This is a genomic window from Streptomyces sp. NPDC001231 (assembly GCF_042896885.1).
Taxonomy (GTDB): domain Bacteria; phylum Actinomycetota; class Actinomycetes; order Streptomycetales; family Streptomycetaceae; genus Streptomyces.
Genome location: NZ_JBIAXS010000016.1, coordinates 14,214 through 95,726, shown reverse-complemented (window position 1 = coordinate 95,726; position 81,513 = coordinate 14,214). Strand labels below are relative to the sequence as shown.

The 81,513-nt window shown below is 72.5% G+C and carries 45 protein-coding genes and 1 tRNA gene; 29 read left to right on the top strand and 17 right to left on the bottom strand.

Going from position 1 to position 81,513, the window contains the following annotated elements; translation table 11 throughout:
* Window positions 1-165: 165 nt before the first annotated feature.
* The 3 genes from ACFY3J_RS20630 to ACFY3J_RS20620 are packed head-to-tail and all read left to right on the top strand — an operon-like array spanning window position 166 to window position 4,152.
* On the top strand, window positions 166-1,116 hold the full coding sequence (locus tag ACFY3J_RS20630) for an ABC transporter permease (RefSeq protein WP_384176452.1): 951 nt from the start codon (window positions 166-168) through the stop codon (window positions 1,114-1,116).
* A 1-nt stretch (window position 1,117) separates the two neighbouring features.
* A complete protein-coding gene (locus tag ACFY3J_RS20625) occupies window positions 1,118-3,184 on the top strand; it encodes a dipeptide/oligopeptide/nickel ABC transporter permease/ATP-binding protein (protein ID WP_384176449.1) in 2,067 nt (688 codons plus the stop codon).
* Window positions 3,181-4,152 (top strand): oligopeptide/dipeptide ABC transporter ATP-binding protein, encoded by a 972-nt coding sequence (locus tag ACFY3J_RS20620; RefSeq protein ID WP_384176447.1) that lies wholly within the window; start codon window positions 3,181-3,183, stop codon window positions 4,150-4,152. Before ACFY3J_RS20625 ends, ACFY3J_RS20620 begins: the two co-directional genes overlap by 4 nt.
* A 101-nt stretch (window positions 4,153-4,253) precedes the next feature.
* Here the strand turns inward: ACFY3J_RS20620 and ACFY3J_RS20615 are convergent, their stop codons facing one another.
* Both ACFY3J_RS20615 and ACFY3J_RS20610 read right to left on the bottom strand, forming a co-directional pair.
* Window positions 4,254-4,763, bottom strand: coding sequence for a nucleoside deaminase (locus ACFY3J_RS20615; protein WP_384176445.1), 510 nt, complete (start codon window positions 4,761-4,763; stop codon window positions 4,254-4,256).
* Window positions 4,764-4,866: 103 nt separating this feature from the next.
* A tRNA-Pro gene (locus ACFY3J_RS20610) sits at window positions 4,867-4,940 on the bottom strand.
* A 152-nt stretch (window positions 4,941-5,092) separates the two neighbouring features.
* Here ACFY3J_RS20610 and ACFY3J_RS20605 point away from each other — a divergent pair.
* Both ACFY3J_RS20605 and ACFY3J_RS20600 read left to right on the top strand, forming a co-directional pair.
* Window positions 5,093-5,800, top strand: coding sequence for a transketolase (locus ACFY3J_RS20605; protein ID WP_384176443.1), 708 nt, complete (start codon window positions 5,093-5,095; stop codon window positions 5,798-5,800).
* Between the two features lie 114 nt (window positions 5,801-5,914).
* Window positions 5,915-6,868 carry a transketolase family protein gene (locus ACFY3J_RS20600; RefSeq protein WP_390841427.1) on the top strand — a complete coding sequence of 318 codons (954 nt, stop codon included), beginning with the start codon at window positions 5,915-5,917 and terminating at the stop codon, window positions 6,866-6,868.
* Window positions 6,869-6,952: 84 nt separating this feature from the next.
* On the opposite strand, the gene ACFY3J_RS20595 is transcribed toward ACFY3J_RS20600, so the two are convergent.
* The 14 genes from ACFY3J_RS20595 to ACFY3J_RS20530 form a co-directional block, all read right to left on the bottom strand.
* Window positions 6,953-8,374, bottom strand: a complete 1,422-nt coding sequence (locus ACFY3J_RS20595) for an MFS transporter (RefSeq protein ID WP_390841426.1) — start codon at window positions 8,372-8,374, stop codon at window positions 6,953-6,955.
* 122 nt (window positions 8,375-8,496) lie between these two features.
* Complete coding sequence (locus tag ACFY3J_RS20590) at window positions 8,497-8,856, bottom strand: MmcQ/YjbR family DNA-binding protein (protein ID WP_384176437.1); 360 nt, start codon at window positions 8,854-8,856, stop codon at window positions 8,497-8,499.
* Between the two features lie 72 nt (window positions 8,857-8,928).
* Complete coding sequence (locus ACFY3J_RS20585) at window positions 8,929-9,831, bottom strand: LysR family transcriptional regulator (RefSeq protein ID WP_141356181.1); 903 nt, start codon at window positions 9,829-9,831, stop codon at window positions 8,929-8,931.
* Between the two features lie 42 nt (window positions 9,832-9,873).
* Window positions 9,874-11,073, bottom strand: a complete 1,200-nt coding sequence (locus ACFY3J_RS20580; protein WP_384176435.1) for a glycine C-acetyltransferase — start codon at window positions 11,071-11,073, stop codon at window positions 9,874-9,876.
* A gap of 55 nt (window positions 11,074-11,128) precedes the next feature.
* Window positions 11,129-12,157: an L-threonine 3-dehydrogenase gene (tdh, locus tag ACFY3J_RS20575; protein ID WP_384176433.1), complete on the bottom strand. Its 1,029-nt coding sequence runs from the start codon at window positions 12,155-12,157 to the stop codon at window positions 11,129-11,131.
* 198 nt (window positions 12,158-12,355) lie between these two features.
* Window positions 12,356-12,946 (bottom strand): GAF domain-containing protein, encoded by a 591-nt coding sequence (locus ACFY3J_RS20570; RefSeq protein ID WP_384176431.1) that lies wholly within the window; start codon window positions 12,944-12,946, stop codon window positions 12,356-12,358.
* 74 nt (window positions 12,947-13,020) lie between these two features.
* Complete coding sequence (locus ACFY3J_RS20565; RefSeq protein ID WP_384176429.1) at window positions 13,021-13,641, bottom strand: ATP/GTP-binding protein; 621 nt, start codon at window positions 13,639-13,641, stop codon at window positions 13,021-13,023.
* Complete coding sequence (locus ACFY3J_RS20560) at window positions 13,619-13,993, bottom strand: DUF742 domain-containing protein (protein ID WP_390841425.1); 375 nt, start codon at window positions 13,991-13,993, stop codon at window positions 13,619-13,621. Before ACFY3J_RS20560 ends, ACFY3J_RS20565 begins: the two co-directional genes overlap by 23 nt.
* A complete protein-coding gene (locus ACFY3J_RS20555; protein ID WP_384176425.1) occupies window positions 13,990-14,424 on the bottom strand; it encodes a roadblock/LC7 domain-containing protein in 435 nt (144 codons plus the stop codon). The genes ACFY3J_RS20560 and ACFY3J_RS20555 overlap by 4 nt, the downstream gene beginning before the upstream one ends.
* Window positions 14,425-14,501: 77 nt before the next feature.
* Window positions 14,502-16,943, bottom strand: coding sequence for an ATP-binding protein (locus ACFY3J_RS20550; RefSeq protein WP_390841424.1), 2,442 nt, complete (start codon window positions 16,941-16,943; stop codon window positions 14,502-14,504).
* A gap of 439 nt (window positions 16,944-17,382) precedes the next feature.
* Complete coding sequence (locus ACFY3J_RS20545; protein WP_384176424.1) at window positions 17,383-18,195, bottom strand: LuxR family transcriptional regulator; 813 nt, start codon at window positions 18,193-18,195, stop codon at window positions 17,383-17,385.
* Between the two features lie 413 nt (window positions 18,196-18,608).
* On the bottom strand, window positions 18,609-18,803 hold the full coding sequence (locus ACFY3J_RS20540) for a ferredoxin (RefSeq protein WP_384176422.1): 195 nt from the start codon (window positions 18,801-18,803) through the stop codon (window positions 18,609-18,611).
* 159 nt (window positions 18,804-18,962) lie between these two features.
* Window positions 18,963-19,187 carry an MbtH family protein gene (locus ACFY3J_RS20535; RefSeq protein ID WP_141356199.1) on the bottom strand — a complete coding sequence of 75 codons (225 nt, stop codon included), beginning with the start codon at window positions 19,185-19,187 and terminating at the stop codon, window positions 18,963-18,965.
* 136 nt (window positions 19,188-19,323) lie between these two features.
* Complete coding sequence (locus ACFY3J_RS20530) at window positions 19,324-20,541, bottom strand: cytochrome P450 (protein ID WP_384176420.1); 1,218 nt, start codon at window positions 20,539-20,541, stop codon at window positions 19,324-19,326.
* A gap of 429 nt (window positions 20,542-20,970) precedes the next feature.
* Between ACFY3J_RS20530 and ACFY3J_RS20525 the strand changes: the two genes are divergently transcribed.
* From ACFY3J_RS20525 to ACFY3J_RS20440, 18 genes are all read left to right on the top strand, one after another.
* Window positions 20,971-21,222 (top strand): acyl carrier protein, encoded by a 252-nt coding sequence (locus ACFY3J_RS20525; RefSeq protein ID WP_100570041.1) that lies wholly within the window; start codon window positions 20,971-20,973, stop codon window positions 21,220-21,222.
* Window positions 21,223-21,277: 55 nt separating this feature from the next.
* Window positions 21,278-22,534 (top strand): beta-ketoacyl-[acyl-carrier-protein] synthase family protein, encoded by a 1,257-nt coding sequence (locus ACFY3J_RS20520; protein ID WP_384176418.1) that lies wholly within the window; start codon window positions 21,278-21,280, stop codon window positions 22,532-22,534.
* A complete protein-coding gene (locus ACFY3J_RS20515; protein ID WP_384176416.1) occupies window positions 22,531-23,664 on the top strand; it encodes a beta-ketoacyl-[acyl-carrier-protein] synthase family protein in 1,134 nt (377 codons plus the stop codon). Before ACFY3J_RS20520 ends, ACFY3J_RS20515 begins: the two co-directional genes overlap by 4 nt.
* Window positions 23,661-24,620, top strand: a complete 960-nt coding sequence (locus ACFY3J_RS20510; protein WP_384176414.1) for a beta-ketoacyl synthase N-terminal-like domain-containing protein — start codon at window positions 23,661-23,663, stop codon at window positions 24,618-24,620. Before ACFY3J_RS20515 ends, ACFY3J_RS20510 begins: the two co-directional genes overlap by 4 nt.
* Window positions 24,617-25,465, top strand: a complete 849-nt coding sequence (locus ACFY3J_RS20505) for an alpha/beta fold hydrolase (RefSeq protein WP_384176412.1) — start codon at window positions 24,617-24,619, stop codon at window positions 25,463-25,465. Before ACFY3J_RS20510 ends, ACFY3J_RS20505 begins: the two co-directional genes overlap by 4 nt.
* Window positions 25,466-25,486: 21 nt before the next feature.
* Window positions 25,487-26,527, top strand: a complete 1,041-nt coding sequence (locus tag ACFY3J_RS20500; protein WP_384176410.1) for a thioesterase family protein — start codon at window positions 25,487-25,489, stop codon at window positions 26,525-26,527.
* 27 nt (window positions 26,528-26,554) lie between these two features.
* On the top strand, window positions 26,555-27,658 hold the full coding sequence (locus tag ACFY3J_RS20495; protein WP_384176409.1) for a beta-ketoacyl synthase N-terminal-like domain-containing protein: 1,104 nt from the start codon (window positions 26,555-26,557) through the stop codon (window positions 27,656-27,658).
* Between the two features lie 69 nt (window positions 27,659-27,727).
* Entirely contained in the window at window positions 27,728-27,991 is a 264-nt protein-coding gene (locus ACFY3J_RS20490; RefSeq protein ID WP_141356218.1) for an acyl carrier protein, read from the top strand.
* Complete coding sequence (locus ACFY3J_RS20485; RefSeq protein ID WP_390841423.1) at window positions 27,988-28,458, top strand: 3-hydroxyacyl-ACP dehydratase FabZ family protein; 471 nt, start codon at window positions 27,988-27,990, stop codon at window positions 28,456-28,458. The genes ACFY3J_RS20490 and ACFY3J_RS20485 overlap by 4 nt, the downstream gene beginning before the upstream one ends.
* On the top strand, window positions 28,455-28,940 hold the full coding sequence (locus tag ACFY3J_RS20480) for a 3-hydroxyacyl-ACP dehydratase FabZ family protein (protein ID WP_384176404.1): 486 nt from the start codon (window positions 28,455-28,457) through the stop codon (window positions 28,938-28,940). The genes ACFY3J_RS20485 and ACFY3J_RS20480 overlap by 4 nt, the downstream gene beginning before the upstream one ends.
* 32 nt (window positions 28,941-28,972) lie before the next feature.
* The gene (gene fabG / locus ACFY3J_RS20475) at window positions 28,973-29,719 is read left to right on the top strand and encodes a 3-oxoacyl-[acyl-carrier-protein] reductase (protein WP_384176402.1); all 747 of its coding nucleotides are present in this window, start codon (window positions 28,973-28,975) and stop codon (window positions 29,717-29,719) included.
* Between the two features lie 35 nt (window positions 29,720-29,754).
* On the top strand, window positions 29,755-30,465 hold the full coding sequence (locus tag ACFY3J_RS20470; protein ID WP_384176400.1) for a 2-hydroxychromene-2-carboxylate isomerase: 711 nt from the start codon (window positions 29,755-29,757) through the stop codon (window positions 30,463-30,465).
* A 34-nt stretch (window positions 30,466-30,499) separates the two neighbouring features.
* The gene (locus ACFY3J_RS20465; protein WP_390841422.1) at window positions 30,500-32,176 is read left to right on the top strand and encodes a phytoene desaturase family protein; all 1,677 of its coding nucleotides are present in this window, start codon (window positions 30,500-30,502) and stop codon (window positions 32,174-32,176) included.
* Window positions 32,177-32,399: 223 nt separating this feature from the next.
* Window positions 32,400-46,652 carry an amino acid adenylation domain-containing protein gene (locus ACFY3J_RS20460; RefSeq protein WP_390841421.1) on the top strand — a complete coding sequence of 4,751 codons (14,253 nt, stop codon included), beginning with the start codon at window positions 32,400-32,402 and terminating at the stop codon, window positions 46,650-46,652.
* On the top strand, window positions 46,649-60,820 hold the full coding sequence (locus ACFY3J_RS20455) for an amino acid adenylation domain-containing protein (RefSeq protein ID WP_390841420.1): 14,172 nt from the start codon (window positions 46,649-46,651) through the stop codon (window positions 60,818-60,820). The genes ACFY3J_RS20460 and ACFY3J_RS20455 overlap by 4 nt, the downstream gene beginning before the upstream one ends.
* Window positions 60,814-72,534 (top strand): amino acid adenylation domain-containing protein, encoded by an 11,721-nt coding sequence (locus ACFY3J_RS20450; RefSeq protein WP_390841418.1) that lies wholly within the window; start codon window positions 60,814-60,816, stop codon window positions 72,532-72,534. The genes ACFY3J_RS20455 and ACFY3J_RS20450 overlap by 7 nt, the downstream gene beginning before the upstream one ends.
* 157 nt (window positions 72,535-72,691) lie before the next feature.
* Window positions 72,692-73,963: a cytochrome P450 gene (locus ACFY3J_RS20445; protein ID WP_390841417.1), complete on the top strand. Its 1,272-nt coding sequence runs from the start codon at window positions 72,692-72,694 to the stop codon at window positions 73,961-73,963.
* Entirely contained in the window at window positions 73,960-74,748 is a 789-nt protein-coding gene (locus ACFY3J_RS20440) for a thioesterase II family protein (RefSeq protein ID WP_384176386.1), read from the top strand. The genes ACFY3J_RS20445 and ACFY3J_RS20440 overlap by 4 nt, the downstream gene beginning before the upstream one ends.
* A 19-nt stretch (window positions 74,749-74,767) precedes the next feature.
* On the opposite strand, the gene ACFY3J_RS20435 is transcribed toward ACFY3J_RS20440, so the two are convergent.
* A complete protein-coding gene (locus ACFY3J_RS20435) occupies window positions 74,768-75,301 on the bottom strand; it encodes a DUF3995 domain-containing protein (RefSeq protein WP_384176384.1) in 534 nt (177 codons plus the stop codon).
* 309 nt (window positions 75,302-75,610) lie between these two features.
* Between ACFY3J_RS20435 and ACFY3J_RS20430 the strand changes: the two genes are divergently transcribed.
* The 6 genes from ACFY3J_RS20430 to ACFY3J_RS20405 all read left to right on the top strand — a co-directional run bounded on the left by ACFY3J_RS20430 (window position 75,611) and on the right by ACFY3J_RS20405 (window position 81,177).
* Window positions 75,611-76,585 (top strand): ATP-binding cassette domain-containing protein, encoded by a 975-nt coding sequence (locus ACFY3J_RS20430; RefSeq protein ID WP_390841416.1) that lies wholly within the window; start codon window positions 75,611-75,613, stop codon window positions 76,583-76,585.
* Window positions 76,582-77,370 (top strand): ABC transporter permease, encoded by a 789-nt coding sequence (locus tag ACFY3J_RS20425; protein ID WP_384176380.1) that lies wholly within the window; start codon window positions 76,582-76,584, stop codon window positions 77,368-77,370. The genes ACFY3J_RS20430 and ACFY3J_RS20425 overlap by 4 nt, the downstream gene beginning before the upstream one ends.
* Window positions 77,371-77,417: 47 nt before the next feature.
* Window positions 77,418-78,569, top strand: a complete 1,152-nt coding sequence (locus tag ACFY3J_RS20420; protein WP_384176378.1) for a methyltransferase — start codon at window positions 77,418-77,420, stop codon at window positions 78,567-78,569.
* A gap of 15 nt (window positions 78,570-78,584) precedes the next feature.
* The gene (locus tag ACFY3J_RS20415; protein ID WP_384176376.1) at window positions 78,585-79,379 is read left to right on the top strand and encodes an ABC transporter permease; all 795 of its coding nucleotides are present in this window, start codon (window positions 78,585-78,587) and stop codon (window positions 79,377-79,379) included.
* A gap of 173 nt (window positions 79,380-79,552) precedes the next feature.
* Window positions 79,553-80,623, top strand: coding sequence for a MupA/Atu3671 family FMN-dependent luciferase-like monooxygenase (locus ACFY3J_RS20410; RefSeq protein ID WP_384176374.1), 1,071 nt, complete (start codon window positions 79,553-79,555; stop codon window positions 80,621-80,623).
* An 86-nt stretch (window positions 80,624-80,709) separates the two neighbouring features.
* Window positions 80,710-81,177 (top strand): flavin reductase family protein, encoded by a 468-nt coding sequence (locus ACFY3J_RS20405; protein WP_384176372.1) that lies wholly within the window; start codon window positions 80,710-80,712, stop codon window positions 81,175-81,177.
* The last annotated feature ends 336 nt before the right edge of the window (window positions 81,178-81,513 follow it).

The window sequence follows — 81,513 nt, the reverse complement described above, 5'->3', positions numbered from 1 at the left end:
ACGCGCGGGGCGCGCCCCGTCCCCCGCCCCCCGCCCCGGGCCCTCCGCCCCCCGGCCGGCGGGGGCCCCCCCCCGGGGGGCCCCCCCCCCCCGCGCCCCCCCCCCCCCCCCCCCGGGGGCCCCCCCCCCCCGCCCCGGTGCCCTCCCCTTCCCTAGGAACCCACGATGGTCACATTCCTCCGGCTCGCGCTGCGCCGTCTGGCGATCATGCCGGTGATGATCCTCGGCATCACGCTGCTCGTCTTCGTGGTGCTTCAGTTCTCGCCGGTCGACCCCGCCTACAACGCCCTGGGCGACGGCGCCTCGGCCGCGGCCCGTGCCGCCTTCGCCGAGGCCAACGGCCTCAACGACCCACTGCCGGTGCGCTACGTCCACTTCCTCGGCCAGTTGCTGAGCGGCGACCTCGGCTCCACCGTGCCGCCCAGCCAGCCGGTGCTCGACCGGATCTCCGTCGCGCTGCCCCTCACCATCCAGCTCACCGCCCTGGGCCTGGTGATCGCGATCGTCCTCGCCCTCGTACTCGGCGTGACCGGCGCGGTCTTCCGGGACCGCTGGCCGGACCAGCTCACCCGTGTGCTGTCGATCGCGGGCGTCGCGGTCCCGTCGTTCTGGCTCGGGGTGCTGCTCATCCAGCAGTTCGCCCTGAACAGCCCGGTGTTCCCCACCGGCGGCTACGTCAACCCGGCCGACTCCTTCAGCGGCTGGCTCAGGTCCATGGCCCTGCCGGCCTTCGCCCTCGCCGTCCCCGTGGCGGCCTCGCTGGCCCGTCTGGTGCGGACCTCCATGGTGGCCGAGCTGGACCGCGACTACGTACGGACGGCCACCGGCAACGGACTGCCCCGCCACGTCGTCGTCCGGGGCGTGCTCCGCAACGCGCTCATCACTCCGCTGACCGTGCTCGGCGTACGGGTGGGCTACCTGCTCAGCGGCGCGGTCGTGATCGAGACGATCTTCGACCTGCCCGGCATGGGCAAGCTGATCCTCGAGGGGGTCACCGGCGGCGACGTCGCCCTCGTCCAGGGCACCGTGCTCACCATCGCCGTCGCCTTCCTGGTCGTCAACGTCGTCGTCGACCTGCTGTACCTGCTGGTCAACCCGCGTATCAGGACGGTGTGACATGTTCCCCAGAAGCGGTCTCGTCAGGAGACTGTCCCGCCCCGGCATCCGGTTCCGGGCGCTTCCCCTGTCCTCGCGCCTCGCCCTGGGCGTGCTGGGGATCGTGGTCCTCGCCGCCGTGTTCGCGCCGCTGATCGCCGCCGACCCGCTCGCCACCGGCATCCCCGTCCAGGCACCCGGCGGCGCCCACTGGTTCGGCACCGACCGGGTCGGCCGGGACGTCTTCGCCCGTGTGGTCTACGGCGCCCGGTACTCCCTGGTCATCGGCCTGGGCTCGACCGCCGCCGCTCTCGTGCTGGGCGCGGTCCTCGGCTCGCTCGCCGCCACCTCGCGCAAACTGGGCGACGAGTCGGTGATGCGCACGCTCGACATCGTCATGGCCTTCCCGCCGATCGCGCTGGCGGCCGTGCTGGTCACCGTCTTCGGCACCAGCCTGCCCGTGCTCATCCTGTGCATCGCCTTCGTCTACATGCCCTCGCTCGCCCGCGTGGTGCGCGCCAACGTCATGGCGCAGTACGGCGAGGACTACGTGGCCGCCGAGAAGGTGATCGGCGCCCGCCGGGCGTACATCGTCGTCCGCCACGTGGCCGTCAACTGCGCCGCGCCCGTCATGGTGTTCGCCACGGTGCTGGTCGCCGACGCCATCATCTTCGAGGCCAGCCTGTCCTTCATCGGTGCCGGTGTGCAGGACCCCGACCCCAGCTGGGGCAACGTCCTCTCCTACGGCCGGCAGATCCTGCTGTCGGGCGGCTGGTGGGCCACCCTGCTGCCCGGACTGGTGCTGCTGGCGACCGTGCTCGCGCTGAACATCCTGTCCGAGGGCCTCACCGACGCGGCGGCGGCACCGTCCGACGCACGCGCCGACGACGGGGATCCGCGGTCCGCGACGTCCTCCGTGAGCGGGACCGCCACCTCCGCGGCGGGCGCTTCCGGCGAGTCCGCCGGTGCCGTTGATCCCGCCGGTTCCGGTCAGTCCGACAGCGGTGCGCGGCCGGGCGTCACCCCGGTCGATCCGGTCGCCGCGGCGGACGTCGACGCCGCGCTCGCCCGGCTGTCGGCGCGCGTGCTGAGCGGCCCGCCCGCCGTCACTCCGGTCGCCGACGACGCGGCCGAACTCCTGGCCGTGAAGGACCTGACCATCCGTTTCCCCGACCGCTACGGCGACACCCGGGTCGTGGACGGCATCTCCTTCTCGGTCCGCGAGGGGGAGACCCTCGGCCTGGTCGGCGAGTCGGGCTGCGGCAAGAGCATCACCAGCCTGGCCGTCATGGGGCTGCTGGCCCGCAACGCCGAGGTCGGCGGGCGCGTCGAGTACCGCGGCCGGAACCTCCTGGAGCTCGGCCCCCGACAGCGCCGGGCCCTCAACGGCCCGGAGATCGCCATGGTCTACCAGGACGCTCTCTCCTCGCTGAACCCCTCGGTGCTCGTCGGCCGGCAGCTGAAGCAGCTCACCAGCCGCGGCGGTACGCAGACCCCCGCCGAACTCCTCGAACTGGTCGGCCTCGATCCTCGTCGGACCCTGCGCAGCTACCCGCACGAACTCTCCGGCGGCCAGCGTCAGCGCGTGCTGATCGCCATGGCGCTCTCCCGCAGCCCCCGCCTCCTGATCGCGGACGAACCGACCACCGCGCTCGACGTCACGGTCCAGGCCCAGGTGGTGGAACTGCTCGAACGGCTCCGCGACGAGCTCGGCTTCGCGATGATCCTCGTCTCCCACGACCTGGCGCTCGTCGGCGATCTGTCGCACCGGATCGCGGTGATGTACGCCGGTCAGGTCGCGGAGATCGCCGAGACCCGGTCGCTGCTGTCCGCGCCCGCCCACCCCTACACCCGCGGGCTGCTCGGCTCGGTGGTGTCGCTGGAGGCGGGCGCCGAGCGGCTGCACCAGATCCCCGGCATCGTCCCGGCGCCCCGACGCTTCGGGGACGGCTGCCGGTTCGCCTCGCGCTGCGCCGCGGCGACCGATCTGTGCCGCACCACCCCACCCGTGCCCGTCGGCGGGCCCGACCACAGCACCGCGTGCCACCACCCGGTGCCGGCCGCCCTGCTTCAGGAGAGCAACCGATGATCCGGCTCGACCACGTACACGTACGCCACAAGGCCCGCGGCGGCGGCCTGTTCGACCGGAGCCACGTGCACGCCCTGACCGACGCCTCGCTGGAGGTCGGGCGTGGGGAGATCGTCGGCCTGGTCGGCGAGTCCGGCTGCGGCAAGTCGACCCTGGCCCGGGTGCTCACCGGTCTGCAACGGCCCACCGAGGGCACGGTCACCTTCCACGGCGAGGACCTGTGGGCGATGCCCGGTGCCCGGCGGCGCGACGAGTTCGGCTCCTCCGTCGGCGTCGTCTTCCAGGACCCGTCGACCGCCCTGAACCCCCGGCTGCCGGTGGGCCGGATCCTGCGCGACCCGCTGGACGTGCACCGGCGGGGCGACGACAAGGAACGCGACGCGCGGGTCGAGGAGCTGCTGGATCTGGTCGGCCTGCCCGCGCACACCCTGCGGGCCCTGCCGGGACAGCTCTCGGGCGGGCAGCGCCAGCGCGTCGCCATCGCCCGCGCGCTCGCCCTGGAACCGGAGTTGATCGTCGCCGACGAGCCGACCAGCGCACTCGACGTGTCGGTACGCGCGCAGGTCCTGAACCTGCTGACGGACCTGCGGGACCGGCTGAACCTCGGCATGGTGTTCATCTCGCACGACATCCAGACCGTGCGGCACCTCGCCGACCGGCTCGCCGTGCTCTACCTCGGCCGGATCGTGGAGGAGGGCCCGGCGGGGCGCGTCGCCGCCTCCCCCGCGCACCCGTACACCCAGGCCCTGCTGTCGGCCACCCCGAGCCTGATGGAGCGCAGCGAACGCATCGTGCTGCACGGCCCGGTGCCGTCGGCGGTCAACCCGCCGCCCGGCTGCCCCTTCAGCACCCGCTGCTGGAAGGCCGACGACGCCTGCGTGACCGCCTTCCCTGCGGCCGGGTCCGGCCCCGGCGAGTCCCACCGGTGGCACTGCGTCCATCCGCAGACCGAGGACGACCGGTCGTAGGGACGACTTCCCGTACGGGCCCTCTCCTCCATCTCTCCGAGGTGGACGGGAGGGCCCGTACGCAGGCCGGGCTCACCCTCCGCCGTTGACGTCCCGTTCCGTCAGGAGCCGGATCTGCGGACCGTCGTGTGGAATTCGCGGTGCAGTTCGCGGAGGCGGTCGGTCAGGGCCGGGACGGGTCCCTGCACCGTCAGGCCGGGCACCACGTCCTGGATCGGCAGGCAGCGCACCGGGGAGGGCGGTACGCCCAGTTCGGCCAGCCAGTCCGTCAACTGGGCGGCCGAGTGGGCGTAGACGATCCGGCCGAGGCCGGCCCAGCCGTGGGCGGCCGCGCACATGGGGCAGTGCTCCCCGGAGGTGAAGACGGTGGCCTCCGCGCGCTGCCGCTCGGTGAGATGGGCGGTGGCCCAGCGGACCAGCTCGAACTCCGGATGCCGGGTGTTGTCGTCCAGACTGTGCACCCGGTTGCGGTCCTCCGCCAGGACCTGCCCGTCGGCACCGACCAGGACCGAGCCGAACGGCTCGTCCCCGGCCCGCACCGCCTCGGCGGCCAGCTCGACCGCGCGCTCCAGATGCCGCAGCTCGGCGGCGTTCGGTTCGACGAGGGACACGATGTCTCCTTCGGGCGGGGCATGTCGCGGGCACATCGGCAGGAAAACCGAAAGGGTCGTACCAGATCACTCTGGTACGACCCTCGACCTGCTTCTCAGCAAGTCGGGACGACAGGATTTGAACCTGCGACCCCTTGACCCCCAGTCAAGTGCGCTACCAAGCTGCGCCACGTCCCGTTGCCCGTCTGACCTGGGGTTTCCCCTGGCCGAACGCGCAGGAAAACCATACCGCACTCAGGTCGGTGGTCGCGCACGGGTTTTGGTCCGGGGGCGGTGTCGGAACGACGGGACTTGACCTCAAGTTTGGTTGAGGTCGCACCATCGTCGGTATGACGATCACCGAGGAGACCGAACGCGCCCACGGTTACGCCGACCTGCCCCGGCTGATGGGACTCATGACGGGCGACGAGAAGCACGGACCGGCGGCAACGTCCACGCTGGACGTGCTCTGGGTGCTCTACGACCGGGTGCTCAGGGTCCGCCCGGAGCAGCGGGACGACCCGCAGCGGGACCGGTTCCTGCTGTCGAAGGGGCACGGCCCGATGGCGTACTACGCGGTGCTCGCCGCGAAGGGCTTCGTGCCGGTCGCCTGGCTGCCGGACTTCGGCGCCTACGACTCCCCGCTCGGCCACCATCCGGACCGCACGCTGGTGCCGGGCGTCGAGATCGGCAGCGGGTCGCTCGGGCACGGACTGCCCATCGCCGTCGGCACGGCCCTGGGGCTGCGCGCCCAGGGGCTGAGCCGGCCCCGGGTGTGGGTGCTGACCGGGGACGCCGAGCTGGACGAGGGCAGCAACCACGAGGCCATCGCGTTCGCCGGGCCCGCGGGACTCGAACAGCTGCACACCGTCGTCGTCGACAACGCCTCCGCCAGCCATGCCCGCCCCGGCGGCATCGCGGCCCGTTTCGAGGCGGCGGGCTGGTCGACGGCGAGCGTCGACGGCCGCGACCACGAGGCGCTGTACGCCGCGTTCACCGCGCCGCATCCGGGCCGCCCGCACGTGGTGGTGGCCCGGGTGGAGCCGAAGAACCCGTGATCCGGAACCGCTGAGCAGACCCCCGGCCTCCCCTGACTCCCCCCGGCTTTCCCCGGTTTTCCCCGGCTTCTCCCGGGTTCCCCGGGCTTCCCGACACAGAAGGGCTCGACCTCCATGGACACCATGCGTGACCGTCTCGCACCGGCCGTCTCGCGCCTGCTCGACGAGGATCCACGGGTGGCGGTCGTCATCGCCGAGATCGGCAAGGACGGCTTCGCCGACGCGCGGCGCCGGCATCCCGACCGGGTGATCAACGTCGGCATCCGCGAGCAGCTCCTCGTCGGAGCAGGCGCCGGGCTGGCGCTGACCGGTATGCGACCGGTGCTGCACACCTTCGCGAGCTTCCTCGTCGAGCGCCCCTTCGAGCAGGTCAAACTGGATCTCGGGCACCAGGGCGCGGGCGCGGTGCTGGTCAGCGCCGCCGCCTCCTTCGACTGGCCCGCGGGCGGCTACACCCACATGGCACCCGGCGACGTGGCGCTGCTCGACACCCTCGACGGCTGGACCGTCCATGTGCCCGGGCACCCGGACGAGGCCGAGACACTGCTGCGGCACGCGGTCGCCGCGGGCGACGACAAGGTCTACGTACGGCTGTCCGTGCAGTCGAACGCGCACCGCCGCCCGGTCGACGGCGAGCACTTCGTGACGGTCCGCGAGGGCCGCTCGGGTGTGGTGATCGCCGTCGGGCCCCTGCTCGACACGGTGCTCACCGCGACGGAGGGCCTGGACGTCAGCGTGCTGTACGCGACGACCGTACGGCCCTTCGACGCGGCCGCGCTGCGCCGGGCCGCTCGGGCGGCCGGTACGGACGTCGTCCTGGTCGAGCCGTACCTGGCGGGCACGTCGACCTCGGCGGCGAACGACGCGCTCCGCGACGTCCCGCACCGCGTCCTGGGGCTCGGTGTGGGCCGCGCCGAGCTGCGGCGCTACGGGACCGCGGAGGAGCACACCACCGCTCACGGGCTCGACGCCCGGTCGCTGCGGGAACGGATCTCGGCGTTCCTCGGGACCCGGGCCGGGGCGGGCACCTCGGGCACTTCGAACGCCGCGGACACCTCGGGCGCCTGAAGGCGTCCGCGCGGAGGCCGAACGGAGGCCGCGCGGAGGCCGTGCGGAGCCCGTGCGGCGGTGGCCGGGCCGGAGGCGCCGTCGTCAGTGCCGCTCGGGCTGCGTCCGCCCGGGGGCCGCGTCCGCGGTCCCGTCCTGCGCGTGCGGGCGGTGGGCGCCGCGCGCGTCGGCCCTTATGAGCCCGCGTATCGCGGGCACCGCCAGCAGGACCGTCGGTACGACGAGGCTCATCGCGGCGGACACCAGCAGCACATGGTCCGCGCCCAGGGCGGTGGCGGCCGGGCCGGCCAGTGCCTGGCCCACGGGCATCATGGCGAGGGAGCCCGCCACGTCGTAGGCGTGGATGCGGTTGAGGACGTCGGACGGGACCTGGGTCTGGACGCTGGTCGCCCACATCACGCCCCAGAACGACATGCCCGCCCCGGCGACGGCGGCGCCCGCCGCCATCGCCGGCACGCCGAAGCCGGCCCCGACCGTGGCCGGGAAGCCGACGAAGGCGAACAGGGCGAACGCGCCGGCGCGCAGCATACGGCGGGGACGCAGCCGCAGGGCGAGGAAGCCGCCGACGACGGTACCGGCGCCGAGGGCGGAGTTGATCAGGCCGTAGGCGCGCGGGCCGTGCTGCTGGACCACTTCGGTGGCCACCAGCGGGACGGTCGGGCCCCAGACGGCGATCATGTAGAGACACCACACGGCGATGACGCCCCAGAGCCACGTTCTGGCCCTGAACTCCCGCCATCCTTCGACCAGATCCGCCCTGAAGGCACCGGTCGCCGTGCCGTCCGGGGTGCCGGTCCGGATGAGCGGGGGCAGCCGGAGCAGGAGCAGGCACAGGGCGCTGACCCCGTAGGTGGCGGCGTGCGCCGCGAACACCCCGCCGGGTGAGGCGAAGCCGACGAGCAGGCCCGCGGCGGCGGGGCCCGCGAGCTGGGCCGCGGACTCCGCGATCCGTATGGCGCCGTTGGCCGCCTGGACGTCGGAGGCGAGCCTGGGCACCGTACTGGCCACGCCGGGCTGGAACACGGCGCCCGCCACGCCGTTGACGAGGCCGATCACGCAGATCTCCCAGAGCACCACGTGCCCGGAGTAGAACAGCACGGCGGCCAGGGCCTGGGTGCCGAGCCGCACCAGGTCGGCGCCGATCATCAGCTTGCGGGTGCTGAACCGGTCGGCGATGACGCCGCCGAATACCACGAGCCCGGCGAAGGCGGCAGCCGTCGAGGCCATGGCGAGGCCGACCGCGCCCGCGCCGTACCCGTGCTGGAGCAGGCCCGCGGCGAGGGCGACCGGCAGCATGGTGTCGCCGAGCCGGGCGACGGCCCGCGCGGCGAAGAACAGCGCGAAGTCCCGCGACCACACCGGCCGCGCGCGACCGCCGTCGTCCGCTCCGGCTGCGACCCCGGCTTCACCCCGAATCCCGGCTCCGGCTCCGGCTCCGGCTCCGGCTCCGAGGTCATCCCGCCCCGCCGCCTCCCCCGGCGACGACTGCGACGACGTCCCGGTCATCCTTTCGACGCTCCCCTCCCCGACCGATCCCCCACTCCCCGGCCGACCGCGGTCCCTCCCGCACCGGCCGGCCCCACTCCTCCGGATCATGCCACGGCCCACTGACAACGCCCGAGGGGTTTTCAGCGGGCGGTGGGCAGTCCCAGCCCGGGATGGGCCTCCAGCAGCCGCGGCGGAGCCGCCTGGCGCCAGGAGTCGGCGAGGATGTCACGCAGCTCGTCCTCGTCCTCCAGCGCCGTGAGCCGCACCCGTACCCAGGCGAACTGCGCCTCGTGGCCGGCGATCCAGAACTTCTCCGGCTCGGCCAGGACCAGTTCGTCGCGCTCTTCCTTGGGACAGCGCACGGCGATGGAGGTCTCCTCCTCCGGCAATGTGGCGAACATCTTCCCCGCGACCCGGAACGTGGGCATGCTCCAGGCGATCTTCTCCGTGGTGTCCGGCAGGGACAGGGCGATACGGCGTACGTCATGGGCATCCGGCATGCCCCGCACGCTAACCCCTCGCACTGACAGCCGCCCCCAAGGAAGCCTGGTGCAGCCTGGTGCAGCCGGGCGCTACGCCTGCGCCGCCTCGTCCAGTGCCTGGAGCACCGGGCGGATCAGCGGGTGCCCCTCGGCTCCCCGGCGCACCGCCGCGAAGACCCGGCGGGTGGGCGCCACTCCGTCCACGGGGCGGACGACCACGCCCGTGAGGTCCATGCCGCGCAGTGCCGAGCGCGGCACGAGAGCCACGCCCGCGTCGGCCGAGGCGAGGGCCACGACGGCGCGGAAGTCGTCGGAGGAGTGTTCCAGGCGGGGCTGGAAGCCGGCGCTCTCGCAGGCCAGGACGACCACGTCGTGGCAGGGATTGCCGGGATACGGGCCGATCCAGGTGTCCTTGGCCAGCTCGGCGAGCGGCACCTCCGCGGCGCCGGCCAGCCGGTGGGCCACCGGGACGACCGCGTCGAACGGCTCGGCGTACAGCGGCACGTGGGTCAGCCGGGGGTCGTCGGCGGACGGCGCGCCCCGGTACTCGACGGCGACCGCCACGTCGACCTGCCGGTCCAGCACCATCGGAAGGCTGGCGTCGCCCTCCGCGTCCTGCACGCGGATGCGGATGCCGGGCGCCGTCCCCGCCAGGCGGGCCACCGCGGGCGCCACCACCTGCGCGATGCCGGTGGCGAAGGCGGCGACCGTCACCGTGCCGGCCTCGCCGGAGCCGTAGGCGGCGAGTTCGGCCTCCGCCCGCTCAAGCTGGGCGAGTACCGCGTTGGTGTGGCTGAGCAGGATCTCCCCGGCCGGGGTCAGCCGTACGCCCTTGGCGCCACGCTCGACCAGCCGGTGGCCGGTCTCCTGCTCCAGGGCCGTGAGCTGCTGCGAGACGGCCGACGGCGTGAGGTAGAGCGCGGCGGCAGCGGCTGTCACCGTGCGGTGGTCGGCCACCGCACGGAGGATGTGCAGCCGCCGCGCTTCGATCATGCGAACGATTATCGCAAGGCCTGCGGCCGGTCGGCCTCCGGCTCAGCCCTCCAGCTCGGCGCGCGCCGCGACGAACGCGTCCACCGCGCGGTTCACGTCCTCGATGGAGTGCGCCGCGGACAGCTGCACGCGGATGCGGGCCTGGCCCTGCGGCACGACCGGGTAGGAGAAGCCGATCACGTACACGCCGCGCTCAAGGAGCAGCTCCGCCATGCTGCCCGCCTTGGCCGCGTCGCCGATCATCACCGGGGCGATGGCGTGGTCGCCGGGGAGGATGTCGAAGCCCTCCTCGGTCATCCGGCGGCGGAACAGCGCGGTGTTCTCGGCGAGCCGGACCCGCAGGTCGTCCGCGGACTCCAGCAGGTCCAGCACCTTCAGGGAGGCCGCCGCGATCACCGGGGCGAGCGTGTTGGAGAACAGGTACGGCCGGGAGCGCTGGCGCAGCAGGGCGACGATCTCGGCGCGGGCGGCGACATAGCCGCCGGAGGCACCGCCGAGCGCCTTGCCGAGGGTGCCGGTGATGATGTCCACGCGGTCCATGACACCGTGCAGTTCGGGGGTGCCGCGGCCGCCGGGGCCGACGAAGCCGACGGCGTGGGAGTCGTCGACCATGACCATGGCGTCGTAGCGGTCGGCCAGGTCGCAGATCTCGCGCAGCGGCGCCACATAGCCGTCCATCGAGAACACGCCGTCGGTGACGACCAGCTTGCGGCGCGCCCCGCCCTCGGTGGCCTCCTTCAACTGCCGCTCCAGGTCCGCGAGATCGCGGTTGGCGTAGCGGAAGCGGCGGGCCTTGGACAGCCGGATGCCGTCGATGATCGAGGCGTGGTTGAGGGCGTCGGAGATGACCGCGTCCTCCGGGCCGAGCAGCGTTTCGAACACGCCGCCGTTGGCGTCGAAGCAGGAGGAGTACAGGATCGTGTCCTCCTGGCCGAGGAACGCCGACAGCCGGGCCTCCAGCTCCTTGTGCACCTCCTGGGTGCCGCAGATGAAGCGCACGGAGGCCATGCCGTAGCCCCAGCGGTCCAGGGCCTCGTGGGCGGCGGCGACGACCTCGGGGTGGTCGGCGAGGCCGAGGTAGTTGTTGGCGCAGAAGTTGAGGACCTCGCCGGGGCGGCCGCCCGCGGTGACCTCGACGGTCGCGGACTGCGGGGTGCCGATGACGCGCTCGGGCTTGTGCAGCCCGGCGGCGCGGATCTCGTCGAGGGTGGCGCGCAGGTCGTCGCGCACGGAGTCGAACATCAGGGTGCTCCTTGAAGGTGCCGGCAGAAGAGCGGCGGAAGAAGGGGGTACGCGGTCACACGGTCCAGTCGAGGATGATCTTTCCGCCCTTGCCGCTCGCGGCGTCGGCGAAGGCCGCCTCGAAGTCCTCGTAGCCGTACCGGCCGGTGACGACGGGGGCGAGGTCGAGGCCGCCCTCCAGCAGCACCGACATGGCGTACCAGGTCTCGAACATCTCCCGGCCGTAGATGCCCTTGATGGTGATCATCGAGGTGACGACACGGGCCCAGTCGACGGGGAACTCCTGGGCGGGCAGGCCGAGCATGGCGATCTTGCCGCCGTGCGTCATGTTCGCGATCATGTCGCGCATCGCCTCGGGACGGCCGGACATCTCCAGGCCGACGTCGAAGCCCTCGCGCAGGCCCAGCGTGCGCTGCCCCCCGGCGATCGTGTCCCGGGAGACGTCGAGGGCGAGGCTCACGCCGATCTTGCGGGCCAGCTCCAGCCGCTCCTCGCTCACGTCGGTGATCACCACGTTGCGCGCGCCCGCGTGCCGCGCGACGGCCGCCGCCATCAGGCCGATCGGGCCGGCGCCGGTGATCAGGACGTCCTCACCGACCAGCGGGAAGGACAGCGCGGTGTGCACGGCGTTGCCGAACGGGTCGAAGATCGCGGCGATGTCGAGGTCGACGGGGACGCGGTGCACCCAGACGTTGGCGGCGGGCAGGGCGACGTACTCGGCGAACGCGCCGTCGCGTCCCACACCGAGGCCGACGGTGGCCCGGCACAGGTGGCGGCGTCCGGCCAGGCAGTTGCGGCACTTGCCGCACACCAGGTGGCCCTCGCCGCTGACCCGGTCGCCGGGCTTGATGTCGGTGACGTCGGAGCCGGTCTCGACGACCTCGCCGACGAACTCGTGCCCGACCACGAGCGGGGTGCGGATCGCCTGCTGGGCCCAGCCGTCCCAGGCCCGGATGTGCAGGTCGGTGCCGCAGATGCCGGTCCGCAGGACCTTGATCAGTACATCGCCGGGTCCGATGGCGGGCTCGGGGACGTCCGCGAGCCACAACCCGGGCTCCGCCTTCTGCTTGACCAGCGCCTTCAACGCTACTGCTCCTGTGGTTCCGGCCCCGGGTCCGGGCATGCCGGGGCAGCCCGCGTCCGGGGGGAGGGGTGGATTCCGCTAGCAATCTGCCGTACGGCGGCACGATGGTCCATCGAGGATTTCTTAAGCGCGGCCACAGCTCCGCTTCACGCCGTCCGCGAGCGCGCTCGCGCGAGGTGCGAGGCCTTCGCCCGGCCGTCAGAACAGGAAGCCCTCTGTCTCCCCGCGTTCCAGCCGCGGGGCGAGTTCCGCCGCGGCCGCCTTGATGGTCCGAAGCCCCTCCCTGCCCCATGGCCGCGGCTCGACGTCGACGACGCACACCGTGCCCAGCACCATCTGCGTACTGTCGATGAGCGGCGCGCCCAGATAGGAGCGGATGCCGAACTCGTCCACGATCGGGTTGCCCGCGAAGCGCGGATAGTCGCTGACGTCCTCCAGCACCAGCGCCTTGCGCCGCACCACGACATGCGGGCAGAAGCCGTGGTCGCGGGCCAGGCGGCGGCCCACCTCACGCCGGCTCCCGTCGCCGTCGCCGCCGGTGTCGACGGTCAGGACGTCACGCTCGGGCCGGTGCAGTCCGGCGAAGAACTGCCCTTCCTCGTCGAGGAAGTTGACCATCGCGTACGGCGCCCGGGTGAACGCGGCGAGGCGGTCGGCGAAGGCGTCCAGGGCCGGCTCGGGCCGCTCCCCCAGGCCCAGCCGCCGCAGTCGCTCGGTGCGGGCGGGGGCGTCCTTGTCCTCGGGGGTCAGCAGCAGGCGACCGGCCGGGCGGGGCGGGTCGTAGCTCATGGCCGGGCTCCGTCGCTGTCGGCGTATGTCATGTACGGGCTCCGTGGCGGTGTGCGAGTGTCAGTGTGCCGGGGTCACCTGTGCGCGCCCTGGCTCGGTGCGGGGACGGCGGGTGCATGGGCGATGAGATGCCGGACGAGGGTCAGCAGGGTCTGGATGCCCGAGCTGGAGATACGGGCGTCGCAGGGGACCACGGGGATCCGCGGGTCGAGGTCGAGGGCCGCCCGCACCTCCTCGGGGTCGTAGCGGTGGGCGCCGTCGAACTCGTTGACGCCGACGACGAAGGCGAGGCCGCGCCGTTCGAAGAAGTCGACGGCGGCGAAGCACTCCTCCAGCCTGCGGGTGTCGGCGAGGATCACCGCGCCCAGGGCGCCCTCGCACAGCTCGTCCCACATGAACCAGAACCGTTCCTGGCCGGGCGTGCCGAACAGGTAGAGCACGTGCCTCGGGTCCAGGGTGATGCGGCCGAAGTCCATCGCGACGGTCGTCTCGACCTTGTTCTCCACGCCGTCGAGGTTGTCCGTTGCCGCGCTGACCGTGGTGAGCAACTCCTCCGTGCTCAGCGGCGCGATCTCGCTGACCGCGCCGACGAAGGTGGTCTTGCCCACCCCGAACCCTCCCGCCACCAGGATCTTCAGCGCGGTGGGGAAGGGATCGAGGCCGCCGTCGTAGTCAGAGCTGTCGTCGTAGTCCATCGAGCACTGCCTCCAGAAGAGCCCGGTCGGTGGGGTGGTGGTACGCGGGGGGCCTGGTGGTCAGCGCCCCGCAGTCGACGAGGTCGGACAGCAGCACCTTGGTCACCACGGCCGGCAGCTTCAGATGGGCGGCGACCTCGGCCACCGGGAGGGGGGCGCGGCACAGGTCGAGTGCCTGGCCGTGCTCCGGGCCGAGGTAGGCCAGCGGTGTCACCCCGGTGGCCATCACCTGCGACATGAGGTCGAGTGCGATGCTGGGCCGGGTGCGGCCGCCGCTGACGGTGAAGGGGCGCACCAGCCGTCCGGCCGCGTCGTCGAGCCAGGGCCTGTCGCCGGCCGCCGCCGCGCTCAAGGCCGCAGCGCCCGGGATTCGACGGAATGCTGCCGGGGCGCGGTCTCGAGGTAGGGGCGGACGCTCTTGACCAGCATCGCCATCTCGTAGCCCAGCACGGCCGCGTCGGCCTCGCGGCCGGCGAGCACGGCGAGGCAGGTGCCGGTACCGGCGGTGGCGACGAACAGCAGTGTCGAGTCCAGTTCGACGACGACCTGCCGTACCTCGCCGCCGTCGCCGAAGCGGACGCCGGCGCTGCGGCCGAGGGAGTACAGGCCGGAGGCCAGGGCGGCCATGTGGTCGGCGCTGTCGTGGTCGAGGCCGTGCACGGACTTCACCAGCCCGTCGCAGGACAGCAGCACCGCGCTGGTGGTGTGCGGTACGCGCTGCACGAGGCCGCTCATCAGCCAGTCGAGGTCGGAGACACGGCCGGTCGACGCATCGTTCGCCATGGTGGATCGACTCCTTGGGGTCCGAAGGTCTGCGCAAGCGCTGGGGTCGGGAGTGGTGGCGGGGCTGGGCGGGCTGATCATCCGGCCGGCTCGCTCCCGTCGTGCCGGAGGGTGAGGTGCTGTCCTGGCAGGAGCACGGGCCGCGCCTCCGTCGCACCGGACGCGTCCAGGGGGTGGGCGCCGCCCGGGGGGTGCGGGTCGTGCGGGCGGGCCGGCTCCGCGGCGGCCGGCTCCCGGCGCTGCTCCGACTCGGCGAGTCCCGTCCCGCGCCGGAAGGCCGCCATCAGCCCGGGGTCGTGGCCGGCGACGTACTCGGATTCCTGGCGCGGCAGCGGGCCACCGCGCAGCTGCGGCACGAGGTGCTCCTGGGCGCGCCGCCGGGGCAGTCGGGGCCTCTCCATGGTTCCGCGCACCGCTCCGGCGCGCGGAACGGGCGGCGCATCGGCGTTCGCCGCCGTGGCTGCCCGCTCGGCGGGCCGGATGCCCGGCACGGCCTCCGCGGGAGTGTCCTGCCCTTCGCGTGCCGTTCGCCGCGGCAGGGGATCGGGGTGGTCGCCGTCGGCGGACTCGACGGACCGCACGTCGTCACCGGGCGAGGCGGGGGCGGGGGCGGGCAGTGGATCGCCGCCGGGTCCGGGGGTGGGCGTGTCGCCACCGGACAACGGCATGGGCATGGGCGTGTCGCCACCGGACATCGGCGTGTGGCCCCCGGGAGCGGGCGCGGGTACGGACATGCGCGTGCCGCCACCGGACATGGGCGCAGGAACGGACACAGGCATGTCGTCCCCAGACACAGGCCCAGGCATGGACACAGGCATGTCGCCACCGGAGATCGGCGCGTGTACCGACACAGGCATGTCGCCACCAGACATCGGCGCAGGCACAGACATGGGTGTGTCGCCCCCGGACACAGGCGTGACGGGTCCGGGGGCGCCGTTCACGCGGGGTACGGCGGGCGGCGGCAGAACGCCTCCGTGTGCGCCGGGGACGCGGCGCGCGTCGGCGCCCGCCACGGGATGCATCCCGCCGTCGCGTCGGCGCGTGTCGCCGGGGCGGGCGGGGCCGCCGAGCAGGCCGGTGACGGGGCTCGGCGCGGGTCGTACGCCGGTGCCGTGCACGCCTCGCGCGGGCTCCCCGCGACGGCCGGACACGGCCGTCGCCCGGTGGGTGCCGCCGCCGTTCAGGGCCGGCGGGACAGCGTGCGCGTGGCCGCCGTCCGGGAGTGACGGGGCGGCGCTCGACGGGTACGGCGCCGGGGCCGCGGGCCGCATGCCGGTGTCCAGCGCCCCGAACGACGTGCCGGAGGCTCCCGTTGACGTTCCCAGCAGTGCCTGCGGCACGACGACGACCGCCTGCACACCGCCGTAGATGTTGGTCTGCAGGCGGACGGTGATGCCGTGCCGCCTGGCGAGCTGGGAGACCACGTACAGCCCGATGCGGCCGTCGGCGAGCAGGCTCGCGACGTTGACCTGGTCGGGGTCGGCCAGCAGGGCGTTCATCCGGACCTGCTCGCCGACCGGCATGCCCAGGCCCCGGTCCTCGACCTCCACCGCGAGTCCGGAGGTGACGAGGTTGGCGCGCAGCAGGACCTGGGTCTGCGGCGCGGAGAACAGCGTGGCGTTCTCGACGAGTTCGGCCAGCAGGTGGATCACGTCGGCGACGGCGTGGCCGCGCAGCCGCCCCTCGATCGGCGGGGCGAGTTTGACCCGCGAGTACTGCTCGACCTCGGCGATGGCCGAGCGCAGCACCTCCGTCATGCAGACCGGGTTGCTCCACTGGCGGCGGGAGACGGCTCCGCCGAGGACGGCGAGGTTCTCGGCATGCCGGCGGACCCGGGTGGCGAGGTGGTCGACATGGAAGATGCCCTTGAGCAGGTCGGGGTCCTCGATGTCGTTCTCCAGCTCGTCGAGGGTGGAGATCTCCCGGTGCACGAGGGACTGGAGGCGCCGGGCGAGATTGACGAAGACCTCCAGTTTCTGTTCGCTGCCCGTCTGGCTGGACAGCTGGGCGGCCTGCACGACGGCGGCGACGGCCCCGTCGTGGGCGCGCGCCAGGTCGGCTGCGAGCAGGTCGACCTCGTCGGCGTCCTCCGACGGACCGCCGCGCGGCTTGCGCCGCGGCGGGGCCTCGCCCTGGCGCAGGGCGTCGACGAGGGCGCGCAGTTCGGCCTCGCGGTGCGCGGTGCCGCGGCGCAGGACGCCGATCCGGTCGTGCACCGAACGGGCGGCCCGGCCGGCGGCGAGGGCGGCGATCGCGATGCCCGCGAGCGTGACCGCGAACGCCCCGGCGAGCACGGCCCACAGGACGAGACCGGGGCGTGCGCCGGTGGAGCGCACGGTGAAGAGCACGGCCGCGCCGGCGCTGAGCGCGACCGAGGTCGGCGGCAGCACCGCCAGGCGCAGCAGCTGAGGCCGTAGACGGGTCTCGGGCAGCGAGGGGACGGTGCGGGTGACCGAGCGCCCGTGCCGCCCGCCCTCACGGCGGTCTGCGCGGGCGGCCGGTGCACGGAGGTGAGACATCTGTTCCTCGTACGGGTCCGTCGGGCCTGTGTACTCGCGCCTGGGGCGCGAGCGGGCATGCGCCATCGCTTTGCCGGTCGACAGCGGCGCGTGTACGGCCCCGCGTCGCCCCACGGCCACTCACAGTAGTCACCAACGCGCCAAGCGAGAGGGAAGGTTGACGAAATCCCCCAGGAAGCGTCCCGCTCTGGTATGAGCGTTCGCACGACAGAGCGAGCACCTTCGCCGTCACAGACCAGCGAACCGAAATACTTCGATCCCACCTGGTCGGAACCGGTCGTGAACGGACGGCGGGGCCGGAGAGGCATCTCCTCTCCGGCCCCGCCGTCCATGCGGTCTCGGTCCGGTCTCGTCCGGTCTCGTCCGGCCGGAACGATCCCGGCTCCCCCCTGCCCCGACCAGCGCCCTCGGCACCGTCACCCGCTGTGCCGGTCCGTGCTCAGGCGACCGGGGAGTAGCCGCCGCGAGGTGGTGGTGTGCCGCCGCCCGCCGCCCATCCCGCCGGCGGACGCCCGCGAGGCGGTTCCGCCCCCGGGCGGACGCGGGTGAGCAGCCCGAGTTCCGCGGCACGCACTCCCGCCTGGAAACGGGACCTTGCGTCGAGGAGTTCCATGATGGTGGCGATGTGCCGACGATAGGTGCGCACCGAGATGGACAGCTCACGGGATGCGGCCTCGTCGGTGGCCCCGGTGTGGAGGTAGTGGAGTATCTGCTGGACGAGTTCGACACGGGCATGGGCGCCGAAGCCCAGCCAGGCGGTGGCGTCGACCGCGTGACTCCAGACGGTGTCGAAGAGGGTCTGGCCGCACTGGGCCACGGAGGACGCCCGCAGGACGGACGCCTGTCGCTCGCCGGCCATCTCGGTGCACACCAGCGCCGTCCGGCCGTCGGCGATCAGGGCCGTCATCAGCGGAATGCGGGCAATGCGGACGGCCTTGCGCCCCCTGCGGGCGAACTCCCGCACCAGGTCGTGGTCGAGCGTGGCACGGGTGCACAGGATCCGGATCCGCAAGTCGCCGCGTCTCAGGAGCAGTTCACGCAGCATCGCGCAGACGGCCTCCGCGTGGCCGGGTAAGGCGACCACGGCGTCGACGGTACGTCCAGCCCCTTCCACCAGTTCCACGGCGGCGGCGAGGATCTCGGGGTCGACCGGGTTCAGCCCGGTGGCGAGCGGTTCGCGGGACATCCCGTCCCGGTGCTTCGCCACCATGGAGAGGATCACGGAATGCACGTCCAGGAGGGCCTTGTCCATGTCGTGCCGGACCGCCCCCTCCCCGTCGGCTCCCCCGTGTTCGTGCGACCTTCCCCCGAACTGGTTCCGCATTCCTCACCCCGTCTGGCCGAATCTGACTGCACCTGAGTGCTCGACCATGGCGATGGGCATGCCCGGTGAAGGCCGCGCCCGCGCCCCGATCGCGCACTGCCGGCCGCCGGGCCGCACGATTCGGACTGGCAGGCGCCGGCGGTTTGGGCGCGAGTCCCCCGCCCTCATGGGACGTGGGGGCCCACCTGGGACACGTATGATGTCTGTGAACTGGATGGGACGCTAGTTCGGCAACATGTTCCACGTCAACGGCCCCTGGACCAAAGAAAGTTCTGCCGGGAAGTAAACCTCCGGAGACCGGTCGGAACCCCTCTCGGCATCCTCGTGCGCACCACCCGCCGTCACTCCTCCAGCCGGATCGCCCGGGCCGGGCAGACCGCGGCTGCGTGCCGGACGTCGTCGGCGCGGTCGGCGGGCGGGTTGTCGTCGAGCAGTACGGCGGTGCCGTCCTCGTCCCGCTGGTCGAAGACGTCGGCGGCGGTCAGCACGCACTGGCCGGAGGCGACGCACGTGTCCTGGTCGATGAGCACCTTCATGACTTCCTCCTCGGAGAAGTGGCGCGACCTGCCCGGGCCGACGGCCGGGCCCCGACCGCCCGGAACGTCCGGGCGCGAAGAGAGCTGATCCGTGCGGGCGTGGCGTCACCGCCCCGCGGGCGTCACCACCCCGCGCACAGATCAGCCCGCGACCACCGGCTACTTGCCGGCCGCCGCCTCCATCTCGCGCACCAGGCTGAGCGGCCGCATGTCGGTCCAGTTCTCGTTGACGTACTCCAGGCACGCCTCCCGGCTGTCCCGGCCGTGCGCGACCGTCCAGCCCGCCGGCACCTCCGCGAAGGCCGGCCACAGCGAGTGCTGTCCCTCGTCATTGACCAGCACGTAGTAGTCGGCGTCGTTGTCCTCGAAAGGATTGGTGCTCATATGCCCTTCTCCATCCTGCGATGCGGTCCGCCTGAACCGGGTTGTGTCCACAAGAGATTGCGGGAAATCCTTCGTATCGGTGTTTTCGATCCTCCCGGACGGTTCGATTTCGAGCTGGGTAAGCGGCTGAGGAACATCAGAGCCTGACGGGGAGGGCGGCCGGTGCCCTGACGAGCAGGGCGGGCTGATAACGCAGTTCCGACGGGTGCACGGCGAGACGGACGTCCGGGAATCGCTCGTAGACGCGCCGGATCGATATCTCCGCCTGGGCCCGGGCCAGATGCGTTCCGATGCAGTAGTGGATGCCGTGGCCGAAGGTGAGGTGCGCCGGCTTCGGCCGGTCGATGTCCAGTTCGTCCGGCCGGTCGGGGAAGGCCTCCGGATCGTGGTTCGCGCTGGCCGGGGAGAGCATCACGATCTCGCCCGCCGGAATCGTGGTGCCCGCGATCTCGACGTCCTCCAGGGTCAGCCGCTGAAGGGTGTACATCATGGGTCCGGCGAAACGGATCAACTCGTCGACCACCTGGGGGATCCGGTCGAGGTCGGCCTTGAGCCGCGCGGCCTGCCCGGGGTGGGTCAGCAGCCCGACGAAGCAGCCGGTCACCAGCGCGGTGGTCGTCTCGTTGCCGCCGGTCATCAGCGCGAACGCGGTGGAGAGGATCTCCTTCGGGGTCAGCAGCTTGTCGCCCTCGGCGTGCACCATCGCGGAGACGAGGTCGTCGCTCGGGTGGTGCTTCTTCTCCGCGATCAGATCGGCCATGTACGTGGACAGTTGCCTGGTGTGCTCGGCGAGGACGCCGGTCGGATCGGCCGCGTCGGTGGACCGCATCGTGTTCGACCAGACCTTGAACTGCCGCCAGTCGGAGGCCGGAACGCCCAGCAACTGGGCGATCGCGATGATCGGCAGCGGCTCGGTGAGACCGGCCAGCAGGTCCGGCCGCGGCTGCCCGGCCAGCTCGTCGAGCAGTCCGTCGACGACCTTCTCCAGGCTGGGGCGCATGTTCGCGACCCGTTTGGGGGTGAAGGCGAACACCAGCGCCTTGCGCAGCCGGGTGTGCCGCGGCGGGTCGGAGTTGGCCAGGTGATGCGTGATCTCGTCGGCCGGTGTCAGCTCCTTGCCGATCTGCCGGCCGAGCGCCCGGTACAGGCTCCCGATGTCCCGGCTCATCCGGGGGTCGGCCAGTGCGTTGCGGACGTCCTCGTGCCGGGTGACCACCCAGGCCCGCGCTCCGTCGGGCGTCCGCACCATGGTCACCGGCTGTTCGGCGCGCAGCACGGCGAAGGTCGGATACGGGTTCTGGGTGTAGTCGTCACTGAACATCCAGTGCTTCGAAAGCGCTCCGCCGGCTGCCATCGATGCTCTCCCTGCGGTCGTCCGGTGCCTCCGCACTGTTCGCGGGGCACGTCCGGCCCACCAGCCTGGCCCGGCCGGATGCCGCCGTCAGCGCTGATGTGGAATCTTCGATGTACCGCTCCGGGCCGGGCCGCGAGTGCCGGAAAGGGCACCTCACCTCCGAGGGCCGGGTGATCCGGTCCCACGGCCGGCGAAGGCTGCCCCGGCCGCACACGGCGGTCCGTGCTGATTCGAATTCTTCGTACCGACCTGGTGAACGCCGGTTCACCCCGGCTACGTTCGCCGAGGCGTGTGAATGATGCGCCGAATTCCAAGAGGAATTGCCGGCATGAGCGAGGAACATCCGTGCCGGACTTGGTGATCGAACTCTTCCAATCCGTGCGCGGCTCGTTCGGGCCTGCGTCACCATCACGAGGGAGCAGGAGCGATATGACGACCTCTGCGGAGAGCACGTCCGAGAAAATCAAGGAAATCGTCTGCGACATTCTCGAGCTCGAGGAGGACGAGGTCACCGAGAGCAGCCTGTTCAAGGAGGACCACGGCGCCGACTCGCTGCGTGCGATCGAGATCCTCGCCGCCCTGGAGAAGCACTTCCACGTCGTCATCGACCAGGCCGAACTGGGCCGCATGGTCAACCTCAAGGGTGTGGAAGAGGTCGTCGCGGAAGCCGCCGGCAAGTAGCCCCGAGCGAGCGGTACCGCCGCGGCACCGCCGATCGAAACCGGACGGAGAGACCATGCGTGCAACTGCAACCAGCAACGGGTCGGCACCACCAGCGCATCGCGTGGTCCTGACCGGCTTCGGAGTCTTCTCGAGCATCGGTGTGGGCGCGGTCGAGTTCGCCGAGGGGCTGCGGTCCGGGCTCAGCGGCGCCAAGCCGATCACCAGGTTCGCGACCGAGGGGTTCGCCCACGCCAACGGCTGCGAACTCGTCGGCTTCGAGCCACGCCAGTGGATCCGCACCCTGGAGGTCGACGAACTCGGCCCCGCCACCCGCTTCTCGGTGGCCGCGGCCCGGATGGCCGTGGCCCACGCCGGACTGAGCGAGGACGTCCTGCGCGGTCAGCGCGGCCTGATCTCCATCGGGTCCACCGACGGGGAGTCGCACGACCTCGACCGCCTGGTCGAGACCGAGATCGAGCACGGACCCGAGAAGATGGATCCGAAGGTGGTCCGGCGGGTTCCGGCGAGCCGGCTTGCCACGGCCGTCGCGCACGAACTGGGCCTGGAGGACGTCGAGGCGGTCACCATTCCGACCGCCTGCGCCGCGGGCAACTACGCCATCGGCTACGGCTTCGACGCGGTGCGCACCGGCGAGGTCGAGTTCGCGCTGTGCGGCGGCGCGGACGCGATGTGCCGCAAGACCTTCGCCGGCTTCTACCGGCTGGGCACGATCGCCCCGGACTGCTGCCGGCCGTTCGACAAGGACCGCAAGGGCATCCTGACCGGTGAAGGCGCCGGCGTACTGGTCCTGGAGTCCCTGGAGTCGGCACTGCGCCGCGGTGCCACCATCCACGCCGAGGTCCTGGGCTACGGGCTGAACTGCGATGCCGACCACCCGGTCGCGCCCAACCAGGGCAGCATCGCCCGCTGCATGGAACTGGCCCTGAACAACGCCGGGGTGAAGCCGTCCGAGGTCGATCTGATCTCCGCGCACGGAACCGGCACCAAGGCGAACGACGTCACCGAGACCCGCGCGGTCCGCGACGTCTACGGCGAGGCGCCGCCGCGCACCGTCTCGCTGAAGTCGATGCTCGGCCACACCATGGGCGCCGCCAGCGCGCTCGCCGCGATCGCCTGCGCCCTGGCCGTCGAGGGCGGGTTCATCCCGCCGACCATCAACCACCGGGAGACCGACCCCGAATGCGAGGTCGACTGCGTGCCCAACCACGCCGTCGACGCCGAGCTGAGGATCGTGCAGAACAACGGGATGGCCTTCGGCGGCAACAACGCCGTGGTGATCCTCGCCAAGTACGAGGAGCAGGCCTCATGAGCCGGCCCGTCGTCGGAATCGGCGCGGTCGCGAGCATCGGCCGCGACCCGTCCGAGCTGTTCGAGAGCCTGTGCGCCGGACGGAGCGGGCTGGCTCCGCTGCGCGGCTTCGACCGGTCGAAGTTCAAGGCGGGCCATCTCTTCGAGATCGACGACCGGCCCGCGCCGGGCGTGGACGTGCCGGGCCGGGCGACCGGGTTCCTGCTCGACGCGGTGGGCCAGGCGGCCCGTGACGCCGGCCTCGGTGAGGACCTCCGCGACGTGCCGATCCTGATCGGCACCGGACTGCGGGAACTGCGGTCGCTGGAGCTGTGGTGGCGCGACGGCGCCGAGTTCGCGGCGGAGCGGATGCATTTCGGCACCGCCCTTCGGGAACGCTTCGGCGCGGTCGACACGCACACCTTCTCCAACGCCTGCTCCGCCTCGCTGTACGCGCTGGCACTCGCCGTCGACCAGCTGGAGACCGGCGCGGTGGAGCACGTGATCGTGGCCGGCACCGACTCGATCACGGAGAGCATGTTCGGGCTGACCGACGCCTTCCAGCTGGAGCCGCCCGGCCGGCTCAGACCCTTCGACGTCGACCGCAAGGGCACCATCCTCGGCGAGGGCGCCGGCGCGATCGTGCTGGCGCGCGAGCCGGACCACCGCCGGATCCACGGCAGGGTGCGGTCGGTCGGTGTGAACTGCGACGCCCACCACACCACCGCGCCCCTCCAGGCCGGGGTCGCCGCCGCGATCAGGCAGGCGCACCAACGGGCCGGGGTGAAACCGGAGAACGTGGACCTGGTCATGCTGCACGGCACCGGTACCCCGCTCAACGACGAGGTGGAGGTACGGGCCCTGCGCGAGGTCTTCGGCGAGCACGAGCGCGTACCGCTGGTGACCGCCGTCAAGTCGATGACCGGGCACACCGCCGGCTCGGCCGGGGCGCTCAGCCTCATCACGGCCCTGCGGGCGATGTCGACCGGGCGGATCCCGCCGGTGACCGAACTCGACGAACCCACCGAGGACGTGAGCGCGTTGCGGCTGGTGCACACCACCGAGGCCACCGGTCGCGTCGATGTGGCGCAGGTCAACGGCTTCGGCTTCGGCGGACTGAACGCGGTGGCCATCGTGGAGGCGGCCCGATGAACGAGTTCCCGCGGATCGTGGTCAGCGGTGTGGGTACTGCCCTGCCCGGAGTGGCCGGTACCGAGGACCTGGTGACCGGACCGGGCTTTCCCGCGGAGCCGGTGGACCCGGCCGCCCGGCTCGGCAGGAAGGGCCTGAAGTACAAGGACCGCGCCACCCGGCTCGGTCTGTGCGCGGCCTTCGCCGGACTGTGCGACGCCGGACTGAGGGACGCGGACGGCCCGCTGGTCGAGGGCGGCGGCGTCGGTGTCGTGGTGGCGTCCAACTACGGGAACGCGGACACCGTCTGCCGCGTGGTCACGACCATCGCGGCCGAGACGACCCGGGGCACGAGCCCGATGGACAGCCCCAACGCCTCGAGCAACATCGTCGCCTCCGAGATCGCGATCCGGTTCAAGCTGGGCGGCCCGAACCTGACCGTCTGCAACGGCGACGCCTCTGGGCTCGACGCCCTGCGCTGGGCCGCGGGCCTGCTGCGCTCCGGACGGGCCGAGCACGTGCTGGTCGTCGGGGTCGAACCGGACAACGAGGTGGTGCGCGAGCTGGTCGGCGCGGACCGCATCGTGGACGGGGCCGTCGCGGTGGTCCTGGAGCGTGCCGAGACCGCGCGGGCGCGCGGCGTACGCCCGAGGGCCCGTCTGGGCGGCTTCGTGCGCACCGGCGGGGTCGAGGAGTGCGTCGGACGGCTCGACGCGCTCGGCTCCGGCACCCCGGCCGGCTGGTACCCGCCGGAGATCGCCGACGACGAACCGCCCGCGGCGCTGCTCGCCGGGGTCCCCCGGTACCGGATGCCCGACGGCTGGGGCGCGCTCTCCGGTGCGCTGGGCCTGGTGCAGTGCGCCGCCGCCACCGGCCGGTTCGACGCGGGCGAGCCCGGCCCCCTCTACGCGCTGGCCGGCCGCGGGAACGACGGTGTGGCCGGAGTCCTCCTGCTCGCCCCCGGAGACGCCCGGTGAGCCGTGACCGGCCGCAGGCGCCGGGCCGGTCCGGTGGCGCGGCGTGCACGGTGCACCGCAAGCGGCCCACGGGCGGTACCCGTGCCCTCCTGCTGCACGGCCTGGCCAACAGCTCCTCCGTGTGGGACGAGTTGGCCGGGAGCGAGGCCGGCGGCCTGGACCTGTGGGCCGCAGAACTGCCCTGGGGCGGCGGGCAGTCACCGGCCTGGGCCTACGGCCAGGACGCCTCCCGGGCGGTCGCGGACGCGCTCGGGCAGGTCCCCGGCGGCGCCGGCATCGTGGTGGCCCACTCCTTCTCCACCGTGCTGCTGCTGGACCTGCTCGGCGAGGAACTCGCCCGGGGTGGCGACCCGTTCGCACGCCACGGCATCGAGGGCCTGGTGCTCGTGTCGCCGTTCTACCGCCGCGATCCGGAGAGCTTCGAGTACGGCGTCGTCGGCGACATGCTGGAGAACTTCCGCCGCACCATGGAAGAGGGCATCCGGGTGATGGCCGGGCCCCGGCTCGACCCCGCGCTGCGCCGCGACATGGCACAGCGGGTCTGCGAACGGGTCGGCCCGTACGGCTACCTGAGCTTCTTCCGCAGCTATCTGCGCACGCCCTGGCTGCGCACCGACCTGGTCACGGTGCCCTCGCTGGTGATCGGCGGCGAGGACGACTTCACCGCCGTCCCCGCCGAGAGCACGGCGCTGGCCGCCGATCTCCCCGACGCACGCTGCCGGTTCATCCCCGGGGCCGGCCACTTCCCGATGGTGGATCAGGCGGACGCCTTCTCCGCCGCCCTCGCTGAGTTCGTCGACTCGATCGGCCGCCCCGTGCCCGCAGTCGTCGACCAACCCGCTTGACAGAAAAGGAGCCTGAGCAGCATGACGTCCCCCATCAGCAGCGTTCCCGAGCCGACCGAGCAGGCGTTGAACGACTTCTTCGACGCCGCCGGCCACTTCTCGCTGCGGCCGTCCTACGAGGGCGGCAACATCAGCACGACCATCGGCTTCAAACACGTGCACTACCTGCTCGAGGCCGCCGTGCTCGAGCACTTCCGCACCGCCGGTCTGGGCGCCACGACCCTCTACGTCGAGTACGGAGTCGGCTTCGACGTCGTCTCCGTGGACACCCGGCTGCACACGGTGCTCACCCTGGACGACACGGTCGACGTCGAGGTCAAGCCGGTCACCAAGGACTCCGACACCCGGCTGCGTTTCGCGGTCACCGGGACCGTGGAGCGGGACGGGGCGCCGCGCAAGGCGGTGACCAGCAAGTTCGAGATCGCCCTTCGGGCCATCGAGCATGTGCCGGACCCCAGGCCGCTGCCTGAGCGCCTGACCCGCTTCGTGGTGCCGCGGCTGGGCCGGGCGACACCGAGGGAGCTCACCGCCGTCCCGGTGGACAACATCGACCTGTCCGCGCAGCGCGGCGTCACCACGCGCTCCGGCGACCCGGTGCTGGCCGAGATCATCGGCGACGACAACGCCTTCGGCTGGAAGTGGCGAGTGCCCTACTTCTACTGCCACTTCACCAGCCACATGCAGATGTCCGGCTTCCTGCGGCAGATGGAGGAGGTGCTGCACCTGTTCGTCGCCGACCGGGGCATCGCCATCCAGCGCCTGCTGGACGAGCGCAGCTGGATCCCGGTGGTGACCAAGTGCGACATCGAACTCACCGACGAGGTGCGGATCGAGGACGAGCTGTACACCGTCTTCACCGTCGAGGACGTCTTCAAGGCCGTCCTGTTCACCGCCCGGATGGACTGCTACGTGGTGCGTGACGGCGCGCTGGTGCGGGTCGCCACCGGACACATCACGCACGGCTACGTCACCAAGGAGTCGCCGGAGCGTGACTGGTCCCTGGTCACCTTCGACGACGAGGTGCTGGCCGCGCTGGGCGGCAAGACCGCCGCCGCCGGCTGACCGGACCTGTCAAAAGGAGCTGTTGCCATGAGCAGCGACACCATGGGCGCCGTCCGCAGACCGGTGATCACCGCCTGGTCGGCCGTGTCCCCGTTCGGGATGGGGCGTGCGGCGTTCGTCGAGGGGATGCACGAGGGCGCTGAGACCGCCGTCCGGATCGACCGCGAGCAGTGGCAGGTGCCCGACGAGCGGGCCAGGCTGGTGCCCGGGTTCAGTCCGCGCGCGGCACTGGGCCGCAAGGGCACCCGGTCGATGGACCGGGTGACGGGACTCGCGGTCAGCGCCGTCGGCGCACTGCTCGACGACGCCGAGCGCAACCGCGAGGTCGCCACCGGCGACCGCGGGGCCGTCGTGCTCGGCACCACCACCGGCAGCGCGCAGAGCATGATGGACTTCACCCGGGACTCGCTGACCGGTGAACAGCCGTACTTCGTCGACCCGGCGCAGATGCCCAACACGGTGATGAACTGCGCGGCCGGCCAGTGTGCGATCCGGCACCGGATCAAGGGCCCGAACGCCACCATCGCCGGAGGCCGGCTGGCCGGGCTGCTCGCGCTGAACTACGCGCGCAGACTGCTCGGCGCGGGCCGGGCCGAGGCGGTGCTGTGCGGCTCCGCGGAGGAGTACTCCAACGAGCGGGCCTGGCTGGAGTGGCACACCAGGGGCGACGAGGAGAAGCCGGCGCTGCTCGGCGAGGGCGCCGGCATGCTGCTGCTGGAACCCGAGGAGTCCGTCGCCGCCGAACACGTGCTGGCCGAGGTGCTGGCCGTGGAGAGCGGCGTGTTCGCCGAGGGCCGGCTGCCGATGGTGCTCGGCTCCTGTCTGCGCCGCGCCATGGACCGCGCCGGGGTCGGCCCGTCGCAGGTGTGGGCGGCCGTCCCGTGCGGCGCCGGCGACGCGCTCGGCGAGCGGGAACGCGGTGTGCTGGCCGGGGTGTTCGGCACTGCAGCGCTCGAACGGGTGCGGAACACCGAGCTGTTCGGGGACGCCTCGGCGGCGTCGGTGAGCCTGCAGATCGCCTCCGTGCTCGCGGTCGCCGAGCGGACGCCCGACGTCGCCGGGCGGGTGGCGGTGGTCACCGCGGTGGAACGCGACGGCGGGACCGGCTGCGCCCTGCTGCGGCTGCGCTGAGCACCCGGCCGTACCCGGAGACGACCGGGCCGTACCCGGAAACCAATCGAACGGAGGAGAGCGGTAGTCATGGCGGCACAGCCCTTCGAGAAGCTGGACAAGGAAGAACTGCGGCGGACCCTGGCCGATGTGATAGACGTCGACGCCACCGAGATCGAGGAAGCCACCGACTTCGTGGAGGAGTTGCAGGTCGACTCGCTGCTCCTGCTGGAACTGGTCGTGGTGCTGGAGAAGAAGTACCAGGTCAAGTTCACCGAGCAGGAGATGCGGACGGCCCGCACCTTCAGTCAGGCGCGCGCGCTGCTGGAGCGCAAGCTGGCGGTGTCGGCGTGACCACCTCCTCGCCCGAGGCGCCGGCCGGGCCGGTCGTCCGGGGCTCCTTCGCCCCGAGGCCCTCCCCGGTGGACGCCGGGATCGAGGTGACGTCGGTGGCCCGGTCCGGGGCGGCCGGCGGGGACGGCCGCGTGCTCAGCGCGGTGGTCACCGTCGCGATCGACAGGACGGAGCCGGTCTTCGCCGGCCACTACCCCGACTTCCCGATCTTCCCCGGCGTGTGCATCGTCGAATGCGTGCAGCGCGGCGCGCTCGCGGTGGCCGAGCGGTCCGGGATGCCCGAACCCCGGCTGATCGCGGTGGAGTCCACCCGTTTCCTCGGTGCGGTCTACCCGGGCGACCTGCTGACCGTGCGCCTGGAGCTGCGCGACCACGAGGGCGGTGTGCGCTGCCGGGCCAGGGCGAGCACCGAGCGGGGCGATGCCGCGTCGGTGCGGCTGCGGCTTTCCGGTGAGGTCGGCGTATGAACACCGTCCAGGTCGAACGCCTGCTTCCGCACCGGTTCCCCATCCTCCTCGTCGACCGGGTCCTCGACCTGGTTCCGGGTGAGAGCGTCACCGCGACCAAGGCGATCACCCGTAACGAGCCGTGCTACCGGAGAGTCGGCACGCACACGGCCGGTGCCTGCCTCGAGTACCCGCAGACGCTCCTGATCGAGTCGTGGGGCCAGGCCGCCGGCATCCTGGCGACCTGGGGCTCCCCCGGCGAGCGGAGCGACACGCACGAGACCGACCGGGTGATGCTGCTCGGCGGACTCTCCGGGGTCGTGTTCCACCGGCCGGCGCTGCCGGGGGACGTGCTCCTGCATCGGGCCCGGCTCTCCCGCGCCCTGTCCGACACCGCGATTTTCGAGGGCGAGACCTCGTGCGACGGCGAGGTGGTGATGTCGGTCGAGCGGATGGTGATGGCCTTCCGCCCCGCCGGCCGGCTGCTGCCGTCCGCCGGTTGAGCCGACGTCCAGCCGACATGGAGGAACACCTGATGACACCGGACACCAAACCGGTCGCGCTGGTCAGCGGAGGCTCGCGCGGTATCGGCCGGGCCGTGGTGAAGCGGCTCGCCGCCGACGGCCACGACGTCAGCTTCTGCTACCAGTCCAACGACGAGGCCGCGACCGCCCTGGAGAAGGAACTCGGCGGACTCGACGTCCGGGTGCTGGCCCGGAAGGTCGACGTGGCCTCGCCGGAGTCGGTACGCGAGTGGGTGACCGAGACCCAGGAGACCCTGGGCACGGTGGACGTCGCGGTCACCGCCGCGGGCATCACCCGTGACAACCCGCTGCTGATGATGACGGACCAGCAGTGGAAGGACGTGCTCGCGGTCAACCTCGACGGCACGTACAACGTCTGCCGCTCGGTGGTGTTCGAGATGATGAAGCGCCGCTCCGGCTCACTGGTGCTGATCTCCTCGGTGGCCGGGGTGCACGGCCACGCCACCCAGTCCAACTACGCGGCGACCAAGGCCGGGATCATCGGCTTCGCCAAGTCGCTGGCCAAGGAGGTCGGCCGCTACGGCATCCGGTCCAACGTGGTCGCCCCAGGATTCATCGAGACCGACATGACCGCGGTGCTGAGCGACAAGGTCCGCGAGCAGATGCTGGCCTCGATCCCCCTGAACCGCTTCGGCGGTGCCGACGAGGTCGCCGACCTGGTGTCCTTCCTGGCCTCCGAGCGCGCCGGCTACATCACCGGTTCCGTCTTCCAGGTCGACGGCGGCATCACCATCTGAGCCCCTCCCCGACTCCCCCACCGAAGGACACCGCCATGGCCAAGAAGCCGCCCCGCTGGTACTTCTCCCTGCGCAGCCCCTATTCATGGTTCGCCCACCACGATCTGAAGAAGCACCACCCCGACGTCCTGGACAGCGTGCGGTGGATCCCGTTCTGGGAGCCGGACGTCCGCAGCGAGGAACTTCTCGCGCAGGCCGGGGTCGAGCTGCCGCTGGTGCCGATGGCGCGGGAGAAGAACTTCTACATCCTCCAGGACGCCCGGCGGCTGGCCGAGGACCGCGGGCTCGACGTCACCTGGCCGATCGACCGGGAGCCGGTCTGGGAGGTGGCGCACCTGGCCTATCTGGTGGCCGAGGACGCCGGGAAGGGCGGGGAGTTCGTCGACCGGGTCTACCGCGCCCGCTGGCAGGAGGCGAAGAACATCTCCGACCCCGCCGTGATCGGCTCGATCGCCGGTGAACTCGGACTGGACGCGGACCGGGCCGCCGGCGCGGCCGACGACCCGGACCTGCGCGCCCGGGGCGTGGAGATCCTGGCCGCCTCGGTGAAGGACGGCCTGTTCGGCGTGCCGTTCTTCGTCCACGGCCACGACAGGTTCTGGGGCGTCGACCGGGTGGCCGGGTTCGTCGCCGCGCTGCGCGGTGTCCCGCGCGCCTCCGTCGCCGTGCCGGACGCGGAGGCGGCCGCGCTGCCGCGGATGGCGGCGGCGGGCGCGGACGCCGGTCACGCCGGCGGCTGCGGTTGAGCCGCCTCCACCGAGACGATCCCGAGGGGGCGCGATGAGCGACGAGTACCGGCTCGCGGGCGACTGGGACGCGATCGTGGTCGGCAGCGGCATGGGCGGTCTGACCTGCGCCGCCTACCTGGCGGTGGCCGGTCATCGGGTGCTGGTGCTCGAACAGGCCGGGGTGCTGGGCGGCAACAGCCATGTCTTCCGACGCCGTTCGGCCTACGAGTTCGACGCCGGGGTGCACTACATCGGCGACTGCGGGCCCGACGGCGTACTGCCGTCGATCCTGCGGGGACTGGGGCTCGGCGACCGCGTCGCCTTCCGGGAGATGGACCCGGACGGATTCGACGAGATCGTCCTGCCCGGGCTGCGGATGTCCGTACCCGTCGGCTGGGACCGCTACCTCGACCGGCTCGTCGAGGTACTGCCGGCCGACAAGGACGGCCTGCGGGAGTTCGTGACGGTGTGCTCGGCGGTCGGCGCGGAGATGCGCTGGACCCTGCTGTCCGCGGTCGGCGCAGGCCCGGCCGAGGTGCTGCGCCGTACCCCCACCGCGGTGGCCTGGGGCCGCCGCTCGCTGCACGAACTGTTCGAGCACTGCGGCCTGTCCGCCGCCGCGCGCACGGTGCTGGCCGCCCAGGCGCTCAACTACGGGATCGGCCCAAAGGAGGCCACGGTCGGCATGCACGCGAGCGTGACCGACCACTATCTGCGGGGCGCCGCCTATCCGGTCGGCGGCGGTCAGATGCCGGCGGCGTCGCTGACCGAGGCGATCACCGGTCACGGCGGCACGGTCAGGACCGGGCACCGGGTGGACCGGGTGCTGGTCGAACAGGGCCGGGCGTGCGGTGTCGTGCTCGACTGCGGGCGGGAGCTGCGCGCGCCGGTCGTGGTGTCCAACGCCGACTATGTGCGCACCGTCCGGGAGCTCGTCGGCGAGGAGCACTTCCCGGTGTCGATCGGGAAGCGGGCCCGGACCGCGGTGATGGGCTTCCCCCTGGTGGTGCTCTACGTGGGGCTCGACCGGGAACTGCCGGGCAGGACCGGGGCGAACCTGTGGTGGCACGGGAACGCCGACGTCGAGGAGGCGTTCCGCGGGCTGGCCGAGGGGCGGTTCGACGCGCCGCCGTCGGTGTTCATCTCGTTCGCCTCCCGCAAGGACCCGCACACCGCGGCCATCCGGCCGCCCGGCCACGCCAACTTCCAGGTGATGGCCCTGTGCCCGCGGTCCCTGGAGGCGTGGGGCGCGGCGGCGGCGTCCGAGAGCGGCGGGCCGTACCGCCGCGACCCGGTCTACCGGGCGGAGAAGGAGCGGGTCACCGAGGCGATGCTGGCCACCGCGGAACGCGCGCTCGGCCCCTTCCGCCGGTACGTGACCCACCTGGAGCTGGCCACGCCGGCCACGCAGCGCCGCTACACCCGGTCGACCGGCGGATCGCCGTTCGGGCTGGCCCGCTGGGGCGGCACGGGCGCCAGGCCGGACACCCGGACCAGTGTGACCGGCCTGTACGTGGTCGGGCAGAGCACCCGGTACGGCAGCGGGATCACCGGTGCCGCCGTCAGCGGTATCTCCTGCGCCGGGCAGATCCTCGGCCGCCCGCTGCTGCCGGAGGTGCACGCGGGCAGGGTGCTGGGAGACCCGCGGCGGCTTCCCGCGCGCGGTGCGGACTGGGACCCGCTGCGCCTGTGCGGCGGCCGGGCCCGCCGCGGCACCCACCCCGGCTGACCCCGGCGTTCCCGGCCCGGCGCCTTTTCCCGTAAATGCTCGGGCGACCTGCGGCGATGGTTTATCGAGGCTTCTTATAAGGCCGTTCCCGTGCGTCGGGCGCGCGGTAACGTCCCAAGCGCGGGGCGAGATCTGCTCGCCCGCCCGGCCCGGATGCGCCCGATCGGTGTGGCCCGCGGGGGCTGTCTCCACCAGTTTTCCGATTCAAGGGGAGTGAGTAGTCGTGCCACAATCCGGTGAGATCCGACTCCCTCTGACGCCCGCTCAATCGGGTATTTGGCTCGCGCAACGGATCGATTCCGGCAACACGGTCTACAACATCGCCGAGTATCTGGACATTCACGGGCCGGTCGATCCGGGCTGCTTCGAGACCGCGCTCCGCCGGGTGGTCGGCGAGACCGACGCGCTGCGCGTGCGGTTCGCCGAGCACGGTGACATCCCCGAGCAACTGATCCTTCCCGCGGTCGATTTCCCGTTCCCCGTCCTGGACCTGTCCGCAGAGGCCGACCCGGAGGCCGCCGCGCGGACGTGGATGGACGAGGACCGTGCCCGGCCGATCGACCTGTTCGGCGACTCGCTGTTCACCTTCGCCCTGTTCAGGATCGCCGCGGACCGCTGGTGGTGGTACCACCGCGTCCACCACATCGTGCTGGACGGTGCCGGCGTGGCCATGTTCGCGCCGAGGGTGGCCGAGGTCTACTCCGCGCTGATGGCCGACGCCCCCGTGCCGGCCAGTCCCTTCCCGCCGCTGCGCGGCCTGGTGGACGCCGCCCTGGCCTACACCGATTCCGCGGAGCACGCCCGTGACGCCGTCCACTGGACCGAGCGGCTGACCGGCGCGCAGCCCCCGGTCAGCCTCTCCGGCGGCCGGCAGCACCTGCCCAGCGGGGTGATCCGCCGCAGTGAGACGCTCGGCGCCGCGCAGATGGAGGCGATCCGCGGACTCGCGCGCGAGGCCGGCACCGGCTGGCCGACCGTGGTGGTCGCCGCGCTCGCCCTCTACGTGCAGCGCCTCACCGGCACCGACGAGGTGGTCGTCGGCCTGCCGGTCGCCGCGCGTCAGGGCCGGGGCCTGCGCGGCGTCCCCGGCAGCGTGTCCAACCTGGTCCCGCTGCGGCTGCGCGCCGCACCGGACACCTCGGTGGGCGACCTGCTCACCGCCGTCTCCGCCGAGATGCGGCAGGCCGTGCGCCACCAGCGGTACCGGCACGAGGACATGCGGCGCGACCTGCGGCTCGGCCCCGAGCAGCACCTGATCGGGCCGCACGTCAACCTGGTCCTGTTCGACTACGACCTGGACTTCGCCGGGCACGGCGCGAGCGTGCACAACCTGCCGGGCGGCCCGATCACGGACCTCGCGATCGTGCTGGACACCCGCTCCACCGACGGCGCGCTGCGCTTCGACTTCGACGCCAACTCCGCGCTGTACGACGAGGAATCACTCGCCACGCACCAGCGCCGCTTCCTCGACCTGCTCTCCCGGCTGTGCGCCTGCGACCCGGAGACTCCGGTCGGGCGGCTGGACACCGCCACCGCCGAGGAACGCGCGCGGGCGCTCACCCGACCGGCCCCCGTCGGCTCCCCCGCCGCCGCGACGCTGCCGGAGCTGTTCGAGCGGGTCGCCGCCGAGCACCCCGAGCGCACAGCCGTGGTGAGTGACGGGGTGGGCCACAGCTACCGGGAGATCAACGCCCGGGCCAACCAGCTGGCCAGGACGCTGATCGACCGGGGAGCCGGCCCTGAGCGGTTCGTCGCGCTCGCGCTGCCGCGTTCGGTGGAGATGGTGGTCGCGCTGCTGGCCGTCCTCAAGGCCGGCGCCGCCTACCTGCCGCTGGACCCGGCCTATCCGGCCGAGCGGATCGCGTTCATGCTCGCGGACGCCGCACCGGACCTGGTACTGACCGACACCGCGCACGCGCGGCGCCTGCCGGACACCGAAGGCGTCGCGCTGCTGACTCTGGACGACGCCCGCGCCACCACGGAGCCGGCCGCCCGGGCCACCGATGACGTCACCGACGCGGAGCGGTCCGCACCACTCGACCCGCGGCATCCGGCGTACATGATCTACACCTCCGGGTCCACCGGCCGGCCCAAGGGCGTGGTCGTTCCCCACCACAACGTGCTGCGGCTGTTCACCGCCACCGAGCAGTGGTTCGGCTTCGGGCCCGAGGACGTGTGGACGCTGTTCCACTCCTACGCCTTCGACTTCTCGGTGTGGGAGATCTGGGGTCCGCTTCTGCACGGCGGCAGGCTGGTCGTCGTCCCGCACGAGGTGAGCCGTTCGCCGGTGGAGTTCCTGCGGCTGCTGGCCGACGAGCGCGTCACGGTGCTCAACCAGACCCCGTCCGCCTTCTACCAGCTCATGCAGGCCGGCCGGGAGGACCCCGAGGCCGGCGACGGTCCCGCGCTGCGGTTCGTGATCTTCGGCGGCGAGGCACTGGACCTGCGGCGGCTGGAGCGCTGGTACGCCCGGCACCCGGACGACGCGCCGGTCCTGGTGAACATGTACGGCATCACCGAGACCACGGTGCACGTCAGCCACGTGGCGCTGGACCGCCGTACCGTGGGCGCGCGGCGGGGCAGCGTGATCGGCTCCCCCATCCCCGACCTCGGGATCCACCTGCTGGACGACGCCCTGCGGCCGGTGCCGCCCGGCGTCGCGGCGGAGATGTACGTCTCCGGCGACGGGCTCGCGCGCGGCTACCACGGGCGCCCCGGTCTGACCTCGCACCGGTTCGTCGCCGACCCGTTCGGCCCGCCCGGCACCCGGATGTACCGCACCGGCGACGTGGCGCGCTGGACTGCGGACGGCGAACTGGAGTTCGTCGGCCGGGCCGACCAGCAGGTGAAGATCCGTGGTTTCCGGATCGAGCCGGGCGAGATCGAAGCCGTGGTGGAGAGCGCGGCCGGGGTCGCGCGGGCCGCGGTGATCGTCCGGGAGGACCAGCCCGGCGACAGGCGGCTGGTCGCCTACGTCACGCCGGCCGGCGAGCCCGGCGGCCTCGACCCCGGCGTGCTGCGCGAGACGGTGGCCACCGCGCTGCCGGACCACATGGTGCCGTCGGCGTTCGTGGTGCTGCCGCGGCTGCCGATCACCGCCAACGGCAAGCTGGACCGCGAGGCGCTGCCGGAACCGGAGTCCGTGGCCGGCTCGGCCGGGCGTGCCCCGCGCACCCCGGTCGAGGAGGTGCTGTGCGGACTGTTCGCCGAGGTCCTGGGCGTGCCGGGCGTCACCATCGACGACAACTTCTTCGACGTGGGCGGCCACTCCCTGCTGGCCACCCGGCTGGTCAGCAGGATCCGTTCGGTGTTCGGAGTGGAGCTCCAGATCCGGACGCTGTTCGAGGCGCCGACCGTCGTCGCCGTGGCGGACCGCGTCACCTGCGCCGACAACGCCCGCTCCGGCATCTCCCCGATGCCGCGCCCGGCGGAGATCCCGCTGTCCTACGCGCAGAACCGGCTGTGGTTCGTCGACCGCCTCGAGGGCCCCAACTCGGCCTACAACATCCCGCTGGTGCTGCGCCTGTCCGGACCGCTGGAGCGGGGCGCGCTGCTCGCCGCGTTCGGGGACCTCCTGGCCCGGCACGAGAGCCTGCGCACCGTCTTCCCCGATGTGCAGGGCGTTCCGAGCCAGGTCGTGCTCGACCCGGAGACGGCCGTGATCGAGCTGCCCGTCTCGGCGATCAGCGCCGAGGACCTGCCCGCGGCGCTCGCCAGCTGTGCGGCCGGGGCGTTCGACCTGGCAACCGAACTTCCCTTGCACGTCGACCTGTTCTCGCTCGGCGAGGAGGAGCACGTACTGTCCGTCGTGGTGCACCACATCGCTGCGGACGGATGGTCGCTCGGGGTGCTGGCCCGCGACCTGTCCACGGCGTACGCCGCCCGACTGGGCGGAACGCCACCGGACTGGCGGCCGCTGCCCGTGCAGTACGCCGACTACACGCTGTGGCAGCGCGACGTACTCGGCGACGACCGGGACCCCTACAGCACCATGGCACGGCAGATCGCCTTCTGGCGCTCGGAGTTGGCCGGTCTGCCGGACGAGATCACGCTGCCCGCCGACCGGCCGCGGCCGGCCGAGGCCGACTACCGGTCCGACGTGGTCGAACTGCGGTTGCCGGCCGAGCTGCACCGGGGCCTCGCCGACCTCGCCCGGCAGACCGGCAGCACTCTGTTCATGACGCTCCAGGCGGGGCTGGCCTCGCTGCTGTCGGTGCTGGGCGCAGGTCCCGACGTGGTGCTGGGCAGCCCGGTGGCGGGCCGCACCGACGACGCCCTGGACGACCTGGTCGGCTTCTTCGTGAACACGCTGGTGCTGCGCACCGACGTCTCCGGCGACCCGACGTTCCGGGAACTGCTGGGCCGGGTCAGGGAGTCGGACCTGGCGGCCTACGCCCATCAGGACGTGCCGTTCGAGCGTCTCGTCGAGGTGCTGAACCCGGAGCGTTCACTGTCCCGCCACCCGCTGTGCCAGGTGCTGTTCTCCCTCCAGAAGAAACTCGACACCGCCTTGGAATTCCCCGGACTGACGGTGGTCGCCGAACCGGGCGTGCGCACGATGGCCAAGTTCGACCTGTCCTTCGAATTCGGTGAACGCCTCGGCGACACGGGAACTTTGGACGGTATCGACGGGGTCGTCGAATTCCGGACGGATCTCTTCGACCGTTCCAGTGTGGAAATGCTCTGCGACCGTCTGGTGCGTTTCCTGCGGGCGCTCGTGGCAGAACCGGACGCTCCGGTGCGCGCGCTGGACATGTTGTCGCTGCCCGAACGCCGGCGACTGCTGCACGAATGGAACGACACCGAACGCGACGTCCCGGCGGGGACACTGGTCGACCTGCTGGAACGCACGGCGGCGGAGCATCCGGACGCGGTCGCGGTGCGCGACGGGACTCGGTCGATGACGTACCGCGCGCTGCACGAGGCCGCCAACCGGCTGGCGCGGGAGCTGATCGCCCGGGGCGCGGGTCCCGAACGCGTGGTGGCGCTGGGCATGCCGCGTTCGGCGGAGCTGATCGTCGCGCTGCTCGCGGTGCTCAAGTCAGGTGCGGCGTATCTGCCGGTCGACCCAGGCCATCCCGTCGAACGTGTCGCGCTGCTGCTGTCCGACGCCGCTCCGGCGCTGCTGCTCACCACCGAGGGCGTACTGGCCGGTTGGCCGCGGGAGGCCCTGGCCGAGGTGCCGACGCTGGCGCTGGACGCCCCCGGGACGGTGGAGGCGGTTACGGCCCGCCCCGGAACGAACCCGGTCGACGAGGAGCGCGGGGCACCGCTGCGGGCGGACAACGCCGCCTACGTCATCCACACCTCCGGCTCGACCGGGACGCCCAAGGGCGTCGTGGTGGAGCACCGCAACGTGGTCAACCTGGTCGCCTGGGCGGCGCGGGAGATCGGCGCCGCCGCCCTGTCCCGGCCGCTCGCGTCGACGTCGCTCAGCTTCGACGTGTCGGTCTTCGAGATCTTCGGTCCGCTGACCGCCGGCGGGCGCATCGACGTGGTGCGCGACCTGCTGGCGCTGGCCGAGCGGGAGGACGGCTGGTCGGGCAGCATGATCAGCGCGGTGCCGTCCGCGCTGGCCGAGCTGATCGGCCAGGACAACGTCTCCGCCTCGGCCGGGCTTGTGGTGCTCGCCGGCGAGGCGCTCACCGGCCGGGCGGTGGCGGACATCCGAGCCGTCATGCCGCAGGCCCGTATCGCCAACATCTACGGACCGACCGAGGCCACGGTGTACGCGACCGCGTGGTACTCCGACGGCGGGCCCGGAGAGCCGCTGATCGGCCGGCCGGTCGCCAACACCCGGGTGTATGTCCTGGACCCCTGGCTCCGTCCGGTTCCCGCCGGGGTCGCGGGTGAGCTGTACCTGGCGGGCGCGGGCCTGGCCCGCGGCTACCTGGACCGGCCGGCCCTGACCGCGCAGCGGTTCGTGGCCAGCCCGTTCGGCCCGCCGGGCGCCCGTCTGTACCGGACCGGCGACGTGGTGCGGTGGACCGCGGACGGCGAGCTGGCCTACCTGGGGCGCAGCGACGAGCAGGTGAAGGTGCGCGGTTTCCGCATCGAGACCGGAGAGATCGAGTCGGTGATCGCGTCGGACCCCGCCGTGGCGCAGGTGGTGGTGGTCGCGCGGGAGGACCAGCACCGCCACAAGCAACTGGTCGCCTACGTCGTGCCCGCCTCCGGATCCGAGGCCGACACCGCACGCCTGCGCGAGCTGGTGGCGACCACTCTGCCCGGCTACATGGTGCCGGCGGCCTTCGTCACCCTGCGCAGACTGCCGCTCAACGCCAACGGCAAGCTCGACCGCGGCGCCCTGCCCGCGCCTCGGTTCGCCGGCGGCCCAGGCGGGCGCCGGCCCCGTACCCCGCGGGAGCAGGTGCTCTGCGGTCTGTTCGCGGAGATCCTGGAGCTGTCCTCGGTCGGCGTCGACGACAGCTTCTTCGACCTCGGCGGGCATTCGCTCATCGCCAACCGGCTGATCATCAGGATCCAGTCGGTGCTCGGCGTCGATCTCGCGGTGCGCGACCTGTTCGAGGCGCCCACCGTGGCCCAGCTGGCGGAACTGGTCGAGCGGGCCGGGACGGCCAGGCCCCGGGCGGTCCCGATGCGGCGCCCGGACCGGCTGCCGGTGTCGTTCACCCAGCAGCGGCTGTGGTTCCTCAACCGTCTGGAGGGTCCGAGCCCGACCTACAACCTCGGTGTCTCGCTGCGCTTCACCGGCCGGATCGACCGCGACGCCCTGTACGAGGCCCTGCACGACGTCATGGTCCGGCACGAGAGCCTGCGCACGGTCTTCCGCGACCACGACGGCGTACCGGTCCAGTGTGTCGTGCCGGAGCGGGAGGCCCGCCTGCGGATCCCGGTGACCGAGCTGACCGAGCCGGAACTGGACGCGGCGCTGACCGCGGCCGCCCGCCGTGGTTTCGACCTGGAGAACGAACTGCCGGTCCGGGCGGAGCTGTTCGTGCTCAGCCCCACCGAGCAGGTGTTCCTGGTCCTGGTGCACCACATCGTGGCCGACGGCTGGTCGTTCGCGTCGCTGGTGAGCGACCTGTCCTCGGCCTACGCCGAGCGACGCTCGGCGCACACCCCCCAGTGGGCGCCGCTGCCCGTGCAGTACGCCGACTACACACTGTGGCAGCGTGACGTCCTCGGTGACATCGCGGACCCCGACAGCGTGCTGGCACGGCAGATCGGCTACTGGAAGGACACGCTGGCCGGTCTGCCGGACCAGCTGGACCTGCCGGCCGACCGGCCCCGCCCGGCGGTGCCCAGCCACGACGGCGGATTCGTGCCGATCACCGTCGGACCCGAGGTGCACGCGCGGCTGCTGGAGATCGCCCGCGGCAGCGGCGCCAGCCTGTTCATGGTGATGCAGGCCGCGCTGGCCGCCCTGCTGAACCGGTTGGGCGGCGGCGTGGACATCCCCATCGGCACCTCGGTCGCCGGGCGCAACGACGAGTCGCTGGTCGACCTGATCGGCTTCTTCGTCAACACCCTGGTCCTGCGCAACGACGTGAGCGGCGACCCGACCTTCCGGCAGCTGCTCGGCCGGGTGCGCGAGGCGGACCTGTCCGCGTACGCCCACCAGGAGGTGCCGTTCGAGCTGCTGGTCGAGACGCTGAAGCCGGAGCGCTCGCTCTCCCGGCACCCGCTGTTCCAGGTGCTGCTGAACTTCGAGAACACCCCCGAGATGGAGCTGGGCTTCCCCGGGGTGCGCACCCGCCTGCACCCGGTGAACACCGAGGTCGCCAAGTTCGACCTGTCGTTCTCCGTGCGCGACCGGTACGCCGACGACGGCACGCCGGCCGGGATCACCGGTCTGCTCAACTACAGCAGCGACCTGTACGACCGGGGCACCGCCGAGGACATCTCCGCCCGGCTGAGCCGCCTGCTGGAGTCGGTCGCGGCCGACCCGGCTTACAGGGTCAGCGAGTTGGACCTGCTGGGCGAGGCCGACCGCCACCGCATCCTCGCCCTCGGTGTCGGCGAGATCCGCGAGGAGGTTGCGCCGACGTTCGTCGAGCGCTTCCAGCGGCAGGTCGCGGCGACCCCGGACGCCGTCGCCCTGGTCTGCCGGGACGAGCAAGTGACCTACCGCGAACTCAACGAGCGCGCCAACCGGTTGGCCCACCACCTGATCGCACGGGGCGTGGGGGCCGAGGACTGGGTCGCGGTCGCCCTGCCGCGCGCACCGCAGTTGGTGGTCGCCCTGGTGGCCGTCCTGAAGGCGGGCGCCGCCTACCTCCCGCTCGACCCGGACTATCCGCCGGAACGCGTCGAGTTCATGATCGAGGACGCCTCGGCCATGCTGCTGCTCACGGACGGCGCCATCGGTGCGGGCATCCCGCACTCCGACGGCCTGCCGCGGCTGCTGCTGGACGAGCCGGGCACCGTCGAGGCCGTGGCCGGCCGCCCGGTGACGGATCCGGGCGACGCCGACCGGCTGCACCCGGTCCACCCGCACCACTCCGCGTACGTCATCTACACCTCCGGTTCCACCGGGCGCCCCAAGGGCGTACTCACCGAACAGCACTGCCTGAGCGACTACCTGCGCTGGAGCACGTCGGGCTATCCGAGCACCACGGGAGCCGCCGTGCTGCACAGCCCGATCTCCTTCGACCTGACGGTGACCGCGCTCTACACCACGCTGTCCGTCGGCGGCACGGTGATCCTGGCCACCCTGGACGACGGCGAGCCGTGGACCCTGGCGGCCCTGGAGCGGACGCCGTGCACGTTCCTCAAGGCCACCCCGAGTCATCTTCCGCTGCTGGAGGCACTGCCCGAAGCGTTCTCCCCCAGCCGCGAACTGATGCTGGGCGGCGAGCTGCTCCTCGGCGAGACCCTGACCGAGTGGCGATCGCGCCACCCCGAGGCGCACATCTACAACGGCTACGGACCCACCGAGACCACGGTCAACTGCACCCAGCACGTCATCAGGGCCGGCGAACCGGTCGGCAGCGGCCCGCTGCCGATCGGCCGCCCCATGCCCAACACCTGGCTGTACGTGCTGGACGCGTCCCTGCGGCCGGTGCCCATGGGCGTGGCCGGTGAGCTGTACGTGGCGGGCGAGGGGATCGCGCGCGGCTATCTGCACCGGCCGACGCTGACCGCCGAGCGGTTCGCTCCCAACCCGTTCGGACCGCCCGGCTCCCGCATGTACCGCACCGGCGACATCGTGAAGTGGACCCCGGACGGCGAGCTGTACTTCCTGCGACGCGTCGACGACCAGGTCAAGATCCGCGGCTTTCGGGTGGAGATCGGCGAGATCGAGAACGCGCTGCTGCGCCGGGCGGGCGTCGCCCAGGCCGCCGTCGTGCTGCGGGAGGACCTGCCGGGCGACCAGCGCCTCGTCGCCTACCTGGTGCCGGACGGCCCGCTGGACAGGGCCGAGGTCGCCCGCGAGGTGGCCGGGGACCTGCCGGACTACATGGTGCCCGCGGCCTTCGTGGTCCTGGACGAGCTGCCGCTCAGCCCCAACGGCAAGGTCGACCGGCGGGCCCTGCCGGCGCCGGACCACTCCCGCGCCGCCGCCATCGGCCGCGCGCCGCGCACTCCGCAGGAAGAGCTGCTGTGCGCTCTGTTCGCGCAGATCCTCGACGTGCCCGCGGTCGGAGTCGACGACAACTTCTTCGACCTGGGCGGCCACTCCCTGCTGGCCACCCGGCTGGTCAGCAGGATTCGTTCGGCCTTCGGCACGGAACTGCCCATCCGCGCGCTGTTCGAGAGCCCGACCGTCGCCGCCCTGGCCGGATCGCTGCGCGGGGCGCCGCAGGGCCGGCGGGCGCTGCGCGCCGCCCCGCGGCCGGCGCACCTGCCGCTGTCCCACGGCCAGCGGCGGCTGTGGTTCCTGAACCGCCTGGAGGGCCACAGCGCCACCTACAACCTGCCGATCGCGCTGGACCTCGACGGTCCGGTGGACGTCTGCGCGCTGCGCTCCGCGCTCACCGACGTGGTCGCCCGCCACGAGTCGCTGCGCACGATCTTCCCCGAGCGCGACGGCAGTCCGTACCAGGTGGTGCTCGATCCGTCGGTCGCCGCACCGGAGTTCACCGTGCTCGACGTCGCCGCGCGCGAGCTGGACGGGGAGTTGCGGCGCGTCGCCGGACAGGGCTTCGACCTGACGGTCGAACTGCCGCTGCGAGCCATCCTGTTGCGGGTCGGCGAGCGGGAGTCGGTGTTCGTGGTGGTGATGCACCACATCGTCGTCGACGGCTGGTCGACCGGGCCGTTCGGCCGGGACCTCGCCACCGCCTACGGCGCCCGGTGCGCCGGCGCGGCACCGCGGTGGACACCGCTGCCGGTGCAGTACCCGGACTACATGCTCTGGCAGCACGCGACGCTGGGCGACGAGGACGACCCGGACAGCGTGGCCGCACGGCAGTCGGCGTACTGGCGCGAGGCGCTGGCCGGACTGCCGGACGAGCTGAGCCTGCCGGTGGACCGGCCGCGCCCGGCGACCCCCTCGTACCGCGGCGGCTGGGTCACGTTCCGGCTGGAGCCGCGGCTGCACCGGGACCTGGCGGCCCTCGCCCGCCGCCGCGGGGTCAGCATGTTCATGGTCGTCCAGGCGGGGCTGTCGGTGCTGCTGCACCGCCTGGGCGCGGGCACCGACATCCCCCTGGGCACACCGATCGCGGGCCGTACGGACGAGGCCCTGGACGATCTGGTGGGATTCTTCGTCAACACGCTGGTGCTGCGCACCGACCTGTCCGGCGAGCCCACCTTCACCGAACTCCTCGACCGGGTACGGGAGACCGACCTGGCCGCGTACGCACACCAGGACGTGCCCTTCGAGCGGCTGGTCGACGTGCTGAACCCCGAGCGGGTCATGGCCCGTCACCCGCTCTTCCAGGTGATGGTCAGCCTGCACAACAACCCGGAGGCCGACTACGACCTGCCCGGGGTGTCCGCGCGGCGCCGCATGCTCGACCTGAACACGGCCAAGTTCGACCTCAACGTCAACCTGCGCGAGCTGTTCGACGCCGACCGGGCGCCCGCCGGGATCGACGCGGTCGCCGAGTACAGCACGGACCTGTTCGACCACGACACGGTGGTGGGGCTGGCCGGACGGTTCACGCACCTGATGGAACGGCTGTGCGCCGAACCCGACCGGCCCGTGGGCGACGTGGACGTCCTGACCCCGGCCGAGCGCACCCGGCTGCTGCGCGACTGGAACGCCACCAGCGCCGACTTCGGCCCGCACTCACTGGTCGAGGCGATCGAGGCGGCGGCCGCCCGCACCCCGGACCGCGTCGCGGTCGTCGCCGCCGACGGTGGGAGCACCTGCGCCGAGATCACCTACGCCGGCCTGAACGCCAGGGCGAACCGGCTGGCGCGGTACCTGGCCGGACGCGGCGCCGGGCCGGAGGTCCGGGTGGCGGTGAGCCTGCCGCGCGGGCCGGATCTGGTGGTGGCGCTGCTGGCGGTGCTCAAGTCCGGCGCGGCCTACATACCGCTCGACCCGGCCTACCCGGCCGAGCGGGTGCGGCACATCCTCACGGACGGCTCGCCCGCGCTGGTGCTGACGACCTCCGAGCTCGCCCGCGAACTGCCCGTACCGGCGGGGGCGGAGACGATCGCGGTGGACGACCCGACGCTCGGGGCACGGATCGCCGCCCTGCCGGACACCGACCTGCCGGGCACGGCGCACAGCGACCACCCGGCCTACGTGATCTACACCTCCGGTTCCACCGGCCGCCCCAAGGGCGTGGTGGTCACCCGCGCGAACATCGCCAACTTCGTGCGGGACATGCACGAGCGGCTGCCGGTCACCGAGGCGGACGTCCTGGTGGCCGTCACCACCGTCGCCTTCGACATCGCCGGTCTCGAGCTGTACGTGCCCCTGGTCGCCGGGGCCAGGCTCGTGCTCGCCGCCACCGAGCAGGTGCGGGACGTCGACGAACTCGCCAAGCTGATCACCGGCATGGGCGCCACCGTGGTCCAGGCGACGCCGACGCTGTGGGAGGCGCTGGTGTCCGGGCACCCGGACGCCCTCACCGGACTGCGGGTCCTGGTCGGCGGCGAGGCGCTGCCCACCGGACTGGCCGCCCGGCTGCGCGAACTGTCCGCCGGGGTGCGGAACATGTACGGCCCCACCGAGACCACGGTGTGGTCCACCACCGCCGCACTGGACGACCGGCCCGGCGCGCCGGTGATCGGCCGGCCGATCGCGAACACCCGGGTGTACGTGCTCGACGACCGGCTCGCGCCGGTGCCGGCCGGGGTCCCGGGCGATCTGTACCTCGCCGGTGACGGCGTGGTCCGCGGCTACCTGGGCCGTCCCGGGCTGACCGGCGAACGCTTCGTGGCGGACCCGTTCGGGCCGGCCGGTGCCCGGATGTACCGCACCGGCGACATCGCCCGGTGGAACACCGCGGGCGAGCTGGAGTTCGTCGGACGGGCCGACGAACAGGTCAAGGTGCGCGGTTTCCGCATCGAACCGGGCGAGATCGAGAGCGTCCTCGCCACCCACCCGGCGCTGGCCCGGGCCACCGTGGTGGCCCGGGAGGACGGCGAGGGGGACAAGCGCCTGGTGGCCTACCTGGTCGCGGCTCCCGGCCGGGAGGTGCCGGCCGCGGCCGGGATGCGGGAGCACGCGGCACGCGTCCTGCCGGACTACATGGTCCCGGCCGCGTTCGTCGCCCTGGACGCCCTGCCGCTCACCCCGAACGGCAAGGTGGACCGCAAGCTGCTGCCCGCCCCGGACCTCGCCGTGCTGGTCGGCGACGAGCAACCGCGCACACCGCACGAGGAAGCGCTGTGCGAGGTGTTCGCCGAGGTCCTCGGCCTGCCCTCGGTGGGCGTGCGGGACAGCTTCTTCGACCTCGGCGGCGACAGCATCGTCTCGATCCGCCTGGTCGGCCGCGCGCGGGCGAGAGGGCTGCGGATCAAACCCGAGGACGTGTTCGTCCACCGGACCGTCGAAGGACTCGCTTCGGTGGCGGCCGACGTCCCCGACCTCGTCGTCGAGTCACCCGAGGCCGGTATCGGCGGCGTTCCGCTGCCACCGGCCGTGCACGCGCTGCGGGAGCGGGGCGGCCCGGTCCAGGCGTACCACCAGTCGCTGCTGCTGGACGCCCCCGCCGATCTCGGTCTCGATCAGCTGCGCGAGCTGGTGAACATGCTCACCGACCGGCACGACGCGCTCCGGCTGCTGCTGGACCGCCACGAAAGCGGCGAGGACGGCGCCCGGTGGAGCCTTCAGGTGCGGCCCCCCGGCGCCGTGGACGCCGCCGGCCGGGTGGCCCGCGTGGCGGTCGCCGGACTGGACGCGGACGGGCTGGCCGCCGTGGTGCGCGACCACACCGGGCGGGCGGCCGGCCGTCTCGACCCGGAGACCGGAGACGTCGCCCGGTTCGTCTGGTTCGACGCCGGACCCGGACGACGGGGCCGGCTGCTGGTGGTGCTGCACCGGCTGGTCGTGGACGCGGTGTCCTGGCGGGTCCTGCGCGCCGATCTGACCGCCTGCCGGCGGGTCCTGACCGGAGAGAGCCAGGACGCCCCGCGACCGGCCGGCACCTCCTACCGCCGCTGGGCGCAGCAACTGGTGGCCGCGGCGCAGGACCCGGAACGCGAGCGCGAACTGGACTGGTGGAGGACGACGCTCAGCGCCGCCGAACCCCGGCTCACCGACCGGCCGTCGGCTCCCGGGCCGGACGAGCCCGGTGCCACGGGCACGCTTCACCGCACGCTGCCGGCGCGACGGACCGGACCGCTGCTCGGCCGGGTGCCCGCCGCGTTCCACTGCGATGTGGACGACGTGCTGCTCACCGCGCTGGCGCTGACCGTCCCGCAGTGGCGGCGCCGGCACCTGCGGGACCACCTCGGCGGCACGAGCGTCCTGGTGGACCTGGAGCGGGACGGACGCGAACCGTTCGCCGAGGGCCAGGACCTTTCCCGCGCCCTGGGCCGGTTCACCACGGCGCACCCGGTACGCCTGGACGCCGGCGCCGTCGACCGGTCCGAGCTGACCGCGGGCGGCGCGGCCGCGGACAACGCCGTCAAGGCGGTCAAGGAGCAACTGCGCGCGGTGCCGGGCGGCGGTGTCGGCTACGGCATGCTGCGGTACCTCAACCCGCGCACCGCCCCCGTGCTGGCCGGACTGCCCCGGCCGGACATCCGCTTCACCCACCTCGGCAGGCTCGACGACGACGCCCCCTCCGAGTGGCCGGTCTCCGCCGGACCCACCGAGCGGGCGCCGACGCCGGAAGCCGGGCACGCGCTGGAGCTGACCACCTCGGTCGTCGACGGTCCCGAAGGACCCTGCCTGGCCGTGACCTGCGCCTGGCCGAGCGAGCTGTTCGGCGAGGCGACCGTACGCGAACTGGTCGACGACTGGATCCGCGCGCTGGAAGCCATCACCACCCGTTCCGAGGCCGCCGGCGCCGGCGGGCACACCCCGTCCGACCTCTCCCTGACCGGTCTCGACCAAGGCGACATCGACGTACTGGAAGCTGACGGAAGGTACTTCTCCTCATGACGAAGCCGGGGTTCCAGGACGTCCTTCCGCTCTCGCCCCTCCAGGAAGGCCTGCTCTTCCACACCGTCTACCACGAGCGCTCGCTGGACATCTACACGGCGAGACTGTGTCTCGACCTCGAAGGCGAGCTGGACGCCGGGGCGATGAGGGAGTCGGTGGCGGGCCTGCTGCGCCGGCACCCCAACCTGCGGGCCGCCTTCCGTTACGAGCGGCTCAGCCGCCCGGTGCAGCTCATCCCCCGCGAAGTTCCCCTGCCCTGGCAGGAGTTCGACCTGCGCGACCTGCCCGAGGAGCAGCAGACGGCGCGGCTGCGGAAGCTGACCGCGGCCGCTTCGGAGCGCACCTTCGACCTGGCGCGGCCGCCGCTGCTGCACTTCACGCTGATCCACCACGGGCAGCACGGCCACCGGCTGGTCATGGCGCACCACCACATCCTGCTGGACGGCTGGTCGGTGGGCCGGTTGATGACGGACCTGTTCACGCTCTACGCGGCGGGCGGCGACGAGTCGGCGCTGCCGCCGGTGACGCCGTACCGCGACTACCTCGCCTGGCTGGCCGAGCAGGACCGCGGCGCCGCGGAGGAGGCGTGGCGAACGGTGCTCCACGGCGTCGAGGAGCCGACGCGACTGGTGTCCGACGACCGGCTGCGCACCCCGGTCGCGCCCGAGCGCCTGCTGGTGGAGGTTCCGGCCGGGCTGAGCCGCGAGCTGACCGCGACGGCCCGCAGACACGACCTGACCGTCAACACGGTCTTCCAGGGCGCCTGGGCGCTCGTCCTGAGCCGGCTGACCGGCCGCACCGACGTGGTGTTCGGCGGCACCGTCTCCGGACGTCCGGCCGACATCCCCGGTGTGGAGAGCGTCGTCGGCCTGTTCATCAACACCCTGCCGGTGCGGGTGCGGCTCGATCCCTCGGAGCCGGTGGGTGAGATGCTGGCCCGCTTCCAGCGGCAGCAGGCCGGACTGATGTCCCACCAGCATCTGAACCTGCCCGACGTGCACGCCCTGGCCGGCGCGTCCGGCGAACTGTTCGACACCATCACCGTCACCGAGAACTACCCCTTCGACGAGAAGGGGTTCCGTGAACTGGCCGGCCTGACGATCGTCGGCGCGCACGGCGCGGACGCCAACCACTACCCCCTCAGCGTGGCCGCCCTGCCCGGCGAGACGCTGCGGATCCGTTTCGGCTACCGGCCGGACGTCTTCCGGCCGGCGGACGTGGAGGCGATCGGCGCCCGGCTGGTGCGGGTGCTGGAAGCGGTGGTGCGCGACCCGGCCCGCCCCGTCGGGCGGCTGGACGTGCTCGCCCCGGACGAACGCGAGGAGGTCCTGCTCCGGCGCAACGACACGGGAGCCGCGCGTCCGAGGACCCTGCCGGAGCTGTTCGCCGAGCGGGTCGCCCGGGCACCGGAGGACCCGGCCGTCGTCTTCGAGGACACCACGCTGTCCTACGCCGAGCTGGACCGCCGCGCCAACCGGCTGGCCCACCACCTCGTCTCCGCCGGAGTCGGGCCCGAGCAGTACGTCGCCCTGGCCCTCCCGCGGTCCGCGGACCTCGCCGTCGCCGTGCTCGCCGTCCACAAGGCCGGCGCCGCGTACCTGCCGGTGGACCCCGACTATCCGGCCGAGCGCATCGCCTACATGCTCGCCGACGCACGGCCCGGCGCCGTCCTCACCACCACCGCCCTCGCCGCCGCCCTGCCGGCCGGCGACCGGCCCGTCCTCGCGCTGGACGACCCCGCCACCGCCGCACGCGTCGCCGCCGCCCCCGGTGACCGCGCACCCGCCGCGCACCTGACGGCCGATCATCCCGCCTACCTCATCTACACCTCCGGATCCACCGGCCGGCCCAAGGGTGTCGTCGTCACCCACCGCGGCATCGCCTCCCTCGTCGCCGCCCAGACCGAGCGCTTCGAGGTCGGCCCCGGCAGCCGCGTCCTTCAGTTCGCCTCCATCAGCTTCGACGCCGCGTTCTGGGAGCTGGCCATGGGCCTGCTCACCGGTGCGACGCTCGTGCTTGCCCCCACCGAGCGGCTCCGCCCCGGCCCGCCGTTGGCCGGCCTCGTCGCCGAGCAGCGCGTCACGCACGCCACCATTCCCCCGGCCGCCCTCGCCGTCCTCGAACGGGACGCCCTGCCCGAGGGCATCACCCTCGTGGTCGCCGGGGAGGCCACCGCGCCCGAACTCGTCGGCCGCTGGTCCCCCGGCCGCCGCATGATCAACGCCTACGGCCCCTCCGAGACCACCGTGTGCGCCACCATGAGCACCCCGCTCGCCGGAGAGGTCGTACCACCCATCGGCGGCCCCATCACGGGCGCCCGCGTCTACCTCCTCGACTCCGCGCTGCGCCCGGTCCTGCCCGGTGTCCCCGGCGAGCTCTACGTCTCCGGAGCGGGCCTCGCCCGGGGCTACCTCGACCGTCCCGCACTCACCGCCGAGCGCTTCGTCGCCAACCCCTTCGAAGGCCCCGGCACCTGTATGTACCGCACCGGCGACATCGCCGCCTGGGACCAGGACGGCCGGCTCGTCTTCCGGGGACGCGCCGACAGCCAGGTGAAACTCCACGGCTTCCGCATCGAGCCCGGCGAGATCGAGTCGGTGCTGCTGGCCCAGGACGGCGTCGCCCAGGCCAGCGTGATCATCCGCGAGGACCGGCCGGGCGACCACCGGCTGGTCGCCTACCTGGTGCCCGAGACCGGCGCCGCGCCGAGCGTGGCCACCGTGCGCACCGCCGTGGCGGACGCGCTGCCGTCCCACATGGTGCCGGCGGCGTTCCTGATGCTCGGCGAACTCCCCGTGACGCCGAACGGGAAGCTGGACCGGCGGGCGCTTCCGGCCCCGGACTTCTCCGGCGTGGCCTCCGGCCGCACACCGCGCACGCCCCAGGAGGAGATCCTGTGCGGGCTGTTCGCGGAGATCCTGGGCGCGTCCGTCGTGGGCATCGACGACAGCTTCTTCGAGCTCGGCGGCCACTCACTGCTGGCGACCCGGCTGGTCACCCGGATCCGCTCGGTCTTCGGCGTGCGGCTCTCGTTGCGCAGCCTGTTCGAGTCGCCGACGGTGGCCGCGCTCGCCCAACTGCTCACCTCCGACGGGCCGGTGGCCCGGCGGATCGAGCCGGCGCCGCGCCCGGCCGACGTCCCGTTGTCGCTCCAGCAGACCAGGCTGTGGTTCATCAACCGGTTCGAGGGCCCGAGCCCGGCGTACAACGTGCCGATGGCGGCCCGGCTGACCGGCCCGCTGGACGTCGAGGCGCTGCGCGCGGCGCTGGCCGACGTGGCCCGGCGGCACGAGTGCCTGCGCACGCTCTTCCCGGACCGTGACGGCACGCCCTGCCAGGTCGTGGTGGACACCGTCCCCGAACTGCGGGTGACCGACGTCGGCCCGGCCGGGCTTGACGCGGCGCTCGCCGGGGCCGCGGGCGAGGGGTTCGACCTGACCACCGAGCCGCCGGTGCGGGCTCGGCTGCTGCGGCTGGGCGACGAGGAGCACGTGCTGCTGGTGGTGACGCACCACATCGTGATGGACGAGTGGTCGGCCGTGCCGTTCGGCCGCGACCTGTCCGCCGCCTACGGCGCGCGACGCGAGGGCGGTGAGCCGTCGTTCGCACCGCTGCCCGTGCAGTACGCGGACTTCGCCCTGTGGCAGCGCGAGGTGCTGGGCAGTGAGGACGACCCGGACAGCGCGGTGTCGCGGCAACTGGCCTTCTGGCGCGAGACGCTGGCCGGTCTGCCGGACGAGCTGAACCTGCCGGTCGACCGTCCGCGTCCCGCGACCCCCTCCTACCGGGGCGGCACGGTGGGCTTCCGCCTCAACCGGGAGGTCCACCAGCGCCTGGTCGCTCTCTCCCGCACCTGCCAGGCCAGCGTGTTCATGACGTTGCAGGCGGGCCTCTCGGTGCTGCTGCACCGGCTGGGCGCCGGAACGGACATCCCGCTCGGCACCCCGATCGCCGGGCGCGGCGACGAGTCCCTGGACGACCTGGTCGGCTTCTTCGTCAACACCCTGGTGCTGCGCACCGACCTCTCCGGGGACCCCGACTTCCGTGAGCTGCTCGGCCGGGTGCGGGAGGCCGACCTGGCCGCCTACGCGCACCAGGAGGTGCCGTTCGAGCGGCTGGTCGAGGTGCTGAACCCCGGCCGTTCGATGTCCCGGCATCCGCTGTTCCAGGTGATGCTCACCCTGCACAACAACCCGACCGCACCGTTCCGGCTGCCGGGTGTCCGGGTCGGCACACAGCGCGTCGACACCGGGATGTCCAAGTTCGACCTGCTGTTCAGCCTGCGCGAGAGCTACACGGCCGACGGGCGTCCCGGCGGCGTCGAGGGCTTCGTGGAGTACAGCGGGGACCTGTTCGACGAGGCGACCGCGGAGCGGATCGCGGCGGCCTTCGTACGGGTGCTGGAGGGCGTCGTCGCCGAACCGGCCCGCCCGGTGAGCAAGGTCGACGTACTGGACCCGGTCGCCCGCCACGAACTGCTGGTCACCCGCAACGCCACCGAGCACGAGGTGCCCGCGGCCTCGCTGCCCGCGCTGTTCCAGGCCGGGGTCGCACGGCACCCCGGTGCCCCCGCGCTGGTGTGCGGCGACGAGGAGCTGACCTACGCCGAGCTGAACGCGCGGGCCAACCGGCTCGCCCGGCTGCTGATCGGCCGTGGCATCGGTCCCGAGCACATCGTGGGTCTTGCCCTGCCCCGCTCGGTGGAGCTGGTGGTGGGTGTGCTCGCCGTGCTCAAGTCCGGCGCGGGCTATCTGCCGGTCGACCCGGAGTACCCGGCCGAGCGGATCGCCTTCATGCTGGCCGACGCCGCTCCCCGGGTGCTGCTGTCCACCACCGAAGTCGCCGGCCGGCTGCCCGCCGGGCCGACGCTGCCGCTGGACGCCCCGGGCGTGCTGGCCGAACTGGCCGCGCTGCCGGACACCGATCCCCGCGACGACGAGCGGACCGGACCGCTGCTGCCGCAGCACCCCGCCTACCTGATCTACACCTCCGGCTCGACCGGCCGCCCCAAGGGCGTCGTGATGCCCGGCGGCGCGCTGGTGAACCTGATGTCCTGGCACGCCGCGGCCGTCCCCGTCGAACCGGGAGCCCGGACCGCCCAGTTCACCGCGATCAGCTTCGACGTCTCGGCCCAGGAGATCCTCTCGGCCCTGCTCGACGGCAGGACGCTGGTGGTGCCGGACGAGGAGACCCGGCGCGACCCGGCGAGGTTCGCGACCTGGCTGCGGGAGCGGCGCATCACCGAGCTGTACGCGCCCACCATGATGCTGGACGCCCTCGGCGAGGCCGTCGCGGAGGACGGCACCGGCCTGCCGGACCTGCGGCACGTCGCGCAGGCCGGTGAGGCGCTGGTGCTGGGCGACCGGGTGCGCGACCTGTGCGGCGCGGGCCCGGAACGCGCGCTGCACAACCACTACGGCCCGTCCGAGACGCATGTGGTCACCGCGTACACCCTGCCCGCGGACCGGTCGTCCTGGCCCCGGACCGGTGCGCCGATCGGGCGTCCGGTGTGGAACACCCAGGTGTATGTGCTGGACGCGGCCCTGCGGCCGGTACCGGACGGCGTCGGCGGCGAACTGTACATCGCGGGGGCTCAGTTGGCCCGCGGCTACCACGACCGTGCGGGCCTGACCGCGGAGCGGTTCACGGCCGACCCGTTCGGGCCGCCCGGCGCCCGGATGTACCGCACCGGCGACCTGGTGCGCTGGAACCGCGACGGTGAGCTGGAGTACGCGGGCCGCGCGGACCACCAGGTGAAGATCCGCGGCTTCCGGATCGAGCCGGGCGAGATCGAGGCCGTGCTGCGCAGCCACCCCGAGGTGGCGCAGGCCGCCGTGGTCGCACAGGACGACGGGCACGGCGGCCGCCGCCTGGTCGGCCACGTGGTGCCGGTGGCCGGCCCGATCGGGCGGGACGCTCTGCGAGCGCACGTCGCGGCCGCGCTGCCGGACCACATGGTGCCCGGGGCCTTCGTGCTCATGGACGCGTTCCCGCTGACGCCCAGCGGCAAGCTGGACCGGGCCGCGCTGCCGGTGCCCGAGCCCGAGGCGCCCGAAGGGCGTGCCCCGCGCGGACCGCGGGAGGAGATCCTCCGCGGCCTGTTCGCCGAGGTGCTCGGCGTGGCCTCGGTCGGCGTCGACGACGACTTCTTCGCCCTCGGCGGCCACTCGCTGCTGGCGACCGGACTGGTCAGCCGGATCCGCGGCACGCTGGGCGTGGAACTGGCCGTACGGGACGTCTTCGAGTCCCCGACCGTGGCGGGCCTGGCCCGCAAGGTGTCCGGCGCGGCGGGCGCGCGGGCCGCGGTCCGCGCGATGCCGCGCCCGAACCTGATCCCGCTGTCGTTCGCGCAGCGCCGACTGTGGTTCCTCAACCGTCTCGAGGGCCCGAGCTCCACGTACAACCTGCCGCTGGCCGCCCGGCTGACCGGCCCGCTCGACGTCGAGGCGCTGCGGGCCGCGCTCGGTGACGTGGTGACCCGGCACGAGAGCCTGCGCACCACGTTCCCCGAGGCCGACGGCACCCCCCGCCAGTCCATCGCCCCGGTCGGGCAGGCCGCTCCGGCCTTCGTCGTATCCGAGACCGACGAGGCCGGTCTGGAAGCCGTCCTGGAGGAGGCCGCCTTCCGCGGTTTCGACCTGTCCGGTGAACTGCCCTTGCGGGCACACCTGTTCCGGCTCGGCCCGGACCGCCATGTGCTGCTGATCGTGATGCACCACATCGCGGGCGACGGTCTGTCCATGGCGCCGATGGCGCGCGACCTGGCCGAGGCGTACGAAGCCCGGCTGGCGGGCCGCGCGCCCGACTGGGCGCCGCTGCCGGTCCAGTACGCGGACTACACGCTGTGGCAGCGCGAGGTCCTGGGCAGCGAGACCGAGCCGGACAGCGAGATCGCCCGGCAACTGGAGTTCTGGCGGGCCACTTTGACCGGGCTGCCGGACGAGCTGCGGCTGCCCGCCGACCGGCCGAGGCCCGCGGTGGCCGGCCACAAGGGCTCCACGGTTCCCTTCGCGGTCCCGGCCGAACTGCACGAGCGGATGGCGCGGTTGGCCCGGCGGACCAGGACCAGCCTGTTCATGGTCGGCCAGGCCGCGCTCACCACGCTGCTGACCCGGCTGGGCGCGGGCACCGACATCCCGCTGGGCACCCCGGTCGCCGGCCGCGCCGACGAGGCGCTGGACGAACTGGTCGGCTTCTTCGTCAACACCCTGGTGCTGCGCACCGACACCGGCGGTGACCCCAGCTTCACCGAACTGCTCGACCGGGTCCGCGAGAACAACCTCGCCGCCTACGCCCATCAGGAGGTGCCGTTCGAGCGGCTGGTGGAGGTGCTCAACCCCGAACGCTCCCTCGGCCGCCATCCGCTCTTCCAGGTGTGGCTGAACCTCCAGAACACCGCCGACATCGAGATCGGCCTGCCCGGTCTGGAGATCGGCGCGCAGGGCGTCGGCATCGGCGCCGCCAAGTTCGACCTGGCCTTCAGCCTGCGCGAACGCTACGACGAGCAGGGCGTACCGCTGGGCATGACCGGCCTGGTCGAGTACAGCGACGACCTGTTCGACCCGGAGACCGTCTCGCGTGTGGCCGACCGGCTGCTGCGCCTGCTGGACGCCGCCTGCGCCGACCCGGAACTGCCGATCAGCCGCCTGGAGGTGCTCTCCCCGGCGGAGCGGCAGCAGGTGCTGTACGACTTCAACGCGACCGCGCACGACGTGCCCCGGGGCACCATCGCGGAGCTGTTCGGCCGTCAGGCCGCCGCCACCCCGGACTCGGTGGCGATCAGCTTCGACGGAACGGAGCTGACGTACGCGCGACTGGACGCCGAGGCCAACCGCCTCGCGCACCTGCTGGTCCGCAGGGGCGTCGGCCCCGAGGACGTGGTGGCCGTCGCCCTGCCCCGCACGCCGTGGTCGGTGGTCGCACTGCTGGCGGTGCTCAAGGCCGGTGCCGTCCACCTGCCGGTGGACCCGGCCTATCCGGCCGAGCGGATCGCCTTCATACTCGCCGACGCCGGGCCGGCCGCGCTGCTGACCGAAGGACCGGCAGCCGCCGGGCTGCCCGGCTCCGACGTCCCGCGGGTGCTGCTCGACGACGCCGGTGTGCGCGCCGAACTGGCCGCGCTGCCGGACACCGCGCCGGACACGGTCCGCACGGCCTCCCCCGCCAACGCCGCCTACATGATCTACACCTCCGGCTCCACCGGCAGGCCCAAGGGGGTGGTGGTCCCGCACGAGGGCATCGGCGGCTTCGGTGCGATCCGCGAGCAGTTCGGCCTCGACGCGAGCAGCCGGATGCTCCAGTTCGCCTCCCCCAGCTTCGACGCCGCCATCTGGGAGGTGCTCGCGCCGCTGCTGGTCGGCGGCGTCCTGGTGATGGCCCCCGCCGAGGACCTGGCGGTCGGCGAGCCGCTGGCCGCGCTGCTGGCCCGGGAACGGGTCACGCACGCCAACATTCCGCCGGCCGCGCTCGCGGTGCTGCCGCCGGGCGCGCTCCCGGACGGCATGAACGTGATCGTCGCGGGTGAGGCGTCCGCGCCCGACCTGATCGCCCGCTGGGCGGACGGCCGTCGGCTGCTCAACGCCTACGGCCCGACCGAGGCGACCGTGTGCGCCACCGTCAGCGAACCGCTCACCGCGGGCGTCAACCCGCCGATCGGCCGCCCGCTGTGGAACGTCCGGGTACTGGTGCTGGACGAAGCGCTGCGCCCGGTCCCGGTCGGCACGCCCGGCGAGGCGTACCTGGCCGGGGCAGGTCTGGCCCGCGGCTACGCAGGCCGGCCCGGACTGACCGCCGAGCGGTTCACGGCCGACCCGTACGGACCCGCCGGCTCCCGGATGTACCGGACCGGCGACCTCGTCCGCCGGCTGCCGGACGGCAACCTGGAGTTCGTCGGCCGCGCCGACGACCAGGTGAAGATCCGCGGTTTCCGCATCGAGCCGGGCGAGATCGAGTCGCTGCTCGTCGACCACGCCGACTTGGCGCAGGCCGCCGTGCTCGCCCGGGAGGACGAGCCGGGCGAGCGGCGCCTGGTCGCCTATGTGGTCACCGGGGAGGGCCGTACGACGCCCTCGGCGGCGGCGCTGCGGGAGCATGTCGCCGCGCGGCTGCCCGAGTACATGGTGCCGCCGGCCTTCGTGGTGCTCCCGGCACTGCCGTTGACCCCCAACGGGAAGGTCGACCGCAGGGCGCTGCCGGCGCCGGAGTCCACCGGTTCGTCCGGTGGCCGTGCCCCGCGCAACGAGACCGAGGCCGGGCTGCGGCGGATCTTCGCCGAGGTGCTGGGCGACGAGGACGTCGACGTCGAGGCGAACTTCTTCGAACTCGGCGGGCACTCCTTGCAGGCGACCAAGCTGGTCAGCCGTATCCGCAGCGAGTTCGCCGCCGAACTGCCGCTGCGGGACTTCTTCGAGAACCCCACGGTGGCCGGCCTGGCCGTGCTGGTCGGCGGGGCCGGGGAAGCCCGTCGGACCGTGGTGCAGCAGCCGCGGCCCGAGCACGTCCCGCTGTCGTTCGCACAGCGCCGGCTGTGGTTCCTCAACCGCCTGGAGGGACCCAGCCCGACGTACAACATCCCGCTGTCCATGCGGCTCACCGGCTCCCTCGACGTGGAGGCGTTGCAGGCCGCGATCGGTGACGTGGTGGCCCGGCACGAGAGCCTGCGCACCACGTTCCCCGAGACCGGCGGCACGCCGCGCCAGGAGATCCTGGACCCGGAGGCGGCGACACCCCGGTTGCGGATCGCCGACGTCGCACCGGACGAACTGGACGCCGCGGTCGCCGGGGCCGTCGGCCACGGCTTCGACCTGGCCGCCGAACTGCCGGTGCGGGTGCACCTGTTCAGCGTGGGGCCGCGCGACCACGTGCTGGTGTTCCTGGTCCACCACATCTGCTGCGACGGCTGGTCACTGGGCCCGCTGCTGCGCGACCTGTCCGACGCCTATCGGGCCCGGGCCGCCGGGCGGGCCCCGCAGTGGACGCCGCTCGCCGTGCAGTACGCCGACTACGCCCTCTGGCAGCGCGACGTGCTCGGCAGCGAGGACGACCAGGACTCGCGGCTGGCGGCGGAGTTGGGCTACTGGCGCGAGCAGCTGGCCGACATGCCGGAGGAGCTGGCGCTGCCGACCGACCTGCCGCGTCCGGCCCGGCCCAGCCACCGAGGCGGACTGGTCCGGCTGCGGTTCGAGCCTCCGGCGCACCGTGCGCTGGTCGAGCTGGCGAAGACCGCGGGGGCCAGCCCCTTCATGGTGGTGCAGGCCGCGCTCGCCGCGCTGTTCGACCGGATCGGCGCGGGCAGCGACATCCCACTGGGGACCACGGTCGCCGGACGCACCGACGACGCTCTGGACGAGCTGGTCGGCTTCTTCGTCAACACCCTGGTGCTGCGCACGGACACCAGCGGCGACCCGACCTTCCGGGCGCTGGTGGAGCGGGTGCGGCGCACCGACGTCGCCGCCTTCGAGAACCAGAACGTGCCGTTCGAACGGCTCGTCGAGGTGCTCGGCCCCAGCCGTTCGATGTCCCGGCACCCGCTGCTCCAGGTGATGCTCAACCTGCTGAACACCCCGCCCGCCGAGCTGAGCCTCGGCGACGACCTGACCATCGCCCAGCAGCCCCACGGCCTGCGCGTGGCCAAGTTCGACCTGGCGTTCAACCTGGCCGAGACGCTGGACGCGGACGGGCGGCCGAACGGCATCGTCGGTGTGGTCGAGTACAGCTCCGACCTGTTCACCGAGGGCACCGTCCAGTCGCTGGCGGACCGGTTGGTCGCGCTGCTCGAGCGGCTGCTGGCCGAGCCGGACCGGCCGATCGGGGAGCACGACCTGCTGACCGCCGGCGAGCGGGAGCAGCTGCTCGGCGCGTGGCGCGGCACCGAGCCCGAGGTGCCGGGCGGCACCCTGGCCGAGCTGTTCGAGGCGCAGGTGGCGCGCACGCCGCGGGCGACGGCCCTGTGGTGCGAGGGCGAGCGGACCAGCTACGCCGAGCTGAACCACCGGGCCAACCGGCTGGCGCACGAACTGATCGCCCGCGGTGTCGCCCCGGGTCGGATCGTCGCGGTGGCCGTCCCGCGCTCCCCACTCCAGGTCACCGCGTTCCTGGCGGTGGCCAAGGCGGGCGCCGTCCACCTGCCGGTCGATCCGGAGTACCCGGCCGAGCGCGTGGCCTTCATGCTCGCGGACGCCGCACCGGCCGCCCTGCTGGCCACCGAGGCGTCACGCGGCCTGCCGCCCTCCGCGCCGGCCGTGCCGACCTGGGTCCTGGACGAGCCGGGGTTCGCCGCCTCGGTGGCCGCGCATCCGGCGACCGATCCGCCCGGGGCGGGAACCGTGAACAGCCCCGCCTACGTCGTCTACACCTCCGGGTCGACCGGCCGGCCCAAGGGCGTGCTCGTCGGGCACGCCGGCCTCGCGTCGTTCGTGCACAGCCACGTCGAACGGCTCGGTCTGGACGGCGGGAGCCGAGTGCTCCAGGTGGTGTCGACCAACTTCGACGTGTCGGTCGGCGACCTGGCGATGACCCTGCTGTCCGGGGCCACGCTCGCCCTGCCGGGCGCGGACCGCGAACTGGTCGGTGAGGGCCTGGCCGACGCCGTCGAAGCGGCCGGGGCCACCCATGTCATGCTGCCGGCCCCGGTCCTCGGCACCCTCCCGGAGCGGGACCTGCCCAGCCTGCGCTGCGTCGTCTCCGGCGGCGAGGCGCTCTCACCGGGCCTGCTGGCCCGGTGGTCGGCCGGACGCACCGTCCTCAACGCCTACGGGCCGACCGAGACCACCATCGCGGCCACGCTCAGCGGCCCGCTGTCCGGCGACACGGCGCCGCCGATCGGCCGCCCGGTGGCGGGCACCCGCGTGGCGGTGCTCGACGAGCGGCTGCGGCCGGTGCCGGTGGGCGTCGCGGGCGAGCTCTGCGTCTCCGGTCCCGGGGTGGCGCTGGGCTATCTGGGCCGTTCGGCGCTGACCGCGGAGAGATTCGTGGCCGACCCGTTCGGGCCGCCCGGCACCCGGATGTACCGGACCGGCGACCTGGTGCGCTGGAACCGCGACGGTGAGCTGGAGTTCGTCGGACGCTCCGACCAGCAGGTCAAGATCCGCGGCTTCCGGGTCGAACCCGGCGAGATCGAGACCGCGCTGCTCGCCCGGCCCGGACTCGCCCAGGCCGCGGTGCTCGTGCGCGAGGACCGGCCCGGCCTCAGACAGCTCGTGGCCTACGTCGTCCCGGAAAAGGGCGCCGAACCGCCGGAGCAGGCCGTGCTGCGCAAGGACGTCGCGGCCGCGCTGCCGGACTACATGGTCCCCGCCGCCTTCGTCGTGCTGGACGCGCTGCCGCTCACCGTGAACGGCAAGCTGGACCGTACCGCGCTGCCGGCTCCCGAGTTCGGCACCGACGAGCCCGGCCGCGGTCCGGCCACCGAGCGGGAGGCCGCCCTGTGCCGGATCTTCGCCGAACTGCTCGGCCGGGAGACGGTCGGGGCCGACGACGGCTTCTTCGACCTCGGCGGCGACAGCATCGTCTCCATCCAACTGGTCAGCCGGGCCCGGGCGGCGGGGATCGAACTCACGGTGGCGGACGTGTTCGAGCACCGCACCCCCGCGGCGCTCGCCGGGATCGCCGAGGCCGCGACCGAGTCCTTCGCCGAGGACGCGGACGCGGGGATCGGAGAGCTGCCGCTGACCCCGATCATGCACTGGTGGCGGGAGCACGGAGGCCCGGTCGACGGCTTCCACCAGGCGATGACGGTCCGGACGCCGGCCGCGCTCGACCTCGCCGGACTGACCGCCGCCGTACAGGCCGTGCTCGACCGGCACGACGCGCTGCGGCTGCGGCTGACCAGGTCCGGCGAGAAGGACTGGCGGATCGAGGTACGCCCCCGTGGCGAGGTGCGCGCCGAACAGCTGGTGCACCGGGTGGACTTCGCGGACGTCGCCGTCTTCGGGGACGCCGAGGCGCAGCGCGCCGTGCTCGTGGAGCACGGCCGGGCGGCCGCGCGGCGGCTGACCCCGGAGTCCGGCTCGCTGGTGCGGGCGGTCTGGTTCGACGCCGGTACCGGCCGGCCCGGCCTGCTGCTGCTGGCCGTGCACCACCTGGTGGTGGACGGCGTGTCCTGGCGGATCCTGCTGCCGGACCTGGCCACCGCCTGGTCCCAGGTGGCGGCCGGTGAGGAACCGCGCCTCGAGGTGGTGCCCATCTCGCTGCGCACCTGGGCCGGACGGCTGGCGGAGGAGGCCGGAAGCGGGCGCCGGATCGAGGAACTGCCGCTGTGGCGCGCCGCTCTGAGCGGCCCCGACCCGCAACTGGGTGCCCGGCCGCTGGACCGGGAGCGGGACGTGTTCGGCACGGCGGGGAGCCTGCGCCTCACGCTGCCCGCGGACGTGACCGAGCCGCTGCTGACGAGCGTGCCGGCCGCCTTCGACGCCGGGATCAAGGACGTACTCCTGGCCGCCTACACGGTGGCCGTCGCCTCCTGGCGGGCCCGGCGCCGACCGACCCGGGGCAACGCGGTGCTGGTCGAGTTGGAGGGCCACGGCCGCGAGCCGGTGGTCGAAGGCGCCGATCTGGGCCGGACCGTCGGCTGGTTCACCAGTTCCTTCCCGGTGCGCCTCAACCCCGGGCAGGTGGACTGGAACGACTTCTGGGGCGGCGGCGAGGCGGTGGACACCGTGCTCGCCAGGGTGCGCGCCCAACTCGCCGAACTGCCGGACGGCGGCATCGGCTACGGCCTGCTGCGCTACCTCAACGAGCGCACGGGGCCGCAACTGGCCGCCCTGCGCACGCCGCAGCTCGGGTTCAACTATCTCGGCCGGTTCGCCGCCGGCGGTGGTGACGCCCCCGCCCAGGACTGGAGCCCGCCGCCCGGCATGGCCGGGCTGACCGGCGGCGGCGACGCCGCCATGCCCATGGCGCACAGCCTGGACCTCAACGCGCAGACCGAGGACCGTCCGGACGGCCCGCGGCTGGTCGCCGCGTGGGCGTGGCCCGACGGGATGTTCGACGAGGCGGACGTGCGGGACCTGGCCGAGTCCTGGTTCCGGGCACTGACGTCCATGGCCGACCGCGCCCGCGCCCTCACGGCGGCACCCGCCCGGTCGGGCACGCCCACCTTGGTCCCGGTGGACCAGCAGGAACTGGACGAGTTCGAGAACGAACTGGACGACGAGGGGTTGTCATGGTGAACCAGTCGCGCATCGAGGATCTCCTGCCCTTGTCGCCCCTGCAGGAAGGGCTGCTGTTCCACTCCCAGTACGCGCAGGACGACGAGACGGCTCTCGACGTCTACACGGTGCAGATCGCGGTGGACCTGGACGGGGCACTGGACACCGACCGGCTCCGTGACGCGGCGGCCTGGCTGCTGCGCCGGCACGCCAACCTCCGGGTCGGCTTCCGCCGCCGCAAGAACGGTGACCCGGTGCAGGTGGTGTACCGCGGCGTCGAGCTGCCCTGGTCCGAGGTCGACCTCACCGACGGTCCGGCCGACCGGCGGGAGGACCGGCTCGCCGAGCTGATGGCCGCCGACCGGGTGCGCAGATTCGACCTGAGACGTGCGCCGCTGCTGCGCTTCACCCTGATCCGGCTGGGCGAGGGCCGCTGCCGGTTCCTGATGACCAACCACCACATCCTGCTCGACGGCTGGTCCGGTCCGCTGCTGATGCGCGAGCTGTTCGCGCTCTACTCCGGCGGCGAGCTGCCGCCGGTGACGCCCTACCGCGACTACCTGTCCTGGCTGGGACGGCAGGACCGGCGGGCCGCCCTCGCCGCCTGGCGCGACGCGCTGGGCGACGTCCGCGAACCCACCCTGGTCGCGCCGGACGCCGACCGCGGCGCGGTGGTGCCGCAGGACCTGCTGGTCACGCTGCCGGAGAAGCTGAGCAGCGGGCTGGCCGAGACTGCCAGGCGCTGCGGCGTCACGCTGAACACCGTGGTGCAGGCGGCCTGGGGCGTTCTGCTGGGCCGGCTGACCGGACGCGACGACGTCGTGTTCGGCGGCACCGTCTCGGGCCGGCCCTCGGCGGTCCCCGGTGTGGAGAACATGGTCGGCTCGTTCATCAACACCCTGCCGGTGCGGGTCTCCGCACGGCCGGCCGAGTCCTGGGCGCGGCTGCTGGAACGGCAGCAGCGCCGACAGGTCGACCTGCTCGACCACCACCACCTCACGCTCGCCGACGCCCAGGCGCAGTCCGGGGCGACCGGCGAACTGTTCGACACCCTGGTCGTGTTCGAGAACTATCCGGTGGAGGCCGACGGCCTCGGCGAACTCGCCGAGGGCCTGCGGGTCACCGGCGCGGTCGGCCAGGACGCGACCCACTACCCGCTGAGCCTGTTCCCGGCGCCCGGCCGGCGCATGCGGATCCGGCTCGGCTACCGCCCGGACCTGTTCGACCGGGAGCGCGCGCAGGGCATCCTGGACGCGCTGGTCGGCATCCTCACCCTGATCCACGCCGACCCCGAGGCACCCGTCGGCCGGGTCCAGGCCCTGCCCCCGGCCGAGCGCCAACGGCTGCTGACGGAGTGGAACGACACCGCGCTGCCCGTGGACGCCGAGTCCCTGGTCGACGCCTTCCAGCGGAACGCGGCACTCACCCCAGACGCCGTCGCCGTGATCGACGCGGACGGCGAGGTGTCCTACCGGGAGCTCGACGAGCGCGCCAACCGCCTCGCCCGCCATCTCGCGGGCGCGGGCGTCGGACCGGAGTCGTGGGTCGCCGTGGCCCTGCCGCGCGGGACGGCGCTCCTGACGGCGCTGCTCGCGGTCCTCAAGGCGGGCGGTGCCTACGTCCCATTGGACCCGGAGTACCCGGCCGACCGGATCGGTTACATCCTCGACGACGCACGCCCCTGCGCGCTGCTGACCGACTCCTCGGTGACCGGCCTGCCCGAGGCCCCCGGGGTGCGGCGCGTCGTGCTGGACGGGACCGCCGCCGAAGCCCTGGCCCAACTGCCCGGCGCACCTCTGACCGATGCCGACCTGGCCTCGCCGGTCCATCCGGCCAACCCGGCCTACGCGATCTACACCTCCGGCTCCACCGGCCGTCCCAAGGGCGTCGTGGTCTCCCGCGCCAACATCGCCAACCTGGTCGCCGACATGCGCGGCCGCACGGGGATCAAGGCCGCCGACCGGCTGGTCGCGGTGACCACCGTCGCGTTCGACATCGCCGCGCTGGAGCTGTTCGTGCCGCTCAGCGCGGGCGCCACCGTGGTCATCGCCTCCCGCGACCAGGTGCTGGACCCACCGGCACTCGGCCGGCTGATCACCGGCACCGGCGCCACGATCATGCAGGCGACCCCCACGCTGTGGCAGGCCCTGGTCTCGGAGCGGCCGAAGGCCCTGGCCGGACTGCGGGTCCTGGTCGGCGGCGAACCGGTACCGGCGGCCCTCGCCACCCGGCTGTGCGAGCTGGCCGCCGAGGTCACCAACGTCTACGGCCCGACCGAGACCACGGTCTGGTCCACCTCGGCCCGGCTGGGCGACCGGCCGGGCCTTCCGGCGATCGGCCGGCCCATCGCCAACACCCGGGTCTACGTGCTGGATTCCGCGCTCTCCCCCACCCCGGTCGGTGTCGCGGGCGACCTGTACCTGGCGGGCGACGGCGTGGCCCGCGGCTACGCGGGCCGGGCCGGCCTGACCGCGGAGCGGTTCACGGCCGACCCGTTCGGCGCGCCGGGCTCCCGCATGTACCGCACCGGCGACGTGGCGCGCTGGGCGGACGACGGCCAGCTGGAGTTCGTCGGCCGGGTGGACGACCAGGTGAAGATCCGCGGCTTCCGGGTCGAACCCGGCGAGATCGAGGCGGCGCTGACCGAGCACGAGGACGTCTCCCGGGCCACCGTGGTCGCCCGGGCCGACGAGTCGGGCGAGAACCGCCTCGTCGCCTACCTGGTGCCGGTCTCCGGCCGGACGGTTCCGGCCGTGGACGCGCTGCGCGCCCACGCAGCGGCCCGGCTTCCCGACTACATGCTGCCTGCCGCCTTCGTCCCGCTGGACGCACTCCCGCTGACCCCCAACGGCAAGGTGGACCGCAAGGCGCTGCCTGCCCCCGACTTCGCCGCACTGGTCACCCGCCAGGGCCCACGCACCCCCCAGGAGGAGATCCTGTGCGGGCTGTTCGCGGAGATGCTCAACCTGACGTCGGTCGGTGTCCACGACAACTTCTTCGAACTGGGCGGCCACTCGCTGCACGCGACCCGTGTGGTCAGCCGGATCAGATCGGTCTTCGAGGTCGAACTGCCGCTGCGGGAGCTGTGGGAGGCGCCCACCGTCGCGGAACTGGTCGGCCGCATCGGCGGCGCGGCCGGCGCCCGGGCCACCCTGCGGCCGTGGGAACGGCCGGCGGAGATCCCCCTGTCCTACGCGCAGCGCCGGCTGTGGTTCATGAACCGCTTCGAGCGGACCAGCACCGCCCACAACATCGTCCTCGCGGTGCAGATCAGGGGGCCGCTGGACGTCGACGCGCTGCGCGCCGCCGTACGGGACGTGGTCGCCCGGCACGAGAGCCTGCGCACCGTCTTCCCGGACCGGGACGGCGAGCCGCGCCAGGAGATCCTCTCCCCGGACCGGGGCTGCGAGCCGGCTCTGGTGCGTACCACGGCGGAAGACCTGGACACGGCCATCGCGGCGGCGTCCGCGCAGAGCTTCGACCTGGCCGTCGAAACCCCGCTGCGGGTCACGCTGTTCGAGACCGGCCCCGAGTCGCACGTCCTGCTGACCGTGCTGCACCACATCGCCGGCGACGGCTGGTCGCTCGACCCGTTCTCCGCCGACCTGGCACGCGCCTACACCTCACGGGCCGCCGGCGAGACGCCCGACTGGCAGCCGCTGCCGGTGCAGTACGCCGACTACACCATGTGGAACTACGGGATCCTGGGCTCCGAGGACGACCAGGACAGCCTGATCCACCGGCAACTCGCCTTCTGGAAGGAGACGTTGGCCGACCTTCCGGACGAACTGCGCCTGCCCACCGACCGGCCGCGGCCGGCCGAGGCCGACTACCGGGCCGACTCGGTGCTGGTGCACCTGCCGGCCGAGCTGCACCGTGATCTGGCCGCGCTGGCCCGGCGGACCGGCACCACACTGTTCATGGTGCTCCAGGCGGGCCTCGCCTCGCTGCTGTCGGTGCTCGGCTCGACGTCCGACGTGGTGCTGGGCAGCCCGATCGCGGGCCGTACGGACGACGCGCTGGAGCGGGTCGTCGGCTTCTTCATCAACACGCTGGTGCTGCGCACCGACCTGTCCGGCGACCCGACCTTCACCGAGCTGCTGGGCCGGGTGCGTGAGGCCGACCTCGCGGCCTACGCCCACCAGGACGTGCCGTTCGAGCGGCTGGTCGAGGTGCTCAACCCGGAGCGTTCGCTGGCCCGCCACCCGCTCTTCCAGGTCTCGCTGGCGCTGCAGAACACTCCGGAGAGCAGCATGGGCCTCACCGGCCTGGACTGCACCGTACGTCAAGTTCCGGTCAGGTCCACCCAGTTCGATCTCTCCCTCAGCTTCAACGAGAGCATCGACCGCGAGGGCGAACTCCAGGGGATCAGCGGCCTCGTGGAGTTCCGCCTCGACCTGTTCGACCGCTCGACCGTCGAGGAGATGGGCGAGCGACTGGTGCGCTTCCTGGAAGCCGTGGCCGCCGACCCGGAACTCCCGGTGCGGGCCGTCGACGTGCTCTCGGCGCCCGAGCGGCGGCGGGTGCTGGTGGAGTGGAACGACACGGCGCGCGGTGACGTGGTGCCGGTGACGTTCCCACAGCTGCTCGCCGCGTCCGTGGAACGGGACCCGGACGCCGTGGCGCTGGTGCACGGCGAGGAGTCACTGTCGTACCGGGAGACGGACGAACGGGCCAACCGGCTCGCCCGCCTCCTGATCGACGCCGGGGCCGGACCCGAGCGCCTGGTGGCACTCGTCCTGCCCCGCTCGGTGGACATGGTCGTGGCCCAGCTCGCCGTACTCAAGGCAGGCGGCGCCTACCTGCCCGTCGACCCCGACTACCCGGTCGAACGCATCGAGTACATCCTCGGCGACGCGGCACCCGCGCTGGTGCTCTCCGCCGAGGAAACCGCCGAGCGACTCGCGGGCGTGGGCGGCACGTCACACTGGCTGACCGTCGACACCGACCCTGAGCGGACCGACGGCTCCCCGGTGACCGACAAGGACCGAACCGCCACCCTGCGACCGGACCATCCCGCGTACGTCATCTACACCTCAGGATCAACCGGACGCCCCAAGGGCGTAGTCGTCTCCCACCGAGGCCTCGCCGCCTTCGCCACCTCCTGCGTCGAACGCTTCACCGTCGAGGCGGACTCGCGCGTACTGCAGTTCTCCTCACCCAGCTTCGACGCCTCCGTACTCGAACTCTGCATGGCCATCACCGCAGGCGCCGCCCTCGTCGTCCCGCCCCCCGGCCCCCTCGTCGGCGAAACCCTGGCCGAAGTCCTGCGCGACCACCACGTCACCCACGCCCTCATCCCCCCGGCCGCACTCGCCAGCCTCCCCACCGAAGCAGCCGCCGAACTCAGTCACTTCCACAACCTGATCGTCGGCGGCGACGCCTGCCCACCCGAACTCGTCGCCCGCTGGGCACCCGGCCGCCGCATGGTCAACGCCTACGGCCCCACCGAAGCCACCGTGGCTGTCTCGATGAGCACGCCCCTGACCCCCGGCGGGGCTGTACCGATCGGCTCCCCGGTGATCAACACCCGGGCCTACGTCCTCGACGCCTGGCTCCGCCCCGTCCCGGTCGGCGTCGCCGGTGAGTTGTACGTGACCGGCGACGGGCTGGCACGCGGCTACCTCAACCGCCCCGCACTGAGCGCCGAACGGTTCGCGGCCGACCCCTTCGGCCCGCCCGGATCGCGGATGTACCGCACCGGCGACATCGTACGGTGGACCCCCGACGGCACCCTGGAGTTCGTCGGACGCGCCGACGAACAAGTCAAGATCCGCGGCTTCCGCATCGAACTCGGCGAGATCGAGACCGTACTCGCCGAGGACCTCGCCGTAGCCCAGGCGGTGGTGAACGCGCGAGAGGACGGAGAGCACCGCAAGCAGCTCGTCGCCTACCTCGTGCCCGCCGTCGGCTCCGCGATCGACACCGCACGGCTGCGGGAACTCGTGAGCGCCACCCTGCCCGACCACATGATGCCCGCCGCGTTCGTCGTGCTCGACGCACTTCCGCTCACCCCTCACGGCAAGCTGGACCGCAAGGCCCTGCCCGCGCCCGACTTCAGCCCCACGGACTGGACGGGGCCGCGCACGCCGCAGGAGGAGATCCTGTGCGGCCTGTTCGCCGAGGTGCTCGGGCTGGAGACGGTCGGCGTGCACGACAGCTTCTTCGACCTCGGCGGCGACAGCATCGTCTCCATCAAGCTGGTCAGCCGAGCGCGCGCGGCCGGCATCGAGTTCACCGCGCGGGACGTGTTCGAGCACAAGACCGTCGCCCGTCTCGCGGCTGCCGCCGGCGGTGTCGGAACGTCCTCCGGCAGCCGCGGGGACACCGACGGCGTCGGCTCCGTGCCGCTGCTCCCGATCATCCACTGGATGCGGGAGCGCGGCGGCCCGATCCGGCGCTTCAACCAGACCATGATGGTGGTCGTCCCGGCCGACCTCGGCCTCAGCCGCCTGGAAGCCGCACTCCAGACGGTGCTCGACCACCACGACGCCCTGCGGATGCGGCTGCGCCGCACTGGCGGCTTGATCTGGAACCTGGACATACCGCCCCGCGGTGAGCTGCGCGCCGCCGACTGCGTCCGCCGGGTCGACGTCGCCGGGTTGGGCCGGGAGGAGACCAACACCCGTATCGGTGAGCACGTCCAGGCGGCCTGGGACCGGCTCGACCCGGAGACCGGCGCGATGGCGCAGGCGGTGTGGTTCGACGCGGGGCCCTCCGCCCCCGGCCGGCTGCTGCTGGTCGTGCACCACCTGGTCGTGGACGGTGTCTCCTGGCGGATCCTGCTGCCCGATCTGGCCCAGGCCTGGGCCGAGGTGGCGGCCGGCCGGACACCGGAACTGGCGCCGGTGGGCACCTCGCTGCGCACCTGGGCCCAGCGGCTGACCGAGGCCGCGCAGGACGCCGAGCGGGTCGGGGAGCTGGAGACCTGGCTGGACGTGCTCGGCGCGTCCGACCCGCTGCTGACCCCCCAACCGCTCGACCCGCGACGGGACATCACCGCGACCGCGCGCACGATGTCGCTGGTCCTGCCCACCGACCTGACAGCGGCGCTGCTGACCACCGTGCCGGCCGCGTTCCACGCCCGGGTCAACGACGTCCTGCTCACGGCGTTCGGCGCGGCGGTGGCACGGTGGCGGCAGGCGCACGGCAGGGGCGACCACACGGGCGTGCTGATCGACCTCGAGGGCCACGGTCGCGAGGAGATCGTCGACGGTGTCGACCTCCACCGCACCGTCGGCTGGCTGACCAGCCTCTTCCCGGTCCGGGTCGACCCGGGCCCGCTGGACTGGAGCGAGTTCTGCGCCGGGGGCCCCTCGGCCGGCCGGGCCCTGAAGGAGGTCAAGGAGCAGCTGCGCAGGCTGCCGGAGAACGGCATCGGGTACGGCCTGCTGCGCTACCTCAACCCGCAGACCAGCACGATGCTCGCGGGCCTGCCCAAGCCGCAGATCGGCTTCAACTACCTGGGCCGGTTCGCCATCGCCGAGGGGGAGACGCAGTCCGCGCCGGAGGAGTGGAGCCCGGCCCCGGAGTCCGGCGGGCTCGGCGGCGGCGGTGACGCCGACGTACCGCTGAGCCACAGCATCGACCTGAACGCGCAGACCCAGGACCGCGCGGACGGCCCGCGGCTGATCGCCGTCTGGTCCTGGGCGGACGCGCTGTTCACCGAGGAGGAGGTGCGCGAGCTCGCCGAGACCTGGTTCGAGGCGCTCGGCGCTCTGGTCGCCCACGTGGCGCGCCCGTCGGCGGGGGGCCACAGCCCCTCCGACCTTCCGTTGGTTCCGCTGACCCAGGCCCAGATCGACATGGTGGAGGCGGCCGACCCGGAGCAGCTCGAAGACGTCCTGCCCCTCACCCCGTTGCAGGAGGGCCTGCTCTTCCACGCCCAGTTCGACGAGAACTCCCCCGACGTCTACAACATCCAGATCGCCGTGGACGTCGAGGGCGGCCTGGACGCCCCCCGGCTCCGGGAGGCCGCGGTCGGGTTGCTGCACCGGCACGCCAACCTGCGGGCCGCGTTCCGGCAGCAGGGCCTGGACCGTCCCGTGCAGGTGGTACGGCGCGGCGTGGAACTGCCGTGGCGGGAGGTGGACCTCAGCGGGCTGGCGCCCGAGGAGCGGGACGCCGAACTGGCCGCGCTCATGGCCGCCGACCGGGTGGACCGGTTCGAGGTGGAACGGCCGCCGCTGTTCCGGTTCACTCTCGTCCAACTGGGCGAGAACCGCTGCCGGTTCGTCCTCACCACGCACCACATCCTGCTGGACGGCTGGTCCGCGCCGCTGGTGATGCGCGATCTGTTCGTGCTGTACGCGGGCGGTGACCTGCCCGCGCCCACCCCCTACCGGGAGTACCTGTCCTGGCTGGGCCGGCAGGACCGCGCGACCGCGCTCGCCGCGTGGCAGCGGGTACTCGAAGGCGTCAGCGAACCGACGCTGATCGCGCCGGAGGACTCCGGCCGCCGGGCGACCGTGCCGGACGAGCTGCTGTTCCGCGTGCCCGAGGAGCTGACCACCGCGCTGAACGCGGCGGCCCGGCGCTGCGGCGTCACGCTCAACACCGTGGTCCAGGCGGCCTGGGGTGTCCTGCTGGGACGGCTGACCGGGCGCGACGACGTCGTCTTCGGCGGCACGGTCTCCGGCCGACCGCCGGAGATCGCGGGTGTCGAGAACATGGTCGGCCTGTTCATCAACACCCTGCCGGTACGCGTCCGGGTGCGGCGCGGCGAGTCGTGGGCGGAACTGCTGGGCCATCTTCAGAGCCGGCAGACCGAGCTGATGGGCCACCAGTACCTCGGCCTGCCCGACATCCTGCGTGCCCAGGGTGTCGACCAGCTCTTCGACACCCTCACCGTCACCGAGAACTACCCGATGGACACCGGCACGCTCGGCAAGCCCACCGAGGGCCAGCGGATCACCGGCCTGGAGGCGCGGGACGCGAACCACTATCCGATCTCGCTGATCGCCGTTCCGACCAGGGAACTGCTGCTGAAGTTCGAGTACCGGAGCGAGCTGTTCGAGCGCGCCGAGATGGTGCGCTGGATGGACTGGCTGGTCGGGTTGATCCGTCAGTTCGCGGCCGACCCGGACCGGGCCGTCGGCGACGCCGAGCTGCTGTCCTCCGAGGAACGGCATCGGGTGCTGGTGGAGTGGAACGACACGGCGCGTGGTGATGTGTCGCCGGTGCCTTTCCCGCAGTTGTTCGGCGCGTCCGTGGAACGGGACCCGGACGCGGTGGCAGTGGTGTGCGGCGAGGAGTCCCTGTCGTACGGGGAGACCGACGAACGCGCCAACCGGCTCGCCCGCGTCCTGATCGGCGCGGGAGTCGGACCGGAGCGCCTGGTGGCGCTGGTACTGCCCCGCTCGGTCGAGATGACCGTGGCCCAGCTCGCGGTGCTCAAGGCCGGCGGCGCCTACCTGCCCGTCGACCCCGACTACCCGGTCGAACGCATCGAGTACATCCTCGGCGACGCGGCACCCGCGCTGGTGCTCTCCGCCGAGGAAACCGCCGAGCGACTCGCGGGCGTGGGCGGCACGTCACACTGGCTGACCGTCGACACCGACCCTGAGCGGACCGACGGCTCCCCGGTGACCGACAAGGACCGAACCGCCACCCTGCGACCGGACCATCCCGCGTACGTCATCTACACCTCAGGATCAACCGGACGCCCCAAGGGCGTAGTCGTCTCCCACCGAGGCCTCGCCGCCTTCGCCACCTCCTGCGTCGAACGCTTCACCGTCGAGGCGGACTCGCGCGTACTGCAGTTCTCCTCACCCAGCTTCGACGCCTCCGTACTCGAACTCTGCATGGCCATCACTGCAGGCGCCGCCCTCGTCGTCCCGCCCCCCGGCCCCCTCGTCGGCGAAACCCTGGCCGAAGTCCTGCGCGACCACCACGTCACCCACGCCCTCATCCCCCCGGCCGCACTCGCCAGCCTCCCCACCGAAGCAGCCACCGAACTCACCCACTTCCACAACCTGATCGTCGGCGGCGACGCCTGCCCACCCGAACTCGTCACCCGCTGGGCACCCGGCCGCCGCATGGTCAACGCCTACGGCCCCACCGAAGCCACCGTCGCCGCCACCATCAGCACCCCCCTCACCGCCGGCGACCCGGTGCCCATCGGCACCCCCGTCATCAACACCCGGGCCTACGTCCTCGACGCCTGGCTCCGCCCCGTCCCCGTCGGCGTCGCCGGCGAGCTCTACGTCACCGGAGACGGACTCGCACGCGGCTACCTCAACCGCCCCGCACTCACCACCGAACGCTTCCTCGCCAACCCCTACGGCCCACCCGGATCTCGGATGTACCGCACCGGCGACATCGCCCGCTGGACCCCCGACGGCACCCTGGAGTTCATCGGACGCGCCGACGAACAAGTCAAGATCCGCGGCTTCCGCATCGAACTCGGCGAGATCGAGACCGTACTCGGCCGGCACGAGACCGTGGGCCGGGCGGTCGTCGTCGTCCGAGAGAACGAGGAGGGCGCGAAGAGCCTGGTCGCCTACGTGGTACCGGCGGACGGTGCGACCGTCGAGGTGCCCCAGCTGCGTGACGCGCTTGCCGCGCGGCTGCCGGACCACATGATGCCCGCCGCGTTCGTCGCGCTCGACGCACTTCCGCTCACCCCACACGGCAAGCTCGACCGCAAGGCCCTGCCCGCGCCCGACTTCAGCCCCACGCACTGGACGGGGCCGCGCACGCCGCAGGAGGAGATCCTGTGCGGCCTGTTCGCCGAGGTGCTCGGGCTGGAGACGGTCGGCGTGCACGACAGCTTCTTCGAGGTCGGCGGCGACAGCATCATGTCGATGCAGCTGGTCACCAAGGTCCGCGCCACGTTCGGCGTGCGGCTGAGCATCCGCACCATCTTCGAGGCGCCCAGTGTCGCGGAGCTGGCCGGCCGGCTCGCGGGTGACACCGAAGGGGACACCCTGGACGTGCTGCTGCCGCTGCGCACCACGGGCGACAGGGCACCCCTGTTCTGCGTGCACCCGGCGGGTGGCCTGAGCTGGGTCTACTCGGGCCTGATGAAGCACATCGGTGCGGACCGCCCGCTCTACGGCATCCAGGCCAGGGGGCTCGCCGATCCGTCGGCGACCCTGCCGTGCAGCATCGAGGAGATGGCGGCGGACTACGTCGCCCAGGTGCGCGGCGTCCAGCCGAACGGCCCCTACCACCTGCTCGGCTGGTCGCTGGGCAGTCTGGTGGTCCACGCCATGGCCACCCAGCTGCGGGCCGCGGGCGAGGAGGTCGGGCTGCTCGCCAACCTCGACCAGTACCCCATCGACCGCGGTGAGCCGGAGCCGGAGCGCCTGCCCGACCAGCAGGACGCACTGCGGATCATGCTGGACTTCGTCGGCCACGACATGGACAGCCTGGGCGACGAACCGCTCGAGTACGCGATGGTGGCCGAGGTGCTGAGGGAGCGTCAGAGTGTGTTCGCCAACCTCGACGAGTCCGCGATCGCCGCGCTGGCCAATGTGTTCGCGAACAGCCGCACCCTGATCGGCGGTTTCGAGCCGCAGCCGCTCGACAGCGACGTGCTGGTCCTCGTCGCCGAGCCGGACGAGACGGTGCCCGCCGCGGAACTCGCGGAACGGGCCGAACGCTGGCGGCCGTTCGTCACTGGAAAAATTGAATACAGGGTAGTGCGTTGTACCCACGCACATATGATGCAGGCGGAACCGGCCGCTGAAATCGGCCGCGTACTCGCCGAAAAGCTCGGGGAAAGCAAGTAGCCGGATCCGGAGCCCGTATCGACCGACCGGTTCAGGCCCGGGGAAAAGGGATTCCTTTTCCCCGGGCCTGAACCGGATGCCTCCTCGGTCGAACACCCCACTGCCATCCCCCACACCGCCGCAATCCCCTTTCGCAGCCACGACGAATGGTGGAAACATGACTGCGCAGACGATGTCGACACCGGACGATGTCTCCACGGTCGATCTGACCGATCCCAGAACGTTCGAGGAGAACGAACTCCGGGAATACTGGCGCCGATTGCGCACCACGCGACCGCTCCACTGGCACCCGCCCACCGGCGACGCACCGGGTTTCTGGGTGATCAGCCGGTACGCGGACGTCATGGCGCTGTACAAGGACAACAAGCGACTCACCTCCGAACGGGGCAACGTGCTGGTCACGCTGCTCGCCGGGGGCGACTCCGCCGCGGGCAGGATGCTCGCCGTCACCGACGGCGCGCGGCACCGGAATCTGCGCAACGTGCTGCTCAAGGCCTTCTCCCCGCAGGCCCTCAAGCCCATCACCGACCGGGTCCGCGCCAACACGACCCGCCTGGTGGTGGAGGCCGTCCGGCACGGCGAGTGCGACTTCGCCACCGACGTCGCCGAGCACATCCCGATGAACACCATCTCCGACCTGCTCGGAGTGCCCACCGCGGACCGTGAGTTCCTGCTGAACCTCAACAAGTCCGCGCTCAGTTCGAACGAGGAGGGCCAGTCGGCGACCGACGCCTGGCTCGCCCGCAACGAGATCCTTCTGTACTTCAACGAGCTGGTCGCCGAACGCCGGGCGAAGCCGACCGAGGACGTGATCAGCGTTCTCGCCAACAGCACCGTGAACGGCGAGCCGTTGAGCGAGGAGGTCATCGTCCTCAACTGCTACAGCCTGATCCTCGGCGGCGACGAGACCAGCCGGCTGTCCATGATCGACGCGGTGCGGACCTTCACCCGGCACCCGGACCAGTGGCAGTTGCTCCGCGACCGCGAGGTGACACTGGAGTCGGCCACCGAGGAGGTGCTGCGCTGGGCGACCCCGGCGATGCACTTCGGCCGGCGCGCGGTCACCGACGTGGAGCTGCATGGCCAGATGATCGCCGCCGGCGACATCGTCACGCTGTGGAACAGCTCGGCCAACCGGGACGAGGAGGTCTTCGCCGACCCGTACGTCTTCGATCTGAACCGGTCGCCCAACAAGCACATCACCTTCGGCTACGGCCCGCACTTCTGCCTCGGCGCGTACCTGGGCCGAGTGGAGGTGAACGCGATGCTGGACGCCCTGCGCACCTACAGCACCGGCTTCGAGGTCACCGGCGACCCGCAGCGGATCCACTCCAACTTCCTGACCGGGCTGAGCAGCCTGCCGGTGCGTTTCCAGCCGGATGAGACGGCGCTGGCCGCCTACGACAGCGGGAACGGGGCGCACCGGTGAGCGCGTCCGCCGGGGTGAGCCCGTCGAAGTGGCTGCGCTGCTACCGCAAGGTGGCCCGCCCCCGTCTGCGGCTGGTGTGCTTTCCCCATGCGGGCGGCGCGGCCAGCATGTTCCGTGACTGGCCGCAGTGGCTGCCCGACGACATCGAGGTGACCGGGGTGTGCTACCCGGGCCGTCAGGACCGGGTCCTGGAGCCGTGCATCGACGAGATGGGCGCGCTGACCACGCCGATCGCCGACGTGCTCCAGTGTTACGCGGGAGAGAGGCTCGTGCTGTTCGGGCACAGCATGGGTGCCTCCGTCGCCTACGAGGTGGCCCTGCGCCTCGAGCAGCGCACCGGCTCGGCGCCGGGCCGGCTGTTCGTCTCCGGCCAGTTGCCGCCGCACCGCGTGGTGCCCAAGAGCGTGCACCTGCGCGGCGACGACGCGATCGTGGCGGAGGTACGCCGGCTCGGCGACCCCGACGCCGACACGGTGCTGGACGATCCGGACCTGCGGGAGCTGGTACTGCCCGCGATCCGGGCGGACTTCCGGTTGATCGGCACCTACCTCCCGCGCCCGGTCACCCCGCTGGCCACCCCGGTGACCGCGTACGTGGGGAGCGAGGACGAGCAGGTGCCGGTCGAGGGCCTGCGGGAGTGGGCGGCGGTGTGCGCCACCGGCCGCTTCGACCACCGGGTCTACCCAGGCGGCCACTTCTACCTGATGGACGACCCCGAAGCCCTCGTCCGCGACCTGGCCGGCCGTCTGACCAGCCACCTGGCCGCCGCCCGCGTCGCCGGCTGAACCGGCGACGCGGGGGGAGTCAGGAGAGCGCGAAGCGCGCGCCGGCGAGCGAGAGCAGGGCGCCGAACACGTCGATCACCACGATGCCCACGGCCAACGACGTCCACCACTTACGGCGGCCGCTCCGGGTGCGGATGAACTGCCAGGCGGCCAGGGCCAGCACCACGCCCTGGACCATGAAGCACGGCTCGAACACCAGGAGGTCCTGCACGGCCGAGAGATGGTTCGCCTCGGCCGCCTCCGCCGTGCCGACACCGGGCACGACCGGGAAGTCGACCGCGCCGTGGCGTCCGCTCAGGTACAGGGCCTTGGTGACGAATCCGTACAGGGCGTGGGAGACGCACACCACCGCCGCGATCCACATCGGCACCAGCAGCACCCAGGCACGAAGTCGGCTCCCCGTCCGGCGATTCAGCGCGAGGACGAAGAGCGCGCCGAACAGCATGAGGGCGCTCACCACCCAGTTGACCGCCTGCACCGCGGACTTGTTGTGCCGCGCCAGGAGCGGCAGTCCCCAGGTACCGCCCACCGCCCAGTACACGTGGAGAAGCATGAAGAGCAGCGTGAAGACGAAAGCCAGGTGAACCCAGACCGGCCGGGGTGGCAGCTCGGTGCCCCGATCCCGGCCAGGTGAATTCTCGTCATTTTCGCCTGGAATTAATGTTTCGTGCACCATTCAAATCCTCACCTCGAAGCCTCGAGCACACCGCGGGCACGCTATCACCGGGCGCGAAGGCACGAACCCCGTGCATATCGGAGTTTTCAATGAGGGGGCCGGTTCCGGCCACGCCGCTGCTAGCGTCGGCGGCGCCGATGCGGCAGCCGTCGGGTCGGTGAACCCGTAGCGTATGGGGGTGAATACGTGGACATTGCAATTCGGGCCGAGGGGCTGAGCAAACGTTACGGTGGAAAGCAGGTCAAGGACGCGCTGAACGGTGTCGACCTGTCGGTCCCCGCCGGCACGGTGTTCGGGCTGCTCGGCCCCAACGGCGCCGGGAAGACCACGACCGTGCGCATCCTGGCCACCCTGCTCTCCGCGGACGGCGGCGAGGCGACCGTGGCCGGGTTCGACGTGCGCCGCCAGGCGAAGGAGGTCCGCCGGCGCATCGGGCTGACCGGACAGTACGCGGCGGTCGACGAACGGTTGACCGGCCGGGAGAACCTCCGGCTGATCGGCACCCTCTACCACCTCGGCCGGAGCGCCACCCGGGCCAGGGCGGACGAGCTGCTCGAACGGCTCGACCTGACCGACGCGGCCGACCGGCCGGTGAAGACCTACTCCGGCGGCATGCGGCGCAGGCTCGACCTCGCCGCCAGCCTGATCGCCGAGCCGCCGGTGCTGTTCCTGGACGAGCCGACCACCGGACTCGACCTGTCCAGCCGGCTGACCCTGTGGGAGGTCGTCCGCACCCAGGTGAGCCGCGGAGTCACCGTCCTGCTCACCACCCAGTACCTCGAAGAGGCCGACCAACTCGCCGACCACATCGCGGTGTTGAAGGACGGCAGTGTCGTCGCCGACGGCACCCCGGACGAGTTGAAGGACCGGGTGGGCGACGACCGGCTGCGGGTCACGGCCGCCTCCTCGGACGACGTCGTCGCACTCACCAAGGTGCTGAGCCGGTTCGGCGTCGAGGAACCGCTCGTGGACGAGGAGAAGAGGACGGTGTCCGTACCGATGACCGAAGGCGTCGGCGGCATCGCGACGGTGGCCACCGAACTGGTCCGGGCCGGCATCCCGGTGGCCGACTTCCGGCTCAGCCGTCCCTCGATGGACGAGGTCTTCCTGTCCCTGACCGGCCCCGCGACGCGGCCGGTGACCGAAGGAGCGGCGAAGTGAGCGAGTTCCTGAGCGACTGCCTCGCCCTGACGGGCCGCCACCTCAGGCATCTGTCCCGGGTGCCGGAGCGACTGCTGAGCGTGACGCTGATGCCGGTGATGTACGTGATCGTCTTCGGGTTCCTGTTCGGCAGCGCCATGCGGGTCGAGGGCGGCAACTACCGCGAGTACATCATGGCCGGCATCTTCGCGCAGGTCATGCTGGCCAACCTGCAGACCACCGCGGTCGGCGTGGTCGACGACCTGCGCAACGGCCTCGTCGACCGGTTCCGCTCGCTTCCCATGTCCCGCTACGCCGTACTGATCGGGCGTACCGTCTCCGACCTGCTGCTGTCCACGATCGCCATCGTCGTGATGGCCGCGGTCGGCTCCCTGATCGGCTGGCGGGTGCACACCGGCGCCCCGCGCGTCCTGGCCGCCTTCGGCATCCTGCTGCTGCTCGGCCTGGGCGCCGCCTGGCTCGGCGCACTGCTCGGGCTGTCCCTGCGCAACGTCGAGGCGGTCAGCGCGGTGATGTCCATGGTCATGATGCCGCTCACGTTCCTGTCCAGCGCGTTCATCCCGCTCAGCGGGCTGCCCGAGTGGCTGCGCGCCATCGCGGTGTGGAACCCGCTGTCGGCGGTGGTCGGGGCACTGCGCCAGCTGTTCGGCAACCCCACCTCCGTCGGGGACACCTCCTTCCCCTCGGTTCACCCGGTCCCCGTCGCCGTGGTCCTGATCGTGGTGATGATCGCGCTGGCCATGCCGCTCGCCGCCCGCAGGTACCAGACCGCGGCGGCCCGGTGAGCCGCTCCCCCGACAAGGCGCCGCCTACCCCCCAAAGGAGCACTGCGATGACGCCTGGTGTCACCACGCCCGCTGACTTCGAGGCGGGCGACACACCCGCGCCGGAACTCAACGTCCGTCCGCTCGTGGACACCACGCTGCTTCCCGACTGGCGGGGTGCCGGCAAGGTCGTGCACTCCGCCCACCGGGTGTACGAGCATCTGATCTCGCTGTGGGCGCCCGGGGTCATCGAGGCCGCGCACGACCTCGGCGTGTTCGCCGAGTTGAGCACCGGGCCGAAGACCGGCGACCAGCTCGCGCGGGCCTGCGCCGCGAACCCGCGGGCGATGCGGGTGCTGATGGACGGCCTGTACGCCTACGACGTCGTCGACCGCGTCCCGGCCGAGGACGGCCCCGCGGTCTACCGGATGCCGGATGAGATGCGCGAATGCCTGCTGCCGGACGGGCTGTTCAGCCTGGTCGGCAAGATCGAGTACGACCGCCAGCTGGCCTGGCACTCCTGGCGCAACCTGGCGGACTCGGTGCGCGGCGACAACCGCGACGAGGCCGGCCGGCTCCAGCTCAACCAGATCACCGAGCACAACTACGAATCCCTGGTGCGCGGCATCAACTTCTGGGCGCCGCCGATCGTCGAGGCGCTGCGCGGCGGGTTCGAGACGCTGGAGTGGCCCACCGACCGGCCGGCCCACGTGCTGGACATCGGCTGCGGGACCGGCCTGTACAGCCAGTTGCTGCTGCGGGCGTTCCAGCAGTGGCGGGCCACCGGCCTGGAGGCCCCGAGCATCGCCCCGATCGCCATGGCGCAGGCCGAACGGCTCGGCGTCGCCGACCGGTTCGACGTCCAGGTGCGCGACTTCTGGACCGAGAGCTGGGGCCGCGAGCACGACCTGCTGGTCTTCGTCAACATCTTCCATCTCCAGACCCCCGAGTCGGCGCAGGAGCTGCTGCGCAAGTCCAAGGAGGCCCTGTCGCGGGACGGCCTGGTCTGCATCGCCGACCACCTGGTCACCGACGAGAAGGACGCCAAGTCGGTCCAGGACCGGTTCGCGATGCTGTTCGCCGCGTCCATGCTGGCCACCGGAGGCGGTGACGCCTTCCTGCTGAACGACTACGACCAGTGGCTGGCCTCGGCCGGACTGCGGCGGGTCGCGGTGCTGGACACCCCGATGCACCGCATCCTGCTCGCCGGGCACGCCTGACCGGCCCGCGGCGACATGGCGGAGTTCCTCGGCGACATGCGGGCGATCGCCGGCCGGCACCTGCGGCATCTGCTGCGCCTGCCGGAGAAGCTGATCGGGTTCACCGTGATGCCGGTCGCGATGGTGGTGGGCCTCGGGGTCCTGTTCGGCGGCAGCATGCGGGTTCCCGGCGGCGGGCAGTACGGCGCGTACGTGTCGGCGGGTGTGGTCACCTCGCTCGCCGTCTCGACGGTCGCGCTGTCCGCGCTGGGCGTCGTCGACGACCTCCAGAACGGCATGTTCGACCGGCTCCGCTCCCTTCCGGTCGACCGCGCGGCCATCCTCTCCGGACGGATCCTCGTGGACTCGCTGCCCGTCGCGGTGGCGATGGTCAGTGTGGTGCCCGCCGCGTGGATCGCCGGCTGGGCCGTCGGTGTCCGGCCGACGGCGGCGCTGGCCGCGGTGAGCCTGGAACTGCTGCTGGGCCTGGGGTGTTCATGTCTGGGGATCTATCTGGGGCTCACCTTCCGCAACGCGGAGGCGGTCACCTCGGTCGTACCGGTGTGCCTCCTTCCGGCGACGTTCCTGTCCAACGCGTTCGTGCCCCCGGACGGCCTGCCCGGCTGGCTGCGCCAGGTGGTCGGCTGGAACCCGGTGACCGCGGTGAACAGCACGGTGCGCGACCTGCTCGGCACGGAGGGGACGACCAACGGCGCCGGTTTCCCGGACCGCCACGCGGCGCCGCTCGCCGTCGCCTTCTGTCTGCTGGTGATCGCCGTGACGGCTCCGGCGGCGGCGCGTGCCTACGGCCGCGCCGGACCGATGCGGTGAGGCCGCCGGAGACCGCCCCCAACAACACGTTTCAAACCCGGACACAGAGTTTTCGAACTGACCCGGAGTGGGTTTTTCCCCTGACTAGGCTGCGCGTATCAGGCCGGCCGAATCGGACTCCATTCCGTATATCGCTCGGCCACCGACCGCCCGCGCTGATGGCTGGAGGCGCCATGGATTTCGGCCTTTTCTATTTCGCGAACGACAAGGAGGACGCCGGCGACAGATACCGGCTGCTGATCGAGGGAGCCAAGTTCGCCGACACTCACGATTTCGCGTCGGTGTGGACCCCTGAACGTCACTTCCACGCGTTCGGCGGCCTCTATCCGAATCCGGCGGTGACGGGCGCCGCGGTGGCTGCGGTCACGGAAAAGGTCGCGGTGCGGGCAGGCAGTGTGGTGGCCCCGCTGCACCACCCGGTGCGCATCGCCGAGGAATGGTCCGTCGTCGACAACCTGTCCAGGGGAAGGGTAGGCATCGCATTCGCCTCCGGCTGGCACGCCGCCGACTTCGTACTCCGCCCGGAGGGATATCCGACCCGCAGGTCCGGTCTGATCGACTCGGTGCGGGCGATCCGGAGCCTGTGGCGCCAGGAGCCCGCGACGCTCGTTGACGGCGCGGGCGAGAGCGTCGACGTGACGGTCTTCCCGCCGCCGGTCCAGCGGGAGTTGCCGGTCTGGCTGACCAGCGCCGGCAACCCGCAGACGTTCCGCGAGGCGGGCGAGATGGGCGCCGGAGTGCTGACCCACCTGCTGGGCCAGGGCGTCGACGTGCTGGAGAAGCGGGTCGGCGAGTACCGGCAGTCGTTCCGCGACCACCACGACGAGACCGAGGGCGACGGACATGTCGCGCTGATGCTGCACACCTTCCTCGGCACGGACCGGGAGAAGGTCAGGCAGACGGTCCGCGAACCGTTCAGCAAGTACCTGGCCAGCTCCTTCGACCTGGTCATCCACGCCGCCAAGGCGGCGGGCGCGAACGCGGTCGCACTGGATCTGAACAAGATGAGCCCCACGGACATCGACTTCCTGGTCGGCCAGGCGTTCGACCGCTACTTCGAGACCAGCGGCCTGTTCGGCACGGTCGAGGACGGCCTGCGGATGTGCGAGCGGCTGTACGAGATCGGCGTGGACGAGATCGCCTGCCTGATCGACTTCGGTGTGGAGACCGACGAGGTGCTGGCCGGACTGGCCCATCTCGACCGGCTCAGGCAGGCGTGGCGGGAACGCGAGCAGGCGCGGTGACCGCGCGCGCCGGGGCACCGGGCGGAACGGCGAAGGGGATGGATGTGGAGCCGGCTCCGGTCGGCGCCGGGACGTATCGCGCGTTCATGAGTTCCTTCCCGACCGGTGTGTCCGTAGTGACCACGGTCGACGCGGACGGCCGGCCGCGTGGAATGACCTGCTCCTCCCTCTCGAGCGTCAGCCTGGATCCGCCGGTCCTGTCCGTCTGCCTGACGGTCACCAGTCGAACGCTCGGCGCGCTGCGCGCCCAGGGCTTCTTCGGGGTGAATCTGCTCGGGGTCCGCGCGAGCGGCGTCGCCCGCCTGTTCGCCGACTCCTCACTCAGTCACTTCGAGCACGTGCCGTGGCAACCGGTCGGCAGCGCCGGACTCCCCCGGCTCGGCGGTGACACCATCGCGTTCGCCGCCTGCCGGGTGGCCGACGCCAAGGCCGTCGGCGACCATGTCGTCGTATTCGGAGAGGTGTTCGGCACCGACTGCGGCGGCGGCACACCGCTGCTCTACGGCCGCCGGCGGTTCGCCGCCTGGCCCCAGACGGCTCCGGACCCCGCCTGACACGACACAACCCGGCACGTCACGCTCGACACGGGCACACCCGACGGGTCACGTCCGGCACGGATACGCCCGGCACGGTCACACCCTGCGGTCACGTCAGGCCCGGGCACACCCCGCGGGTCACACCCGGCACGGGCACACCCCGCAGGTCACGCCCGGCACGGACACACCCCGCAGGTCACGCCCGGCACGGACACACCCCGCAGGTCACGCCCGGCACGGACACACCCCGCAGGGCACACCCGGCACGGACACACCCCGCAGGGCACACCCGGCACGACACGCCCTGCAGGGCACACCCGGCAGGGGTAGGCGCACCCCGCGCGGATGCGCCCT

Excerpts from the sequence above, each read along its gene's own strand:
- ACFY3J_RS20630 (WP_384176452.1), top strand. The coding sequence starts at position 166 with ATGGTCACATTCCTCCGGCTCGCGCTGCGCCGTCTGGCGATCATGCCG.
- ACFY3J_RS20625 (WP_384176449.1), top strand. The coding sequence starts at position 1,118 with ATGTTCCCCAGAAGCGGTCTCGTCAGGAGACTGTCCCGCCCCGGCATC.
- ACFY3J_RS20620 (WP_384176447.1), top strand. The coding sequence starts at position 3,181 with ATGATCCGGCTCGACCACGTACACGTACGCCACAAGGCCCGCGGCGGC.
- ACFY3J_RS20605 (WP_384176443.1), top strand. The coding sequence starts at position 5,093 with ATGACGATCACCGAGGAGACCGAACGCGCCCACGGTTACGCCGACCTG.
- ACFY3J_RS20600 (WP_390841427.1), top strand. The coding sequence starts at position 5,915 with ATGGACACCATGCGTGACCGTCTCGCACCGGCCGTCTCGCGCCTGCTC.
- ACFY3J_RS20595 (WP_390841426.1), bottom strand. The coding sequence starts at position 8,374 with ATGACCGGGACGTCGTCGCAGTCGTCGCCGGGGGAGGCGGCGGGGCGG.
- ACFY3J_RS20590 (WP_384176437.1), bottom strand. The coding sequence starts at position 8,856 with ATGCCGGATGCCCATGACGTACGCCGTATCGCCCTGTCCCTGCCGGAC.
- ACFY3J_RS20585 (WP_141356181.1), bottom strand. The coding sequence starts at position 9,831 with ATGATCGAAGCGCGGCGGCTGCACATCCTCCGTGCGGTGGCCGACCAC.
- ACFY3J_RS20580 (WP_384176435.1), bottom strand. The coding sequence starts at position 11,073 with ATGTTCGACTCCGTGCGCGACGACCTGCGCGCCACCCTCGACGAGATC.
- ACFY3J_RS20570 (WP_384176431.1), bottom strand. The coding sequence starts at position 12,946 with ATGAGCTACGACCCGCCCCGCCCGGCCGGTCGCCTGCTGCTGACCCCC.
- ACFY3J_RS20565 (WP_384176429.1), bottom strand. The coding sequence starts at position 13,641 with ATGGACTACGACGACAGCTCTGACTACGACGGCGGCCTCGATCCCTTC.
- ACFY3J_RS20555 (WP_384176425.1), bottom strand. The coding sequence starts at position 14,424 with ATGGCGAACGATGCGTCGACCGGCCGTGTCTCCGACCTCGACTGGCTG.
- ACFY3J_RS20550 (WP_390841424.1), bottom strand. The coding sequence starts at position 16,943 with ATGTCTCACCTCCGTGCACCGGCCGCCCGCGCAGACCGCCGTGAGGGC.
- ACFY3J_RS20545 (WP_384176424.1), bottom strand. The coding sequence starts at position 18,195 with ATGGACAAGGCCCTCCTGGACGTGCATTCCGTGATCCTCTCCATGGTG.
- ACFY3J_RS20540 (WP_384176422.1), bottom strand. The coding sequence starts at position 18,803 with ATGAAGGTGCTCATCGACCAGGACACGTGCGTCGCCTCCGGCCAGTGC.
- ACFY3J_RS20535 (WP_141356199.1), bottom strand. The coding sequence starts at position 19,187 with ATGAGCACCAATCCTTTCGAGGACAACGACGCCGACTACTACGTGCTG.
- ACFY3J_RS20530 (WP_384176420.1), bottom strand. The coding sequence starts at position 20,541 with ATGGCAGCCGGCGGAGCGCTTTCGAAGCACTGGATGTTCAGTGACGAC.
- ACFY3J_RS20525 (WP_100570041.1), top strand. The coding sequence starts at position 20,971 with ATGACGACCTCTGCGGAGAGCACGTCCGAGAAAATCAAGGAAATCGTC.
- ACFY3J_RS20520 (WP_384176418.1), top strand. The coding sequence starts at position 21,278 with ATGCGTGCAACTGCAACCAGCAACGGGTCGGCACCACCAGCGCATCGC.
- ACFY3J_RS20515 (WP_384176416.1), top strand. The coding sequence starts at position 22,531 with ATGAGCCGGCCCGTCGTCGGAATCGGCGCGGTCGCGAGCATCGGCCGC.
- ACFY3J_RS20510 (WP_384176414.1), top strand. The coding sequence starts at position 23,661 with ATGAACGAGTTCCCGCGGATCGTGGTCAGCGGTGTGGGTACTGCCCTG.
- ACFY3J_RS20500 (WP_384176410.1), top strand. The coding sequence starts at position 25,487 with ATGACGTCCCCCATCAGCAGCGTTCCCGAGCCGACCGAGCAGGCGTTG.
- ACFY3J_RS20495 (WP_384176409.1), top strand. The coding sequence starts at position 26,555 with ATGAGCAGCGACACCATGGGCGCCGTCCGCAGACCGGTGATCACCGCC.
- ACFY3J_RS20490 (WP_141356218.1), top strand. The coding sequence starts at position 27,728 with ATGGCGGCACAGCCCTTCGAGAAGCTGGACAAGGAAGAACTGCGGCGG.
- ACFY3J_RS20480 (WP_384176404.1), top strand. The coding sequence starts at position 28,455 with ATGAACACCGTCCAGGTCGAACGCCTGCTTCCGCACCGGTTCCCCATC.
- fabG (WP_384176402.1), top strand. The coding sequence starts at position 28,973 with ATGACACCGGACACCAAACCGGTCGCGCTGGTCAGCGGAGGCTCGCGC.
- ACFY3J_RS20470 (WP_384176400.1), top strand. The coding sequence starts at position 29,755 with ATGGCCAAGAAGCCGCCCCGCTGGTACTTCTCCCTGCGCAGCCCCTAT.
- ACFY3J_RS20465 (WP_390841422.1), top strand. The coding sequence starts at position 30,500 with ATGAGCGACGAGTACCGGCTCGCGGGCGACTGGGACGCGATCGTGGTC.
- ACFY3J_RS20455 (WP_390841420.1), top strand. The coding sequence starts at position 46,649 with ATGACGAAGCCGGGGTTCCAGGACGTCCTTCCGCTCTCGCCCCTCCAG.
- ACFY3J_RS20450 (WP_390841418.1), top strand. The coding sequence starts at position 60,814 with ATGGTGAACCAGTCGCGCATCGAGGATCTCCTGCCCTTGTCGCCCCTG.
- ACFY3J_RS20445 (WP_390841417.1), top strand. The coding sequence starts at position 72,692 with ATGACTGCGCAGACGATGTCGACACCGGACGATGTCTCCACGGTCGAT.
- ACFY3J_RS20435 (WP_384176384.1), bottom strand. The coding sequence starts at position 75,301 with ATGCTTCTCCACGTGTACTGGGCGGTGGGCGGTACCTGGGGACTGCCG.
- ACFY3J_RS20420 (WP_384176378.1), top strand. The coding sequence starts at position 77,418 with ATGACGCCTGGTGTCACCACGCCCGCTGACTTCGAGGCGGGCGACACA.
- ACFY3J_RS20415 (WP_384176376.1), top strand. The coding sequence starts at position 78,585 with ATGGCGGAGTTCCTCGGCGACATGCGGGCGATCGCCGGCCGGCACCTG.
- ACFY3J_RS20410 (WP_384176374.1), top strand. The coding sequence starts at position 79,553 with ATGGATTTCGGCCTTTTCTATTTCGCGAACGACAAGGAGGACGCCGGC.
- ACFY3J_RS20405 (WP_384176372.1), top strand. The coding sequence starts at position 80,710 with ATGAGTTCCTTCCCGACCGGTGTGTCCGTAGTGACCACGGTCGACGCG.